The sequence below is a fragment of the Pelomonas sp. V22 genome (assembly GCF_030014915.1).
GTDB lineage: Bacteria > Pseudomonadota > Gammaproteobacteria > Burkholderiales > Burkholderiaceae_C > JAUASW01.
Genome location: NZ_JAGIXS010000008.1, coordinates 222,725 through 329,445, shown reverse-complemented (window position 1 = coordinate 329,445; position 106,721 = coordinate 222,725). Strand labels below are relative to the sequence as shown.

The following is a 106,721-nucleotide window of genomic DNA, read 5'->3' as shown; positions in this document are numbered from 1 at the left end:
TCTTCATGTCCGTCATTCTCCTAGTTGACGGACTTCACTACCTTTACGCTGGTACGGCTAGGAGGGGTCAGGTCAATCGCAAATGTGAGAGCGGCGAGAGTACATGACGATTCTGGCATTGCAAATCCGGTGCAATAGGTGTCACTTTGGTGGCGTGCGATCGCCCCATCCCATGACCTGACGATCCGCGGGTGCAACGACGACGTAGGCAAACTTTGACTTTGCTGAGCCGTAGTTGATGCGCCAGTAGTGAACAGTTTCAACGCCCTGCACGAAGACGCCCAGGTAATGGAGATCCTGAGCGCGAAGTGAACCTGGTTGAGACAGCAGCTGCCCGAACTCCCGGCGCAGATAGCGGGGCAGCTCTCGTTCATCATCGTCGGGCAGACCGGTCCTGCCCGGCCAAGGAGCTTCCTCGCGAATCGACTCCTCGCGCTTCATCTCCTGGAGCCGAGCTTGGGCGCGCTTCTTGAACTCTGGATCGTTCGGATCAAGCTTGCCCGAAGCATTCTGGGAAGCCGACCTCGGCTGCTCGAGCTGTGGCCTTTCACACCCGGCTAGAAGCCAGCAAACGGCAATTGCGATGACAAGTGCACGGTGCATTTGTTTGTGACGCCTAACGTTGAAGCTGAGTCGCGAGCGGCGGCCTGCCGACGCGAGTCGGCTCGAGCGACTGGTTAGGTCTCAGCCGCCAACTCATTTGAGCGCCGGCCATAGTTTGGCGAAAGCCCACCAGACACCCGAGGCCACGATTGACGCGAGCACACCAAGAAGAAACCCAATGAAGCGCTCCTTCGCAATTTCGAGCTTTGATGGAACCCCAGCCAACCTGCGGAAAACCTCGACGTCAGCTTGAGCGATGCTCTGGACCTCTTTAAGTTCTCTTTCCGCAGAGGCTCTTTGCTCCTTAGCGTCGGACAGCCGCTGAAGCGCATTTGCAAGCTCCGCCTTGTTGGATTCCGCAGCGGCCCGAAGCTCATCCATGGCGTCCAAGGCATCAGCTAGGTTCTTTCGCGCCACCTCGATCTTCTCAAGCCGCGCGTCAACTCCCTCGTGCGGCGCATCGTCTAGGAGCAACTCGGCGTACGGTCGCCCGTTCCGAATCCCGAATCGGAACACCGGCGTAGTCCAGATCTCGAGAGCCTTGACCAGAACATTCGCAATAAACGGTGGAATTTCCATGAGACCTAACGTTGAAGCTGAGCCGCGAGCGGCGGCTCGCCGACGCGAGTCGGCTCGAGCGACTGGTTAGGGGTTGCCATTGAGGCTGGCCTCCAGTGCTTTTGGAACTGCAGTATCTCTACGCGAGAAGCGAGCGACCTTGCTTGGCTCGGTTTGCAGTGAAATGGTGCCAGCGTTCGCGTCAAACTTTGCCTCTAGCGTCTGGCTCCGTTGTCCGTCTCGGACGGTGATGCTCAAGCGTCCTGAAGCCGCGTCAAAGGTTACAGACCCACCGATCCCGATGATGGGCGTACAGACATTCCCGTCGGGGCAGCGCCTCACAGGAAGTGGCGCTCCGACCAGTGCAGCCTTACCTGCAGGTAGCAGGTAGAGCGCCTCACCGCCAATAAGCTTCTCTCCCTCGAACTCGGTTCCGGCAGTAGCCCAAACACCTACAAGGTCCTTTGGCAATTCGGCGCCGCTCGCAAGACCCGAGAGGAGGACGGAAGCAACTAGGACGATGGCAGTCTGGAAGCGCATCTTGCGACCCCTAACGTTGAAGCTGAGCCGCGAGCGGCGGCTTGCCGACGCGAGTCGGCTCGAGCGACTGGTTAGATTTCCGCGCGAACGATCTGCGGCGGAAGGTAGATGGTGAATTCATTGATCGGCTCCACAAGAACGCTGTGAGGCGTTTGCTGTTCTTCGTCACTAACCAAGCCCATACGGTCAAGCAGGCCGAAGCGCGCTGACTCGAGCCTCGCCGCTCGCACCACCAACTGCTTGTGCCACACCCGGTACGTACCCAACTTCCCATCGCGTCGGTGATAGAAGCCTGCAAGTGGATGAGTCAGAAACACAAGGCCGGTTTCAATGTCAGGAAACCCAGGGAAGCACAGAGCCTCATCACCGTCCTGCCTGAGCTCGACCTCAGCTGGAGCCCATCGGGCCTTGGTTCGCATCTTGTACCTAGCGTAGCGCCCTGCCGCCTCATCGAACTCGCAGTCAAAGGAAACATCCCCGGCAAACCATGGCAGGTTCCAGAGCACGTGTGGAACCACCAGAGTCCAGGAATCGAGTGTCGTTCCCAGGAACCATACACATCGCTCCCCAGTTTGCCTGTCGATGATGTAGACGCGGTAGTTCGTTTGCCCCATCGTGAACTTCGGGAACGGAAAGACTGCAGAAGTAAAGTCAACGTCAATGAAAGGAACGACCGAGATGAGAGCCTTTTCGCAGCCTTCGATTTCGACCGTATCCAATGCGAATCTCGCGGGCATCAAGCCAGCAAATCGCTTCGGATCAAGCGCATACGTGATGATCGCGAAATGCTGAAGCTTGCAGAGGACATCGATCCCTGACGGGGCTGGCCGATCATGCAGGTAGTCGCTCATCTTGAGCGGCTGAGTAAGTGGCATAGCGGAGTTCAGGAAATCTAACGTTGAAGCTGAGCCGCGAGCGGCGGCTTGCCGACGCGAGTCGGCTCGAGCGACTGGTTAGGTGTCACGTCGCCCACCAGGACAGCGAGAGAATTTCACGCCGGACTCCCGGCAACCCAACCGAGATGAAGCCCGCTCCATGACCATTCGTTGCACTTCCGTAGTAGCGCACAGAGGCATATGGAGAAAGCATGCTTGACCCAGGCGCCAAGATCGCAGCACGCCCAAGCTCGATTTGCCGGAGGATCAATCTGCGTCCGTCGCCCGGCACTGCCCTTGCCAATGGGCACCCATGAACCTCGCCCTCGGTGAAGTAGCCTCGCAGCAGTGAACGAGCCCGATCACCGTTGAGAGGAGCGATCTCCGCATCCCTCGAGCCAACAACCTCGGCATCCTGGCGCGCGTACTCCTCGAGCTCTTCATTCTGCAAGATCACCGTCGCATCACCAACGGGGAACGCAAGGCAAGGCAACTTCACCGAGGTCCTCAGTCGCACTTCCTTGCTCTCATTGATGTTCTGGCCGGCGGGCGGGCGCAAGGGTTCCTCCGCCAGGACCGGAAGCTGGAACAACAGAGTGACTATCGGCAGGAAGCGCATCTGAATTGACACCTAACGTTGAAGCTGAGCCGCGAACGGCGGCTTGCCGACGTGAGTCGGCTCGAGCGACTGGTTAGGCCCCACGATACCAAGCACCAGTACGAAACGGCACCGGGATTTCCTGCGACCAAGGATCCTCTATGCCAAGTGCAGCCAGCTCGGCAAACCATTGCTCGCGCAGTGACTCGGGTAGCTTGGTGCCGCACCAAGGACAGAAGCCAATGGCCTTCGAGCTTGTGCCACCGTCATGGACGAAAAGACCGTACTCGCGGAACTTATCCGAGTAGGAGACAAGCGCGTCTGGGCAATCTGATGCCGAATCGTGCACAGAGCACGCGAACTCGGCCTGACTCTGCATTTCGTCGCAGCAGTGCTTCTTCATGGGGCCTAACGTTGAAGCTGAGCCGCGAGCGGCGGCTTGCCGACGCGAGTCGGCTCGAGCGACTGGTTAGGCAGTGCGCTGACGCCGGCTCCAACGACAGCGCACGATGCAGCGCCTTCCAGCCTATACCGGCGATTGAAGTCGAGTGGATAGACCCGGCCGGTAGCTCTGTCGCGCCATCTCAGATCCACAGAAACTTCATTTCCACCGAACTCGACTGATCCATCCAGGTCTTCTAGGAGCCGTGATGGCGAACGCTCGTACTCATAAAAAACGCGAACTTCGTCTGCAGAGTACTTTCCAGTCAGAGTTGGAACGTGTACGCGTGCAGAGATCTTCGTTCGACCACTGAAGATCAGGCCAATTGGGTCATGCGCCATGTTGGGAAATGTTCCACTCACAAAGAACTGGCACCCAATCTCTGAGCTTTCCACAAGCGCGGTGGTCGAAATCTTCGGCGGCATCACTGAACCGCAACCGGCAATTGAAATTGAGACTAGCGAAATCGCGACAACTCTCATTGCATGCCTAACGTTGAAGCTGAGCCGCGAGCGGCGGCCTGCCGACGCGAGTCGGCTCGAGCGACTGGTTAGGCGGCGCACTCATCGCAAATGTGAGAGCGGCGAGAGTACATGACGATGCTGGCATTGCAAATCCGGTGCAATAGGTGTCACTTTGGCGGCGTGCGATCGCCCCATCCCATGACCTGACGATCCGCGGGTGCAACGACGACGTAGGCAAACTTTGACTTTGCTGAGCCGTAGTTGATGCGCCAGTAGTGAACAGTTTCAACGCCCTGCACGAAGACGCCCAGGTAATGGAGATCCTGAGCGCGAAGTGAACCTGGTTGAGACAGCAGCTGCCCGAACTCCCGGCGCAGATAGCGGGGCAGCTCTCGTTCATCATCGTCGGGCAGACCGGTCCTGCCCGGCCAAGGAGCTTCCTCGCGAATCGACTCCTCGCGCTTCATCTCCTGGAGCCGAGCTTGGGCGCGCTTCTTGAACTCTGGATCGTTCGGATCAAGCTTGCCCGAAGCATTCTGGGAAGCCGATCTCGGCTGCTCGAGCTGTGGCCTTTCACACCCGGCTAGAAGCCAGCAAACGGCAATTGCGATGACGAGTGCGCGGTGCATTTGTTTGTGACGCCTAACGTTGAAGCTGAGCCGCGAGCGGCGGCCTGCCGACGCGAGTCGGCTCGAGCGACTGGTTAGACCTCATAGGTCCACCCGCATGCACTCGAATTCAACATGCCCCTGGCACGGGACTTCGCCAAAGTCGAGAACAAAGCCAAGCACCTGAACAAGACCTTCGCGTTGATCGATGACCCGTCCAACCCCACGATACGAGAAAGGACCGGTTCGCTCGATTCGCTCCACGCTTCTCTCGTCGCGCAGGTCTTCAGGCCAGTCTTCAAGGTATGCGGATTTGGTATCTCCATCCAGGACGCTCAAGCGGTTTGGGATTTCTGCGCCAACTTCCAAGTCGCACGGGAAGCTAAAGGCAACCAGCTCGCTCGCGTCGCTCCGCAGAGTGACCTCCGCAGATTCGTCGCCTGGGGTGAATCGATCTACGCGCAAAACGAGCAATGGTTTCATGAGGTCTAACGTTGAAGCTGAGCCGCGAGCGGCGGCCTGCCGACGCGAGTCGGCTCGAGCGACAGGTTAGCCATCTGCGCGCTCACCACAATTCTTCCTCTCGATGCTCACGTGTGGCCATGACCTCAACTTGCATCGGGAACACAGCCTGCTCACCAAGGGCCGATGAGAGCTCCGTCGCAGTCTGCAGAGCCTGGGTTCGGAGTGATGCATTGAATTGATACGACTCGCCGTTGTGAAAGACACCGAAGCAAGGTCCGGTGACGAACCCGACAAGGCTGTTCCCACCTCGGGTCGTTGCTCGAACGCCGATGTAGAGGTAGTGAAACGGTGAAGTCGCGGCCTGCGGTGGAAGTGGGAAGGAGTATTCGTCGTTGCTCTTGGTGAGCGCGACGAGCCGTTCGATTTCTTGACGGTCGTAGCCGAACTCAACCAAGGTATCAATGTCGTCGGGCTCATAGTAGGTGGCCCACACCGGGAAGTCGATGAAGTCCTGCTCGCTGAACTGGTGGTTGAGCTTGACGAGGTCGGCGTTCATAGATGGCTAACGTTGAAGCTGAGCCGCGAGCGGCGGCTTGCCGACGCGAGTCGGCTCGAGCGACTGGTTAGGGCTCGGGCTCTTGAACGCGACACGGCCCACCGGCGGCAGAAAACAAAACCTGCAGCTTAGGCACGCAGCGCGACCGGGCCAACGGGACGAACCCGACCGGACGCAAACACCACCGCCAGCCACGATGTGACCTTGCAGCGCACTGCGTGCCTTCGTACTTGGATTTGGATTTGGACTTGATGAGCCTGGCCGGCGTGCCACCGTCAAGAATCGGGCACGGCCCCGCGCAGACCACTCAACAAACTGACTGCCAGGCGCAGCACTGCAGCGCGAAGCGCTAGCAACCAACTGGCAAGGAATGTTGGCAATGTGAACGGCCTCTCGCGGCTGTTCGCACGATGCCAAGGGCATGGTGCGCCAAACCGAGCCGCGCCTTGGCGGGGCGGACCTGACGATCCGCGCTTCGCAAACAGCACGCATTGACCGATGAAGTGGCACTGTCTTCCTGAGCCCTAACGTTGAAGCTGAGCCGCGAGCGGCGGCCTGCCGACGCGAGTCGGCTCGAGCGACTGGTTAGGGCGCTTCACGAACATAGCGCTCCAAGCAAAGGTTGATTAGCTCGAAACCACTCACTTGCCCCCGAATCCCATGGCCATACGCCGCTAGTGCTTGGCCAGAGCATCTGCAACGCCTCGAAGTCCGGACCGCCATGCAACCACGAGGCTGAGCGCATGTACTCCGCGCGATGCTCTCGGTCGACGAGCCCAAACTGGACCTCAAAGCCTTCTAGAAAGTCTGCGTACAAGATGCCAGGAGCAAACCTCTCTCCAGCTCGCACTCTGCGGTTGTACTCATTCACAAGCCAATGAGAAATCTCGGGCTTTAGCCCCACAACAATTAGCTCTGGTGCTTGGCTAGATTGCGCAATCCCGATGGAGTACGAAAAGGGCGGTTCGTCTCCTTCTGGATCAAATACGGACGTCACGCTGCATCCGCATTTCTCGATGTGCGCGTGAATGTTCAGTTCGTACTCGGTCATTTGCGCCCTAACGTTGAAGATGAGCCGCGAGCGGCGGCCTGCCGACGCGAGTCGGCTCGAGCGACTGGTTAGGTTTCACTGCAACTACTTCTTGGTGATGTGGGCATAGGCGCCAATTGCAGCGCCGACCACAGCACCAGCTGCAGGCCCGACCAGCGGTACAGGAACCGCAATTGCGGCTCCAACAGCAGCTGCCGCTGCGGTGTCCTTCACCAACGGCGATGAAGCTGCTGACTTGGCTAGTGCGCCCACCTCTACCGCCGCGACTTTTGCCAGAGCAACGCCCTTCTCGGTAAGGATCTTTAGATCCTCTTGGTCCAGTTGGCCATCGCCATTCTGATCAAACGCAGCCGTAGCAACCGTAGCAACGCTTCGCTTGGTCATTTCCACCGCCGAAGTCGCGACCTCTCCAGCCGTACTGGCGGCGGCTTTCGCCGCGCTCCCAACACGGACTGCGCCTCGCCCTACCGATGCAGCGGAACTCTTCGACGCCTCCACCATGGCTCCGGAAGCACTTCCTAGTGCTGCGCCAGTGGCAGCGACACCTCGCTTCACGCCCGCCGCTGCCGCCTTCGCTTTCTCTTCCAATGACTTCTTCATGGAGATTCCAGGTAATGTCGTAGAAGTATCGCCGCCCTGTGGGTTGTGAAACCTAACGTTGAAGCTGAGCCGCGAGCGGCGGCGTGCCGACGCGAGTCGGCTCGAGCGACTGGTTAGGCAGCACGCTTCGCAAAGCACGTAATACCAACGAACGAATAGGCATCGTGGACAACTAGGGAATAGTGAGTGAACTTTCCAGACTCGTCTTGTGCCGACGAGATGGCAAGTTGCCCAGCGAGGGCATCGTCTCCGCCATCTGTACCAATCGTGCGCAATGCAGCCCGCACGATCTTTGTATTGGCCTTTCCTGCGCGCGGGACGGTAGAAAAGGAAGCTTTGAAGTTGTGGCTCGGTTCAGATGGCATAGCAGGGTCAAAGAACTTCGCCCGTAGCGTCTTGCCTTGAATTTCGACCTCGGCTCGTCCAGAAGCGGTAAACCAAGAGGGGTTGATGGCTTGCATGCCTTGACTGGGTTCGCCCCGCAGCAATCCATGTCCCACCACAAAAGAGCACGGACTGATTGACTGCGCCATTGAGGCGCCTGGGAGTAGGGCGAGGAGAAGAGCCGCGCGAATCATTGTTTGATGCTGCCTAACGTTGAAGCTGAGCCGCGAGCGGCGGCTTGCCGACGCGAGTCGGCTCGAGCGACAGGTTAGAGGGCTGGCGACTAATGACAAACCTCCAACTGCGGCTAGGACTTAAATGTTCCGGACTCGATGCAAGCTACGCGCTCAAGCACATGCGCGACCTTGTAATAAGCAGGGAGAGGGGTCTCCGGCAATAACAAAGATTGCTGCAGGTGCGTAAGTATTGACCAGGCCGCGTCCACCGCAGCGGACAACTGCTTTCCGGTAAGGCCTGCAGCGCGCCACACTGACTTGGTATCCAGCACACCCTTCGAGTCGATGTGGAAATGCGTTTGATCTCGAATGTGCTTCAGCTTGGCGCTGACCGCTTCCAAGGACGCAATATCAAGCTTTGCCTTCTTTGCGAAAGCATCGACAAGCCCTTGGTCCGTGCGATAGATGTACCAAAACGAAGCTGCCCGCGTGCTGTTCTCGAAGACTTTGATGCAATGCGCGACGTAGTCATTGAACAAAGCAAAGTAAGTGACTTGCAAGAACAGCGATGAGACCCCGCCAACCTTCTCAATGCCAACCATGGTGGTCCGATTGAGGATGGCGCGCTGAAGCTCGGCAAGATTGCGCTCGATCGCTCTTGTGTAGCGCTGACTGTGCATAGCGATTGGGCCCTCTAACGTTGAAGCTGAGCCGCGAGCGGCGGCTTGCCGACGCGAGTCGGCTCGAGCGACTGGTTAGGCGCCTCGTTCACTTTTCAAAGCGTTTCATGTCGATGATCTCGAATGCACTCATTCTTTCGAAGACGGGACCGTAGGCCTTCCAGTTTTCCTTGGTGGTTCCTGCGATAGATACGACAGCCATGTCCATGTTCTGACTGCCCCAGAAGAGCGAATAGAGAATGCGGTGCGGGCCTTCTTCAGTCTCAAGGCAAACCCGCATGAAGAGCCCCTGGTCGCTCTCCTGGCAAGTCTTAATGACCGTAGCTTGCTGCTTCTTGCTCGCAATGAAGTCGAGGATGAATTGCTTTGCAGACTTGCCTGTGACGCCCTTCACCCCGACGAAGACCTGAATGCGAACGCCGGTCGTGTAGGGACGTCCGCCTGACATGTCCTCGCGGGAGATCGTCCACATGTACGTCCCACCCCGGTGCCCTTCGGAGTAGAACCAGTCTTTTGGGCGATCAATCTTGCCGCCTGTCGGCTCTAGAACTTGGGAAACAAACTCAATCGGGGGTTCCTCAGCAAATGCCGAGAGGGAGAAAGCCAGAGCGGCGATGACAGTTGCTCTTCTCATACTCTTTCGCGATGCGCCTGACGCCTAACGTTGAAGCTGAGCTGCGAGCGGCGGCTTGCCGACGCGAGTCGGCTCGAGCGACTGGTTAGGTCTCAGACTTTGCAGTTGAGCAGCCGCTTTCATTGGACTTTGCCTAAGCACAGAGATGCTTGTACTTCGAAGAAGCGCACATGATGGCAGGTGCGTAGAGCAGCAACAGAATGCCGATTACGCATACGGGAACAAGAGCGAATGCCTTCTTCCACCCGGCCAGGCGAGCAATTTCGATGCTTCCAGCCGAAACCGTGAACGTGGGCGCGAAGCAACCGTATGCGCAGGCAGCGAGAAACAACAGGCCGAAGAGCCGCGTAACGCCAATGGCACCAAACCAATGGTCCGTCGCCAAGACGAGAGCTCCAACGATCGCCAATCCGACGTACCCGCGCAAGTGGCTCTCCTGAGACCTAACGTTGAAGCTGAGCCGCGAGCGGCGGCTTGCCGACGCGAGTCGGCTCGAGCGACTGGTTAGGCAATGCGCTCGCGTCGGCTCCAACGACAGCGCACGATGCAGCGCCTTCCAGCCTATACCGGCGATTGAAGTCGAGCGGATAGACCCGGCCGGTAGCTCTGTCGCGCCACCTCAGGTCCACCGAAACTTCACTTCCACCGAACTCGACTGATCCATCCAGGTCTTCTAGGAGCCGTGATGGCGAGCGCTCGTACTCATAGAAAACGCGAACCTCGGTAGCAGAGTACTTCCCAGTCAGAGTTGGAACGTGCACGCGCGCAGAAATCTTCGTCCGACCGCTGAAGATCAGGCCAATTGGGTCATGCGCCATATTGGGGAATGTTCCGCTCACTAAGAACTGACATCCAGTTTCAGAGCGTCCCACGAGCGCGGCGGTGGAAATACTCGGCGGCATCAATGAACCGCAACCGGCAATTGAGATTGAGACTAGCGAAATCGCGAAAACTCTCATTGCATGCCTAACGTTGAAGCTGAGCCGCGAGCGGCGGCTTGCCGACGCGAGTCGGCTCGAGCGACTGGTTAGGCATACGGCCTAGATAGGAAACGGATTTTTCCAAGGAAATCTCCCTGCTGCCTCGACCGACAAGATGGTTTGAAACGGAAAGAAGTACTTGCCAGCGCCGAGGCTCGTGACGCCTACAGCGGCGCACGGAATTCCGGGAAGCACTAGGTCGCTGCTTAGCGTAACGCCAGAAAGACCAAGGATCTCCAGCCGTGCGGAAAACGGCTGCGTCTTGCACTCAACCCAAACCCACTTCCCGGGCTTTACCGTAACGTCTGCACCTTCAAAGGACCGCAGCCAGAGTTGATAGTGCGCGACCACCAAGACCAACAGCCCGACTAAGGCACCCGTGATCAGCCTGAGAGCTCGCCGAACTTTTGTATTCACGGATGCCTAACGTTCGAGCTAAGCGGGCGACAGCGGCAGGACGCCAGGCCCGGACTGAGGAGAATGTACCTCGCCTCAGGCCGGGCCTGGTGGCCTGCCGTTGGCGCTCCGCTTGAGCGAGGGGTTAGGCGTCGCCGCGCGATTGGCGGGCGTGCCATTGAATGGCGATGATCGCGGCAAGGGCCATGACTGCGGTACTGAGTGACGCTGCCACAGCGCCCTGGCCAGGCTCCGTAGCGACCATGAAGTTGAATGAGGTGTGCCAGCAGGCGACGACTAGGATGCTCTCAGTTCTGAAGTAGAGCCAAGCAAGTAGCAAAGAACCAGCCAGCAGGCTGATAGCCCAACCAACGATAGTCGGACCGAGCAAGGCAGACATGCTTGAGTTCAGAACGAAGAGAGGGGCGTGCCAAAGCATCCATATGCCCGCGACAGACACGGATGCGAGCAGCCGCGTGCCTCGGCGAGCCAGAAGCGGCAAGAGATACCCGCGCCAGCCGCCTTCCTCTCCAAGGCCATTGAGCAGCAGGGCCAGCAGTACCGTGCCGGGAAGCGACCAGCCTGGGAGAGCGCCGGGGTAGGTGTTGAACTCGGTCACAGAGGGAAGGTTGCGGCCCAGTAGACCCATGCCGAAGAAGACCAGCGCCCCGGCTGCTAGAGGGGAAAGCGCAAGCGCAAGCGACTGAATACGCGGCTGACGCAGCACAAAGCAGCGTCGTAGAAACTGCTGCACGCTTAACGACCCACCTGTGATCCCGGTACCGATGACAGCAGCCAGGAACGGACCCGCAAGGCCCGGCAGGTGAGTTGCGCTGGAGCCTGGCTCGACTCGGTATCCGAGATGGATCAGAGCCAACCAGTAGGACCAAGACAGCGAGAACGCGAGAGCGCAGTAGGCTGCAACGGGATGCCTGGTGAAGAACGCGCGAATAATGCTCAATGCGACGCCTAACGTGAAAGTGAGCGGCAGCCGAAGGCTGTCCGCTCGACTGCAGGGTTGGGCCATGCCCTTTGAGCCGCCACCAGAACAGACGACATGCAAGTCGAGTTTGACGGCGCACGACCAGCGGTGAGCCGACTGCCTGTGGACAGGCGGCCCATGGGAGACGTGGCGGAAGCGATGGCAGAACTCATGGATTGCAGTGCGTGGCTAGCGACGAGTGAGTGTCGAGCCTGCAAGGCCGACCTAGTGCTCGGGCCAACCCCAGCCACGCGCCTCGCCCGACGCGGCAGGTGGCTTCGCCACCAGATCAGCGCCTTGCGCCGGTTCGTGCATTGGCGTGGACGCCGAGCTCACGCGTAAGCGGCGCGGACTCAGCCTTCGCATGTGGTGCTGGTGTGGCAGGCCCAACGTGAAAGTGAGCGGCAGCCGAAGGCTGTCCGCTCGACTGACGGGTTGGGCCATGCCCTTTGAGCCGCCACCAGAACAGACGGCATGCAAGTCGGGTTTGATGGCGCATGACCAGAGGTGAGCCGCCTGCCTGTGGACAGGCGGCCAATGAGAGACCTGGCGGACGCGGTGGCGCAACTCATGGATTGCAGTGCGTGGCTAGCGAGAACCAAGTTTCGCGCCTGCAAGGCCGACCCGATGCTCGGGCCAACCCCAGCCACGCACCACGCCCGACGTTGCAGGTGGCCGAGCCACCAGAGCAGCGCCTTGCGCAGGCTCGTGCATTTGCGCTGACGCCGAGCTCACGCGTAAGCGGCGCGGACTCAGCCTTCGCATGTGGTGCTGGCGTGGCAGGCCCAACGTTGAAGCTGAGCCGCGAACGGCGGCTTGCCGACGTGAGTCGGCTCGAGCGACGGGTTAGGGCTCAGACCTTGGCGCACAACGAACCTCACTAGATGCGGCAAATTGGATTGAGAGCCTAGGGCAAACGCACTGCCGCCGCGACGGGGCGAACCCGGCTTGGAAATGGCACTGCGGACCACTAGCCGCACAACGCCAGCTGAGGCGTGCATTGGACTTTGGCTTGAACGCGGCGTAAATCCAGAGGCAGCATGCGCAGAGCAGCGTTGCGCAGACCACTCAACAAACTGACTGCCAGGCGCAGCACTGCAGCGCGAAGCGCTAGCAACCAACTGGCAAGGAATGTTGAACGAAGGCATGGCGGTTGAGGCTGTTGTCTTGGCGGATGACCTACAGCACAGAACAGGCAATGCATTTGTGTTCAAAAGCCTGGCTTGCGACGAGCTGCCTGAACCCACGCTCTGCATTTCTCTTCCCTGAGCCCTAACGTTGAAGCTGAGCCGCGAGCGGCGGCTTGCCGACGCGAGTCGGCTCGAGCGACTGGTTAGGCGTCAATCGCGCCAACCGGCCCAAGGTTGGGACCGCGGAACAGACCACCTGTAGCAACCACGGCTTCAACTCTTTCTTGAGAAGGGAAGAAGTCAGCATGCTCCGCCCACCGAACCATGACGTGCTCTTCCCACCATTTCGAAGGATCGAGTTGCGCGACCTTGCCCTCATACACATCGTCGAATACATATCCATCGGCTCTCGCCGCCGCGACTGCCGCGACGAGAGCCTCCTTGTAATCGGTTGCAGCGAAGTACCAGAAGGAAACGGCGCGCGGCCAGTTGGCGGGCATCTCGGCATTGCTCCCCTTTCGAACAAGCAAGGGGCATTCGAAGAATGCGAGTTTTCCAAGGAAGAGCCTCCTGCATTGCGACTCGATCTTGAGTGAAATCGGGTCCGGCAGCGCATCGAGGAAGAGGATATCGAGCGGAATGATTCCGCCGCAGCTTGCCGCGATGCTCTCGCGTTGATCAAGATCGAGGTCGTGGGTCAGACCGATGGCAAGGCAGTTCCTGAACGAATCCTCCCCGTGATATCTGAGTCTTGGCAGGTATGCGTTCTCCACGCCCGGGTGTGCCCGCAGGCGCAGGGCCAGCTCTACACGCAACTCGTCGAGTCCGGAGCCTTGAACCTCACCCGACACCTCAATCTCGTCGAATCGTTGCTGAAGCACTTGAATGGCTTTTTTCTTCGGAAAGAGGCTACCGAACATGAACGGAACTTTCTTTGACGCCTAACGTTGAAGCTGAGCCGCTGACGGCGGCTTGCCGACGGCAGTCGGCTCGAGCGACTGGTTAGGCCTCAAAGACCCGCCAGCGCCTGGCAGCGTATTGGAGAGCCGCAAGTGCAACTGCCGAAGTGAGAACACGATAGCCACTTGGAGTACGGTCAGCAGCACGGCAAGGCCGATTGCCGACCGCCAACCGGCGAAATGCACCAGGGCCACCACGACCCAGACCAGCACGGGCAACGCTACAAGCATGAACAAGTAGCGGGCCTTTGTTCCTACGGCGGAGGCAGTCCAGCCAACGGGATCGGTAAAGACTGTTCGCATGGCAGTGAGGTTGTTCTTTGCGGCCTAACGTTGAAGCTGAGCCGCGAGCGGCGGCTTGCCGACGCGAGTCGGCTCGAGCGACTGGTTAGGCCGCATTCGTCGCAGCGCCGACAAGCATTTCAAGCGCGATCTCAGCATAGTTGACGTCACCATCAGGAGCCGGTTGATCTTTCAGCTCGTCTTGAGCGTAGACGATGCTGACCTTGCTGCCTGTTCTGAACAGACGTACGTCCCTGGGGTCGTTTGTGTAGATTCCCACGGAGGTTGTAGATGCGTCGTCGAGCTTGACGGTGACCGCATTGTTCACCCCGGTCCGGTCCTGCCCAGCTTCATAGGCCTCCGCCACGATTCCAGAGACAAACCGCAGTCGCATCTTTCCTGTATTGATGCTGTTCCACCACTCGTCAGAGGCGAACAGTCCATGCACTCCTCTCAGACCCAACCGCGGTTTCGATCGATTCAGGGTAAGCGCACGCGCTCGTTCGACTTGTCCCGGATTTGCCTCTAAGTCCTTAGACAGCAAGTAGACACGCCTCATCTCCGGAGCGGATGCATCGAGCTTCAACAGAAACTCCTGCGTGGCTCGCAGTGGGGCGATTGGTCTTGCAAAGAGACGACTGAGAATGGTCATGCGTGGCTCTTATGCGGCCTAACGTTGAAGCTGAGCCGCGAGCGGCGGCCTGCCGACGCGAGTCGGCTCGAGCGACTGGTTAGGCACCAGCCCCACGAGGACGGCAATGCAGCTGTTCATTGCGACTCTCCGTAAAGAGATTGCCTCAGATCTTTGAGCCAGGTTACGAGCTCTGCCTCACTCTGAAACTCATGCCCTGTCTCTGCATTGACGGCAGACACAAAGGGGAAGGGGCCATGCAATGAATTCTGGAGCTCGGCTTTAAATGAGGCATTACGACGCATCCATTCATCTGGCTTCACATCAGCCTTCAGCTCGTCGAGCTCGTACCACTCCACATGGAGGTAGTCACGAAGGACCCTCAACAACGTCTCAGGAGCTTTGTCGGCAGAACTCATTCTCTGGTGCCTAACGTTGAAGCTGAGCCGCGAGCGGCGGCTTGCCGACGCGAGTCGGCTCGAGCGACTGGTTAGGCAGCGCCTTCACTTGCCAAGCCCCTCGCCGCATTTCGGACAGAACTTTGGCCGCGAAAAGAATGCTCCGCCCCGCACCGTGGTGCCGCACGCGAGGCAGAACTTGAACGCTCTGACGTTTAGCCAAACCCCAATTGCGACTAGCGGAGCAAAGCTGAATAGGTTTTCGAGTGGTAGCCCTGCGGCCAAAAAAACGAACAGGAATAGCACTCCGTGTGCAGCCGCGATGTACGGAAAAAGCGTGCGCTTCAACGCTCCGTCCCGGTTGAGCCAAAGAAAGGCAGCAGTCGCTACAGAAACTGCGGCCAGAACTCCAAATGAAACGAGGACCTGCGGCGCAGTCGGATTGAATGGTTCCATATCGATCTAGATGCCTAACGTGAAAGTGAGCGGCAGCCGAAGGCTGTCCGCTCGACTGACGGGTTGGGCCATGCCCTTTGAGCCGCCACCAGAACAGACGGCATGCAAGTCGGGTTTGATGGCGCATGACCAGAGGTGAGCCGCCTGCCTGTGGACAGGCGGCCAATGAGAGACCTGGCGGACGCGGTGGCGCAACTCATGGATTGCAGTGCGTGGCTAGCGAGAACCAAGTTTCGCGCCTGCAAGGCCGACCCGATGCTCGGGCCAACCCCAGCCACGCACCACGCCCGACGTTGCAGGTGGCCGAGCCACCAGAGCAGCGCCTTGCGCAGGCTCGTGCATTTGCGCTGACGCCGAGCTCACGCGTAAGCGGCGCGGACTCAGCCTTCGCATGTGGTGCTGGTGTGGCAGGCCCAACGTTTGAAGCTCAGCTGCAGCCGTAGGCTGTCAGCTGGAGCGACGGGTTAGGCCAGACCGCTAGGGCCGTGACCAGACTCGCCGACATGCAAGACGAGTTTGACGGCGAACGCACAACGGCGCGCCGCCTGCCTGTGGACAGGCGGCCCATGCGAGACGTGGCGGACGCGGTGGTGGAACTCATGGGTTGAACTGCGTGGCGGGCGAGGAAAGGAGTTTGAGGCCAAGTCCGCGCGGCCGCTGAGCGGGACAACCCCAGCCACGCACCAGAGCGGCCTTGGCAGGGAACCGCTGCACGCGCACACCGCACAGCGCGACTCGTGCATTGGCGTGGACGCCCGACTCACGCGTCAGCGGCAAGAGCACTTCTCTTGGCATGTGGCACCGGTTTACGGTGGGCCTAACGTTGAAGCTGAGCCGCGAGCGGCGGCTTGCCGACGCGAGTCGGCTCGAGCGACTGGTTAGGCGTCGGCATTCGTTACCACCCCACCATTCATCACAAATTCCTCCAACGACTGCTCCGAATCCAGCTCTGCCTCGCGGTTTGAATCGAGGCTGGTGTAGAGGACTGTTGGGGGGCGGTATGACTTCCGGAACTGCTGGAAGGAGAGGCCAGCTGCAGACGCGCCGGGTTCGACGCGAGCGATTCGGATTGCCCTTAAGTCGTCTCTCCCGAGCGCGACACTAATGCGGTTCAGCGCGGCACTAAGGCCACGTTCCTCGCTATTCCATTCGACTGGCGTGAGGGCGGCAAGGACGATTTCACGACGATTCGTTGAGCTGAACGAGCCCCACCCCGCGGTTGTCATATCCGTGTCTCCCGAAAAGCGGGCGTGAGGGAAGAGACCTCCACTGTCGCGGAGCCAGAGAATGGTTGCTTCGGGGTGCTGCATTTTCAACGCCTAACGTTAATTGTCCATACGACCCAAACACGTACCGGGCGGTCTAAGGATTCGAAGCGTTGGCGATTCTGGCATGGGGGCTCCTCTGTCTTTCCACATTGCTGAGGATTTCAATGGTGCGATGGAACGCCTAATTTTCAGGGTATGGACACACCTGCCGTCAATCGCCATGAACCCCTGCTAGCGCCTGCTTTGGTCCAGCAACCGCGCAAGCGCGCGCAACTAGCTGAAGATCGGGCTCCGGAGGCTTGCTCGAAGTCGAATCCAGGTCCGGGAGCTGCAACGGCCAGCAGAGCGCACGCGCTCGGCGTGATTGGCCAGAAAAGCGGCACAAGCGCTGTCGGCAAAGACACTCCGCGAACGTGTAATTCCCCCCAACGCGAGCAAGACCCTATACAGAACCCCAGCGACGCATCTCACCGGCGCCTGTGGGCCACCGAAGCGGATGAAATGCCGCGCTTCGCCGTCGTGGCCGACACCGACATAGAAAGCTTCGTTGCCGAACCAGCCAGTCCGCCCTACCTCACTTCTGCCCCAGACGACAACGGCAACGGCAACGACGACAGCAGCAGCAACAACAACATCCGGCGTCCTGCGCCGGCCACAAGCTCGGCAAGCCCGCCCCGCCTGCTGGACCAGGTCCGCGAGTCCTTGCGCGTGCGGCACTACTCGCTGCGAACCGAACAGGCCTATGTGGACTGGATACGCCGTTTCATCCTGTTCAACAACAAGCGCCATCCGCGCGAGCTGGGGGCGGACGAGGTGGCCGCCTTTCTCACGCACTTGGCCACCGAGCGCAACGTCGCACCGTCGACGCAGAACCAGGCCAAGTCGGCGCTGCTCTATCTCTACAGCCAGGTGCTGCAGCTGGACCTGCCCTGGCTGGGCGAGGTGATCACGGCGCAGACGAAGCGCCGCCTGCCGGTGGTGCTGACGCCGCGCGAAGTGCGTGCGCTCTTGCATGAGCTCAATGGCGTGCCATGGCTCATCGCCTCGCTGCTCTATGGCACCGGCATGCGGGTGATGGAAGGCCTGCGGCTGCGCGTCAAGGACATCGATTTCGAGCGCCGCGAGGTCATCGTGCGCGAAGGCAAAGGCGGCAAAGACCGGGTGACGGTGCTGCCCGAAAACCTGATGCTGCCGCTGCAGGAGCAACTGGCGGCGGCCCGCAGCCTGCACGCGCTCGACCTGCGCGAAGGCTATGGCGCCGTGCACCTGCCGCATGCCCTGGCCGTCAAGATGCCGCAGGCAGCCCTGTCATGGGGCTGGCAGTGGGTGTTCCCCAGCCCCTCGCGCTCTATCGATCCGCGCAGCGGCGAGGTGCGCCGCCACCATCTGCTGGAGCAGACCCTGCAGCGCAACATCTCGCTGGCGGCCCGCCGGGCGCAGATCGACAAGCCCTGCTCGCCCCATGTGCTGCGGCATTCCTTCGCCACCCATCTGCTGCAGGCTGGCTACGACATCCGCACGGTGCAGGAGTTGCTTGGCCACAGCAACGTCAAGACCACGATGATCTACACCCATGTGCTGAACCGGGGCGGACGCGGCGTGCGCAGCCCGCTGGACCAGATGTAGCAACGCGCCGCATCGAATCGCATCCCTCGCGCGCAGCGGCCACACACACAGGGCGCGCGCATCATCGTCACCGCTGCCTGCGCCGCCTCAGGTTCCCCGGCCTGTGCCGCTCCAGCTCCGGTGTGAACAGCTCCATCACCCGCAGCTCGGCGCCGCAGCGGCGGAACACCGAGTTGCGGGACCACAGCATCTGCGCCGACGCCTCCAGACCGGTGGCCTGCAGCCACTGGCGCTGCATGTGCCGGCGCGTGTGGCCGCAGCGCGAAAGCCGGCGCGGCTGCAGTTCGCTGCGGCTGACACGTTTGTCGTGATACAGCAGATCGGCCAGCGGCCGGTGGCCCAGGCCCTTGAGCGCGCGCCAGGGGCCGGCCAGGGCGCTCTGGTGCAGGGCCGAGCGGGCCCACACCAACGGCCGGCCGTCGACGCGCAGGATCACCTCGCGCACCAGGCTGAGGCCGCGCCGGGGCAGGCCCAGGGCGCGGCGTTCCAGCTGGCGCAGCGGCGCGATGCGCTGGCTCAGCACCTGCACCTCGAAGCGCTGACCCAGGCGCGCCAGGCGCCGGCTCAACGAGCCCGGCGCGCGCAGCCAGTCGCGCAGGCCGGCACGGCTTGCAATGCCCATACGCTCGCTTCCGTTCGTGGCTTCGTGGTTCGCTTCGAGCTTCAGGACTGGCCGGCGGCGGTGCCACCAGCGGCCGCGCCGAACTCATCGCCCAGCTCCACGGCCCGGCGCTGTGCCGCCTTCACGGCGCGCTGGATCGCGGCGCCCACGCCCTCGGCTTCCATGCTGCTGATGGCCGCATGGGTGGTGCCGCCCTTGGAGGTGACGCGCTCACGCAGCAGCGTGGGCGACTCGCCAGACTGCAGGCCCAGCGCCGCGGCGCCGCCGCAGGTGGCCAGGGCCAGCTCGCGCGCCTGCTCGGCCGGCAGGCCGAGCTCGACGCCAGCCGCCATCATGGCCTCGACCATGTAGAAGAAGTAAGCCGGGCCCGAGCCCGACAGCGCCGTCACCGCGTCCAGGTCGGCTTCTGCCGCCACCCAGAGGCTGCGGCCGGTGGGGGCCAGCACGGCTTCGACCAGTTGCCGGTCCGCCGCACTGACCGCCGCACTGGCAAACAGGCCGGCGATGCCCTGGCCGATCAAGGCCGGTGTGTTGGGCATGGCGCGCACCACACGCGCGCTGCCGGTGGCTTGGCTGATGGTCTCGCAGCGGATGCCGGCCATCACCGACAGGTGCAGCGAAGCTTCCGAGGCCTGCACCGGCGCCGCCGCTTCGCCGAACATCTGCGGCTTGACGGCCCAGACGACCAGGTCGGCCTCGCCGAGCCTGCTGTCCGCCTGCGCCACGACCGCGACGCCAGGGAAATCCTGGCACAGCTTGTCGCGTTGCGGCGCATAGGGTTCGACCACAGCCAGGCTGGCCGCGTCATGGCCGCTGCGCAGCAGGCCACCGATGAGGGCACTGGCCATGTTGCCGCCGCCTATGAAGGCGATGCGGCGGCGTGGGGCGGACGAAGGCGCGGGAGTCTGGTGAGGGCTGCTGCTCATGATGGGCGGAAGTCTAATCGCCGCCCGCCTGCCGTCAGCCTCGCCCGCCGTCAGTGAACGCCGGCCAGCAGCGCCGCATTGCCGCCGGCCGCCGCGGTGTTGATCGTCAGCGTCTGCTCGGCCGCAAAGCGGTAGAGCTGGCGCGGGTTGGCAGCTTCGCTGGCGCCGATCAGCGGCAGGATGGCGCCCGAGCGCTCGGACAGGGCCCGCTGCACGGCACGGCGCTGGCCGCTCTTCGCCGCGGCCACGCAGACACCGGCGAGCAGGGGCGATTGCAGCAGGGCGCGCTCGGCATCGAGGGCAAAGAGCTGCAGGGCCGCGCCCGGCAGGCCCGCCTGCTGCAAGGCCTTGCGCAGGCCTTGGGCGGCCTCGGCGTCGTCGGCGCCCAGCAGGGCCACGCTGTTGCCGGCCACCAGGGCCGCGCCCACCGCAGCGCCGATTTCGGCCGGGCTGGCACCGGCTGCCAGCACGGCGATCACGCCCCGGCCGTGCAGGCGCAGCTCATTGCTTTCGCCGGTGGGGCCGGGCAGATCGCGACTGGCCAGCACGGCCGGTGCGTCTTGCGCCAGGCGGCGCAGCGCGGCGGCTTCGCCGGCGGCGCCCAGCGCATCGGCGGTGCGACCCAGCAAGGCGGCGCGTGCTTCCAGGGCCACGTCACTCCAGACGGCCTGCGCCTGAGCCAGCGCGCCGAGCTCGGCGCTGGCGGCACCGTCGGCCAAGGCCGTGGCCGTGGCTGCAGGCGCTGCCTGGGTCGGTGCACAGAAGCGCCACAGGTAGTTCGGGCCGCCGGCCTTGGGGCCGGTGCCGCTCAGGCCTTCGCCGCCGAAGGGCTGCACGCCCACCACGGCGCCGATGATGTTGCGGTTCACGTAGACATTGCCGATCTTGGCGGCCTCGGCCAGTCGCAAGGCACGGCTGTCGATGCGGGTCTGGATGCCCAGGGTCAGGCCATAGCCCAGCGCATTGATCTCCTGGATCACGGCGTCCACATCGCCCCCCCAGCGCACCACATGCAACACCGGGCCGAAGATCTCGGCGCCCAGCTCCTTGATGCTGGCCAGCTCGAAGGCCACCGGCATCACCAAGCGCGGCACGGCGTCGTGCGCGCGCGCCTCGACGATCAGCTTCGCTTCCTTCTTCAGGCGCGCCACATGCTGCTTGATGTTCTCGAAGGCCTCGTCGTCGATGACCGGGCCCACGTCCGTCGCCAGCTCGGCCGGGTTGCCGACCCACAGCTCCTGCACCGCGCCCTTGAGCATCTCGATCAGGTTGTCGGCAATGCTTTCGTGCACGCACAGCAGGCGCAGCGCCGAGCAGCGCTGGCCGGCCGAGCGGAAGGCGCTTTGCACCACGGCGTCAACCACCTGCTCGGGCAGCGCGGTCGAGTCCACCACCATGGCGTTGATGCCGCCGGTCTCGGCAATCAAGGGGACGATCTCGCCGTCCTTCTTGGACAGCGTGCGGTTGATGATTTGCGCGACTTGTGTAGAGCCGGTGAAGCAGACACCAGCGGTCTGCGCAGCGGCCACAAGGCCGGCGCCGACGGTCTCGCCCGGGCCATGCAAGAGCACCAGCGCATCGGCCGGCACGCCCGCTGCGTGCAGGAGCTCGACCATCTTCAGCGCCACGAAGGGCGTCTGCTCGGCCGGCTTGGCCGCCACGGTGTTGCCGGCCACCAGGGCCGCCACCACCTGGCCGACAAAGATCGCCAGCGGGAAGTTCCAGGGGCTGATACAAACGAAGACGCCACGGCCTTGCATGGCAGCGCCATGGCTTTCTGCCTCGTCCGCGTAGTAGCGCAGGAAGTCCACCGCCTCGCGCACCTCGGCGATGCAGTCGCCCTGCGTCTTGTAGGCCTCCTTCACCAGCAGCGCACAGAACTCGGCCAGGCGCGCGTCGAGCGCATCGGCCGCGCGGCGCAGGATCGCAGCGCGTTCCGCCACGGGCTTCCCGTTCCAGCCGGCAAAGCCGTCTTGCAAGAGCTGCATCGCGGCCGCCACTTGCTCGGGCGTGGCTTCGGCCACCGGCAAGACCTGACCCTCGGCCAGCGCATTCAGCAGCGGCTCGCGCTGCTGCAGGCAGGTGAGGTCGGCGCCGGTGGAGTTGGCACGGCCATGGCCCAGGCGGTCGCGGTAGAGGTCCACCGGCAGCGGCAGGGCGGTCTCGTTCTGGATCAGCTCCAGCGGCGAGGCCAGCAGCTCGTCGGGGCGGACCTGAGGATCGGCCAGCTGGTGGACGAAGGAGGAATTGGCGCCGTTTTCCAGCAGGCGGCGAACCAGGTAGGCCAGCAGGTCGCGGTGCTCGCCGACCGGGGCGTAGACGCGGCAGGGAATCGTGCCGTCCTTCAGCACCTCGCGGTAGACGCCCTCACCCATGCCGTGCAGTCGCTGCATCTCGAATTCGGCGCCGGCAGCGCGGGCCATCTGCACGATGGCGGCGATGGTGCCGGCGTTGTGGCTGGCGAACTGCGGGTAGATCACGTCGGCATGGGCGATCAGCGCTTGGGCGCAGGCCAGGTAGCTCACGTCGGTGTGCTGCTTGTGCGTGAACACCGGGTAGGCCGGCAAGCCCTGCTCCTGGGCACGCTTGATCTCGCCGTCCCAGTACGCGCCCTTGACCAGGCGCACCATGAAGCGCAGGCCATGCTTGCGGGCGATTGCGGCCACCTCGTGCACCACCTGCAGCGAGCGGGTCTGGTAGGCCTGCACCGCGAGGCCGAAGCCGCGCCACTTGGGGAAGCTGGCGGCAATGCGCTCGGCCACTGAGTCCAGCAGCTCCAGCGAGAGCTCGAGGCGGTCCACCTCCTCGGCATCGATGGTCAGGTTGATGTTGGCGCTGGCGGCCCGCTCGACCAGCTGCCAGACGCGCGGCAAGAGCTCGGCATAGACCCGCTCACGCTGCAGGATCTCGTAGCGCGAGAACAGGGCGCTGAGCTTGATCGAGATGCCGTCCGAACCTTCGGGCGACTCGGCCTTGCGGCCCGAGGCGATGGCCTCGATGGCGGCCAGGTAGCTGGCCTGGTAGCGGGCGGCATCATGCTCGGTGCGGGCGCCTTCGCCCAGCATGTCGTAGGAGAAGCGCAGCTGGGCCTGCTGCTTGCGGGCCGAGTCGGCCTCGCCCATCGCTTCACGGATGTTGCGGCCCAGCACGAACTGGCGGCCCAGCAGCTGGATGGCGCGCACGGTGGCGGCCACCACAGTCTGCGCACCGAGGCGTGTCAAGAGGCCGCCCGAGCTTTCGGCCTCCGGCAGAAACTTCTTGGACAAGGAAATCGCCGAGGCCGAGAGGCTGGCCAGCATCTTGTGCGGGCCCTCGGAATTGCCGTCGAAGTCGGCACGGCCGAGCTGGTCGGCCGTCAGCGCGATGGCGGTGGGCGCGTCCGGCACGCGCAAGAGCGCTTCGGCCAGACGCATCAGGGCCAGGCCCTCGCTGCTGGTGATCGGGTACTCGCGCAGCAGCGATTCCATGGCCCAGAAGGGCGCCGGGTTGGCACGCACCTGCTCGACCCAGGGCGTGGCGGTGCGGATCACGGCCGGCCAGTCCAGCTGTTCATGCAACTGCGCTGCCAAGGCTTCGACCACCGGACGCTCGGGCCGGTAGGGGAAGGGCAGGCGGGCGCGTTCGGTCGGCAGGGCAAAGCTGGTCATCATGGGCTCCAGGCGGAGGATCTAGCGAAGATCAGGACTTTAAAAGCGCTTCGGATGAATTAAATTCCGAGTCTTGCCGATCCACCAGACAAAAATCCAGCATGAGCACCCCAGACGACGACAACGGCCAGCGCGGGCTGGACAAGATCGACGCCCGCATTCTGCGCGCGCTGCAGGCCGATGGGCGCATTTCCAACCTGAAGCTGGCCGAAAGCGTGCACCTCTCGCCGACGGCCGTGCTGGAGCGGGTCAAGCGCCTCACCCGCGACGGCTTCATCCTCGGCTACGAGGCACGGCTGAACCCGGCCAAGCTCGGCGCCTCCATGCTGGTCTTCATCGAGATCCTGCTGGACCGCACGGTGCAGGACGTGATGGACAACTTCAAGGCCGCCGTCCAGGCCCGGCCCGAGATCCTGGAATGCCACCTGGTGGCCGGCGGCTTCGACTACCTGCTGAAGACGCGGGTGGCCGACATGGGCCACTACCGCGAGTTCATAGGCAGCGTGATCTGGACGCTGCCCGGCGTCCGGGAGACTCGCACTTACGCGGTGATGGAGGAGGTCAAGAACACCACGGCCTTGCCGATCTGAAGGCCTGGTGCAAGGCCTTCCCCCATCGGTGGGGAAGGGGGAGGTCGCCCCGGTGGGGGGGCCTCCTCGTGGTGATGGGAGGCGGTGGCTTGCGCGCCGACGATGCGCCCCATTCCCACCTTGCACCCAGGAGCCGCCATGTTCTTCACCGCCCGTCGCCAGCCGCCTGCCACCGCCCTCGCCGCCCTTGCCACGCCGGTAGCCGTCATCGCCGAGCCCCAGGATTTGCGCGACCGCGCGGGCTGCGGCTGGTTCGATTCCTCGTTCGAACTGAGCCAGGGGCTGGAGGTCAGCGATGCGCCCGAGGGCGTGGAGTTTGAGCTGTGGCTGCTGGCCTTTGACGTGGCCACCGCCCAGGCCCATTGAGCTCAGAGATCGAAGAACACCGTCTCGCCCTCGCCCTGCAACCGGATGTCGAAACGGTAGTGGCCGGGCGCCAGGGGCCGGGCAAGCAGCGTGGCGCGGCGTTCCGGCGTCAGCCGGCGGAGCACCGGGTCGGCCGCGTTGGCGGCAGGCCGGTCCTCGAAGTAGAGCCGCGTATGCAGGCCGAGGTTGATGCCGCGAGCCAGGATGAAGAGGCTGACGAAGGCCGCTTGCGGCTCGAGGGTCTCAAATCGATAGAGGCCGGTGCCCGCGGCCGTCGCGCTGCGGCCCCAGCCGCTGAAGGCAGCGTCGCTCTGCCAGAGTTCCACCAGCACGTCGGTGAGCGGCTGGCCCTCGCCGTCGATCACCTGGCCCTCGATCACGAGGCGCGCACCCGGCGTGTCATCGGTCCAGAGCCTGGGCCCAGCGGTGGCGCGGGCGAAGGGCGAGGCCCCGCCAGCCGCCTCGGGCAGCAGGCCGATGTGGACAAAAGGGCCAGCGGTCTGCGAGGCGGTCTCGCGGCTCATGGCTGCGCTCCCGTCTCGGCTTCAAACAAGGTGGCCCGGCGGCCGCGCAAGCAGATATCCCAGCGGTAGGCGCGGCTGTCCATGGCCTCGTCGGCACCGGGGTCGGCCTGGGCGATCAGGCCACGCACTTGCGCCTCATCGGCAATGCTGTGGACGATGGGGCAGCGCGCGATCAGCGGGTCGCCCTCGAAGTACATCTGCGTCACCAGGCGCTGGGCCCAGCCTTCGCCGTTCAGCGAGAAATGGATGTGGGCCGGCCGCCATTCGGCGCGGTGGTTGGGCCAGGGGTAGGCGCCGGGGCGGATGGTGCGGATGAAGTAGTAGCCCTGGGCATCGGTCATCACGCGGCCGCAGCCGCCGAAGTTCGGGTCCAGCGGCGCCAGGTACTGGTCGCGCGGATGGCGGTAGCGGCCGCCGGCGTTGGCCTGCCAGACCTCGATCAAGGCATTCGGCACCGGGCGCCCCTGCTCGTCGCGCACATAGCCATGGACGATCAGCCGTTCGCCGAGCGCCAGGCCGCCGTGCGAGCTGTTGCGTATCAGGTCGTGGTCGAGCGGGCCCAGGTCCTCGCGGCGAAAGCGCGGCGCAGGCAGCGCGATCTCCAGCGGCACCAGCGGCTGGCGGGGCGAGCGCAAGAGGCTGGAGCGGTAGCCCGGCGCCAGCGCGGGCGGGTGGGCCTGCGGATCGCGGGGCAGGAACAAGGGCAGCGGTTCGTCCATGGGCCCAGCATGCCAAGCCGCGTGGCCTGCAGCAAGGCGGTGGACTACCAGTCCTTGAACGGATGCACCGCCAGTTTGGAGTTGAAGTAGCGCGGGTCTTCGGTCACCTCGGCGCCCAGCCAGGGCGGGCGCCCGAAGGCCTGGGCCTCGTCGCTCAGCTCGATCTCCGCCACCACGAGGCCGGCGTTGTCGCCGAGGAACTCGTCCACTTCCCAGAGCAGGCCGGCATGGCGCACCAGGTGGCGGAACTTGTCGATCAGCGGGCCTTCGCAGAGCGCGAGCAGTTGCTCGCCGTCCGCGAAAGGGATCTCGTACTCGAACTCGGCCCGGCTCGCGCCGACCGAACGGCCCTTGATGGTCAGCCAAGCCTGCTCGCCCACGCAGCGCACGCGCACCGTGCGGGCCGGGTCGCGGTTCAGATAGCCCTGGCGGTAGCGGCGGGCGTCGGGTTGCCGCCAGGCTTCACCTTGCACCAGGAATTTGCGTTCGATCTCGATGGCCATGTTCAGGATTTCAGCGGCTGACCCGCGAGGTGCTCGGTCATGCCGGGATGGTCGGGTCGCACGCGGTGCTCGCCATAGCAGAGCAGGCGCAGGACGGCCGCCGGGCGCCGCGCCCAGCTCGCCCAGGCCAGCGCCGTGTCGCCATGGGCATCGCGCGCCTCGACATGGGCGCCAGCATCGAGCAGCAGCTGGAGGGTTTGTGGCGTGCCGACCAGGGCGGCCCGGTGCAGCGCCGTCTCGCCCTTGGTGCGGGCATCGCGCATGAAGGCGCCGGTGGCTTGACCGGGCCGCGTGGCCGCGCGCACATCGGCGCCGGCCTCGAGCAGCACTTGCAGCACGCGGTCGCGGCCGATTCGGTCTTCATGGCACAGGGCCGAGTGCAGGGCGGTCTCGCCGGTGTCAGGGTCGGCATGGTCCACCTGCGCGCCCTGCTCCAGCAGGAACTGGGCGAGCCGCCAATGGCCGTGGAAGGCCGCGCCGTTGAGGCCCAGGTCGTCGCCCAGCTCGGACAAGGCCTGGCCCCGCTCCATCAGCACACGCAGCGCGGTCACGTCGCCGTAGTAGGCGGCCCATTGCAGGAGGCTCGCGCCATCGACCCGGGCGTCCGGCGAGCCACCATCGCCCAGCCGGTCGAGGATCAGGTCGCAGCGGCCGTTGGCAATGCGTTGCAGCAGTCGGGCGGGGTCCATGGCGCGATTGTGGCCGCGCCTGGCCCCTCAGGCCAGATGCAGGCGGCGGCGCGCCTCGGAGCGCGGCAGGTCCACCGTCGGCGCCACGAAGTCCTCGGCCGGTGCCGGGCGGCCGTAGTACCAGCCTTGCGCCCAGTCACAGCCCTCGCGGCGCAGCCATTCGGCCTGCTCGGCGGTTTCCACACCCTCGGCCAGCACGTCCAGGTTGAGGCTGCGGGCCAGCACGATGACGGTGCGGGCAATCGCCGCCACGTTGGCATCGCTGCCCAGCTCCGAGACGAAGCTGCGGTCGATCTTCAGCGTCTGTACCGGCATGCGCTTCAGGTAGCTGAGCGAGGAGTAGCCGGTGCCGAAGTCGTCGATGGCCACGCGCACGCCCTGCTGGGTCAGGCGCGTCATCAGCTCGATGGCGCCTTCGGCATCTTCGAGCAGCAGGCTTTCGGTCACTTCGAGTTCCAGCGCCTGCGGCGGGCAGCCGGTCTCGCGCAGGATCTGCTCCACGGTGTCGGCGAAGTCGCTCTGGCGCATCTGGCGCGCCGAGACGTTGACCGCCACCTGCTGCGGCTTGCCCGGCTGGCCTTGCCAGCGAGCGGCCTGTGCGCAGGCCTGCTCCAGCACCCAGCGGCCGATGGGGATGATGAGGCCGGTGTCTTCGGCCAGCGGGATGAACTCGGCCGGCGAGATCGGGCCGCGGGTCGGGTGACGCCAGCGCAGGAGCGCCTCGGCACCGATCAGCACGCCATCCGAGAGGCGCACCTGCGGCTGGTACTCGAGGCGGAACTGCGCCGCCTCGTTAGCCTGGCGCAGCGCATGGGTCAGCTCGAAGCGCTGCTGGACGATGCGGGTCAGCTCGGGTCGGTAGCCCTGCACGGTGTTGCGGGCATTGGCCTTGGCGCGGCACATCGCCGCCTCGGCATTGCGCAGGAGCGAGTCGACCGTCTCGCCATCGGTGGGGAACAAGGCCAGGCCTATGCTGGCACCGAGGTTGAAGCGCTGGCTGCCGACCAGGATGGGCTCGCCCATGGATTGGATCAGGCGGTCGCCGAGGCGCATGGCCGTCTCCTCGTCCACGAGGCCGGAGAGCACGATGACGAATTCGTCGGCGCCAACGCGGGCCACCGAGTCGCTGGCCCGCACGACGTTGACGAAGCGCTCGGCCGTCTCGCGCAGCACGGCGTCGCCGGCGCGGTGGCCCGAGATGTCGTTGACCTCGCGGAAGCCGTCCAGGTCGATGTAGAGCACGGCCACGCTGGTGTGGTCGCGCTGGGCAATGTGGATCTGGCGCTCGATGCGGTCGCGCAGCAGCGCCAGGTTGGGCAGGCCGGTCAGGCGGTCGTGCAGGGACTGGTGCAGCAGCTCGGCCTCGGTCGCCTTGATGCGCGAGATGTCGGTCAGCACCATCAGGTACTGCGCCGGGGTGGTCTGGCTTGCAGGCACCTTCACGAGGGTAGCCCACAGCGGCACGCTGAGGCCGTCCTGGCGGCGGTCCAGCAGCTCGCCACTCCACTTGCCCTCGGTGTCGACCTTGCTCCACAGCTCTTCCTGCAGCTCGGCGTCCAGCGCGATGGCGCGCAGCATCTCGGGCGTGCGACCGAGCAACTGCTCGCGGACACGGCCGCTGATGCGGCAGGCGGCCGGGTTCAGGTCGATCACGCTGAGCTCGGCATCCATCACGAGGATGCCCTCGCCGCAATGCTCGAACACGGTGGCCGCGCGGCGGGCGCTCTCCATCGCTTCCTGCTGCACGGTCACGTCACGGGCGACGCCGACCTGGCCCAGGTACTCGTTCTCGTCGAACACCGGCGCCTGCAGCACATCCAGGCAGGCGCGGCTGCCATCGGGGCGCTCGACCCAGCTGAGCGCGCGCTGCACGCTGCCATGGCTGCCCGGCATGGCGCGGGTCCAGCCCGGCTGGATCGGCAGTTGTTCGTCGGTGCGGCCCTGCAGCTCGGCCTCGGAGAGACCGGTCAGGCGGACGAAGGCGGGATTGCTGCCGTCATAGGCATCGTCCGCGTCCTTGAAGAAGACCGGATCGGGGATGGCGTTCAGCAGCGCCGCCAGGCGGGTGCGCTCGCTGCGCACGCGGCGCAGGGCGTCGCGGCGGGCCTTCAGGCGCAGGCGCTGGCCGCGCAGCAGGCCGAGGCCCAGGCCCATGCCCAGCACGCCCAGCAGCGCGAACGCCAGCAGCCACAGGTCGGGACGGCCCAGCAGCGCGGCCGGCCCACCCGTTTCAACAAGGGCGCGCGCCTGCCCGCAGGCCGGCACCACGGCCAGCCAGCACAGCTGGGCCGCACGGCCTGGGTGACTCTTGCTCAAGTTCATCGCTTCCGAACCTTTGTCGGCGCCACCGTCCTGATGAGACGGAGGCGATAGTTGGTCAACACCCTGGTACGGCGGGGTGTCCCTCTTTGTTTTGACGACCGGTCGGAAGTGTGGGTGCGGCCCCCCTGTCCAGGCTCAGGGTTGGCCACTAGGCGCCACAGTGCAAGTCCGCAATTGCTCACGGTTTGCTGCAAAGCGTGAGCGCCGGCTTGAGCCCGGCCGGGGCGCACAAAAAGGAAAAGGCACCGCAAGCGGTGCCTTCAAGGAGGCCTGGGCGATAAACGCCCGGGCAATGCCCTGCTTTCAGCGGCGGCGGCGGCTCACGCCCACACCGGCCAGCGCCAGAGCCACCAGGGCCAGCGAGGCCGGCTCCGGCACGCCCGGTGCAGCCTCGTTGATGTAGAACATGTCCATGCCAAAGCAGTCCACGGCATTCTCGACGTCGAACCAGAAAGCCTTGACGCTGTCGAACTGCGAGCCGAGCATGACCGCGGTCGCCGGGAAGCCCCAGTTCTCGACCGGCAGCAGCTGGCTGTAATCATCGGTGACGCCATCCGACGAGGCGTGGATGAAGGCGCGCTCGTTGCCCGAAGCGGCGCCGCCACCGGTGTCGGTGTTGGAGGTGAGCAGGAAGTAGTTCAGATCAAACGCAGCGCCGTCGATGCGGCTGAACTTGATGCGGGTCAGCGTGCCGTAGTCACCCGTGTCCCAGTGCCCGTGGATCACGTCATTGCCGGCGCCGTAGTAATTGCCGATGTAGCCGGTGCCGCCGATGAACTCGACGCGGTAGCCCAGTTGCTCGTACTTGACGATGTTGCTGAACGAACTGGAGTTCGACGTGACATGGGTGCCGGCGCCCACGTCGGTGGCCGTGCCGCCGGTGAAGTTGATCACGTCGGCCTGGGCAACGCCGCAAAGGCCCAACGCGAAAGCCATCGAGGCTGCGGTGAACAGTTTTTTGATTTGCATGGTGTCTCCTTGGAGGTATTGCCCCGCCACCCGGCGGGGCCATGACACAGCCAGTAGCCAGAACCATGCCAACCCCTGCTCCTGCGGCCGCGGCAGCAGATTTCCACCCTGTGAAAAGTCACGCCGCACAGGTGCGCGTCATTCGCCCGTATGAATCAGGCGGCTCGCGCTTTGTAAAGCACGCCGACAGGCTGTTCAGAGCGCCAAGGCCAGCTTGCTGCCCTGCAGGATGGCGCGTTTGGCGTCCAGCTCGCCGGCTTCCAGCGCGCCGCCTATCAGGTGCACGCGCAGCCCGGCTGCACGCAGCGGCGCCTCCAGCTCGCGCAGCGGCTCCTGGCCGGCGCACAGCACGATGCTGTCGGCCGGGATCAGCTCCAGGTCACGGCGCTGCTCGCCCTGGCTGACCCACAGGCCCTCGGCCGTGATGCGCTCGTAGTTGACGCCGCCCAGCATCTCCACGCGCTTCATCTTCAGCGCGGCTCGGTGGATCCAGCCGGTGGTCTTGCCGAGGCCGGCGCCGAGCTTGCCGCTCTTGCGCTGCAGCAGCGTGATCTGGCGCACCGGGTCGCTGGGCGCCGGACGCACCACGCCGCCGCGCACCTCGGCCGGGTCGGCCACGCCCCATTCGCGCCGCCAGGCCGCCGGGTCCAGGGCCAGCGTATGCCCCTCGTCGGCCAGAAACTCGGCCACGTCGAAGCCGATGCCGCCGGCACCGACGATGGCCACGCGGTGGCCCACCGGCTTGCGCTTGAGCAGCACGTCGATGTAACTCAGCACCAGGTCGGGATGCTCGTCCTGGCCCGGAATGCGCGGGTTGCGCGGGCTCACGCCGGTGGCGAGCAGCACCTCGTCGAAGCCCTTCAGGTCCTCGACACCGACACGGCGGTTCAGCTGCAGCTGCACGCCCGTCAGCTCGATGCGGCGGCCGAAGTAGCGCAGCGTCTCGCTGAACTCCTCCTTGCCGGGAATGCGCCGCGCCAGGTTGAACTGGCCGCCGATCTCGGCCGCCGAGTCGAACAGATGCACTTCGTGGCCGCGCTCGGCCAGCAGCGTGGAAGCCGCGAGGCCGGCCGGGCCGGCGCCGACCACGGCAATCTTCTTGCGCGCCGTAGCGGTGGCAGCGATAGGCACGATGGCCAGCTCGCGCTCATAGGCCGCACGCGGGTTGACCAGGCAGGTCGAGATCTTTTGCGCAAAGGTGTGGTCCAGGCAGGCCTGGTTGCAGGCGATGCAGGTGTTGATCTCGTCGGCCCGGTTCTCGCGGGCCTTCCTGACGAAGTCCGGGTCGGCGAGGAAGGGCCGGGCCATGCTGACCATGTCGGCCGCGCCTTCGGCGAGCACGTTCTCGGCCACCTCGGGCATGTTGATGCGGTTGCTGGTGATCAGCGGCGTGGTGATGCCCTCGGCCCGCAGCGCCGTGCGCAGCTTCTGGGTGACCCAGGCGAAGCCGGCGCGCGGCACCGAGGTGGCGATGGTCGGCACCCGCGCCTCGTGCCAGCCAATGCCTGTGTTGATGATGGTCGCCCCGCCCCGCGCCACGCGGCGGGCCAGCTCCAGCACCTCGTCCCAGCTGCTGCCGTCGGGCAGCAGGTCCAGCATCGAGAGGCGGTAGATGATGATGAAGTCCGGCCCCACGGCCTCGCGCATGCGCGCCAGGATTTCCAGCGGCAGGCGCATGCGGTTCTCATAGGAGCCGCCCCAGCGGTCCTGGCGCTGGTTGGTGTGGGTCACCAGGAACTGGTTGATGAAATAGCCTTCGGAGCCCATCACCTCCACGCCGTCGTAGCCGGCCTCGCGGGCCAGCTTGGCGCAGCGGACGAAGGCGCGGATCTGGCGCTCGATGCCGCGCTCGGAGAGCTCACGCGGCGTGAACGGCGAGATCGGCGACTGGATGCGCGAGGGCGCAACGCAGAACGGGTGGTAGCCGTAGCGGCCCGTGTGCAGGATCTGCAGCGCGATCTTGCCGCCCTCGGCATGGACCGCGTCGGTGATGAGCTTGTGACGCCGCGCCGCGCCCGAGGTGGCCAGCGTGCCGGCGAAGGGCTTGGCCCAGCCCTCGATGTTGGGCGCGAAGCCGCCGGTCACGATCAGGCCCACCTCGCCCCGGGCGCGCTCGGCAAAAAAGGCCGCCATGCGCTCGAAGTGCTTGCGCCCGTCTTCCAGCCCGGTGTGCATGCTGCCCATCAGCACCCGGTTCTTCAGGGTGGTGAAACCGAGGTCCAGCGGCTGGAGCAAATGGGGGTAGGGCATGACGGACTTCCTATAAAGAAAACGCTGGGCCGCTCCCGAGCTTTCTTGCTCCCCCTCGGGGGGGCGACTGGCACGCCGTGCCAGGCTTGGGGGCACCATGGAATCGCGAGGCATGCTAGCAGTGGGCTGGGCGCGGAAACTGGGGGTAGCGCTCTATGCTTTACAGTCCGACAAGTTGCGACGCGGCCCAGCAATGGCGGCCCCGTCCAATCGGGAACCTATTTTCAGGAGAGAGTGCGATGCGCTTTGGAAGTCTGGCCACCTCGGTGGCCCTTATCGGCAGCATGCTGCTGACCGCCTGCGGTGGCGGTGGTGGTGGCAGCGGCAGCGGCAGTGCGCAGATGCGCTTGGTCAACGCCAGCGTGGGCTATAGCTCGCTGGACCTGACCATCGGAACCACCAAGGCCAGCACCGGCATCGCCTACGCGAACGCTGGCACCTATTCGGGCGTCGACACCGGCGCCACGGCCAGCCAGGTCCAGGCCAACGGCACTGGCACCACGCTGGCGTCCATCACCCCCACCCTGACCGGCGGCAGCCACTACAGCGTGATCGCCTACGGCTGGTCGGGCGCTCTGCGCACCACCCTGCTGCAGGAAGAAGAAGCCGCCCCGACGACGGCCGGCACCTCCAAGCTGCTGGTGCTGAACCTGGCCGCCGACGCCGGCGCCGTGGACCTCTACCTGACCGGTGCCACCGACACGCTGGACAACGCCTCCCCGACCGCCAGCGCGGTCAATGGTGGCTCCAGCAGCGGCTACGTCGGCCTGAACAGCGGCACATTCCGCGCCCGCGTCACCGCCGCCGGCGACCGCACCAAGATCCTGCTGGACATCCCGTCCATCTCGCTCGAAGCCCTGAAGGTGCACAGCCTGATCATCACCCCGACGCAAGGCGGCGTGCTGGTCAACGGCATCTTCATGCAGCAGCAAGGCACCCCGACCAACTACGCCGCGACCAGCGCGCGAGCCCGCGTCGTGGCTGCAGTCGCCAGCAATGTCGCCAACGTCTTCCCGACGGTCAGCGCCACGACCGGTGGCAAGACGCTGCTGCAAGTCGGCACGGCCGCTCCGCAGATCGGTGACTACGTGGCCCTGACGGCCGGCAACAACGGCGTCAACATCACCGTCAATGGCGTTGCCATGCCGGTTGCCAATGTGAACCTGGCCGCTGGCGGCGACTACACGCTGATGGTGTACGGCGACGCCACCGCGCCGCAGCTGACTGTGCTGAGCGACGACAACCGCCTGCCCACGACCGCCGGCACCTCCAAGATGCGCCTGATCAACGGCCTGGCCACCGCCGGCGCCGGCCTGACGCTGACGCTGGACTTCAGCGCCATCGCCAACAACGTGCTGCCGGGCACGGCCTCCAGCGTGCTGAACGTGGCAGCCAGCAGCAGCTCGCAGCTGTCGGTGTCCTCGCCGCTGTCGGCAACGCCGCTGTACAAGGAAACCGGCCTGACCGTGCTGCAAGGCACCGTCTACACGGTCTTCGTGCTGGGTGGCGGCGCCAACGCCCCGCAAGGCATCCTGCGACGCGATCGCACCTAAGACCAGGCCCCTCGCCTGCCAAGCCCCGCGCTCCTGGAGCCCGGGGCTTTTTTCATGGCTCTTTGCGCTTCGGGTCGTGATCGCCTGTCACATGGGCTGCCTAGCATCGCGGGTCCTGCCACCGATCCCGCGCGCCCATGTTCCGCTCCGCCCTGAGATGCCTAGTCGCCACCGGCCTGCTGACCACGGCCAGCCTGCCCAGCTTGGCCCAGGTCCAGGCTGCCGGCGCCTCCTTCCCGTCGCAGGTCTATCTGCGCTGGGCCGAGTCCTACACCCGGGCGGCCGGCGTGCAGGTCAGCTACCAGGCCACCGGCTCGGGTGACGGCATCAAGCGCATCAGTGCCCGCCAGGTGCAGATCGGCGGCTCCGATTCGCCGCTGAGCCCGGAGGAACTGGCCAAGCGCCAGCTGCTGCAGATTCCGATGCTGGTGGGCGGCGTGGTGCCGGTGGTGCGTCTCTCAGGCGTGCCGAGCGGCCGGCTGCGGCTCACCGGCGAGCTGCTGGCCGACATCATGCGCGGCGAGCTGACGCAGTGGAACGACGCCCGCATCGCCGCCCTCAACCCCGGCCTCGCCCTGCCGGCGTTGCGCATCAAGCGGGTGGTGCGGTCCGACAAGTCGGGCACGACCGAGGGTTTCAGCCGCTACCTGGCGGCGGTGTCGCCGCGCTTTGCCAGCGAGATTGGCGCGAGCCAGTTGCCGGCCTGGCCGGGCGAGGTGCTGGCGGCGCAGGGCAATGATGGCGTGAGCGCCCTGCTGAAGGCCACCGAGGGCGCCATTGCCTATGTCAGCTACGACCGGGTGGCCCGCGACGCCTTGAGCAGCGTGCAGCTGCGCAACCGCGAGGGCCGCTGGGTCAGCGCCTCCGAGGCCGGCTTCATGGCCGCCATCCGCCACAGCGAGCTGCAGTCCAAGGGCGACGACCGCGCCAGCCTGCTGGACCGGCCCGGCGCCGACAGCTGGCCTTTGACGCTGACCAGCTTCGCCCTGATCGATGCCCGCCCACCGCGTGCCGCTGCCGCCGTGGCGCCCATGCGCTTCCTCTACTGGTGCTTCCTGCATGGCGATGAGCTGACGCGCGGCACCGGCTTTGCGCCGCTGCCGGTGCGCATCCAGTCCAAGCTGGCGGCGCGGCTGGCCGAGGTCAAGGCGCAGGACGGCGCGCCCATCGCCTACCTGGCGCTCTGAAACAGACCTGGCTCAGGGCTGAGCGCGCAGCTCCACCAGGCTGGAGCCATTGCGCAGCCCCGGCCCGAAATGCACGCGGTAGCCGCCGAGGTCCAGACTGCCTATGGCCTCCAGGCCCTGCTCGAGGCTCTCGCGGCTGAGCGGATGGCGAGCCCGGCGCAGGCCTTCGGCGAGCACGCGCGCTGCCAGGTAGCCCTCGAGGCTGATCGAGTCGAAATGCCTGTCGCCCGCATCGCGCATGGCCTGCTGGTACTCGGCCACGATGGGCAGGCTGCGGTCCTCGGCATCGGGCACGACCTGGGCAATGGTCAGGCCCTTGAACTGCGCCTTGCCAAGGGCCTGGCGCAGCTGCTCCAGGCCGGCAAACGACAGCGTGTAGAAGCGCCCGCCAAAGCCCTTGGCCCGCGCGCTGCGCACGAAGGCCGCCGTCGTGGCATAGGTGCTCACCAGGTAGATCGCATCGGCAGGCGTGCTCTGCGTAAGCGATGCCGCCTCGGCATCCACCGCCGCCGTGTTGCGCTTGACCGTGGCCGTGGTCAGGATGCGGATGCCCGCCGCCGCCGCCGCCGCGCGCATGGCCTCGAGGCCGGCCCGGCCGAACAGGTCGGCCTGGTAGAAGACGTTGAGCGTGCGCACGCCGGCAGCCTTCATGGCCACGGCCAGTTGCTGGGCCTCTTCCTTGTAGCTGGCCCGCACATTGAACACCAGCGGGTTGTAGGGCTCGCGCAGCATCTCGGCCCCGGTGTAGGCGCCGACAAAGGGGATCTTCCAGCGCCGCACATAGGGCAGGGCCATATTGCTGGTGGGCGTGCCCACATAGCCGAACAGGGCCAGCACACGCTCGTCCTCGACCAGCTTGCGGCTGTTGGTGTCGGCGCGGTCGGATTCGTAGGCATCGTCGAGCAGGTCGACGACCACGCGCGCACCACCGATGCCGCCCTGATGATTCAGTTGGGCAAAGTAGGCGGCGGCGCCGGCATGGAAGCGCAGGCCGAGGCCGGCGGCCTGGCCGCTGAGCGCGGCCGAACTGCCGACGCGGATCTCGGCCGCTGAAGCGGCCGCCCAGGTGTACGCCGGGCCCAGCAGGGCCATGGCGAGCACGAGCGCGGCAAATGACAGCCTGGACCGCATGGGAGCCCTTCGACTTGCGACAGCCCGGGCGGCAAACGACCGACCCGAAGAGGCGGCAAGTGCGGCGAGTCTACGATTGATCGGGGCCCCTCAGCCCCTGGAGCGGTCCAGCCTTCGCACCAATTTCTTCACGCCGGCGGGCGTTCCGGTGGCCCTTGGAAGGTGGCAGACTTGACCGCCGTCAGCCTTCTCCAAGCCGGTCGGCAGAAAATCAGCCTTCCCGCGTTCAGATCCCTCGCAGTCCCAGGACGAATGCCATGAGCACCCCTTTGCCCCTCCAGCCCATTGCCTTTGAACAGCTCGGCCACCTGGCCCGCACCCTTCACGAGGCCCTGCGCGAGCTGGGCTATGACCGTACCTTGACGCAGGTGACGCGCGAGATCCCGGATGCCCGCGACCGCCTGGTCTACGTGGGCAAGCTGACCGAGGATGCGGCTCACAAGGTGCTGGAAACCGTAGAGAAGGGCATGCCCGAATGCGACAGCGTGGCCGCCCGCGGGCGCGAGCTGGCGGAGACACTGCGCCGCCGCTCCGAGGGCGAGATGAGCGAGCTGATGGCCAGGGCCATGCTGAAGCAATGCGCCGACTATGCCGAGCGCGCCGCCCGGTTCGCCGACGGCCAGAGCACCCTGCTCAGCGACATCATGATGACCCAGACTTACCAGGACCTCTCCGGCCAGGTCATCAAGAAGGTCGTGGACATCATCACCCGCACCGAGGCCCAGCTGCTGGCCATCCTCATCGAGACCTCCAAGGCCGACCCCGAGCATCCGCCCGAGGTCGAGCAGTTGGCCGGCCCGCAGGTGCCGGACAAGGCCCTCAAGCAGGACGACGTGGACGACCTGCTGGCCAGCCTCGGGTTCTGAGTTGGCGCCGGGCGGCCCGGCCGCCCATGCTCACCAGACCTTGCAGCGCTGCGCCTCGGGCTTGACCATCTTCTGGCCCGGCTTGCAATTGAAGGCGCGCTCGAACTCGGCCATGTTCACCACCACGCCGTTGATGCGGTAGCGGCCGGGCGAATGCGGATCGGTCTTGGCCTTGACGCGCAGGGCCTCCGGCCGCGCGTCATTGCAGTCCCACTGCGCATAGCCGACGAAGAAGCGCTGCTCGGGCGTCAGTCCGTCACGTGAGGCGGGCTTCATGTCGGCGATCTGGGCCTGCCAGGCGGCCCAGGCCAGCACCAGGCCGCCGAGGTCGGCCAGGTCCTCGCCCAAGGTCAGCTTGCTGTTGATCTTGATGTCGTCAACGATGGTGTACGTGGCGTACTGGTCGGCCACGCAGGCGGCGCGCTTCTCAAACGCAGCGCCGTCCTTCTTGCCCCACCAGTCCTTCAGGTTGCCCTGGGCATCGAACTGCCGGCCCTCGTCGTCGAAGCCATGCACCAGCTCGTGGCCAATGGTGCCGCCGGTGTTGCCGTAGTTGGGCGCGTCGTCCAGCTTGGCGTCGTACAGCGGCGGCTGCAGCACGCCGGCCGGGAAGTTGATGTCGTTCATCTGCGCGTCGTAGTAGGCATTCACCGTCTGCGGTGTCATGCCCCATTCGCCCCGATCCAGCGGCTGGCCGATCTTGGCCAGCTGGCGGCGCAGCTCGAAGCCATGGCCGGCCTGCACATTGGCCACGAAGCTGCCGCGCGCCACCGGCAGCGCCGAGTAGTCGCGCCAGCGATCGGGGTAGCCGACCTTGTTGACGATGGCATGCAGCTTCTCCTGCGCGCGCTTTCGCGTGGCCGGGCTCATCCATTCGAGCTTGTCGATGCGGGCCGCCATCGCGGTCTCGATCTGCGTCGTCATCTTCAGCGTGGCTTCCTTCAGCGCCGGGCTGAAGTTGCGGGCCACGAACTCCTGACCCAGGGCCTCGCCCATCTGCACATCGACGAGTTCGACGCAGCGCTTCCAGCGGGCCTTGAGTTGCGGCACGCCATTGAGCGTCTGGCCGAAGAAGTCGAAATTGGCCTGCACCAGCTCGGGCGACAGCAGGGCCGCATGGCTGGACAAGGTCTGCCAGCGCAGATAGGTCTTCAGCTGGGCCAGCGGCAGCGCCTTCAGCTGAGCGGCGAAAGCCTTCATGAAGGCGGGCTCGGTGACGTTGAAGCGCGTGAGGCCGGCCGGCGCGCCCAGCGCCTGCTGGTAGGCCGCCCAGTCAAAGCCCGGCGTCAGCGCCTGCAGGCCCTGGGCATCGACGACGTGGAAGCTCTTGTAAGGATCGCGCTTGTCGACCTTGCTGAGCGAGGCGCGCGCGAGGGCGGTTTCGATCTTCAGCACCGTCTTCGCTTCGGCACGAGCCGCCGCAGGCGTGGCACCGCCGAGTTCCAGCAGGCGGGCCACATGGGCTTCAAACTGGCTGCGCAGCTTGACGGACTTGGCGTCCTTGCCGAGGTAGTAGTCGCGGTCGGGCAGGCTCAGACCGCCAGCGACGGCAAAGGCGATCTGGCGGCTGGCGTCGGCGAAGTCCTGGCCCGAGGAGAAGCGGAAGAAGAAGCGCTCGTTGTTGGTGGCCAGCTGCAGCGCGGCCAGCAGGGCCGGCAGCTCGCGCTTGTCGGCCAGGCCGTCGATGCGGCTGAGCAGCGGCTGCAGCGGCGCCAACCCTTGTTCGCGGGCCGCGTCTTCATTCATGCAGGCACCGAAGTAGTCGCCCATCTTGTCCTGGTTGGCCGTGCGCTCGGGGCCGCCCTGCGCGAGCTTGTCCAGCACGCCCCAGAGGTAGCGCTGGTTCTCGTTGGCCATCTTGGCGTAGACCGACCAGCGCGACTGGTCCGAGGGGATGGGGTTGTTCTTGTTCCAGTGGCCGCACGCGAACTGGTAGAGGTCCTCACAGGGGTCGACCGAGCGGTCCATGGCCTGGGTGTCCAGGCTCGGGGTGTAGGGCAGGGCGGTGAGCGGGGTTTCGGTGGCAGACGACTGGGCGCTCGCGGGCTGGCAGCACAGGGTGGCCGCGAGCGCAAGCAGGCTCAAGGCGGCGGAGGAACGTTGGATCATGGGCTGGGCGGGTACTTGTATGTACAAGCCGGCCATTCTCGGCCAGGCCACCGCCACCACCGTTCGTCAGGCCCTAGCGCAAACCCGCGTTGATCTTGTCCAACAACGCGGCCCCCGGGCACAAGTCGGCCTCGGCCAGCTGGTTCAGCGGCCGGGCCACGGTCTTCAGGCCCTGGTGCAGGTCGCGCGCCTGCGGGTCCACGTAGAGCAGGCCGGTGGGGATCACGCCCTCGGCCTGCAAGGCCTGCAGGTGGTTCATGGCGCCGAGGCGGTCGGTCGGGTCGTAGTCGGCCAGCACTCTTTGCAAGCGCATCTGCGAGCCATCAGGCTGGGGCACGAGGATCTCGCCTTCGTCGCCCGCCGCATTCTGCTCGGCCGCCAGGTCAATGAAGTCGATGCGGTTCAGCGCCTCGTTGTGCTCGCGCACATGGTCGTAGGAGCGCGTGCTGCCGGCATGGTTGTTGAAGGCCACGCAGGGGCTGATCACGTCGATGAAGGCGGCGCCGCCATGGCGGATCGCGCCCTCGATCAGGGGCACGAGCTGGGCCTTGTCGCCGCTGAAGGAGCGGGCCACATAGGTGGCGCCGAGCTGCAGCGCGAGCGCCACCAGGTCGATGGAGGCGTCGTTGTTGGTCGCGCCCTTCTTGGCCACCGAGCCGCGGTCGGCCGTGGCGCTGAACTGGCCCTTGGTCAGGCCGTAGACGCCGTTGTTCTCGACGAGGTAGACCATGCGCACGCCGCGCCGCATCGCATGGGCAAACTGGCCGAGGCCGATGGAGGCCGAATCGCCGTCGCCTGAGATGCCGAGGTAGAGCAGCTCGCGGTTGGCCAGGTTGGCCCCGGTCAGCACGCTGGGCATGCGGCCGTGCACGGTGTTGAAACCGTGGCTGGCGCCGAGGAAGTAGTCCGGCGTCTTGCTGGAGCAACCTATGCCCGAGAGCTTGGCCACGCGGTGCGGCGCGATGTCCAGCTGCCAGCAGGCCTGGACGATGGCGCCCGAGACCGAGTCATGGCCGCAGCCGGCGCACAGCGTCGAGACCTTTCCTTCGTAGTCGCGACGCGTGTAGCCGACCTTGTTCTTCTGCAGCGAGGGATGGTGCAGCGTGGGTTTGGCGAGATAGGTCATCGCTGTGCTTTCCTACCTGGGTGTCGTGGCCAGCGCATGCACATGGCGCGTGATCGCCTCGGTGATGAAGCGGGCGGTGATGGGCGTGCCGTCGAAATGCAGGATCTTGGTGAGCTTGGCCGGCGCCACCTCCAGCTCGTTGACCAGCAGGCTGCGCATCTGCGCATCGCGGTTCTGCTCGACGACGAAGACCTGCTCATGCGCCGCGATGAACTCGAGCACCGCAGCGGGGAACGGGAAGGCACGCAGCCGCAGCGCATCGACATGGATGTCGGCCTCGCCGAGCGCCTGCAAGGCCTCGTCCATGGCCGGGCTGGTCGAGCCGAAATAGATCACCCCGAGCCGCGTCTTGCGGGCCGCCGGCTTCAGCAGCGGCGGCGGCACCAGGGTGGCGGCCGTGGCGAATTTCTTCAACAGGCGCTCGACGTTGTAGACATAGTCCTCGCCCTTCTCCGAGTAGCGGGCCTGCGGATCGCGCGTGGTGCCGCGCGTGAAGTAGGCGCCCTTGCTCGGGTGCGTGCCGGGCAGGGTGCGCCAGGGGATGCCGTCGCCGTCCACATCCTTGTAGCGGGCGAACTCCTTGCCGGCCTCAAGCTGCGCGGCCGTCATCACCTTGCCGCGGTCGTAGCGGCGCTCGTCGCTCCAGGCCAGCGGCTCGCACAGGCGCTGGTTCATGCCGATGTCGAGGTCGGTCATCAGGAAGACCGGCGTCTGCAGCCGGTCTGCGAGGTCCAGCGCGGCGGCGGCCATCTCGAAGCATTCGCGCGGGTCTTCGGGCAGCAAGAGCACATGCTTGGTGTCGCCATGCGAGGCATAGGCGGCAGCGATCAGGTCGGCCTGCTGCGTGCGCGTGGGCATGCCGGTGGAGGGCCCGCCGCGCTGCACGTCGATGATGGTCAGAGGGATCTCGGCGAAGTAGGCGAGGCCCAGGAACTCGCTCATCAGCGAGACGCCGGGGCCGCTGGTCGCCGTGAAGGCGCGCGCGCCGTTCCAGCCGGCGCCGGTGATCATGCCGATGGAGGCGATCTCGTCCTCGGCCTGGATGATGGCGTAGCGCTTCTCACCCGTCGCCGCGTCGACGCGGAACTTGCCGCAGTACTTCTCGAAGGCCTCGGCCACCGAACTCGAGGGCGTGATCGGGTACCAGGCGCAGACGGTGGCACCTCCATAGACGCAGCCCAGGGCCGCAGCCGCATTGCCATCGACAAAGATTCGCTGGCCCACGCGGTCGGCGCGCCGCACCTGCAGGCCGAGCGCATCGCCGAGGTGGTCGCGCGCGAACTCGCGGCCGGCATGCAGGGCACGCACGTTGGAATCGAGCAGGCGTTCCTTGCCCTTGTACTGCTCGGCGAACAGGGTCTCAATCTCCTTGGGATCAATGCCCATCAGCTGCGACAGCGCGCCCAGCACCATGATGTTCTTGAACAGCTGGCGCTGGCGCGAGTCCTCGTAGGTGGCGTTGCAGATGGCCGTCACCGGCATGGCGATCACATGCACGTCGGCGCGGAAGGCCTCGGGCGGCAGTGGCCGGGTGGAGTCGTAGAACAAGTAGCCGCCGGGGCTGATCTCCTGCAGGTCCTGGGCCCAGGTCTGTGGGTTCATCGCCACCATCATGTCGACACCGCCGCGCCGGCCCAGCCAGCCGGCCTCGCAGACCCGCACCTCGTACCAGGTGGGCAGGCCCTGGATGTTGCTCGGGAAGATGTTGCGCGGGCTGACCGGCACGCCCATGCGCAGGATGGCCTTGGCGAACAGCTCGTTGGCGGAGGCCGAGCCCGAGCCGTTCACGTTGGCGAACTTCACGACGAAGTCGTTGACCGCTTCTATCCGGCTCATGCGGCAGCCCTCCGCGTCTCATGGTCCCGGCAGGCCGGCCCCGCTTTGGTGGTCTGCAAGAGGAACTTCTGCATGTCCCAGGCACCGGTGGGGCAGCGCTCGGCGCAGAGGCCGCAGTGCAGGCAGACGTCTTCGTCCTTGACCATCACGCGGCCGGTCTTGAGCTCGCCGGAGACATAGAGATCCTGGGTCAGGTTCAGGGCCGGCGCATGGAGCTGCTGGCGCAGCTCGGCCTCCTCGCCGTTGGCGGTGAAGCTGATGCAGTCCATCGGGCAGATGTCCACGCAGGCATCGCATTCGATGCACTGCCTGTCGGTGAACACCGTCTGCACATCGCAGTTCAGGCAGCGCTGCGCCTCCTTGAAGGCGGTGGCCGCGTCGAAGCCCAGCTCGACCTCGACCTTGATGCTGGCCAGGGCCTTCTCGGCCGCCGTCCAGGGCACCTTGTAGCGTGCGTCGTTGGCAATGGCGTTGTCATAACTCCATTCATGAATGCCCATCTTCTGCGACAGCAGGTTCACATGCGGAGGCGGCCGCTTGCTCACCGCCTCGGCGTGCAGATAGCGGTCAATGGACACGGCCGCCTCATGCCCATGGGCCACGGCCGTGATGATGTTCTTGGGCCCGAAGGCCGCGTCGCCGCCGAAGAAGACCTGGGGCAGGCTGGACTGGAACGTCAGCGCATCGAGCTGCGGCAGACCCTGCTCGTCGAATGCGATGCCGGCATCGCGTTCTATCCAGGGGAAGGAATTTTCCTGGCCCACGGCGATCAGGACCTCGTCACAAGGAATCCTCAGCTCCTCGCCGGTCTGGGCCTTCTTGAAGCGCATGCCGGTGAGCTTGCCGTTCTCATGCTCGAAGGCCAGGGGCACATGGAAGTCGAGGATGGGAATGCCCTCGTGCTCGGCGTCTTCCTTCTCCCAGGGCGAGGCCTTCATCTGCGCGTAGCCGCTGCGCACGGCCACAGTCACGCTCTTCGCGCCCAGGCGGCGGGCGGAACGGCAGCAGTCCATCGCCGTGTTGCCGCCCCCGAGCACAATGACGCGGGGCAAGACGCTGGTGACGTGGCCGAAGGAGACCGAGGCCAGCCAGTCGATGCCGATGCGGATGGTGGCGCCGGCTTCCTGGCGACCGGGCAGCTGCAGGTCGCGCCCCCGCGGCGCGCCGCAGCCGACGAAGACCGCGTCATAGCCCTCGCCCAGCAGCGCCTTCATCGAGGCGATGCGCTCACCGGCCCGCAGCTCGACGCCGAGGTTGAGGATGTGGCCGCATTCCTCGTCGATCACCGATTCAGGCAGGCGAAAGCGCGGGATCTGCGTGCGGATGAAGCCGCCAGCCTTGGCCTCGCCGTCGAAGACGGTGACCGCATAGCCTTGCGTGGCCAGGTCGCGCGCCACGGTCAGCGAGGCCGGGCCCGCGCCTATGCAGGCGACCTTCTTGCCGTTGCGCGGCAAAGGCATGGGGAAGAGCGCGCGCACCTCCTCGGTCTTGTTGTCAGCGCAGACCCGCTTCAAGCGGCAGATCGCCACAGCCTCCGGCTTGGCCGCATTTTTTTCCTCGACCCGCCCGCGCCGGCAGGCCGGCTCGCAGGGCCGGTCGCAGGTGCGACCCAGCACGCCGGGGAAGACGTTGGACACCCAGTTCACCATGTAGGCCTCGTCGTGGCGGCCCTGGGCGATCAGGCGGATGTACTCGGGGACGGGGGTATGGGCCGGACAGGCCCACTGACAGTCGACGACCTTGTGGAAATAGGCCGGGTCGGCAATATCGCTGCGCTGCACCGTGGAAGCCCTCCTGTGCGGATCACAGCGACCTGCACATTCGCGGTGCCATCAAGGGCACCGGTGCACCACTGTGTCGGGCCAGTCTACGCCCGCCGCACCAGGCTGGGCTGCGCGGGCAAACCCGGGCGCACCAGCGGGGCGCACGGCCCTTGTTCAGCCCGGCTTGCGCAGCACGTCCTTCTGCCAGACCTGGTCCAGCTTCTTCGCTTCGCGCGCCCAGACCGCCGGCTGCAGCGCGCGCGCATTGCGGTACTGGGCGCTGTCGACCAGGCGCCCGCGCACGGCGGCCGGCAGGTCCAGCTGGTCGATACGGATGGGCCGGGCATTGCCGCGCGCCAGGTTCAGCTGGCCGGCGTCGCTGAAGATGTATTCGCGCGTCAGTTGTGCCGCATGGGGATGGGGAGCGTAGCGGTTCAGCACCGGCGCATAGCCGCTCAGCACCGAGCCGTCGGCCGGTATCAGCACCTCGAAGTCGGCCGCATTGGCCAGCCGGTGGCGGAATGACAGGGCATTGAAGTCCCACATCAGGTAGACATCGGCCACGTTGGCCTTCATGCGGGCCACGCCCGGATTCATGTTGACCAGGCGGCCACGCGCGGCCAGTTCGGCGAAGCGAGCCAGGGCCGGGTCGAGCCGGGTTTCGCTGCCACCCAGCGCCACCGCCGCCGCCAGCACCACGGCGTTGGCCTGCGCCGTGGGGCCGACCTCGCCCGTCATCACGCGCAGCGACTTGTCCTCGAACAAGTCCTTCCAGCTGCGCGGTGCGCGGGCCGCCAGCCGGGTGTTGACCGCGAACGCAATGGTGCCGGTATAGGCCAGGGCCCAATGGCCTTCGGGGTCGCGAGCCCAGTCGGGAAGCTGCTCCCAGGGGGCGGGTTTGTGCGCCCGTGTGAGGCCGGAGGCCTTGGCCAGGCCGGCGAACTCGAAGCCCAGGTCGACGATGTCCAGCGTGGCTTCGCGGCCCTCGGCCTGCAGCCGCGTGAGCATCTCGCCGCTGCTGCCGTTGAAATCCTGATGGGCCAGGCCATAGCGGTGTTGCAGGTCGGACCAGGTGGCACGCCAGTTGGCCCAGAAGTCCGGCATGCCGCCGCTGACCACACGGCCCTCGGCGCGCGCCGCCTTCTCGAGCTCGCCGAGCGCGGTGCCGGCCGCCAGCCCTGGCCGGGCCGCCAACAGGCCCAGCAGGGCGCTCAGGTGGTGGCGGCGGGACAGGTTCATGGCGGGCTCGGGGACTGCCGGGCCAGCTTAGCATCGGCCCACAAAGGGTGGTACGGTGCGGACCCGGCCAAACACCGCCCCTCGCCCTGGGATAATCACCCCGATGCTGCCGACCCTCCGCAACCCCTTGCTACGCCCGCTCGCCGCCAGTCTGGCGGCTGCCGTCCTGCTGAGTGCCTGCGGCTCGCCGGCGCTGCAGGCCACGCCCAAGACCTCGGTCTACCTGAACGAGAAGTTCCAGAGCGACGAGACCTTCTCGCGCCTGTTCGACGGCAGCGTGGCCGAGACCTGCGAGGCGGCGCGCCGCGCGCTGTTGAGCCAGGGCTACATCATCACCAGCGCCCGCGAGGGCGGCATCAATGGCAGCAAGCGCTTCCAGCCCGAGGGCGAGGTGCACGTAGAGCTGAGCTTCAACATCGTCTGCGTGGCCGATGGCAAGAACAGCCAGATCGCCACCGCCTACGTCTCGGCCCAGCAAGACCGCTACGCAATCAAGAAGAGCACGAACGCCAGCAGCATAGGCATCAGCGCCATCGGCTCGATCTCGGTGCCGCTGTCCTCGTCGCAGGATTCCCTGGTCAAGGTGGCCAGCGAGACCATCCCGGCCGGCGAGTTCTATGACCGCTTCTTCGCACTGATGAACCGCATGCTGAAGGAGCAGGCCAACGACAGGCGCGAGGGCGACAAATGAAGGCGACCCTGCCGCTGGCACTGGCCGCCGCAGCCCTGCTGGCGGGCTGCGAGGTGCTGTACGACATGGGCCAGCAGACGGCCCTGCGCGACTGCGAGCAGATGCAGGATGCCAGCGCCCGCACGGAATGCCGGCGCCGCAACAGCCAGGACTACCGCGACTACGAGAAGCAGCGCCGCCAGCTGCAATTGCCCTCGGCCGCGTCGGGGGCGCAGCGATGAGCGGCGGCAGCCGCCTGGTCTACTCCACGGAGACGGGCCGCACCTGCCCCGACTGCCGCCAGGCGCTCGCGGACTGCCGTTGCGCCGCGCTTAAGAAGGCTGCCAAGCCGGCCGGAGATGGCATCGCCCGCGTCTGGCGCGAGAGCAAGGGCCGGGGCGGCAAGACCGTCACGCTCGTCAAGGGCATGGCCCTGTCGGACGACGATCTGCAGGCCCTCGGGAAGAAGCTGCGCGCCGCCTGCGGCACCGGCGGCACGGTCAAGGACGGCGTGATCGAGATCCAGGGCGACCATGCCGATCGCGTGACCGAGCTGCTCATCAAGGCCGGACATCCGGCCAAGCGGGCGGGCGGCTAGTACAGTCCGGCGACCTCTTCGTCGCCTGGATTGACAAGCCCATGTTCAAGCTCACCCCGCTGCTCGCCGCCGCCCTCCTCGCCACCAGCGCTCTCGCCGCACCGCCCACGCTGACCACCGTCTCCGAGCGCAGCGGTTTCCTGAAGACCGGTCGCTACGAGGAGGTCGAGACCCTGTGCCGCGATTTCGCCAAAGCCTATCCGGGCCGCGTGCGCTGCTGGGAGTTCGGCCGCACGCCGCAGGGCCGGCCGATGCTGGCCCTGGTGGCCTCGGACAGCGGTGCCCTGAGCCCCGCCGACGCGCGCAAGAAGGGACTGCCGGTGGCCCTGATCCAGGGCGGCATCCATGCCGGCGAGATCGACGGCAAGGACGCCGGCTTCCAGGCGCTGCGCCAGGTGCTCGACGGCCAGGCCGCGCCCGGCGCCCTGAAGAAGCAGGTGCTGGTCTTCGTGCCGGTGTTCAACGTGGACGGCCACGAGCGCTTTGCCGCCTGGAACCGCCCCAACCAGCGCGGCCCCGAGCAGATGGGCTGGCGCACCACGGCGCAGAACTACAACCTCAACCGCGACTACGCCAAGGCCGACGCGCCCGAGATGCAGGCCATGTTGCGCCTGATCGACCTGTGGGACCCGCTGCTGCTGGTGGACCTGCACGTGACCGACGGTGCCAAGTTCGAGCATGACGTGGCCGTGCAGGTCGAGCCGGTGCATGCCGGGGACGAGGCCTTGCGCGACGTGGGCCGCGCCTGGCGCGACGGCGTGGCGGCCGACATTGCGAAGCAGGGCTCGCTGCCGGTGGTCTTCTACCCTTCGTTCAATGAGGACGACAACCCGCTTTCGGGCTTCACCGATGGCGTCTCGCCGCCGCGCTTCTCCACCGGCTACCCGCTGCTGCGCAACCGGCTCTCGATGCTGGTGGAAACGCATTCCTGGAAGGACTACCCGCACCGCGTGCGCGTGACCCGCAACATCGTGGTCTCGGTGCTGGAGCGAATGGCCGCCAATGGCAAGGCCTGGCAAAAGGTGGCGAAGGAGGCCGACGGCCGCGCCGCCCAGCTGGCCGGCCAGAGCGTGGCCCTGAGCTGGAAGGCCAGCCCCAAGGTCCGCGAGATCGAGTTCCGGGGCTATGCCTACACGCGCACGCCGAGCGAGATCTCCGGCGCCTTGATGACGCGCTACGACGAGAGCAAGCCCGAGCTGTGGAAGCTGCCGCTGCGCGACGAGATCCTGCCCGACCTGCAGATCACCGCGCCCAAGGCCGGCTACCTGATCCCGGCCGAGCATGCGGCCTGGATGGCCGACAAGCTCAAGCTGCACGGCCTCAGCTACCGCGTGCTGAAGGCGCCGCAGGGCAAGGCCGAGGTGCAGACCTTCCGCGCCACCATGGCCAAGCGCGGCGCACAGTCGGTGGAGAGCCACCAGCGCCTGGACCTGCAGGGCCAGTGGGCCGCAGAAGCGCGCGACGTGCCGGCCGGCTCGCTGTTCGTGCCCATCGCCCAGCCCGGTGCGCGCCTCGTGATGTCGCTGCTGGAGCCGCTGGCGCCCGATTCGTTCGCGGCCTGGGGTTTCTTCAACAACCACTTCGAGCGCAAGGAGTACATGGAGGGCTATGTGGCCGAGGAAGTGGCCCGCGAGCAGCTGGCCGCCGACCCGGCGCTGAAGGCCGCGTTCGAGAAGCGCGTGGCCGAGGACGCGGCCTTCGCCAAGAGCCCGGCCCAGCGCCTGGACTTCTTCGCCCGCCGGCACAGCAGCTGGGACGACCGCTTCAATCTTTACCCCGTGCTGCGGACGGACCGTCAGCCCTGAATCCAGCCCTGAGCTTGCGGTCGAAGAAGTCGACGATCCTGGCCTCCACTGCCGGCACTTCGGTCGCGCGGTCGAAGCCCGGCGGGTCGTTGATCAGCTGGCCAACCAGGCCGGTGAGCCCCGGCGGCAGCGGTGACAAATAGGCGCCATGGCCGCCGGTCTTCAGCTCCGCCAGCAGCTCGCAGCGTGGCAGACAGGCCGCAAGGATGCGGTCCGCGTGGAAGCGGGGATGCAGCCAGGTGTCCTCTCGGGCCGTCAGCAAGGCGAGGGCAGCGCTGGGCTGCGCGAGCGAGGCCGGATCGAAGTCGGCTGCTGCCGGCACGGCCGCCACCACCGCCGTGATGCGCGGGTCATGGTGCTCGCGCAGCTGCTGGTCACCGGCGAAGTAGGCGTGCAAGACCCGGGTCGCGACCCACTTCTTCAGGCCGTCGGCCCAGCCGCCGGTCAGCCGCGTGGCGAGGCCCACGCAGGCATTGAAATCCTCGGCCAGGTTCGCCTCGCAATGCCGGTAGAACAGCGCCGGTGACCAGCGCCCGCCGGCCAGCGAGAGGGCCGTGTGCCCGCCGGCCGACATGCCGTAGGCGCCGACCTGGCGCAGGTCCAGCAGCGGCGCAAAGCGCGCATCGGCCGCCACCGCGTCGATGGCATCTGAAACCTCGGCCGGCCGGCGCGTCCAGCTCTCGGGGCCGGGCTTGCTGTCGTTGCGGTAGTTGTCCGCATGGTGGCGGGGCGAGGCCACCACATAGCCGGCCTCGACCAGGGACCGGGCCAGCGTGAAGTGCACCCAGGGCGAACCGCCCGAGCCGTGCGAGATCACAACCAGGCGGCCATTGCCGGCACGCGGCGGCGCATCGACCGCAATCTCGAAGCTGCCGAACAGGCGGCGCTCGGGTCGTCCGGCGGCATCGGTCGGATAGAACAGCGTCACCGGGTTCTCGTCGCCGGCCCACAGCTCGGTCTGACCGACACCGGCCCAAGCCCCTGCGCAGACCATCCAGCCGGCCATCAGGGCAGCCAGAGCACCCTTCCATTTCATTCGCGTCATTCAAGCCTCCATCACCGGCACCCTGCCGGCGGTGGCCCACTCTCGCGGGGTCGGGTCTTGCCGTCTCGCCGATTCCTGGCCGAGCAGGATTCGGCGCCTCAAATCGAGGAATCGGCCAGGGCCTGGCGGCGGAATTCGCTGGGCGTCAGCCCGGTTTCGGCCTTGAAGGCGCGGTTGAAAGGGCCGATCGAGGCAAAGCCGGCATCGAGGGCGATGGCCAGCACGGCTTCCTCGCGCCGCGCCGGATCGGCCAGCGCCGCGCGGGCGGCCGCCAGCCGGAAGCCATTGATGAAGGCATTGAAGTTGCGATGGCCCAGCTGCTGGTTCACGAGGCGGCGCAGCCGGTACTCGGGCAGGCCGAGCTGGTCGGCCAGGCTGCCGATGCTGAGATCGTCCTGGCGGTACAGGGCCTCGGTCCGGACGCGCGCCAGCACCGCCTCGGCCTGGGCTTGCTCCTCGGGGTCCACCGCCGGCGCCGGTTCGGGCAGGGGCAGCGGCGCGGGCGCGCTCAGCAGCTCGGTGTCGCAAACGGTCAGGAGCTTCCAGGCCAGGCCGGCGACCAGCAACAGCAGCAGGCCCATGTCCAGCGTGGCGGCCGGCTCGCTCAGCCGGCCATGGGGCGAGGACAGGCGCAGGGCCACCATCACGACGGTATAGACCGATCCGGCCACGGCCAGGTAAAGCGCCAGCCGGCGGCGGCGTTCGACCAGATCGGCCCGGCGCGGCCGCAGCGCGGCCGTGATCGCGAGCAGCGAGAACAGCACGGGCAGCCAGCGTTGCACCAGCATGGCGGGCGCGCCCTCGGCTGTGGCACTGGCGCAGTTGTAGGTGCCGAGCGCCACCACGACCACCCAGACGCCGGCCTGCCAGGGGCGCGGGCGGAACTCCTCGTCGAACAGCGCGGCGGTGAACAGCCAGAACAGGAGGCCGTTGGCCACCGAGATGCCCACGAGGGGCGCCTGCCAGAGCCGGGGCACACCCGACTCGATCAGCGGCGCCGAGGCGAACACCTGGACCGCAAGGCCCGCCACCAGCGCGAGGCCCAGGCGCACGGCGGTGAGGCCGGGCCGGTCGCGCAGCATCAGCGCGGCCGTGATCAGCATCAGCGCGACGACGGCGCCGCGCAGCGCGGCATCGATCAGCAGGGCGGCGGTGAGGGGTTCGAGCATGGCGGCGCAGCGTAGCACCGCCGGAACGGGGTTTTCAGCGGCTGGCGGCCAGCTCCGTCTTCACGGCTTCGAGCGCGGACTGGAACTCGGGCAAACCGTCGAGCTGGGCGACCACAGCGGTAGCCAGCGTGCGGCCGGCCTCGATGTCGCTCGGGAAATGCATGCCGCAGATCACCCGGCTCTCGCCGTACTCGGCGGCGCGCTGCAAGAGGGCCGGCGCGCGCTCGGGCGCAACGCGGGCCAGCACCAGGGCGGCCGTCCAGCCATAGGCGCTGTGGCCCGAGGGGTAGGAGGTGCGCTGCTGCGAATCCGGGTCGGGCTGCGAGCCGCTGGAACGGCCGCAGACGTTCTGCAAGGCGAGGCGCTGGTGCGGGCGCAGCCGCGCATAGAGCGGCTTGGCGGCGAAGGCCGGGCCGCTGACCTGCTTCTCCGCGCGGTTCAGCAAGGCCACCAGCAGCGGCGCCTTCTCGCGCGTGATCGGCCGGCCAAAGGCCTCGGCGAAGCGGTCGTACAGCCACTTGGCATCGAGCTCGGCCTGCTCGCGGCGCGCCGCGTCGACCTGCTGGCGGGCCAGCACGGCGGCCACGTCGTCCTTGTCCTGGCGCGAGCCCTCGACCGGCGCCGGGCCCAGCACCACGGCGTGCAGCTTGCTCGCGTCGAAGAAGGGCTTGTCGGTCTTGTGGCTGATCACCGGCGATTCCCATTCGGGCGAGGCGGCCAGGGCGGCACCCGCGCTCAGGCCGAGGGTCAGGCAGAGGCTCAGGGCAAGCAGACGAAGGGCAGGGCGGCGCATGGTCGGGATCCTTGGGAGTGATGACAGGCTTGGCCGTGATGACGGCTCCAAAGATTATGCGATTTTTTCGCAAATAGCAGAAGCACCGATTCCGCCGCCGCCCGCCTGCGCTAGGCTAGCAGCCATGGAAATGAACACCCGCGACCAGGCCTTGCAGATTGCCGCCACGCTGATGCGGCCCTTGATACGGCTGATGATCCACTGGGGCGTGGGCATCAACGAGCTGGTCGAGCTGGCGAAGCGCGTCTACGTGGAGCAGGCCGCCGAGAAGCTGCGCCTCGAGGGCCGCAAGGCGAGCGACGCGGCGCTCAGCGCCATGACCGGCGTGCACCGCAAGGACGTCAAGCGCATAGGCGCCGACGGGCCGCTGGCGCCCACCGAGCGGCGCAAGCGCAGCCTCTTGTCTGCCGTGATGTCGCTGTGGAGCGGCGACAAGCGCTTCCTGGACCGGCGCGGCGCGCCGCGCCCGCTGTCGCGCCGCCTCGCCGCCCATGCGGATGACGGCAAGCCCGGCTTCGAGGACCTGATCGAGGAGGTCAGCAAGGGCCACCAGCCGCGCGCGCTGCTGGAGGCCTGGATAGGCCAGGGCGCCGTGACGCTCGATGAGCAGGGCCGCGTCTGCTGGGCCCAGCCGGAATACGTGGCCGGCGAATCGCTGCAGCAGCAAGGCCGCAGCGCCCGCCTTGCGGCCGACCGGCTGGAAGCCGCCTGGCAGAACCTGATGCGTGGCCCAAAGGCCGAGGCGCCAGCGCATTTCCTGTTCTCGGTGCGCGCCGAGGGCCTGCTGGACGAGGACGTGAAGGCCCTGCATGCCAAGGTCAGGCGCTGGGGCCGCAGCTTTGGCGACCGGCTCAACCTCGCCGTCAGCGAGGCCGAGGCGCGCGGCCGCCAGGCCGGCGGCGAGCAGCGCTACAGCTTCGGCATCCAGAGCTTTGCCGAGCCCTGGCCCAGCGAGGAGCAGGCGCCGCGCAGCCGCAAGCGCAACCTCAGGCCAGGCGCCGAGCCACCTCGGCCAGAACCTGTTTGAAGCGCTCGACCACCTCACCCTGAGGTTCGCGCAGATGCCAGGCCGAGAGCTCGGTCAGGCGCAGCTCGGCCTGCAGCGGCACGATCTTGAGCAGGCCTTCGCGGGCTGCGCTGCGCGCCACATGCTCGGGCAGGAAGGCCAGCAGCGGCATGCGCCGCATCAGGCCGGTCATCATCATCAGGTCGTCGGTCTGTATCAGCTTGCTGGGCAGGGTCAGGCCCATCTCCTGCCAGCGCCGGTCCTGCAGCACGCGCATGCGCGTGCCGGCCAGCGGCCACAGCCAGGGCTCGTCGCACAGCTGCTCCCAGCTGAGCCGTGCCGGCTGGCGGGCGAGCGGATGGACGGCGCTGATGGTCAGCACCTCGTCCTGGGCCAGCAGGTGATGGGCTTCCAGGTCGGCCGGCGCCTCGCGCGGGTCGATGCGTGCGATCACCAGATCGAGCCGGCCCTGACGCAGGTCGTCCAGCATGGTGGTCAGCGCATGGGTGCGCACGCTCATCTCGAGGCGCGGGTACTCGGCCTTCATGGCCATCACGGCCTCGGGCATCAGCTCGGTCAGCGCCGCATTGGTGGAACCAATCAAGAGCTCGCCGCTGGTGCCGCGCACCAGCGAAGCCACGTCCTCGCCGCCCCGGCGCAGCTCGGCCTCGAGCCGGCGCGCGAGCTGGATCATGCGATCCCCGAGCGCCGTCGCGCGGATGCGACGGCCGCGGCGTGCAAACAGGGTTTGCCCCAGGCCCTGCTCCAGCTCGGCCAAGGTGCGGCTGATCGCGGGCTGCGTGACGTGCAAGGCCTCGGCCGCCGCACTGATGCTGCCGCCATCGGTGAGCGCCAGCAGCACGCGCAGGTGGCGCAGGCTCACGCGCCGCACCACGAAGTCCTCGGCCAGCGAGGGCGCCAGGCCGTTGGTGAGCTCGTTGGTGAGCTCGTGTGAGGCTTCGATAACCATTGCGAAACTTTAGCAAAAAATAGATCACGCTCGCCGGATGGCAAATGCTTACGGTGCGGTCTGCCTCGTTCCTCGCGCGCCGTTTTGCGCGCATCAACCGACCCTGGAGTTCCGCAAGCATGAAGACCGCCGCACGCCTTCACCTGATCGCGCTCGCCTGCATGGCATTGGGCGCCCAAGCCCAGACCCAAAATCCCGCCACGCCGCCCGCCCCGGCCACGCCGGCCGCTCCCAAGCTGGAGCGTGTCGAGGTCACCGGCACCATGATCAAGCGCACCGATGCCGAGACGCCGGCCCCGGTCAGCGTCATCAAGCGCGAGGACATCGAACGCAGCGGCGCCACCACGCTGGACGAGCTGCTGCGCATGGACCCGTCCACCGGCGCCGGCGGCCTCGATGACCTGAGCAGCGGCAACGGCTTCTCGGCCGGCACCGCCTCGGTCTCCATGCGCGGCATGGGCTCGGCCGCCACCCTGGTGCTGATCAATGGCCGCCGCATCGCGCCGGCCGCCGTCGTGGACGTGAACAGCGGCCAGTCGACCATCTTCAATGTCAACTCGATCCCGATGTCGGCGATCGAGCGCATCGAAATCCTCAAGTCGGGCGCCTCCTCGCTGTACGGCTCGGACGCGCTGGCCGGCGTGGTCAACGTGATCCTGCGCAAGGACTACCGCGGCCAGATGATCGAGCTGAACGCCAAGCAGCGCTTCGACGGCCTGTTCAAGAACCACACGGTCACCGGCGTGGCTGGCTTTGGTGACCTCGACCGCGACGGCTACAACGTCTTCGTCGGCGCCGAGCTCTACAAGCGCGACGGCGTGGGCATCACCGAGAACCCCAACCTGGTGCAGGGCGACCTGCTGAAGCAGCTCTACGGCCGCCTGACGCCGTCGTCCACCTCGTCCTACCCGGGCAATCTCTACACCTACAACAACGGCAGCTCGGGCAGCTTCCGCGGCATGCTGTCCAGCAGCTGCGCCACGCAGGCGCCGTACTCCTCGACCGTCTCCACGCCGCGCTGCCTGTGGGACTCGACGCAGTACGCCCAGTACACCGGCGCACAGGAACGCAGCTCGGGCTTTGTGCGCGGCACCTACCTGCTGGGCAAGGACACGACGCTCAATGCCGAGCTGATGGCCTCGCGCACCCGCAACGACTACACGGACTCGCCGACCAGCCGCACCGAATCGCTCTCCACCTGGGGCGATGCCAAGGGCAATACCGTGCAGTTCATGGGCCTGGCGCTGCCGGCCAACCACCCAGACAACCCGACCCGCCTCGCCACCACGGCCAACCCGGTCAAGCTGCCCAATTCCAGCGGCACCACCACCAGCTACACCAAGCCCACGGTGATGGGCCTGCGCTACCGCTTTGCCGACCTGCCCTACGACTATCACACCCAGGCCGAGAACGTGCGCCTGGTGCTGAGCGCCAGCACCACGCTGGGCGCCTGGGACATCGACAGCGGCTTCCTGCACCATGACCAGAAGAACACCAAGACCTTGACTGGCCGCCTGAGCCTGTCGGGCCTCAACAAGGTGCTGGCCGATGGCAGCTACCGCTTCGGCGGCGTCAACAGCCCCGAGGTGCTGGCCCTCCTGTCGCCGGACATCAACGACTGGGGCAATTCCCGCACCACGTCCTTCGATGCGCGTGGCTCGCGCGAGCTGGTCAAGCTCGACGGTGGCATGGCCATGCTCGGCGTCGGTGGCGAACTGCGCCATGAGAGCTTCGAGGTGGGCGCCGACCCGCGCACCGCCGCCGGCGACATCATCGGCCGAGGCATCGGCGAAGCCGCCGGTTCGCGCAACATCGCGGCAGCCTACGCCGAACTGCAGCTGCCCTTCATCAAGGGCCTGGAAACGCAGGTCGCGCTGCGCGCCGAGCACTACACCGACTTCGGCAATGCCGTCACCGCCAAGCTGGGCGCCAAGTACGCGCTGACCAAGACGCTGGCCCTGCGCGGTTCCTGGGCCAATGGCTTCCGAGCGCCTTCGCTGTCGCAGGTCACCAAGTCGGCCGTGTTCGCCTTCAGCTCGGGCTACCGCGATCCCATCCTGTGCCCCATCGTCAACACCAGCAATGCCAACTGCTCGCTGAGCCTGTCGACGGTCTCGCTGTCCAACCCGGACTTGAAGCCCGAGAAGTCCGACTCCGTGACCCTCGGCCTGCTTTACGAGCCCACCAAGGGCACGGAAGTCATCGTCGATGCCTGGTACATCGAGCGCCGTGGCGAGGTGGACCGCCTGAGCGCCCAGGAAATCCTGAACCGCGAGAGCGAGTTCCCGGGCGCCGTCGTGCGGCTGGACAGCACCGTGCCCGGCACGCCCGGCACCGTGTTCCAGGTGCGCCGGCCCTACCTGAACCTGGCCCTGTCCAAGACCGCCGGCCTCGACTACGAGCTGGGCCAGCGCTTTGGCCTGGGCGACCTGGGCAAGCTGCGCCTCAGCCTCAAGGGCACCTACATGCAGTCGCGCAAACAGCAGACGCAAGCCAGCTCGCCGCTGGTCGACACGGTGGGCTACTACAAGCTGCCGCGCAACAAGGCCCAGCTCGGCGCCAACTGGTCGGTGGGCAGCTGGTCCAGCTCGCTGTCCTACAACTACCAGAGCGCCTTCCAGAGCTTCGACGCGGGTGGCAGCTGCGATGCCACGCTGACCGCCGGCGGCTACGGCAACCTCTGCCGCATCGCGGCCTGGAAGACCATCGACATGTCGCTCAGCTACAAGGGCTTCAAGGGCGTGAAGCTCAGTGCCTCGGTGCGCAACCTGCAGGACAAGCGCCCGCCGCTGGATCCGAACAACACCGAAGTCGGCGTGAGCAGCAGCGTGGCCAATGTTTACGGCCGCTACCTGTCGGTGACCGCGGCCTACGACTTCTGAGGGAGCAGGGCAGGCATGGCAGTTTCGGTCTTCGACCTCTTCAAGATCGGCATCGGCCCGTCGAGCTCACACACCGTGGGCCCGATGCGTGCAGCGCGCCTGTTCGCGCTGCGCCTGCACCAGGCGGGCCTCTTGAGCCGGACCACCCGCGTGGTGGCCCAGCTCTACGGCTCGCTGGGCGCCACGGGCAAGGGCCATGGCAGCGACAAGGCCGTGCTGCTCGGGCTGGCCGGCCATGAGCCGGACCAGGTCGATGTCGATCGTGTGGAGGCCATGCTCACCGAGATACGCGGTCGCGGCGCTATCGCGCTGCTGGGAGAACGGGACATCGCCTTCAACGAGGTGCAGGACCTGCAGTTCTTCCGCCGCCAAAGCCTGCCCTTCCATGCCAACGGCCTGCGCTTCCTCGCCTTCGATGCCGAAGACCAGCAGCTCGCCGAGAAGACCTACTACTCGGTGGGCGGCGGCTTCGTCATCAGCGACGAGGTGGCGGCCGATGGCACGAAGCAGAAGGCGATCGCCCCTGATGCGGCCGTGCTGCCCTATCCGTTCAAGACCGGCGATGAATTGCTGGCATTGACGAAGTCGCACGGCATTTCAATGGCCGAAGTGATGCGCCGCAACGAGCGGCACTGGCGCACAGAAGAAGAAACCCGCGCCGGGCTCATGAAGATCTGGCAGGTGATGCAGGACTGCGTGACGCGGGGCTGCAAGACGGAGGGCATCCTGCCTGGAGGCTTCAAGGTCAAACGCCGCGCGGCCGAGCTGCACCGCCAGCTGACGGCCAGCACGGCCACGGCACAGCAAGACCCACTGCAGGTGATGGACTGGGTCAACCTGTTTGCACTGGCGGTGAACGAGGAGAACGCGGCCGGCGGCCGTGTCGTCACAGCACCGACCAATGGCGCGGCCGGCATCGTGCCGGCGGTTCTGCATTACTACTGGCGTTTCGTGCCGGGGGCGACTGAAGAAGGCGTGATCGACTTCCTGCTCGCTGCCGCCGCCATCGGCATCCTCTACAAGGAAAACGCCTCGATCTCGGGCGCCGAAGTGGGCTGCCAGGGCGAGGTCGGCGTGGCCTGCTCGATGGCCGCTGCCGCGCTGTGCCAGGTGATGGGCGGCACGCCCGAGCAGGTGGAGAACGCGGCCGAGATCGGCATGGAGCACCACCTCGGGCTCACCTGTGATCCGGTCGGCGGCCTGGTGCAGATCCCCTGCATCGAACGCAATGCCATCGCCTCGGTGAAAGCCATCAACGCGGCCCGCATGGCGTTGCGCGGCGACGGCACGCATTTCGTCAGCCTGGATCAGGTCATCAAGACCATGCGCGAGACCGGCGCCGACATGATGGACAAGTACAAGGAGACCGCGCGCGGCGGGCTCGCGGTCAACATCGTCGAGTGCTGAGTCCGGACGCAAAACGCGGCGCCGTGTGGCCCTACTTCATCACCGTCAAGAGCCATTGCCGCAGCTTCAGATACTGATCCCGCTGCGCCGGATCCGCGATGCTGGAAAGGACGCGCTCTCTCATGTCTGTCGAAGAGCAGATGCGGTCTGCACATTCGATGAGATTGTCCAGTCCACTGATGCAGCTGCCCTGGATCTCGCATCCAGCCGTCATCACAGCTTGCGCGACCAGATCTTCGTCCAAGGTGCTGTCCTTGAAGCGCTCGGCATGCGCAATCAGCTGTTCGGCCTTGGTTCCCAGCGTCATGGCGGACAGATTCGGATCTGACAGCGACCGAGCACGCTGGATCGCCGCCCAAGGATCCTCCTCGCCCTGCTGCAATCGTCGCTGCGCCTGCAGCAGCGGGTCCTCAGCGCCGGCTGGCACTTTCACAAGGATCCGGCTGTAGAGATTGCGCGAGCCACCAAACTGCTCGGCCAACCCTTCACATCGCTGCTCCAGCCGATCCAAGGCTGAGACGCTCTGCTCCAACCCTTTCCCTGAATCGCCAGCTGACTCCTTGCGTCTGGCGTTCTGAAGGGCCTGGACCCGGATGCAAGTCTCCATGGCCATCAACGAATAGAACCTGCCGCCATCGGCTGGCCTCAGAAGCGCCTGGCTGACAAAAGCGCGGTAGTTCTGGCTGCTCTCGAAGAGCCGGCGCATCTCAGCGAAGTTCGCGGTGGGCACCTCAACCTTCGGTGGCAAACCGGGCAGCGGAGTAGAGCCTCCCGACGCCGCCCATGAAGGCCTTGCGCCCATCCCGACAGGGCGCTCAACCAAGCGCTCGGGTCTCACCTCAAGCTCGGGCGGCGGATCTCCTGACATGCAGACCGCGACAAGGCCGCACAAGATTGCCCCAAAGCCGCCGAGCATGATCAAGCTTCTTGCACGCACTACCGCTCCCTCCCTCATCCTTGATCTTGCCTCTCATGCAAAAGTTTGTCTCTCGCGTTCACGCAGCGCTGAGCTTGCTGGCCCGCTCCAGCAGCAGTTCGCGCTCGCGCTCGTTGCGGGTCAGCGTCGCGGCACGGGCGATCTCGGTACGGGCTTCACCAATGCGGCCGAGCTTGGCCAGCAGGTCGCCGCGCACACTGAACAGCCAGGGGTACTGGGCGAGGCCGCCCTCGTCCACCAGCGCATCAACCAGTTCCAGCGCGGCGGCCGGCCCCTCGGCCATGCCCACAGCCACGGCGCGGTTCAGCTCCACCACGGGCGAGGGCTGGAGCTGGCACAGGGCGTCATAGAGCGCCACGATCTCGGTCCAGTCGGTGTCCTCGGCACGCACGGCCCGGGCATGGCATGCGGCGATGCCGGCTTGCAGCGCATAGGGCCCCAGCTCCTTGCCCAGCTCGGCAATGCGCTGCAGTGCAGCGAGGCCGCGGCGCACCAGGAGCAGGTCCCAGCGGCTGCGGTCCTGGTCCATCAGAAGCACCGGCCGACCCTCGCGGTCGGTACGGGCGTGAGCGCGCGAGGCCTGGATCTCCAGCAGCGCGTTCAGGCCCAGCACCTCGACCTCCTCGGGCATCAGGCCCATCAGCACGCGCGACAGGCGCAGCGCCTCGTCGCACAGCGCCGGGCGCAGCCAGTCGGCACCGGCCGTGGCCGTGTAGCCCTCGTTGAAGACCAGGTAGATCACCTCCAGCACCGACGCGAGGCGCTCATGCCGCGCCTCGGGTGGCGGCAGCTCGAAAGGCACGCGGGCCGAAGACAGGGTCTTCTTGGCGCGCACGATGCGCTGGGCGATGGTGGGTTCGGCCACCAGGTAGGCACGCGCGATCTCGGCGGTGGTGAGGCCGCCGAGCAAGCGCAGCGTCAGCGCCACGCGGGCCTCGGTGGAGAGCACCGGGTGGCAGGCGGTGAAGATCAGGCGCAAGAGGTCGTCGCCGATGTCGTCGGCTCTTGCGGCATCGAGGCCATCGACGAAGTCCGGCACGATCATCGCCTCCTGCGCCTCGAGGTCGGCGCCCAGTTCCTCATGCTTGCGCGCATGCAGGGCCTCGGCGCGCACATGGTCCAGCGCGCGGTGCTTGGCCGCCGTCATCAGCCAGGCGGCCGGCTTGTCGGGCAGGCCGTCCTGCGGCCAGCGCTGCAGGGCGCTGAGCAGGGTGTCCTGGGCCAGCTCCTCGGCCACGCCCACGTCGCGGGTGATGCGGGCGATGTGGGCCACGATCTTGGCCGACTCCATGCGCCAGACCGCCGTGATGGCGCGCTCGATGTCGCTGGGCGTGCGCATCTCAGGTCTGGAGTGGCTGGACCAGGTGGATCAGGTTGCCGCAGCCGTCCTCGAACATCACGGCCTTGATCGGGCCCATGTGCACGGGCTCACCCCGCACCGTGACGCCGCGCTCGCGCAGCTGTCGGGCTTCGGTCTCGACATCGGCGGTGAGGAAGGCCGTGGCCGGGATGTTGGCCTCGTACAAGGCCTTCTGGAAGACACGCGCCGGCTCGAAGCCCATCGGCTCAAGCGCCAGCTCCATGCCCGCGATGCCCTCGGGCGCCACCACGGTGAGCCAGCGGTAGGTCGGGCCCATGGGAATGTCGGCCATCTTCTTGAAGCCCAGCTTCTCGGTGTAAAAGCGCAGGGCCTTGTCCTGGTCATCGACCATGACGCTGGCGATCTTGATCTGCATGGCAGTCTCCTTTGTCAGCCGCGCTGTTCGGCGATCTTCTTGAGGTTGGCGAGGCCGGCCTCGAAGTCCGGGCCCACCATCTTCTCCATGCCAACGACCACGTTCATCAGCTTGGACATGAAGTTGGCCGGCCCCTCCATGGACCAGCGCACCGTGGTGGCGCCATCGGCCTCGGCCTGCAGCGTGAACTCGGCCCGGTTGTGGGCCTCGAAAGGCTTGATGAAATCGAGCTTCAAGAGCACCCGCTGGCCCGCCGTGGACTCGACGATCTCCATGCTGCCCACGCCCAACTCCTTGCTCTCCCAGCCGTAGCGCGCGCCGACGCCGACGGTGCTCGTGCCATAGAGGTCGGTGGTGGCGGGGTCTTTGAGGCGCCAGGGGTTCCAGCGGTTGAACTGGCGAAAGTCGTTGATCAGCCCGTGCAGCTGCTCGGGCGTGGCGGCAATGCGGGCACTGCGCTCGATGCGGAAGCTGTCAGGGCGGGTGGCCACGAAGGCGAGGAAGCCGACGAGGGCGACGGCCACGAGGATCAGGATGAGTTTCAGCATGTCAGTTCCTTGCTGCTTCGAAGTCTTGGATTTCATAGAGCTGGCGCACCTCGACCTCGCAGGCCAGACCCCGGAACGGCGCCGGGAATCGGCGCGACCATTCCATCGCCTCCTCGCGGGAGCGCACCTGGATGAGCGTGTAGCCGGCGATCAGCTCCTTGGTCTCGGCGAAGGGGCCGTCGACGACCCGGCTCTTGCCCTTGCCGTCATGGCAGATGCGCCAGCCGGCGCTGCTGGGCTTGAGGCCGTTGGCATCGAGCAGCACGCCGGCCTTGGCCAGTTCCTCGTGGAAGGCCTGCATCTCGACCATCAGGGGGTCGTCGGCCGTCGGCAGCTGGCCGGCCTCGCTGTCGGGCGTGGCCCGGACGATGATCATGAATCGCATCTTGTCTCTCCTGGTTGGCGCGCCAAGCAGCGGGCGCTCAGGAACACGACGGGCCGGGCCGCCCGGTTTCGACAAAGACCGGGAATTTAATCGTCGAAGCAGGGCCCGACCTGGCGGATCTCCACCGTCGCCCACTCGGCCGCGGGGCATTGCTCGGCATAGGCCAGGGCCTGCTCGCGGCTGACGCCCTCCAGCAGGAAGAAGCCGCCCACCATTTCCTTGGCTTCGGCGAAGGGGCCGTCGATCAGCTGCGGCCGGCCCTCGCGCACGGTCAGGCGCGTCGCCCGCTTGGTCGAAGCCAGCGAGTTGCTGGCCACCAGCACGCCGCGCTGCTGCAGCATCTCGGTGAAACGCAGCATCCGTTCGTAGACCTGCTGACCGGCTTCCAGGCCGCGCTCGTGGCGCTGGCCGACCGGTTCGACGATCAAGAGCATGTAAGACATTGTTGGCACCTCCTCTTCGGGCGCCGATTGTGGCGCCAGCCTGCCAACAAATGCCAGAAATCACCCGGTGCGATCAGCGCCCGCACTGGCGGCCGCCGGGCCGGCCGCCTATCGTTGGGGCTCGGCAAAACGCGTGAAAGCGCGTGACGCAAAGCTTCCGGCCTACAGCGAGCTTCACAGCAAGCCAGGGCAGCGGGGCTGCCAGATCGCCGCCAAGTGATCTGGCCTCGTCAGCAGTTCAACACGAGGCGCTTCTTCATGCACCAGCTCCCCCGTTTGTTCACCGCCCTGGCCCTGGCCAGCCTGGTCGGCGCCGCCCTGGCGCGCCCCGTCAACGACCACCTGGTCCCCGGCGATGAACCCGCCCCCACCGACCGCCTGATCATCAAGTACCGCAGCGGCGTGCAGCCCTTCACCACGGCACGCGGCGAGGCCGCGATCCGCGTGGCCTCGAATCGCCAGGGCGTGAACATGCGCCATCTGCGCGCGATGAGCAGCGGCGCTCAGGTGATGCAGCTGAACCGCCGGCTCAATGCCCAGGAGGCCGAGGCCATGGTGCAAAGCCTGCGTGCCGGCGACCCCGATATCGAGTATGCGGAGCCCGACCACCTGCTGCAGCCGCTGATGACGCCCAGCGACAGCTACTACAGCTACCAGTGGAGCCTGTTCGACGCGACCGCCGGCATCCGCGCGCCGGCCGCCTGGGACAAGGCCAGCGGCGCCGGCATCGTGGTGGCCGTGATCGACACCGGCGTGCGCAAACACGCCGACCTGACGGCCAATCTGCTGGCCGGCCGCGACTTCATCTCGACCACCTTCATCTCCAACGATGGCGACGGCCGCGATGCCGACGCCACCGACCCCGGCGACTACGTGACGGCCGGCTACTGCAGCACCGGCTCGGCCGCCGCCAACAGCTCCTGGCACGGCACGCACGTGGCCGGCATCGTGGCGGCCGCCACCAACAACAAGGCCGGTGTGGCCGGCGTGGCCTGGGGTGCCAAGGTCCTGCCGCTGCGCGCGCTGGGCCGCTGCGGCGGCTACACCTCGGACATCTCGGACGCCATCAGCTGGGCGGCCGGCAATGCCGTCAGCGGTTTGCCGACCAACACCACGCCGGCTCGGGTGATCAACCTCTCGCTCGGCGGCACGGCCGCCTGCAGCAAGACCTCGCAGACCGCCATCAATGCGGCGCGTGCCAAGGGCGCCGTTGTCATCGTGGCGGCCGGCAATGAGAAGGCTGATGCCAGCACCAGCTCGCCAGCCAACTGCACGGGCGTGATCTCGGTGGCCGCCACCGGCAAGACAGGCGGCCGCGCTTCCTACTCGAACTACGGCAGCACGGTGACGCTGGCCGCCCCGGGCGGCGACGGCGGCAGCAGCGGCATCCTCTCGACCTGGAACGCCGGCACCACGACGCCGGGCGCCGATGCCTATGCCTACATGTCGGGCACCTCGATGGCCACGCCGGTGGTCAGCGGCGTGGCGGCGCTGATGCTCTCGGCCAACCCCAAGCTGACGCCCGACCAGGTGGCCACGCTCTTGAAGAGCAGCGCGCGCGCCTTCCCGGCCAGCTGCAGCGGCTGCGGTGCCGGCATCGTCAATGCCGAGGCGGCGGTGGCGGCCGCCATCGCTGCCAAGTAAGCGCCTCATTCATCGCAGGGCCAGCGACTCGCGCTTCCAGGCCGGGTCCTGCCAGCGCTGGAAGGCGCCGAGCAGCTGCGGCTCGCCGGCCTGGCGTTCGGTGGCCAGCGTGTCGAGGCTCAGCAGCTCGAACGTGCGGCGGGCATAGCGCCCCTCGGCCCGCGCCTCGCGGCTGACCAGCACCTGCTTGCCGCCGGGCACCCAGCCGGCGAATTCCACATAGCCGAGGCCCGGCGTGGCGGCGGCGGGCGGCAGCACTTGCAGGCTCCAACCCTCACGACCCTTGCGCAGCACCCACAGCTCGCGCCAGCCCTCCAGCGGCTGGGCGGCGATGGCGATGGCAGTGCCTTCGCGGTTCAAGCTCGCCGAGGCCAGCCAGACCTGGCCGAAGCTGCAGCGGCGCAAGAGCGGCTTGGCCGGGTTGCCCTCGATGAGGCTCAGGCATTGCTCGCCGTCCGGCGTGACGCTGAGGTTCATCAGCAGCTTGCCGAACTCGCGTGAGGCCAGCCTTGGCGACGCAGCCCAGCGCATGGCGTTCACGCGCATCGCGGTGTCGTTCCAGGTCGGTTGATCGTCTTCCGCCAGATCGGCCGCTTGCAGGCTGGCGAAATCGGCCAGCGACTGCTGGGCCGCAACGGTTGATGCCGCCACCTCGCGGCGCGCAAAGGCCAGGCTGGCTTGCACGGCGGCACGGCGCATCAAGACGCGGTTCTTCCAATGCGGGGCCAGGTCTTGCACCTCCACATGGCTCAGGACCTCGGCGCGCCAGGCATCGAGTTTTTCTTTGTCCGAGGGCAGGGCGGCCGGGTCGGCGCAATCGGGGCGGGTGAGCGCCAGCGCCGCCCGGGCCTGCGCCTCGGCGGGCGCCGGCATCGAGAGCACACGGCGGAAGGCATCGCCGTCGTAGCAGAGCTGGACCCGGCCATCCGGCAGGTTGAAGCTGACGAAGCGCAGGCCGTAGCGCGCGGCCACGTCGAGCTGCGCGGCCGTCTGCGTCTCGCTGTTCTTGTTGCCGAGATTGGCACGGTCAGCCATGCGCTCGGCCAGCGTGCCCAAGGCATCCAGCGCTTCGGTGCCGCCGGCCCCGTTCAGCTGCTCGCGCGAAGCGCTCTGCACATAGGCGGCGGCAAGGCCCAGGCCCAGCGCTTCGGCGCCCTGCTGCAGGCGCACCAGGCGCAGGGTGGCGAGCAACTCGTTGGCATCGCTCGGCAAGCGGTAGAGCTGGCTCTTGCGCAACCAGCCGCCGCGCTCGCGGCGGTAGTCCCAGACCTGGTAATGGTCGAGCCGTTCACCACGGATCTCCAGCGCCTCGCCGCGCCAGAGGTTGGCCTGCAAAGGCGCCGAGTCGCGCGCCGCACCGCGCAGCGGAGCCTGGTCCTGCAAGACCAGACCGGCGCCCAGGGGCTTGGCCGCTTCGGCCGCCGCAGCCACATTCACATAGGCCGCCACCAAGGCCAGGCCCATCACCAGCAGAACACGGAGACCTTGGCTGCGCATGGTGTTCACTCCTTGGCTTCGTTCTTGGCACCGAGCAGGCCATTGCCAATGAAGCCGCCCGCAGCCGGCGGGGGCGCGATGATGACCTGCACCTTGCTCGAGAGCTTGTCGGCCAGCGTCTTCTGCACCAGCAGCGGATGCTTGGTGATCAGCTCGCCTTCGGCCGTCATCTGCTCGATGTTGACCTTGCCCAGCTGAGCCAGGCGGTAGGCCTCAGCGTCGGCCAGCTTCTCGCGCGCCTTGGCCTCGCCCTCCGCCTCGATGCGGCGGGCCTGCGCTTCACCCTCGGCCACCTTGATGCGCGAGGCGCTCTGCGCCTTGGCCTCCAGTTCACGCTGCTCGATCTGGCGCTGCTTGAAGGGGATGACATGCTTCATCGCCTCCTCCTGCGCCTTGGCGGCCAGCACCTGCTCGCGCCCGGCGGCCTCGGCAGCGATTTCGCGGCGCACCTTGTCGGCGGCGGCTTCCAGCTCGCTTTGCTTGACCTGCTTGTCCTTGAGCTCCAGCGTGTAGCGCATCTTCTCGGCCGACAGGCCCTCGGCCAGCAGCGCGTCCATGCCCCGGCGATAGTCGGCCGGCAGGTCAACCTTGCCGATCTGCACGCTGCGCAGGAGGAGGCCGTCGGCCGCGAGCTTGGCGCGCAGCTCGCTTTCCATCTGCTGCTGCAGTTCGGCACGCTGGCTGGAGAAGATCTCGCGCACCGTGCGCTTGGCCACCAGGCGGTAGGCCACGCCCTGCAGGGCCGGGTCCACCAGGTCGCGCTCGATGTTGTCGGGCAGGGTTCGGGCGAGTTGAGCCAGACGGCTCGGGTCGACGGCATAGCGCAGCGTCAGGTCCAGGCCCAGCGACAGGCCTTCGACCGATTGCAGCGGCGCCGGGCCGTCGGCACGGCTCATGGCCGTGGCGCGGTAGCTGAGGTCGTGCAAGGGCAGGCCGCGCACCTCATGAACGCCGGGCAGGGCCAGGATGCGGCCGTCGTTGAAGACCACGGCCGAGCCGGTGAACAGGTTGCTGCGCACCGCCGCCTCGCCGCGCTGCACCGTGTAGAGCGGCGGATGGCTGACGAGCAGATAGGCTGCCGTGCCAACGGTGCCGGCCACCAACAGGGCGCCCAGCACACGGCCATTGACAGCCGGCAGCGGCGGCATGGCATTGCGAATTGCTTGGGGCAGGGCCTTGAGTTTCTGCATCAGTTCCATCGCGCTTCTCCTTGTGTTTGGCGATGGCTGAATGATTCGGCGCCCGGGCAGGAAGCAACAAGGCGGCGGGCGGGTGGATCCCTTCCGGGGCGCGGAAGAAAGCTTCACAGGCGTGCGTCGGCCCTCCTCCCATAATCGCCAGCCATGAGCAAAGTCGCCGTCATCGAAGACGACCGCCCCACCAGCGACCAGCTGGCCGGCTGGATACGCGCCGCCCGGCCGGAGCTGCAGGTCGACCAGTGGTTCACGCGCGATGAGGCCGAGGCCGCGCTGGCCGGTGGCGGCTACGACCTGGTGCTGCTCGACATCGAGCTGGGCCGCGAGCGCCATGCCGGCGTGGCCCTGATCAATGCGATCAACAAGCTGCAGCAGGGCACGCCGGTGCTGGTGGTCTCGGCCATGCCGGCCGCCATCTACCGGGGCATCATGAAGGCGCTGGATGCCTGGGACTACCTGCAGAAGACCGCCTTCGACGAGGCCGAGTTCATCGAGACCTTTCTCGACATGCTGCGCGCCGCCAAGGCTCGAAAACCGGCCGCTACCGCGATCAAGAAGGATGACGAGCTGAGCCTGGACCCGCTGTGGCAGCGCACGCCCACCTGGCGCGGCCAGCGCATCAACCTGCCGCTCACCGCCCAGCGCATCCTCGCCACGCTGCACCAGCGCAGGGGCGAGGTGGTCAGCTATGACCAGCTTTTCGAGGTGGTGAAGAGCGGCCGCAACAAGGACAACGTGCGCAAGCATGTGAGCACCATCCGAGATGCCTTCCGCGACGTGGACCCGAACTTCGACGGCATCGAGAACGTCCCCATGCGCGGCTTCCGCTGGACTGGCCGATGAGGCTGCCGGCGCTCGACGAAGTGCCGCGCCTCGGCCTCGCGGCTTTTCGCAGCCGCATCGTCTTTCACGGCGTGTTCCTCTTGCTCGCTGCGGCCACGCTCGCCCTGGCCGTCTCGCTGCTGCTGGAAGAAAAGCAGCGCAGCTACCAGCGCTACGAGCAGGGCTTCAAGCGCTCGCTCGGCGAGATCACGGCTCAACTGCGCCACCCGACCGGGCAGCTCGCGCTGCTAAACCCCGGCTTCCAGGGCCGGCGGCCGATCACGCCGCTGCTGCTGCCGTTCTCGGCCATTGATTTCGATGACCCGACCAAGGCGCAGCGCGCCGTGGAGATGTCGGGCTGCGCCCTGCAATTCAGCGATGGCGCGAGCCTGTGCGTCGCCGTGGGCAGCAAGGCCGCCGCCGGGGCCTTCATCTACCTGGTCGGCAGCCTGGATGCGGGCCCGCTGGTCGGCCGCGAGCGCGGCGCCTCCGAGCTGGCCGGCCTGCATCGTGCGCGCATCACGGTGGGCTTGCCCGGTGGCAGCGAGCAATGGATCGCGCCTTTCGAGGCCATGAGCAGCAGCGGCGACGGCCAGCTCGGCCGGCTCACCGGCTTCCTCGGCGGCACCGACGAGCTGCCGCCCCGCGCCCGGCCCACGCGCGATTTCCGGGGCTGGCTGTGGCGCGAAGGGCCTTGCCTGAAGAACACCAGCGGCGCCGACTGCCCGCGCCGCACGCTGTATTCGATCCGCCTGCCGGTCGAGGCCTTCCGCGAGGCCCTGTTCAGGCAGCCCGCGCCGACCTGGCCGCCGGCCGAGCTGGACCGCATCGAGGTGAGGATGGAGCTGCTGGCGCCGGACGGCGCCGCACCGCTGTTCGACAGCGCGGCGGGCACGCTCTTGCCGCCGGTCTCGCTGGTCAGCGTCGGCCAGTCACTGCAGCCGGACGAGACCCTGAGCATCACCCGCGACGGCCGCCCGGTGACCCTGTTGCGCGGCTCGGCCGACCCGGCCGAGATTCCCTCGCCCTGGCTGACGCGTTTGATACGCCGCCTGCCGGTGCAGGTGCAGGCACCGGCCCTGCTGGCCGAGGACAGCGTGGTGACGCCGCTGGGCCGCTATGAGCTGGTGCTGCGCGGCGACTGGCGCAGCCTGGACCGGTCCTTGAGCGCCAGCGCGGCACGCGCCTCGGGGCTGGTGGGCGCGATGCTGGCCGCCATCGCCCTGGCCTGGCTGATCATCGAGCTGGGATTGATGCGCCGCATTGCGCGGCTCACCCAGCGCGCGGCGGCGGTGTCCTACGAAGTTCAGCATCCGCAGGTGGAGCAGCGCCTCGGCAAGCTCGATGTGTCGGACCTGCGCGGCAGCGATGAAGTGGGCATCCTGGCCGGCTCGCTGTCCGACCTGCTGGAACGCACCCGCGACGGCATCCGCCGCGAGCACCTGCGTGCCGAGCATGAGCGCGACATGTGGCATGCCGTGGGGCACGAGATCATGTCGCCCTTGCAGTCCCTGCTGGTGCTGCATGGCGCGCCGGACGACGCGAGCCACCGCTACCTGCAGCGCATGCAGCAGGCCGTGCGCGTGCTCTATGGCGCGGCCTCGCCGAGCGAGGCCATCGCGTCGGCCACGCTGGACCCAGGCCGGCTCGAGCTCGACCAGTTCCTGCAGGAGGTGGCCGCCAACGCGGCCTTTGCCGACATCGCCAACGTGCGCTATGCCCCACGCGGTGAGCCGGTCTGGGTGCGGGCCGATGCCTATTCGCTGGAGGACGTGATCACCCATCTGCTGCGCAATGCAGACCGCTACCGCCCGGCCGGCTCGGCGATCACGCTGAGCCTGTCCGAGGCCGAAGGCCAGGTCTTGCTGAGCGTGCACAACCTGGGCCCGGCCATAGACCCGGCCCTGCTGGACAAGATCTTCGAATACGGCGTCTCGGACCAGCCGCAAGGCCATGGCAGCGAGCGACGCGGCCAGGGCCTGTTCGTCGCCAAGACCTACATGGCCAAGATGGACGGCACGATCGCCGCGCGCAATGTGGAGGACGGCGTGAACTTCGAGCTCTGCCTGCGGCGCAGCGGTTAGCATCGGCCGCAGCTCAGGAGGGCGGCGCGATGGCGATCAAGCAACTGGCAGGACTGGACGCGAGTTTCCTGTTCCTGGAAACGGCCGAGATGCCCATGCATGTGGGCGCCCTGCACATCCTCGAATTGCCGCGCGGCTTCGAGGGCAGCTTCCTCGCCGCGCTGCGCCGGCACATGGGCCAGCGCCTGCCGCACCTGCCCGCGCTGCGGCGGCGTCTCGCCTCGGTGGCTCTGAATGCGCTCAACCCGGCCTGGGTCGATGCCTTGCCCGACCTGGAACAGCACATCGTGGCCGTGGACCTGCCACCCGGCAGCGGCATCGCGGCGCTGGAAGCGGCCGTGGCCGACCTGCATCCGCAGCTGCTGCCGCGCGACCGGCCGCTGTGGAAGTTCCATGTCTTCGAGGGCCTGGCACCCGCGCCCGACGACGGCGCCACCCGCGTGGCGCTCTACACCCAGCTGCACCATGCGGCGGTCGACGGCCAGGCCGCCGTGGCCCTGGCGGCGGTGATCCTGGACCTGGGCCCCGTGCCGCGCACCATGCCGGAGAAAGCACCGCGCCAGCGCCACGAACCCGGCACGCTGAGCCTGCTGCGCGGCGCGCTGGCCCACCAGGCCCAGCAATACCTGAACATGGTCCGCGCCCTGCCCGGCGCGCTGGGCACGCTCGGCGGGTCGGCCGGCGATGCAGCCGGCGCCCTGTTGGGCCTCTTGCGTGGCAAGAGCGCGTCCGCCAGCCCGCTGAAACTCGCGCCGCGCACCAGGCTCAACCGCACGATCTCGGCGACGCGCAGCTTCGCCTCGGTCAGCCTGCCACTGGCCGAGCTGCATCGCTTGCGCAAGCTGCATGGCGCCAGCCTCAACGATGCGGTGCTCTACCTCTGCGGCACGGCGCTGCGCCAGCTCTTCCTCGATTGGCATGAGCTGCCCAAGAAGCCGCTGGTGGCGGCCGTGCCGGTCTCGCTGCGCGCCGCCGGCGACGCTTCATCGAACAACCAGGCCACCATGAGCACGGTGACGCTGGGAACGCACATTGCCGATCCGCACAAGCGCCTGGCCCATGTGCTGGCGGCTTCCGCTGCCATGAAGAGCTCGCTCGGCACCTTGAAAGAGCTGATGCCGCTGGACTTCCCCTCGCTCGGCCTGCCCTGGCTGATGGCCGGCGCCGCAAGGCTCTATGGCGCGGCGCAGATGGCCGACAAGCTGCCGGCCCTCGCGAATGTGGCGATCTCGAATGTGCCGGGCCCGCAGGTGGCGCTGTATCTCGCTGGCGCCCGCCTGCTGACCAACTACCCGACCTCGATCGCCGTGCACGGCATGGCGCTCAACATCACGGTGCAGAGCTATGGCGACTCGCTGGAGTTCGGCTTGATGGCCTGTGGCGAGGCCTTGCCCGAGACGGCGCGGCTGGCCGCCCATCTGCGCGCGGCACTGGCCGAGTGGCAGGGCCTCGCGGCCGCCTAGGCCATGGAAAACGCCATCATCGCCAGACCCAGCGAACCTGCGGTCCACACCAAGGTGCGCAGATAGGGGATGCCCAGGTAGTAGCAGACGATGAAGGCGAGCCGGGCCCAGAAGAAGATCTGGGCGCCGAGCAGGATGCGTGGCGACTGCAGGCCCGAGGCCTGGGCCGCGAGGGCCAGGGCGGCGAAGATCACGAAGCTTTCCAGCGTGTTCCTGGCCGTGCGGTCGGCGCGCCCGGCAAAGTCGCTGGCCTCAGGCATGTGCGCGCGGTTGCCCATGGCCAGCTTGAGGCCGGCGGGCGTCCAGCACTTGGCGCGTATCAGGCTGGCCGCCAGCAACAGCAGCCAGGTGATGCAGGCCATGCAGACCACCAGAGAGAGAAGAGGGCTCATGTCGTTCACCTTGCCTTGCAGCGGTGGCTGATTGTTGGCCCGCGCGGGCCGGCACCGGCTTGGTGGGAACCCGCGCAGCCGCCGCTCAGCTCATCGCCGCCTGGCCAGCACGACCACATCCGTGGAGGCCACGCTCGCATTGGCCGGGCTGGCGATGCGGCTTGCCTGCATGAGCTCGAAACCGGCAGCAGCCATCAGCGCCACGATCTGGTCCTGCTCGCGGTAGAAGCTGTAGACCTTGTCGCCAGCCGCCGTCTGCTGCTCGCCGCTCAGCGCCGGATCGCCGGCCACGGTGGCCACGGTGGCCAGCAGCAGCGGCGCGCCGGGCCGCAGCAGGCGCTGCAACGCCGCGAGCACCAAGGCCGCGTCGGCATCGTCGAAGTAGCTGAGGCCGAAGCAGAAGGCGGCCGCATCGAAGCGCCCAGGGACGGCAGAAAGATCCCGGCAATCCGCCTGCAGCAGCTCGACCTCGGGCACGCGCTGGCGCGCCTGCTCCAGCATCTGCGCCGAGCGGTCCACGCACAGGATCTGCGCCGCTGGGCATTGCGCCCGCACATAGGCCGCCACATTGCCGGGCCCGCAGGCCAGGTCCAGGAAGCGCGCCGGCCGGCCCTGCAACTCGGTGGTGATCAGCGCGTAGCAGGCGTCGTAGTCGCGCAGCGCGAAGTACTTGTCGGCGTAGCGCGCGGCGTTCTTGTCGAATGTGGCGACCGAGGTGGCGTTGTAGTCCGGCATGCTGTTGAGGGGTGGCGGTTCAGACCTGGGCACCGGTTCATCGGGGCAGGATGGACGGGTACTCGATGCGGTACTCGTCGCGCTCCTGCTCATCCGAGGGCTCCCACATATTGCTGGCCAGCTCGAAGACCTGCTGCGGCACGACCATGGAGAACGTGGCGCCCCGCTCGGTGTTTCTTTGCAGCACGCGTGCGCGCCGCAGGTCTCGCGGTGCATCCAGCTCGTACATCACCAGCTCCAGGCCCTCGTCGATCACGCGACGGCAGAAGTCCATGCGCGGCTGGCGCTGGATGAGCCCCAGCTCGAGGATGGCATCGGTCCCCGTGGCCAGGACAGCCCGGCTATGGGCCCAGATGAGCTCCAGCAGCCGCTCCTTGCGTTCGACATACCAGGGAATGAAATCGCCGGCGGGTCGGTCCGGGCTGAACAGCCTTGCAAACCAGGCGTCCAGGGCGATATGAACGCCACCTGTGCGTGCGGCCAAATCGGCGGCGAAGGTCGACTTTCCTGCGCCGACCGGGCCTTCGATCAATCGGATGATAGGCATGTTGTCAATCTGCTGCGGGGTTGGGATTTCGGTAGATACCGGGTGGTGCGAAATCCTAACCCGTTGCTGACGATGATGATCGGCTTGCCATTGAACGGCCCGGCAGCCGCTTTGGCATCCCGATTCAGGGATGAAGCTTCTCGCCCCGCGCCAGCATCTCGACGAACTGGCCGTCGATCCAGCCATGGCAGAGCGCGCCCTCCAGCGCCTCGGCCTGGCTGGCGAAGCTGAGGATGGGTGAATCGGCGAGTTTGCTCATGGCGCGATTGTGGTCCTAGGGCAAGCGCCCAAGACTCTTGGGGGCTCACGGCGCTACGATGCCGGTCATGCCTCAGAAACAAGCCCGTCGCAGCGCCGCTGCGGCCGCCGTGCCCGCTGGATCCGACGAGGAGCTGCGCGCCCCCAATGCCTGGCTGATGCTGCTGGAGGGCCGCGCGCCCTGGGAGTTCGCCGCCCTGCTGGCCGCGTCGCCCTGGCTGCGCAAGCTGCCCCGGGGCGACGGCCACCCGGTCATCGTTTTCCCCGGCCTCGGCGCCAATGACTTCACCACGCTGGCCCTGCGCCGCTTCCTGGACGAGCTCGGCTATGTCACCCACCCCTGGGGCCATGGCTTCAATTTCGGGCCGCGCGACGGCGTGCTCGAGCATTGCACGGCCGAGGTCAAGCGCCTTTTCCGCGCCCATGCGCGGCCGGTCAGCCTGATCGGCTGGAGCCTCGGCGGCATCTATGCCCGCGAGCTGGCCAAGGAGCTGCCCGACCATGTGCGCTCGGTGATCACGCTCGGAACGCCCTTCACCGGCCATCCGCGCGCCACCAATGCCTGGCGCTTCTTCGAGCTGGTGAGCGGCCAGCGGGTCCATGACCACGAACTGCTGGAGGAAATCCGCCGCACGCCGCCGGTACCGACGACTTCGCTCTATTCCAAGACCGACGGCGTGGTCGCCTGGCAGTGCAGCGTGATGGATCCGAGCCCCACCAGCGAGAACATCGAGGTGCTGGCCAGCCACTGCGGCATGGGCATGAACCCGTTTGCGCTGTACGCCGTGGCCGACCGTCTGGCCCAGCCGGCCGGGCAGTGGAAGCCCTTCGAGATCGAGGGCGCGCGCCGCTGGTTTTATCGCGCCAGCTGAGCCAAGTCGGGCCAGGCAGGGGCAAGGCCTGTGTTCCACTTGAGCCTGTGTCCGAAGTTCAATCCCCCTCTCCCGCCGCCGCGCCCTCGCTGGCCCTGCCCAATCCCCGCCACCTGAAGCGCCTGCCGCCGGGGCTGCTGCCCGAGCAATGGCAGCAGATCCGCCAGGCCGCCTACCAGTTGCCGCAAGTGCTGACACCGGCCGACCTGGACGAGGGCGAGGACGCCGACCAGCTGGGCCTGGTGCAGATCTCCAAGGCCGCCGCAGGCGGTCGCCCCAGCCGCTGGATCGCGCCGGACCTGATTGCCACTGCGTTGAGGCATCTCGAGGCCCTGGGCACGGGCCCCACCCTCAGAGCGCTGATGCAGCAACGTAGCACCCAGCTGGAAGCGCTGGGCCTGCGGCGCGCCGGCCTGCAATGGCTGCGGCTGTGCAAGCAGCCACTGCTCGAAGGCCAGCTCACGGTGGCCTATCAATTGCCGCTGGCGGATGCCGCGCCGGTCTGGAACTTCTACCGTGATGGCGACCTGGCCACGCTGCAGCAGGCGCTGGGCCCGGCACCGGCCTATGCCGATGCCGCCGCGCTGCAATCCCATCTGCAGCAGTTGCTGGCACGCAGCACCTCCGGCCATCCGGAGCAGCTTGATTCGCTGCTGCCGCGCCTGCAGGCCGAATGCGCAACGCCCCAGCCGCTGCCGGCCCTGCTGGCAGCCTGCACCCGCGCGCAGGACCGCTGGGAACAGCGCGTAGCCGAGATCAGCACCTTGCAGAAGCTGGAGCGGCAGCTGGCCTTCCAGGGCTACCCCGACAGCTTCGAACTCGCCCGCAACATGCAGCGCACCGTGACGCTCTATGTGGGCGCGCCCAACAGCGGCAAGACCCATGCGGCCTTCGAGAAGCTGGCGGCGGCCCATGATGGCGCCTACCTCGCACCGCTGCGCCTGCTGGCGCTGGAGGGCCGCGACCGCCTGGTGGCGCGCGGCGTGCCCTGCTCGCTGCTCACAGGCGAAGAGAACGTTCCGGCCGACAACGCCCGCGTGGTCTCGTCCACCATCGAGATGGTCGATACCGGCCGGCCGATCGACGTGGCCGTGGTCGACGAGGCGCAGATGCTGTTCGACAACTACCGCGGCTGGGCATGGACTCAGGCCATCGTCGCGGTGCCGGCGAACGAGCTGATCATCATCTGCTCGGCCTATGCCGTGCCGGCCATCGAGAACCTGCTGGGCCTGTGCGGCGAGCGCTGCACGGTGCGCCATTTCGAGCGCAAGCAGGAGGTGCAGCTGCTGCCGGCGCCGGTCCCCATGACGGCACTGAAGAAGGGCGACGCGGTCGTGGCCTTCAGCCGCCGCGAGGTGCTGATGCTGCGCGACCAGGTGTCGGCCGCCGGCCATCCGGTCTCGGTGATCTACGGGGCGCTACCTCCTGAAGTTCGGCGCCGAGAGGCCGAGCGATTTGCCGTTGGCGCCAGCGATGTGCTGGTGGCAACCGATGCCATCGGCATGGGCCTCAACCTGCCGATACGCCGCGTCTTGTTCAGCACCCTGAGCAAGTTCGACGGCGTGGGCGACCGCTCCTTGACGGTCTCTGAAGTGCACCAGATCGCCGGCCGCGCCGGCCGCTATGGCATGCATGACGAGGGCTTTGTCGGCGTGCTGCGCGAGGCCGAGGCCAGTGCCGGCAAGACCCTGCGCGAGCTGCTGCCCAAGCAGCCGCGGGCGCCGCGCGACTTCAAGGCCGCCGTGGCACCGAACTGGTGGCATGTGCAGACCATCGCCAGCAGCCTCGGCTTCAACAAGCTCGAGGCCGTGCTGAAGGTCTTCATGGACCGGCTGCGCCTCGACGATGCTCACTTCGCTGTGGCCGAGCTGGAGCAGATGCTGCAGCTGGCCGAGGCGCTGGACCGCTCGGCACCGCAGCTGCCGCTGAAGACCCGCTTCATCTACGCCCAGGCGCCGGTGGACAGCCGCACCGACAGCCAGGTGCAGGAGTACCTGGACTGGGCCCAGCGCCATGCGCTGGCCGGCCAGGTGGGCGCGCCCTGGTTCCTGGACGATGTGGACGAGCGCAGCCGGCTGGACCGCATGGAGCAGGCGCTGCGCAGCTGCACGCTGTGGCTGTGGCTGGACCTGCGCTTCCCCGGCGTCTACGGCCACCTGGCCGACGTGGTGGACCTGCGCAACCGGCTCAACGACGGCATCGAGCGCCAGCTCAAGGGCAAGAAGCCGCTCTGGCAGTCACGCGGCCGGCGCTGATTCGGCCTTTGAATTTCTGCTGCAACTGTTGAATATCCGGCGCTCGTGCCGGATCGCTGCTGCGCACTAGGCATCCGCCCTAGCGACAGCGGGCCCGCCCAGGCGTAAGGTGCCATGCATCACTACGTCCTGAAACGCGGAGACAAGCATGAGCATGAATTTCGGTGCGCCCGGCAGCGGCGCTGGCAGCGCGGTGGCCCTGAAGCTGCAAGGCCTGGGCGTGGCCGGCCGCCTCTGGATCTCGGTGGCGGCCGTGATCGTGAGCCTGGTGGGCCTGATTGGTTTTTCTTCGGTGCGTACCGGCAATCTGAACGCCGAGGCGGCCGCCATCGAGCAGCAAATGGGCGCCAAGCGCGCAGCGGCCGAGCGCTGGGCGAGCATGACCACGACCAATGTGACCCGCGTCCAGGCTGCCGCCATCAGCAGCGACCCGGCCGTGGATGCGCTGTTCAAGGACGAGATCGCGGCCACCATCGCCAAGATCAGCGAGGTGCAGAAGGCCATCGAGGCGATGGTGCTGACCGACAAGGACAAGACCTTGATGGCCCGCATTGCCGACGAGCGCAAGCTCGTGCTCGCCTCGCTGGCCAAGGCACGCGAGCTCAAGGCCGCCGGCAAGGCCGAGGAGGCGGGCAACGAGGTTCGCCAGACCTTCAACCCGGCCGTCGTTGTCTATCTGAAGTCATTGGCCGACTTCGCCTCGCTGCAAACCACGCAGAAGGACGAGGCCGATGCCGACCTGAACGAGCGCCGCAAGCTGACCCTGCGCGTGGCCATGGTGGTAGTGATCACGATCGTTACCGCACTGCTGGCGGGTGCCGTCTGGCTGGTGCGCTCGATCAAACAGCCGCTGGGCGATGCGCTGAACCTCGCGAACCTGATCGCCGATGGCGACCTCTCGGCCTCGACCAGCATCCGGCGCAGCGATGAATTCGGCCAGCTGCTCGACGCCCTCAACCGCATGGCCAGCCAGTTGCGCAAGGTGGTGGGCGATGTGCGGCAGGGCGTGGAGTCGGTGTCCACCGCCTCGGCCGAGATCGCCACGGGCAACCACGACCTCAGCGCCCGCACCGAGCAGACAGCCTCCAGCCTGCAGCAGACGGCCAGCTCGATGGAGCAGATCACGGCCACGGTCTCGCAGTCGGCCGACACGGCCCGCCAGGCCAACCAGCTGGCCGCTTCGGCGGCCGAGGCGGCAGCCCGTGGCGGCTCGGTGGTGGAGCAGGTGGTCGGCAATATGGAGCAGATCACGGCCAGCTCCAAGCGCATCTCCGACATCATCAGCGTGATCGACGGCATTGCCTTCCAGACCAACATCCTGGCCCTGAACGCGGCCGTGGAAGCAGCCCGTGCCGGCGAGCAGGGCCGCGGCTTTGCCGTGGTGGCCAGCGAAGTGCGCAGCCTGGCCCAGCGCTCGGCCGAAGCGGCCAAGGAGATCAAGGGCCTGATCAATGCCTCGGTCGAGCGGGTCGAGTCGGGTGCCGCCCTGGTCGGCCAGACCGGTACCGTGATGCAGGAGATCGTGGCCAGCGTCGGCCGCGTCAGCGACATGATCGGCGAGATCGCCGCCTCGGCCACCGAGCAGCGCGACGGCATCGCCCAGGTCAATGTGGCCGTGACCGGCCTGGACCAGATGACCCAGCAAAACGCTGCGCTGGTGGAAGAAAGCGCGGCCGCCGCGTCTTCGCTGCGCGAGCAGGCCCAGCGCCTGGCCGAGGTGGTGTCGGTGTTCCGTACCGGCACCGGGTCCAGCAGTTCGCTGCGTGCGGCGCTCAGCAACCAGGGTGCCGCCAAGCCGGCCGCAGCCGCGAGGACGGTGCCAACGCCCGCCGTCAGACCTGCAGCCGGCAAGCCCCAGCCCAAGCCTGCTGCCTCCGCCGCAAAAGCTGCAGCCAGCCCGTCCAAGCCGACCAAACCGGCCGCACCCAGGCCTGCTGCTCCGGCGCCCAGCCCGGCACCCAAGGCGGCTGCACCGGCCAACGATGGCGATTGGGAAACCTTCTGAGCGGGCCGCTGTCAATGCATAAACCTGTGCAGAGTTCTTGAACAAGCAGGGGCTTATCCACAGGCGAGGAGCCGGCGGCGGACTTGTTGTAGGTTCGTCCCGGCGCTCACAGGCCCTGGACACACAGGCTTTGGAGCTCGCTAAATGCTTGTCAGCCGGGGCTCTTCAGCACTTGTCCACAGAGATCGGCCCCCTCTACTACGACCACCAATCTGAAAGACAACATCATCATTGAATAAGAGTCCTCGCCTGCCGTGTGCACAAACCACAGCCCCCGCCCCTGGTTTGGCTGCGCCTGCGGGCCATGTCACACTGCCGAGCTGCCGGTCCCCAGTGAGGGGGCCGGGCCTGTTGTCTCCGCATGAATACCGCCACGCTTTACGCCGCTTCCGCCGGCTTTGAATCCGCCTGCCAGATCCCACTGCTGGCACCCAGCCATCGCAGCCATGGCCTGCATGGCCACAGCTACTTCGCCACCGTGCGGGCCCAGCTGCCCGAGGCTTGGGCGCCGTTCCCAGGCGGTGAGGTCGAGGAGCTGCGACGCAGGCTGGAAGCCTGCGTCGCGCCACTGGACCATGCGCTCCTGAACCGGACCATCGAGCAGCCAACCGACGAGAACATCGCCCGCTGGATACGCCATCGTCTGCAAACCGAGTTCGGCGTGCAGGGCATCCAGCAGATCGGCGTGCAGAGCACCCAGCATTCCGGCGTTGACCTCGATGCCTCGGGTCAGGCCCATGTCTGGCGGCGTTACCGCTTCCAGGCGGCCCATCAGCTGCCCAATGTGCCGCTGGGCCACAAGTGCGGCCGCATGCATGGCCATGGCTTCGAGGTGATCCTGCATGCCAACCAGGATCTGGGCGAACGCGATCTGTCGATCGACTACGACCACCTGGACGAAATCTGGTCGCCGTTGCACATGGTCCTGAACTACCAGTGCCTGAACCAGATCGAGGGCCTGCACAACCCGACCAGCGAGGTGATCTCGGCCTGGCTTTGGGAGCGCATCAAGCCGCTGTTGCCCGAGCTGTCCTGGGTCACCGTTTATGAAACCGGCAGCTGCGGCGCGAATTTCGATGGCCGCAATTACCGGATCTGGAAAGAGCTGACGCTGGACAGCGCGATCCAGCTGAAGCGCGCGCCCGAGGGCCACATCCTGCGTGGCATCCATGGCCATACCTACACCTTGCGCCTGCATCTGAGCGCAGAGCTCGATGAAATGGCCGGCTGGACCGTGGACTTTGGTGACGTGAAGCGGCTGTTCGATCCGATCTTCAAGGCCATTGACCACCGGCCGCTCTACGAGATCGCCGACCTGCCCGATGGCGATGCCGCCAGTTTGTCCAGCTGGGTGCTGGCCAAGGGGCGCTCGGCCTTGCCACAGCTGGACCGGGTCGACATGTACGAAACCCGGGGGTCGGGCGCCATCGTCAGTGCCGTGGGCATAGACGAACTGATTCCGGTCTGAGGCAGTCCAGATGACTTACGCGGTAAAGGAAATGTTCTACACGCTGCAAGGCGAGGGGGCGCAGGCGGGTCGTGCCGCCGTGTTCTGCCGTTTTGCCGGTTGCAATTTGTGGAGCGGCCGCGAGCAGGACCGCGCCAGCGCCGTCTGCAATTTCTGCGATACCGATTTCGTCGGCACCGATGGCCAGGGCGGCAGCAAGTTCGCCACGGCGGCCGAGCTTGCGGCAGCGGTGGCGGCGCTGTGGCCGCAGGGTCAGGCGGGCAGGCCCTATGTGGTGTGTACAGGCGGAGAACCGCTGCTGCAACTCGACGAAGCGTTGATCGAGGCCTTTCATGGGCTGGGCTTCGAGGTGGCTGTCGAGACCAATGGCACGCAGGCTGCACCGCCGGGGCTGGACTGGATCTGCGTCAGCCCCAAGGCCGACGCCGAGTTGGTGCTGACCCGGGGCCATGAGCTGAAGCTGGTCTATCCGCAACAGTTGGCCCGCCCAGAGCGCTTTGCGGGGCTGGATTTCCAGCACTTCTTCCTGCAGCCCATGGACTCGGTGTTGCAGCGCCAGCACACCCGGGAGGCGGTGCAGTACTGCCTGGACCACCCCCAATGGAGGTTGTCGGTGCAGATGCACAAGGTCGTTGGCATAGCCTGACGATGAGCCAGCCGCTGGACGTCGAAGGCCTACAGCGCCGGCTGCGCGAGTTTGCGGCGGCCCGGCAATGGCAGGCGTACCAGACGCCCAAGAACCTGGCCATGGCCATGGTCGTGGAGGCCGCCGAGCTGGTCGAGATCTTCCAGTGGCTCACGCCCGAGGAGAGTGCGGCCATTGCCGATGATCCGGCCCGTCATCAGCACCTGGGCGAGGAGATCGCCGACGTGCTGCTCTACCTGCTTCAGATCGCCGATCACAGTGGCGTGGACATTGCCGCCGCCGTCGAGGACAAGCTCATCAAGAACGCGCTGAAGTATCCGGGACCCTGAATGGGGTGCTGTAAAGAAGCTTGAACCGGCCGACTCGTCACCAAAACGCAACAACCCAAAGGGGGTAGACCCCGTTCTTGCGTGGGGTCCTATTTTTCTGGTGAAGCGGTCGCAGTGCAATAAGTCATTGATTCATAAAAATATTTCACGACTGGACAAGCAGCCAAAAAATCCGCTGGCAGTGGGAGTCAAGACTTACCCGGGGGTCCTCGCTTCTACGCGATCTGACAATCGTTCCACGTTGCCTCCCGTTCGGCCGGTCTGAGAGCCTGTGCCGTGGGGGGCACAGTTCTTCTACTTTTTGGAGCGACCTTTATGAAGGCTATGAAGAAGACGAAGTCCCTAGTCGCGATTGCGGTGGGCATGTGTCTCGCCGGTGTCGTGTTGGCCCAGGGCACCGCCGGTAACGTGAGCGGTGTGGCCAAGGCGGGTACCGTCGTCGTGATTTCCAATGACAGCGGCTTCACCCGTACCGTCACCGCCGACTCGAGCGGCCGTTTCGCCGTCAACCAGCTGCCGGTGGGTGAGTACAAGGTCGAAGCCAAGGGCCTCGGCACCCGCACCATCACCGTGACCATCGGTTCGACGACCGGCGTTTCCTTCGAGAACACGCTGGACACCGTGACCGTGGTGGGCACCAAGGTCATGATCGACACCTCGTCGACCGACGTGCGTACCGTGATCACCGCCAAGGAACTGGCCCGCCTGCCGCTGACGCAGTCGGCCCAGGCCATCGCCCTGCTGACCCCGGGTGCCAATGCAGGTTCCGGCGCCTACTTCGGCGGCCTGACCTCGTTCGGCGGCGCCGGCGTTTCGGAAAACGCCTATTACGTCAACGGCTACTTTAGCGGCGAACCGCTGAGCAACCTGGGCCAGTTCGAACTGCCCTACGGCGCCATCGCTCAGCAGGAAACCTACACCGGTGGCTACGGCGCCAAGTACGGCCGTTCGGCCGGCGGCGTGATCAGCCAGGTGGGCAAGAGCGGCACGAACAACTTCGTGTACGGCGGCCAGTTCGTGTTCTCGCCCAATGGTCTGCGTGCCAAGTCGCCTGACACCTACTACCCTAAGATCAGCCTCCCGTCGGGTTACAACTATGCCAGCGCGTCCCTGCCGGGCACGCTGTATCGTCGCGGCGGCCAGGACACGCGTGAAAGCGTCAAGGTCAGCGCCTACGCCGGCGGCCCCATCATCCAGGACAAGCTGTTCGCTTTCGTGTCCCTGGAAAAGAGCGATGTCGACACCAAGACGGCACCTGCCGTTGGCACGGACTACACCACGCTCGGCACGACCAAGGACCCCAAGGCCTACGTCAAGCTGAACTGGAACGTCACCAACGACCACCTGCTGGAGTACACCTACCTGGGTGAAAAGTACGACTACAGCGGCACGCGCAATGCCTATGCCTTCGCCACCGGTGTGGAAGGTGCACCAGTGGCTGGCGTGCCGACGCCTGAGGTGCGCAATACCACGTACAACATCCTGAAGTACACGGGTTATCTGACCGACGACCTGACGCTGAGCGCTACCTATGGCCGCAGCACCTTCACGGACAAGCAGATCAACCCGTCCATCGTGCCTGGTCTGCCGGCCCTGGCCAGCACGACCCTGCAGAACCCGGCCTACAACGGCGGCAACCCCATCAACAACAACCAGGGTGGCTACCAGGCCCGTGACGGCCGCGACTACAGCAACGGTCTGCGTGCCGACCTGGAGTGGAAGCTGAATGCGGCTCACACGCTGGCCGTCGGTATCGATAACATCACCTTCAAGGCCGAGAACGAAGGCACGGCACAGGTGGCGGACCGTTGGATCTATGGTCGCCTGGGCAGCCCGGGCAACATCAGCACCACGCTGGGCGTTGGCAACCCGTACAACGCCGCCAACCCGAACGGCTACTACGTCTACAAGTACCTGTTCTCCACCGCCACGAGCATGTCGCTGGAGCAAAAGGCCTACTACCTTGAAGACCGCTGGAACCTGAGCAAGAACTTCCTGCTGACCCTGGGTCTGCGCAACGACGAGTTCACTAACAAGAACAACATCGGCCAGGCGTACATGAACGCCAAGAACCAGTGGGCACCGCGTATCGGCGCCGCTTGGGACGTGAATGGCGACGGCTCGATGAAGGCCTTCGGTAATGCCGGCCGCTACTTCCTGGCCATGCCCAACAGCGTGGCCGTGCGTGGCGCTTCGGCTTCGACCTTCACCCGCGACTATTACACCTACACCGGGATCGCCGCCAACGGCGCGCCCACGGGCCTGACTCCCGTGCCTGGCATCGGCGGCAAGCCGGCTCCGGGCCCGGTCTCGAGCAACGGTGAGTACGGCACGCCGGTCGACGTCGAAGCCTTCGCTCCGAAGGACCTGAAGAACATGTACCAGGACGAGTTCATCCTGGGCTTCGAGAAGTCGCTGGCCAAGGGTTGGACCGCTGGTGTCAAGGTGACCCACCGCGCACTGAAGTCGTCCATCGATGACTTCTGCGATGGCGATGCACTGGCTACGGCAGCTGGCCTGACGATCACCGGCAACGATGCCAACACCGGCAAGTACATCGCTCAGGACAAGGCTGGCAAGGGCTACTACGTTGGCCACTGCTACATGTTCAACCCGGGCGGCTCGGCCACCTACAGCTTCGAAGCCATCGGTGGTGGTTCGCGTCTGCTGAAGAAGATCAGTTCGAAGGAACTGGGCTTCAAGGAAGGCGTGGAGCGCAAGTACAGCTCGATCGACCTGTTCCTGGAGCGTGCTTTCGACAATGTCTGGAGCGCACGAGTCGACTACACGTACTCGAAGCTGAAGGGCAACAACGAAGGTCAGGTGAAGTCTGAATTCGGTCAGGCCGACATCTCCAAGACGCAGGACTGGGATGCTGCGGCCCTGATGGAATACGCGAACGGCTACCTGTTCAACGACCGTCGCCACCAGCTGAAGTTCCGCGGCTCCTACCAGTTCGCCAAGGAATGGATGATCTCGGGCAATGCACGCGTGCTGTCGGGCTCTCCGGTCAGCTGCCTGGGCTACTTCAACCCCGGCAACATCGACGAGGGCTCGGCTGCGGCTGATCCGGTGGGCTATGGCTCGAGCTACCACACCTGTCTGGGCAAGGTGGCCAAGCCGGGCGACGTGCGCACGCCGTGGACCTACCAGATCGACATGGGCCTGCAGTACCGTCCGTCGATGCTGCAAGGCAAGCTGGCCATCACGGCCAACGTGTTCAACCTGCTGAACCAGCAAAAGGTTCGCCAGTACGACGTGACGTCGGAAAGCGATCCCTACACGGTCCGCAATGCCTTCATGATGCCGATCTCGTACCAGGCTCCTCGCTCGGCGCAAATCAGCGTGTCTTACGACTACTGATAGCCTGAATTCGCTTCACAGCGAATCGAAACCGGCCCCCAGCGGGCCGGTTTTTTTTCGTCCCTGCATCTGCCCCGGAAGCCTGGCCCTGGAAAATTTTGCGCTGTCAAGCCGCGCAATCCGGCTCGCGGACAAGGACAATCCTGCCCTTTCGCCGACCCCTTGTTTCCGAGTTCCTTGCTGCCTATGTCGAGTATCCAGGTCCGCCCCGCCACCTTGCGCGATGCCAAAGCCATTGCCGAGATCCATGTCGCCGCTTGGCAGGATGCCTACAAAGACCTGCTGCCCGCCAGCGCCCTGGACAGCATCTCGGTGCAAAAGCGCCAGGCCTTCTGGCGCGAGGCCATCGACTACGCCGAGCCGCAGGTGCTGGTGGCCCACCTGGACAACCAGATCATGGGCTTCGCCGGCTTCGACCGCTCGCGCGACAAGGGCTCGCCGGCCACCACCGGCGAGATCTGGGCCATCTATGCCTCGCCGGTCCATTGGGACAAGGGTGTGGGCCTGGCCCTCTGGGATGCCGCCCGTGACGGGCTGCAGGAAGAGGGCTGCACCAAGGTCACGCTGTGGACCTATCTGCGCAATGAACGCGCGCTGCGCTTCTTCGAGCTGGCCGGCTTCAAGCGCGAGCTGGGCAGCGTGAAAACCACCGAGGTCGGAGGCGTGCGCCTCGAGGAACTGCGACTGCAGCGCAGCCTGGTCTAAGACTCGTTCCGCTCGCCCCGGCGATGAGCAAGTTCGACACCTCCATGGGTGGAGGCATGTGGCGCGTCGTGTTCTACGAGCGCCGTGGCAGCCATGTGCACGTGGACAAGACGGGCCCCTGGCTACCAGGCAAGAGCAAGGCCAGGCTGTGGGCCGACTGGTTTCTGCAGCAGGGCTATCACGTAGCCCTGCAGGACCAGAGCGGCAGCGTGGAGAAGATCAGCCAGGGCCTGCCGGGCTGAAGCAGATCAGGACGCTGCGCGATAGCCACGGCGTGACAGGGCCCAACCCTCGGTGGCCATCTCGCTGCCATGCTTTTGCACATGGACTGGCGAGAGCCGCTTGGCAGCCGCGCGCTGCACCAGGCTCTCCGCCTGCTCGGCCGTGAGGCTCAGCGCAAAGCGGGTCCAGCGTTTCATCACCAGGGCATCGCCCCAGGCATCTTCCAGCGCCCAGCGGATCTCGTGCGGCTGCTGCAGGGCATCGACCTTCAGCACCCGGGGCACCAAAGCCATGACGAAGCGGTTGAAGTCGGCCTTGGCGGCCTCGCTCGGCAGCAGGGCTTCCAGGCGTGACAGGCGCTGGCTCCAGCCCGGCGTGGCCAGCTGGCGGGTCAGCAGGGCCTGCAGTGCCTGGATCGGGTTGAACAGGCGCAGGCGGTTGGGCGGCATCACGCTCAAGGGGATCAGCGCCGCCTCTTCATGCGGCAGCTCGGTGACGAAGCTGCACAGCACGGCCACGCGCTGCCATTGCTGCGGGCCGAGGCCGGCGATCTCATGGATGGGGCCTTGGGCCACGCTTTGCGCCAGCTCGGTGGCGCTGGCATGGCCGTGGCGGGCTTTGGCCCGATTGGCGGCTGCACTCATCAGCACCAGGTTGCCGGCGGCATAGCCAGCGTCGTCGCGCACGCGGTCGATCGAACCCTGACCCTCGAGCGGGCAGCGCAGGATGGGGCAGTGTGTCGTCTCGAGTTGCTGCAGGTAGTTGGGCGTCAGCTGCAGGGCCTCGAACTGGCGGCCGCGGGCCCAGGCATGGGTGCGCAGCTGCAGGCACTGGTTCACGTGGCGCGAGGCCTTCAGGGTGCGGCTGCCGAAGGTGGCGCGCCCGGCCTGCCAGCCCTGCAGCAAGGGCGAGGTGGTGAACAAATGGTCGATGGGCGGCGTGAGGCCATGGTGGGCGAAGTCCCAGCCCAGCTCATAGCCGAGGCGGCTGTGGGCCGAGGTCTCGGCCGGCTGGCGAATCACGGTGGCGGCTTCCAGCCCCAGTTCGATCTGGGCTTGCGGTGCGGCGGTGACGGCGAGGGTAGCGATCTGGGCCATGGTGTGCTCCTGGTTGGCTGAAAGCCTTGGTTGGCAGGCTTGTGGCACAGTCTCGCGGCCAGGTGGCTCAAGGCGTGAGCTACCTAGAAATGAGGGTCGCCATGGATCGCACCGAACGCTTCTACAAGATTGAAATGCTCATCCGCCACCGCGAATGCGTGAGCTTTGCGACGCTGCTGGAGGCGCTGGAGGTCTCGCCCGCCACGCTGAAGCGCGACCTGCAGTACCTGCGCGAGCGCATGGATGCGCCCATCGAGTACGACGCCCTGGCCAATGGCTACCGCCTGGTCCAGCAATGGAAGGGCCAGGCCCAGCATGAGCTGCCCGGCGTCTGGTTCAGCGAGAAGGAGCTGCATGCGCTGCTGACCATGCACCAGCTGCTCTCCGGCCTCGATGAAGACGGCATCCTGGCCCGCCACCTGCAGCCCATGTTCGACAAGCTCACCGGCATGCTCGGGAACGACCCAGCCGAGGCGCGCGAGCTGACGCGACGCATCAAGCTGATCAACACAGCCCGGCGGCGGGCACCGTCGGCCTTCTTCGAGACCGTGGGCAGTGCCGTGGTCAAGCGCCAGCGCCTGAAGCTGCGCTACCGCAAGCGGGCTGTGGGCGGTGGCGAGGCGAGCGAGCGGGAGGTGTCGCCGCAGCGCCTCGTGCACTACCGCAATACCTGGTACCTGGATGCCTGGTGCCACCGCAGCGAAGGTCTGCGCCGCTTTGCGCTGGACGCTATGGAGGCAGCCGAGCTGCTGGACGCCAAGGCGCGCACGCTGTCGGTGAAGCAGCTGGAAGAAGAACTGGACCGGGGCTATGGCATCTTTGCTGGCGGCCAGGAGCAGCGCGCCGAGCTGGTGTTCAGCGCCGAGGCGGCGGCCTGGGTGTCACGCGAGGAGTGGCATCCGCAGCAGCAGAGCGAATGGCTGCCCGACGGCCGGTGGCGGCTGCAGCTGCCCTTTGTGGATGCCACCGAGCTCTTGATGGACCTGTGGCGCCATGCCGGCCAGGTCGAGGTGCTGGCGCCACCCGCCTTGCGCGAGGCCTATGCGAGGCGTTTGCGCGAGGCGGTGGCTCGGCTGAGTTGATCAGCCCTTCTTCTCGGCAGCTGCCTGCTCGGCCTTGTCGGCCTCTTCGTAGCGCTTCAGGCGGGCGCTGTTCCAGTACATGTCGTCGCCGCCCTTGCCGTCGAGGTTGGCGCGGTTGAGCACGCGGGCCAGCACGAACATCAGGTCGGACAGGCGGTTCAGGTACTGGCGCGGCGGCGCATTGATGGGCTCGGAGCCGACCAGGGTGATGACGGTGCGCTCCGCGCGGCGCGCCACCGTGCGGCAGACATGGGCGATCGCAGCGCTGCGTGTGCCGGCCGGCAGGATGAATTCCTTCAGCCGGGGCAAGGTGGCGTTGTGGTCCGCCAGGGCCTGGTCCAGGCGCAGGACCGCGTCCATCTTCAAGAGCTCGTAGCCCGGCATGCTCAGCTCGCCGCCTAGGTTGAAGAGCTCGTGCTGGATGGTGATCAGGAGCTCGCGGATGTCGTCCGGCAGCGGCTCGGCCAGCAGCACGCCGATGTTGGAGTTGAGCTCGTCCACATCGCCCATGGCCTGCACGCGCAGGTGGTTCTTGGGCACGCGACTGCCGTCGCTGAGTCCGGTCGTGCCGTCGTCGCCGGTACGGGTGGCGATCTGTGAAAGTCGGTTGGCCATGCGGGTGTGCTTCCAGCGTCGAAACCCGCATCTTGCCTCATCGAGGCGCGTGCCTTCAGTGGCTCGAGCGCCGGCCGCTGCGGTGGAAAGCCGGCTTGTGCGGTTCGGCCTGATGGGGCGGTTGAGCGCCGCGCCCCCGTTTTCCATGCTCGGGCGGCGGCGCGATCTCCGTGCTGCCGCGTGGCGCGCCCAGCTTGGTCATCAACTCGCGCCAGAGCAGGGGCGGCGACTCGCGCCGGAAGGCCGTCAAGGCGGCGATCAGTGCCAGCAGGGCCAGTGCCAGCCAGACGAGGTTCTGTGCCATCCATTGCATGGTGATGCCCTCCATGGATTGATTGCCCTGCGGCCATCGTGGCACTGCCGCCGCGCGCTGACAAGGCCTGCCTAGAATCGGCCGGCACCCAGGAGATCCGTCGATGAATGCCGCCTTGCCCGCCTCGGCCACCGCCATGCGCACCGTGCCACCGGCCCTGCTCGCGCAGCTTGCCGAGCGCTTCGGCCCGCGCTGCTCCACGGCCCTCGCGCTGCGCGAGCAGCATGGCCGCGACGAGTCGCCGTTCGACGTGCCGCCGCCCGATTGCGTGGTGTTTGCCGAGTCGGCCGAGGAGGTCGCGTTCGTCGTGGCCCTGGCCGATGAGCATGCGGTGCCGGTCATCCCCTATGGCGCCGGCAGTTCGCTGGAAGGCCATCTGCTGGCGGTGCAGGGTGGCATCAGCCTGGACCTGACGCGGATGAACCGGATCCTGCGCGTCGATGCCGAGGATCTGACCGTGACCGTGCAGCCTGGCGTGACCCGCAACCAGCTGAATGCCGAGCTGCGTCATGCCGGCCTGTTCTTCCCCATCGACCCTGGCGCCGATGCCACGCTGGGCGGCATGGCCGCTACCCGCGCCAGCGGCACGAACGCCGTGCGCTACGGCACCATGCGCGAGAACGTGCTGGGCCTGCAGGTGGTGACGGCCGGCGGCGAGCTGATCAGCACCGGCTCGCGCGCCCGCAAGAGCAGCGCCGGCTACGACCTGACGCGGCTGATGGTGGGCAGCGAGGGCACGCTGGGCGTGATCACCGAACTCTCGCTCCGCATCTATCCGCTGCCTGAGGCAGTGTCGGCGGCGGTCTGCTTTTTCCCGAGCATCGATGCGGCGGTACAGACCACCATCCAGATCATCCAGCTGGGCATCCCGATTGCGCGCTGCGAGTTGCTGGATGCGAACTCGGTGCGCGCCGTCAACAAGCACGACAAGCTCAGCCTGCGCGAGGCGCCGATGCTCTTGATGGAGTTCCATGGCTCCGACGCGGGCGTGGCCGAGCAAGCGCAGGCGGTGCAGGACATCGCCAAGGACTTGGGCGGCGAAGACTTCGACTGGGCCACCACGCCCGAGGCCCGCACCAAGCTCTGGACGGCTCGCCACCACGCCTACCTCTCTGCCCTGCAGATGAAGCCCGGCTGCCGCTGCGTCACCACCGACACCTGCGTCCCCATCTCACGCCTGGCGGAGAGCATTGCGGACTCGGTGCGCGAGGTCGAGGCATCGGGCCTGCCGTACTTCATCGTCGGCCATGTGGGCGACGGCAACTTCCATCTGGGTTATCTGATCGACCCGGCGATTCCCGGGGAGCGTGAAACGGCCGAGGCCCTGAGCGCGCAGATGGTGGCGCGGGCGCTGCGCCTGGAAGGTACCTGCACCGGCGAGCACGGCATCGGCCTGCACAAGCAGGGCTTCCTGGTCGACGAGGCCGGCGAAGGCGCGGTGGCGATGATGCGCGCGATCAAGCTCGCGCTGGACCCGCGCAACATCATGAATCCCGGGAAGATCTTCGCGCTGTAGCGGGACACTCAATGCGCTGGAGCAGGGACTGACCAGCGCTTGGTCGTGTCGCCCTTGTCATTGACGCTTTCGAGGTGCACGCCGAAGCCCCACAGCCGCGCCACATGCTTGAGCACTTCCTGGCCGCTCTCGTGCAGCGGGCGGTTCATGTGCTGGGTGTGGCGCAGGGTCAGCGAGCGGTCGCCTCGCAGGTTGACATTCCAGACCTGGATGTTGGGCTCGCGGGTCGAGAGGTCGTACTGGCGTGACAAGGCCTCGCGCACATGCTGGTAGCCCGCCTCGTCGTGGATGGCCGAGATCTCGTACTCGTCTTCGGCCTCGTCATCGACGATGGAGAACAGCCGGAATTCGCGCATCAGCCTCGGGCTCAGGTACTGGCCGATGAAGCTCTCGTCCTTGAAGTTGCGCATCGCGTGGTTCAGCGTGGGCAGCCAGTCGGAGCCTGCGATGTCGGGGAACCATTCGCGGTCTTCGGCCGTCGGCGCCTCGCAGATGCGCTTGATGTCGGTGTACATCGCAAAGCCGAGGGCATAGGGGTTCAGGTTGGCCATGGGCGGCTGGGCGATCACATTGGTGTGCGATTTCAGCCACTCGATCATCATGCCGTCGGAGAGGTAGCCGTCGTCGTACATGGTGTTCAGCAAGCGGTGATGCCAGAAGGTGGCCCAGCCCTCGTTCATCACCTGCGTCTGGCGCTGCGGATAGAAGTACTGAGCGATCTTGCGGACGATGCGCACGATCTCGCGTTGCCAGGGCTCCAAGAGCGGTGCGTTCTTCTCGATGAAGTACAGCAGGTTCTCCTGCGGCTCGTCGGGGAAGCGACGCGCCTCGCGGCCTTCCTCGGCCTTGTCCTTGCCGCGCGGCAGGGTGCGCCAGAGGTCGTTGATCTGCTGCTGGGCGTGCTGCTCGCGGTCATGCAGCCGGGCGCGCTCCTGGGCCAGCGAGAGCTTGGCCGGGCGGCGGTAGCGGTCCACGCCGTGGTTCATCAGCGCGTGGCAGGAATCGAGCAATTGCTCGACCGCATCGAGCCCCTCGCGCTGCTCGCATTCGGCCACGAAGTTCTTCGCATAGACCAGGTAGTCGATGATGGACGAGGCATCGGTCCACATGCGGAACAGGTAGTTGCCCTTGAAGAAGCTGTTGTGGCCATAGCAGGCGTGGGCGATCACCAGGGCTTGCATGGCCATGGTGTTCTCTTCCATCAGGTAGGCGATGCAGGGGTCGGAGTTGATGACGATCTCGTAGGCCAGGCCCATCTGGCCGCGCTTGTAGTTGCGCTCGGTGGCGATGAACTCCTTGCCATAGCTCCAGTGCCGGTAGTTGACCGGCATGCCGACGGAGGCATAGGCATCCATCATCTGCTCGGCCGTGATCACCTCCAGCTGGTTGGGGTAGGTCTCAAGCCCGTAGCGCTCGGCCGTGGCGCGGATGACGTCGTGGTACTCGTCGATCAGCTCGAAGTTCCAGTCGCTGGGCGAGGGCAGCGGATGCTCGGGGCGCTTCAGGAGCGGCTTCATCTGCTTCAAGGGCGGCGGGCGGCGGCGGCCGCCGTACTCGTCCGACACATGGGCAATGCCGATGTTGCGGCGGTTCTCAGGGCTGCTCATGCTTTGGCTCCCTCCTTGCGAAAGAGGTCGCGGAATACCGGGTAGATCTGGGCCACCTCGACCGCCTTGCGCATCGCGAAGTGCGGCACCTCCTCGGCCAGCTTGCCGTATTCCTCCCAGAGGTTCTGCTCGGCCTCCGCCACCTGCACATAGGCAAAGTAGCGGCACAGCGGCAGCAGCTGGTTGGCCAGGATCTCGCGGCACTTGCCGCTGTCGTGGTGCCAGTTGTCGCCATCGCTGGCCTGGGCGCCATAGATGTTCCATTCGCTCGGCGAGTAGCGCTCGCGGATGACCTGTTCCATCAGCACCAGGGCCGAGGAGACCACGGTGCCGCCGGTTTCCGTGGCATGGAAGAAGTTCTGCTCGTCCACCTCCTGCGCCTGCGTGTGGTGGCGGATGAAGACCACGTCGATCTTCTCGTAGTGCCGGGTCAGGAACAGGTAGAGCAGGATGAAGAAGCGCTTGGCCAGGTCCTTGCGGCTCTCGTCCATCGAACCCGACACGTCCATCAGGCAGAACATCACGGCCCGCGTGGTGGGTACGGGCACGCGCACGCGGTTGCGGAAGCGCAGGTCGATGGGATCGAGAAAGGGGATCCGCTCGATGCGGCGTTTCAGCTCGGCGATGCGCGCCTCGGTTTCCTTCAGCACCGCCTGCACCTCGGGCTTGCCCAGGTCCTCATGCTTGAGCAGCAGGGCCAGGCGTTCTTCCAGCTCGTGCAACTCGCGGCGCTTGTCCATGCCGAGCGCAATGCGGCGACCCAGGGCGCCGCGCATCGAGCGCACCACATGCAGATTGGTGGGCGTGCCGTCGGAGACGAAGCCGGCGCGGTGGGTCTTGTACTCGGGCGTTTCGGCCAGCGTGGTGCGGGCCAGGTTGGGCAGGGCCAGGTCCTCGAAGAAAACCTGCATGAACTCTTCCTTGCTGAGGTGGAAGACGAAGTCGTCGTCGCCCTCGCCGGAGTCGCTGGCCTGGCTGCCGCCGCCGCCGCCCTGGCCGCCCTTGGGCTTGCCCACGCGGTCGCCCTTCACGTGCTCGGTATTGCCCGGGCGCACCACCTCGCGCACGCCGCCCTCGCCGTGGCCGAAGACCGGCTCGCTCAGGTCCCTCTTGGGAATGTGCACGTCCTCGCCGCGTTCCATGTCGCGGATGCCCCGGCCATCGACCGCGCGCCGCACGGCCTCGCGGATCTGCTCCTTGTGGCGGCGCAGAAAGCGCTCGCGATTGCCGACGGACTTGTTCTTGCCGGACAGCCTTCGATCAATGATCTGTTGCAAAGACATGGGCGGCCTTGCTCAGGGTTTGTTCAGGAACTCTTGCGTACCCTCAGATACCACTCACACAACAGCCGCACCTGCTTGGCCGTGTACCCCTTGTCCACCATGCGCTGGACGAAGTTCTCATGCTTCTTGGCCTCGTCGGCGCTGGCCTTGGCATTGAAGCTGATCACCGGCAGCAGCTCCTCGGTGTTCGAGAACATCTTCTTCTCGATCACCGTGCGCAGCTTCTCGTAGCTGGTCCAGGCCGGGTTCTTGCCGTTGTTGCCGGCACGGGCCCGCAAGACGAAGTTGACGATCTCGTTGCGGAAGTCCTTGGGGTTGCTGATGCCGGCCGGTTTCTCGATCTTCTCGAGCTCGCCGTTCAGGGCCGAGCGGTCGAAGACCTCGCCGGTGTCGGTGTCGCGGTACTCCTGGTCCTGGATCCAGTAGTCGGCATAAGTGACGTAGCGGTCGAAGATGTTCTGGCCGTACTCGGAATAACTCTCAAGATAGGCGGTCTGAATTTCCTTGCCGATGAACTCGGCGTAGCGCGGCGCCAGTGCCTCCTTGATGAAGCCGATGTACTTCTGCTCGGTCTCGGCCGGGAACTGTTCGCGCTCGATCTGCTGCTCCAGCACATACATCAGGTGCACCGGATTGGCCGCCACCTCGGCGCTGTCGAAGTTGAAGACCTTGGAGATGATCTTGTAGGCAAAGCGCGTGCTGATGCCCGTCATGCCCTCGTCGACGCCCGCGTAGTCGCGGTACTCCTGGTAGCTCTTGGCGCGCGGGTCGGTGTCCTTGAGGTTCTCTCCGTCGTAGATCTGCATCTTGGAGTACAGCGAGCTGTTCTCCGGTTCCTTCAGCCGCGTGAGGATGGCGAACTGGCTCATCATCTTCAAGGTGCCGGGTGCGCACTTGGCCTGGGCCAGGGACGAGCCGCGTATCAGCTTCTCGTAGATCTTCACTTCCTCGCTGACGCGCAGGCAGTAAGGCACCTTGACGATGTAGATGCGGTCCAGGAAGGCCTCGTTGTTCTTGTTGTTGCGGAAGGTCTTCCACTCACTCTCGTTGCTGTGGGCCAGCACGATGCCGTCGAAGGGGATGGCACCGAAACCTTCCGTGCCCTTGAAGTTGCCCTCTTGCGTGGCGGTGAGCAGCGGATGCAGGACCTTGATCGGCGCCTTGAACATCTCGACGAATTCCAGCAGGCCTTGATTGGCCAGGCAGAGGCCGCCGCTGTAGCTGTAGGCGTCCGGGTCGTCCTGCGCATAGGTCTCGAGCTTGCGGATGTCGACCTTGCCGACGAGGCTGGAGATGTCCTGGTTGTTCTCGTCGCCCGGCTCGGTCTTGGCCACGCCCACCTGCTTCAGCACACTGGGGTAGCGCTTGATCACCTTGAAGCGGCGGATGTCGCCGCCGTATTCATCGAGGCGCTTGACGGCCCAGGGGCTGAGAATGCGGTTCAGGTAGCGGCGCGGGATGCCGAACTCGCGCTCCAGCGCCGGCCCGTCCTCGACGGCATCAAAGAGGCCGAGCGGCGTCTCGTTGACCGGCGAGCCGGCCAATGAGTAGAAGGGCACCTGTTCCATCAGCTGTTTGAGCCGCTCGGCGATGGAGCTCTTGCCGCCGCCGACCGGGCCCAGCAGGTAGAGGATCTGCTTCTTCTCTTCCAGGCCTTGCGCGGCATGACGGAAGTAGCTGACCACCTGCTCGATGGAGTCTTCCATGCCGAAGAACTCGGCGAAGGCAGGGTAGATCTTGATGGTCTTGTTGGCGAACAGCCGCGAGAGCCGGGGGTCGTTGCGGGTGTCGACCATCTGCGGCTCGCCGATGGCCTGCAGCATGCGCTCGGCGGCGGTGGCGTAGGCGAGCGGGTTGCGCTTGCATTCGGCCAGGTACTCCTCCAGCGTGAGTTCCTCGACCTTGGTGCGTTCGTAGCGAGCCGCGAAATTCTTGATCACATCCATGCTGACCTCCAGGGGCAATCCGTGGGGGCGCCGGACAGGTTGCGTCCGGCGTCGTCTGGGAAGTTCTGATGGCGTCCTCGAACCCGGTGAAGCCCGGGGGCGTCATCAGAGCTTTCCGCGTCAGCGCGGGGCTCGAATCAAGCTTCGTTCATGGTCGGCGGCGTGATGGTTTGAAAAGCCTTTGCTTCGCCCTTCAACACGAACAATCCGTCGACCGTTGACACCATGCTACGCCGAACAAGCACAAGCTGCGATGGCAAGACCTGGCACCCGTTCACGGGGCTGGCGCGCTGGTGATGATGATGCATGCTGAGCCTTGGACTACAGATCCGCAAAGAAGAAAGCCGTGCGTGATGCACGGCTTTTCTTGCATAAGCGCCCGGCAGATCTATTGCGGGCCGCGCAGCTTGTCGATCAGGCCGTTCAGTTCGTCGAGTGAACCGAACTGGATGCTCACCTCGCCCTGCTCGCCACGCTTGGTGCGCTTCTTCACATGGATCTCGACCTGGGCGGCCAGCAGGTCCGACAGTTCTTCTTCCAGGCGGAGCACGTCGCGGCTCTTGCTGTTCTTGACGCGCAGCAAGGGCGTCTGGCGGGCCGCACCCTGCTGGCGCTGCACCAGCTTCTCGGCTTCGCGCACGCTGAGCTTCTTGGTGGCGATCTCGGTGGCGCTGGTGATCTGGTGCGCGCCATCGAGCGGCAGCAGGGCACGGGCATGGCCCATGTCGATGTCGCCGGCCATCAGCATGTTCTGCACCGGCTCGGCCAGCTGCAGGAGGCGCAGCAGGTTGCTGGCAGCGCTGCGTGAGCGGCCCACGGCCTGGGCGGCCTGCTCATGCGTCAGGTGGAACTCGTTGACCAGGCGTTGCAGGCCTTGCGCTTCTTCCAGCGGATTCAGGTCTTCACGCTGGATGTTCTCGATCAGGGCCATGGCGGCCGCGGCTTCGTCGGGCACGGCCTTGACCAGCACCGGCACCTCGCGCAGGCCGGCCAGCTTGGCGGCGCGGAAGCGGCGTTCGCCGGCAATGATCTCGTAGCGGGCGTCGCCATTGGGCGTGATCGGCCGCACCAGGATGGGCTGCATGATGCCCTGGCCCTTGATGCTCTCGGCCAGCTCGTACAGCGAGCCCTCGTCCATGCGCGTGCGCGGCTGGTACTTGCCGGCCTGCAGCCATTCCAGCCTCAGGGTGCTGGGGTCGCCGTCGCGGGTGGCGGCGGGCGTGTCGCTGACCTTGGGGCCCAGCAGGGCTTCCAGGCCGAGGCCGAGGCCTTTGGGTTTTTTCGTGACCATAGCCGGCGATTGTCCCTTACCGCCGCAGCTGGGCCAGCAGGGAGCGACCCTCGGGCCAGTCGCCGAGGCCAGAATCGGCGTTCAGATGCCCGCGCGGACCCGCCAGCACGAGCTCGGATCCCCAGCCGTTCACGAGGGCCGTCGAACGCTCCAGCGAGCCATACGGGTCGTCGCTGCTCAGCACGGCAACGCTGGCAAATGGCAGGCGGCCGCGCCGCATCTGACGCCAGTTGTGCAGCTGCGGCGGGAAGTCTTCGCGCTCGCAGTCCGGTGGTGCCACCAGCAGCGCGCCGACCACGCGAGCCGTGTGCTGCGAATGCTCGGCCCAGCCGGCCACCAGGTGGCAGCCCAGGCTGTGGGCCACCAGCAGGGCGGGTTGCTCGTTGCTCAGCAGCTCCTCGTCCAGCCGGGCCATCCAGTCGCCCCGGCGCGGCCACAGCCAATCGTCCTGCTCGACGCGCTGGTCGCCATGGAGCAGCTCCCAGCGGCTCTGCCAGTGGCCGGGGCCGGAGTTCTGCCAGCCGGGCAGTATCAACACACGCGGGGAGTCGGACATGGTCTTGGCCTTATGCTTCGCACTCTTTTGATTGATCGATTGAATTGTGCTGGAGAGCGGGATGACGAAGTTCGCGGTGTATGTGGATGGCCAGGAAGGCACGACCGGCCTGCGCATCAACGAGTACCTGTCCGAGCGCAAGGACATCGAGGTCCTGAAGATTGACGCCGACAAGCGCAAGGACCCGGCCGAACGCGCCCGGCTCTTGAACGCCGCCGACGTGGCCTTCCTGTGCCTGCCGGACGCCGCTTCGCGCGAAGCGGCGGCCATGATCACCAACCCCAACACCTGCCTGATCGACGCCAGCACGGCCCACCGCACGGTGCCCGGCTGGGCCTTCGGTCTGCCCGAGCTGGCCCCGGGCCAGCGCGACAAGATCCGCGCCGCCAAGCGCATCGCCAACCCGGGCTGCCATGCGAGCGCCTTCATTCTGGCTGTGCGTCCCTTGGTCGATGCCGGCCTGCTGGCGCCCGAGGCCTTGATCAGCGCGACCTCGATCACCGGCTACTCGGGCGGGGGCAAGTCGATGATCGCCCAATACGAGACGGCAAGTGAGCCCAAGCTCACGTCGCCGCGGCCCTACGCACTGGGCTTGGCCCACAAGCACCTGCCCGAGATGATGGCCCACACCGGGCTCAAGACTGCGCCGGTGTTCATGCCCATCGTCGGTAATTTTTACAAGGGCCTGGCAGTGACCGTGCCGCTGCACCTGAGTCAGTTGCGCGACGGTGCCAAGGCCGAAGACCTGCATGCCGCCCTGAGCCAGCATTACGAAGGCGAACGCTTCATTCGTGTGATGCCGCTGCGCGATGCCGAGACGCTGGCCGACGGCTTCTTCGACGTGCAGGCCTGCAATGACACCAACCGGGTCGACCTGTTTGTCTTCGCCAGCGAGACACAGGCGCTCGTGATGGCGCGCCTGGACAACCTGGGCAAGGGCGCCAGCGGTGCCGCCGTGCAAAGCATGAACGTGCACCTGGGCGTCGACGAGGCGCTGGGGCTTTGAGCTCGGAAAGCCGGCGCTGGCAGCTGGGCCTGCCGGTCGAGGATGCCGAACGCGTCGCCGAGGGCGAACATGCCTACCGGCAGGCGCAGGCCCAGGCGACGGGTGGCCGGCCGCAGGCCTTCTCGCTGGGGCTCTACGAGGGTGAGGCCCTGGTGGCTGGTCTGACCGGCCATACCGAGTTCCAACGTCTGTTCATCGACCAGGTCTGGGTCGAGGACGAATGGCGCGGCGGCGGCCTGGGCACGGCCGTGATGCGCCGGGCCGAGGCCGAGGCGCTGCGCCTGGGTTGTCTGGACGCCCTGGTCGAGACCTTGTCGGACCGCACGGCCGACTGGTTCGAAAGCCTCGGCTTCACGTCCGTGGCCCATGTGCACGACTACCTGCCGGGCTTCACCCGCCACATCCTGATCAAGGTCTGGAAGCCGCGCGATTGAGGCGAGCGCTGCCGCTCGGTTCCTAACGGCCCGGGTGTGAGCCTTGGTGATCAGCTTGCAGGACCTGGCTCAGTCGGCCGCTGAAGGGTCCTTGCTGCGGTAGTGGTAGCGGTAGGCGAACTCGAAGCCGAGGCGGGTGTAGAGCCGCTTGGCCACGGCGTTGTCGGTGCCTACCTGCAGGTAGGCCTGGTACGCGCCTTGCGAGCGGGCCTCGCGCAAGAGTGCTGCACACAGTCTCAGCGCCTGGCCCTGGCCGCGTTGCGCGGGCGGCGTGAAGATGTCGAACAGGCCCGCAATGTCGCCCTCGACAACGATCTGCCCGAGGGCCTGCAACTCGCCGTCCGGACCTTCGAGGATGAAGCCTTGATAGGGCCGAGGCGCATGTTGCATGCGCTCGGCGTGGGCCTCGATCTCGACCTGGCTGGAGCCGCGCAGCCGGCCCACGAGGGCGGCGTAACGCGGGCCGTCGACAGGCCTCAGACCTGGGGTGGCGGGCAGTTCATCCAGCGAGGCGCGCACCATCACGTCGGCGGCATCGAACTCGAACCAGCCCAGGTTCTGCAGCCGCCGGTCCAGGTCGGCCGGCTGCGTGAAGGGTGTGATGCGGATGATCAGCGGCAGGCCGGACTTGGCGAACACCTGCTCGCAGCGGGCCAGCACCTGGGCCAGCGGCAGCCGACCTTCGGCCAGCGCATTGACACAGCGCGAGCGCTTGGCCTTGCCGGGAGAGAGGCGCAAGAGCCAGCCGTCGATCTCGGCTTCCTGCGGCGGCGCGCTGGCGTTGAGGCCGGCGGCTTCGGCGCGGCGGGCGAGAGCGCTGAGCTGGGTCATGCGTCTGTGTCTCGCCGCCTTGGGGGCTACTTCTTGCCCAACCGCCGCACCATCTCGCGTGCGAACTCGACAAAGGACTGGGCGCCCTTGGACGCCGGGTCGAACACCACGCCCGGCAGGCCGTAGCTCGGCGCCTCGGCCAGGCGCACATTGCGCGGGATGACGGTGTCGAACACCTTGTCGCCGAAGTGGGCCTTCAGCTGCTCGCTGACCTGCTGCTGCAGGGTAATGCGCGGGTCGAACATCACGCGCAAGAGGCCAATGATCTCCAGGTCCGGGTTCAGGTTGGCGTGGACCTGCTTGATGGTGTTGACCAGGTCGGACAGGCCTTCCAGCGCAAAGTACTCGCACTGCATCGGCACGACCACGCCGTGCGCCGAGCACAGGCCGTTCAGCGTCAGCATCGACAGCGAGGGCGGGCAGTCGATCAGCACAAAGTCGTAGTCGTCGTTGGCGGCGGCCAGGGCGGTCTTCAGTCGGCGCTCGCGGCGCTCCAGCTCCACCAGCTCGACCTCGGCGCCGGCCAGTTCGCGGTTGGCGCCCAGCACGTCGTAGCCGACCTTGTCGTTGCGGGTCTTGGCCTCGGCAATGGAGGCCGACTCCAGCAGCACGTCATAGACGCTCAGCTCCAGCTTGCGCTTGTCGATGCCCGAGCCCATGGTGGCATTGCCCTGCGGGTCCAGGTCCACCACCAGCACCCGCTGGCCGACCTGGGCCAGGCCGGCGGCCAGGTTGACCGTGGTGGTGGTCTTGCCGACCCCGCCCTTTTGATTGGCAATGCAGAAGATCTTGGCCATGGTGTCGTTGTTCTAAGCAGGCGAGATGGTAGCCCGGAAGCTCCGGGCCCCAGTCCAGGATCAGCCCTTGGGTTTGATCCAGATGAGACAGCGCTGGGCGTCCAGGCCGGGGACCTGCAGCTGTTCCACGTGAAACACGTCGAGGTCCGAGGGGAGGGCGGCCAGCTCGTCGGCAGGGTGTTGGCCCTTCATTGCCAACCAGATGGCCTCCGGCTTCAGGTGCTGACGGGTCAGCGTGGTGAAGTCCAGCAGCGAGGCGAAGGCGCGGGAGGTGATCAGGTCGAAGGGTGGGGTGGTCAGTTGCTCGACGCGCGAGTGCTCGCCATGCAGGTTTTTGAGGCCCAGCTCGGCGGCGACCTGCTTGATGAAGGTGGCCTTCTTGGCGACGGCATCGACGCAAGTGACGTCGATGGTCGGCTCGCAGATCGCGACGACCACGCCGGGCAAGCCGCCACCGCTGCCCACATCCATCAGGCGCAGGGGCTGGCCGGCGGCGTGCCGGCGCAAAGCGGGCAGCAGGCTCAGACTGTCCACCAGATGCTGGACCAGCATCGCCTGTGGGTCGCGCACGGCGGTCAGGTTGTAGACCTTGTTCCACTTCTGGATCAGGTCCAGGTAGTTCAGGAGCTTGTCGAGCTGGATGTCGCTGAGGCTCAGGCCCAGCGTCTGCGCGGCCGCTGCCAGCGGTTGGCGCAACAGGTTGGCATCGGTCATGCGGCGGCGTTCTTGTCGTCGTTGGAGGCGGTGGCGGGTGTGTCGAAGAAGCCCTTGAAGCGGCCCTTCTTCAGGTGGACCAACAGCAACGAGATCGCCGCCGGGGTCACGCCAGAGATGCGCGAAGCCTGGCCCAGGGTCTCGGGCCGGTGCTTGCCGAGCTTCTGCCGGACCTCGAAGGAGAGGGCGGTGACCTGCTCGTAGTCCAGCTCCTCGGGCAGCTTGAGGTGCTCGAAGTGCGCGGCGCGGGCCACATCATCGACCTGCTTGTTGATGTAGCCGGCGTACTTGGTGCTGGTCTCGATCTGCTCGATCACGGCATCGCCCAGGGGCTGGCCGAGCTCGGCGTGCAGTGCGGTGCGCGAGATGCCCAGTTCCGGGCGGGCGATGGCGGCCACTTCGGCCAGTGTGTCGAACACCACACCGGGCCGGCGCAGCAGGTCCACGAAGGTGTACTCGCGCTCCAGGGCCTTGCCCACCAGGCGCTCGGCGTCCGCCGCCGGCAGGATGCCGGGGTGTACAAACGTGGACTTCAGCTTCTCTGTTTCACGTGAAACAGCATCGCGCTTGCGGTTGAAGGCGTCCCAGCGGGCATCGTCCACCAGGCCCAGCTGGCGGCCAACCTCGGTCAGGCGGGCGTCGGCGTTGTCCTCCCGCAGCTGCAGGCGGAACTCCGCCCGGCTGGTGAACATGCGGTAGGGCTCGGTCACGCCCTTGGTGATCAGGTCGTCCACCAGCACGCCCAGGTAGGCCTGATCACGCGCCGGCAGCCAAGCCTCCTGGCCTTGCACCTGCAGCGCGGCGTTCAGGCCGGCGAACAGGCCCTGGGCTGCGGCCTCTTCATAGCCGGTCGTGCCATTGATCTGGCCGGCGAAGAACAGGCCGTTGATGGCCCGGGTCTCGAACGAGGACTTCAGCTCACGCGGGTCGAAGTAGTCGTACTCGATGGCATAGCCGGGCCGCAGGATGTGGGCGTTCTCCAGGCCGGGGATGGACCGCACCGCCGCGAGCTGGATGTCGAAGGGCAGGGAGGTGGAGATGCCGTTCGGGTAGAACTCGTGTGTGGTCAGGCCCTCGGGCTCCAGGAAGATCTGGTGCGAGTCCTTGTCGGCGAAGCGGTTCACCTTGTCTTCGATCGACGGGCAGTAGCGCGGGCCCACGCCCTCGATCACGCCGGTGAACATGGGGCTGCGCTCAAAGCCCGAGCGGATGATCTCGTGCGTGCGGGCCGAGGTGTGGGTGATCCAGCAGGGCACCTGGCGCGGATGCTGGGCAGCATTGCCCATGAAGCTGAACACCGGCACGGGGCTCAGGTCACCGGGCTGCTCTTCGCACTTGGAGAAATCAATCGTGCGCCCGTCGATGCGCGGCGGCGTGCCGGTCTTGAGCCGGCCCTGCGGCAGCTTCAGCTCCTTCAGACGGCCGGACAGGGAAACGGCCGGCGGATCGCCCGCGCGGCCGGCGCTGTAGTTCTGCAGGCCGATGTGGATGCGGCCATCGAGGAAGGTGCCAGCCGTCAGCACCACGGCGCGGGAGCGGAACCGCAGGCCGCTCTGCGTGATGGCGCCGACCACGCGGTCGCCCTCCACCATCAGGTCGTCCACCGCCTGCTGGAAAAGCATCAGGTTCGGCTGGTTCTCGAGGCGATGGCGGATCGCGGCCTTGTAGAGGATGCGGTCCGCCTGGGCGCGGGTGGCGCGCACGGCCGGGCCCTTGGAGCCATTGAGGATGCGGAACTGGATGCCCGATTCGTCGGTGGCCGCCGCCATCGCGCCGCCCAGGGCATCGACCTCTTTCACCAGGTGGCCCTTGCCGATGCCGCCGATCGACGGGTTGCAGCTCATCTGGCCCAGGGTCTCGATGTTGTGGGTCAAGAGCAGGGTCGAGACACCCATGCGTGCAGCGGCCAGCGCCGCCTCCGTGCCGGCATGGCCGCCACCGACCACGATGACGTCGAATTCCTTGGGATAGAGCATGGGGCAAACGCCTGGAATGAGCGCCTAAAACCTGGGCGCGGGCAAACCCTGAATTTTACGGGGCAGCTGTGGATAAGTCACGGCCGAGGGCAAGGGTGGCGGCGACAATTGCGCGATGGAATGCCGTGACCATTGCGCCGCCTGCTGCATCGCACCGTCGATCAGCTCGCCCATCCCCGGCATGCCCGAGGGAAAGCCGGCGGGTGTGCGTTGCATTCAGCTTGACGAAGAGGATCGCTGCAAGATCTTTGGCCGGCCCGAGCGGCCTGCCGTGTGCGGCTCCTTGCAGCCGAACGAAATGATGTGCGGAGAAAGCCGCGAACAGGCGATGCGCTGGCTGGGCTGGATGGAACAGGAGACGGCCCCCCGTCCAAGGAGTACCTTGGCCGGCCCCCTGAGGGGGCGGCGATGCTTGCCGGATTGACCGGCAAGCACATCGCCAAGGCGGGCCGGCTTGGGAGCGGCCCGGCGCTCGGCCCGAAACGCAGGGCTGTAGCTCGCTCAGGCCGACAGACTCCGCAAGTCTTGGGCGACTCTTCCGCCTTGCAGCGCAATCACCCGCTGCGCCGCCGCGATGGTTTCCGGCCGATGGGCAATCACGATCTTGGTCAGCGGCAGCTGGCGCAGTGAAGCGTTGAGCGCCCGCTCGCGCTCTACGTCCAGCGCACTTGTCGCTTCGTCCAGCAGGAGAAACTGCGGCCGCTTGTAGAGCGCCCGGGCCAGCAGGATGCGCTGGCGCTGGCCGCCCGAGAGGCTCGTGCCCATGTCGCTAACCAGGCTCTGGTAGGCCATGGGCAGGGCCTCGATCTCTTCGTCCACACAGGCCAGGCGAGCACATTCGCGCACCCAGGCCGGATCGGCGCCGGGCTCGAAGAAGCTGATGTTGTCGGCAATGCTGCCGGCGAACAGCTGGTCGTCCTGCATCACCGTGCCGACCGCCGTGCGCCAGCTCTGCAGGCCGATCTTGACGAGCGGCTCGCCGCCCACCAGCACCTGGCCCGACTGCGGCTCGTGCATGCCCAGCATCAGCTTCATCAGCGTGGTCTTGCCGCAGCCTGAGGGCCCGACCAGGGCCACCGATTCACCGGCTGCGATGCTGAACGAGCAGGCCTTGATCACCTCGGCCTCGCCATCGGCATAGCGGAACGAGACCTCGCGCAGCTCCAGCGTGGCGCCAGCCGCCAGCGGCAGGGCAGGGCCACGCGTCTCTGGCGCGCTGAGCACGATATCGGCCAGGCGTTGGCCTTGCAGCTTCAGCATCGCGAGCTCCACGCCCTTGTCGATCAGGCCGGCGAGGCGGGTGCTGAACTGTTCCTTGTAGGCCAGGTAGGCGAACAGCATGCCCGCCGACAGCTCGCGCTCCAGCACCAGCCAGGCGCCCAGGCAGACGATGGCCACGCGCTCCAGCCCGAACAGCAGCTTGTGGGACACCCCCATCCACAGCTCCAGCCGGCGCATGGCGAGCGAGGCATTCATCTGCTCGACCACCAGGTTGGAGAAGCGCGCGCTGCGGGCCGGCTCGGCATTGAAGAGCTTGATCGCCGCCGCGCCGCGCAGCGACTCGACGAAGAAACCGTTCTGCCTGGCTTCGTGGATCAGCTGCTCCTCGGTCGCTTCCTTCAGCGGGCCATAGAAGGCCCAGCGGAGCAGCCCGTAGCCGGCCACGGCCAGCAGGGCCACGAGGCTGAGCCGCGGGCTGTAGAGCCACATCATCGCCAACGTGACGATCACCATCAGGCCGTCCAGCACGGCCTCGACGAAGCGCGTGGTGAGCGTGCGCTGGATCTGTTGCACGCTGCCGAAGCGCGACCAGATCTCGCCGAGCGAGCGCTTGTCAAACCAGGCCTGCGGCAGCCTCAACAGATGAGCGAAGACATTGCTGAGCCATTGCAGGTTGAGGCTGGCCGACATGGCCAGCACCGCCCAGGAACGCAGTGCACCTACCGCCACTTGCAGCAGCACCAAAAGCCCAAAGCCCAGGCCCAGCGTGGCCAGCAGGTCGCGGTCCGCGCCGACCAGCACGCCGTCCACCACCCATTGCAGCAGGAAGGGCGAGAGCAGCAGCAGCAGCTCCAAGGCCAGGGCCAGCAGCATCGCCTGGCCGAGCGCGCGGCGCAGGCCGGTCACGCGGCCGAGCAGCTGGCGCAGGCTCGGTGCCGGCGCGGCAGCGCGGGGCAGGAAGTCGGCCCCCGGCCGCAGCTCCAGGGCCACGCCGGTGAAGTGGCGCGACAGCTCGGCCATCGCCAGCGTGCGCCGGCCATGGGCCGGGTCGTGGATGACGACCTGCTCGCCCTGGACCTCGGCCAGCACGACGAAATGCTTGAAGTCCCAGTGCAGGATGCAGGGCAGCTGCAGCTGCGCCAGGTGCTTGGGCTCGGCCCGCAAGGCCCGGCTGGCAAGGCCCAAGCCGTCGGCCATGCGGACCAGGTCGGCCGCCGTGCTGCCCTTCAGCGAGATGGAGAAGCGGGCGCGCAGCTCGGCCAGGCCCACGTGATGGCCCAGGGCGCCAGCCACCATGGCCAGGCAGGCCAGACCGCATTCGGCCGCCTCGGTCTGCAAGAGCAGGGGCAGGCGGCGGCGCCGGCCCCATTGCAGTTGGGAGACCAAAGCCTCAGACACGATGACCCAAAGCCAGCAAAGGTTCGAAGATCCACTCGATCAGCCTGCGCCTCTCGAGCAGCACGTCAGCATCCAGCTGCATGCCTGCAGTGAGTGCCTGCTCCTTGCCAAAGGCCAGCACGGACTGGCGGTCCAGGGCGACGGTGATGCGATACAGCGGCTCATTCAGCCCCGCCATGCCGGCCGGCAGCGACAGCTGGGCCAGCTCGGCGCCAGACAGCGGTGTGCGCGACACCTGCACCACCGTGCCGCGCTGGTGACCGAACTTCTGGTACGGGAAGGCCTGGTAGCGCAGCTGCACCTGCTGCTGCGGATGGACGAAGCCGATGGCGCTGGACGGCGCATACAGATGGGCCAGCATCGTGGCATCGCGCGGCAGCACGGTGGCGAGGCGGGCTCCGGCGGTCACCGGCTGGCCCGGCTCGGCCTGCACCGTGCTCAGCACGCCGTCGGCTGGCGCGCGCAGGATCAGGCGGCGGCGGGCTTCGGTTTCCAGGCCCAGCGCTTGCAGCTCCGAGCGCTCACGGGCGATCTGCCCCTGGCGGGTGGCCGACTCCAGCGGCAGTTCGCGGCCCCGGGCCTGCAGGCTCAGCAGCTCTCTTTGCAGGCCTTCGCGCTGGCGCTGCAAATCCTGCTGCTGAACCTGCAGGCCGAGCACCTCCTCTCGCTTGTTCTGGACCTGGGCGGCGGACATGAAGTGCTCGCGCTCCAGGGTTTCGTTCCGGGCCAGCGTTTGGCGGGCCAGGGCCAGGCGCTCGCCCTGCAGCGTCTCGGCCTGCTGCAGTTGCTCGATCTCGCGCTGCACGGCCTGGCTGCGCAGGCCCACGTCTTCGCGCTGGCGCTGTAGCAAGGCCCTCTGCTGCTCGGCGGTTTCATCGAGCGAGCGCTGGCGCTGCTGCAGGCTGCGGGCCACGCCTTCGCCGCTGCCTTCGCTGGCGCTGTCCAGGCTCAGCACGAAGAGGGCGTCGCCAGCCTTGACCGCCTGGCCTTCCTCGACCAGGCGCTGCAAGAGCAGGGCCGCCTGGGGCGAGCTCAGCGGCTGCACGCCGCCCACGGGCACCAGGTGGCCGCTGACCCGCGCCTTGCGCGTGTACTCGCCGACAAAGAGAAAGCCACCGACCAAGAAAACGGCGCTCACAGCCAGGACCGTGAGCGCCTTCAGTTGCAGAGACTGCTGAACCTGCGCGCTGCCGAGCCATTGATGGTCTTGTGCGGACAGCGCCTCGGTTCTGAATAGCATTGCGTTGCCAGCCCGAAAGGCCGGCGGTGATGACAGCGATGTGTTGTTTGGGGAGCGGGCCGGTCGGCCGGCTTACCAGGTGCCCTTGGGTGCGTCGCCGGTCGGGGGCGGCGTGCCGCCGGAGCCGCTGCCGTCGCCCTCACCGCCGCCGCTGATCAGCTTCAGCAGTTGGGGGTCGATTTCGACGGGGGCGTCGAGTTCAGCGACGAGGTCGATGGCGGCGGGCTTGTGGTCCATGGCTGCTTGCTCCAATGACTCGTGCGGGATGCACAGCCTCATTGCAGCAGCGGACCCTCAGGCCCATAACTGTCAACTCTTACAGCTTGCCCGGCCGACCTCGGGCGCCCGATCAGCGGATCAGGCCCAGGCGCAGGGCCTTGAGCACCGTCTGGTGCTTGTTGTTGCAGCCGAGCTTCTGGCCGGCATTGGTCAGGTGCAGCACGGCCGTGCGCTCAGTGATGCCGAGGATGGTGCCGACTTCCCAGGCGGTCTTGCCATCCATGGTCCAGCGCAGCACCTCCAGCTCGCGCGGCGTCAGGTGCGGGCGCTCCAGCTGCTGCTCGGGCGGCAGCAGCACGCGCAGGGCCGTGTCCAGTGCATGGACGGCGAACAGCTGCAGGTCGGCCACCATGCGGGTGACGAAGGCCGGATCCTCGGGGAGGGCCTGGTCGCGGTCCACGCCCAGCAGGAAATGGCGGCCCTCGGGCAGGTGCAGGGCCAGGCAGATGCCGGTGCGGTAGCCGAAGCTGGCCTGGGCGTCCCAGAGGTCGGGCGTGCCTCCGCCCACATAGGTCTGCTGGTCCCAGACGATGGGCACGCTGTGGCGCTTGCAATGCTGCATCACCGGGTCCTGCTGGCCCAGCAGGGGGTTGTGCATCGCTTCGGAGAAGCCGCTGGGGCAGTTGTCGAGGACGATGAACTCGGGCTTGCCCAGCGCATGGTCGACCACGGTCATGGCCGAGAAGGTCTGGAAATCCAGCGAGTGGGTGAAGCGCTCGATCTCCGTGCGGAACTCGGCCTGGCTGCTGGCATCGAGCACCGCCTGGAAGCGGCTCTGAAGCATGGACCTCATGACGGGATACTCCGGCGCGAGGCGCCCCCCTGACAAGGTTTACAGCTGGCGCCATCGCGCCGCCGCCGCACACTCGCGGCCACGGCGCCACCGGTGCCCCCAGCCCATCGAGCCCAGATGTCGACGAACCCTGCCTGGATTGTGTACGCCTGGCCGCGCATTTTGTGTGCGGTGGAGGCTTTGTCCGGTCTGCAATTCGCGCACCTCAGTACGCAGGTGCTGGTGGCCGGCCGCGACCGAAGACCCTCGACCGGCCAGACCCTGTGGCTCAGCCGCTCGGGCGAGTCCACGGCCGGCGTGGCCTGGGACTGGGTCAGCCAGCCGCCCGGCGTGGTGGCCCTGGCCGACCCCATGTCCCTGGTCACCAACCTGCAGCTGCTGAACGAGGACGGCGAGGTGCTGGCACCAATGGAATCGGCGCTGGAGCTCAACGGCCTGGTGCACGGCCTGCCCTGGCAGGCCCAGGTCCAGCAGGTGCTTCAGGCCGGCCGGCCGCAGGTGCTGCGGGTGCCGGCCTGAAACTGCCTATCGTGCGACAGCGGTGCGCATC

At 66.6% G+C, this 106,721-nt stretch carries 97 protein-coding genes, 1 pseudogene and 1 riboswitch (1 of these 99 cut by a window edge); of the genes and pseudogenes, 33 read left to right on the top strand and 65 right to left on the bottom strand.

Annotation, left to right across the window (positions count from 1 at the left end):
• Nucleotides 1-141: 141 nt before the first annotated feature.
• The 6 genes from J7U46_RS22425 to J7U46_RS22400 all read right to left on the bottom strand — a co-directional run bounded on the left by J7U46_RS22425 (nucleotide 142) and on the right by J7U46_RS22400 (nucleotide 4,709).
• Nucleotides 142-603 carry a hypothetical protein gene (locus J7U46_RS22425; RefSeq protein WP_282829464.1) on the bottom strand — a complete coding sequence of 154 codons (462 nt, stop codon included), beginning with the start codon at nucleotides 601-603 and terminating at the stop codon, nucleotides 142-144.
• Nucleotides 604-696: 93 nt separating this feature from the next.
• Entirely contained in the window at nucleotides 697-1,182 is a 486-nt protein-coding gene (locus tag J7U46_RS22420; RefSeq protein WP_282829468.1) for a hypothetical protein, read from the bottom strand.
• 590 nt (nucleotides 1,183-1,772) lie between these two features.
• A complete protein-coding gene (locus tag J7U46_RS22415) occupies nucleotides 1,773-2,552 on the bottom strand; it encodes a DUF2071 domain-containing protein (protein WP_282829467.1) in 780 nt (259 codons plus the stop codon).
• A gap of 109 nt (nucleotides 2,553-2,661) precedes the next feature.
• Nucleotides 2,662-3,195 (bottom strand): hypothetical protein, encoded by a 534-nt coding sequence (locus tag J7U46_RS22410; RefSeq protein ID WP_282829466.1) that lies wholly within the window; start codon nucleotides 3,193-3,195, stop codon nucleotides 2,662-2,664.
• A 73-nt stretch (nucleotides 3,196-3,268) separates the two neighbouring features.
• A complete protein-coding gene (locus tag J7U46_RS22405; RefSeq protein ID WP_282829465.1) occupies nucleotides 3,269-3,577 on the bottom strand; it encodes a hypothetical protein in 309 nt (102 codons plus the stop codon).
• A 670-nt stretch (nucleotides 3,578-4,247) separates the two neighbouring features.
• A complete protein-coding gene (locus J7U46_RS22400) occupies nucleotides 4,248-4,709 on the bottom strand; it encodes a hypothetical protein (protein ID WP_282829464.1) in 462 nt (153 codons plus the stop codon).
• Nucleotides 4,710-4,823: 114 nt separating this feature from the next.
• Here J7U46_RS22400 and J7U46_RS22395 point away from each other — a divergent pair, with 114 nt between their 5' ends.
• Nucleotides 4,824-5,180, top strand: a complete 357-nt coding sequence (locus J7U46_RS22395) for a hypothetical protein (protein ID WP_282829463.1) — start codon at nucleotides 4,824-4,826, stop codon at nucleotides 5,178-5,180.
• Nucleotides 5,181-5,253: 73 nt separating this feature from the next.
• Here the strand turns inward: J7U46_RS22395 and J7U46_RS22390 are convergent, their stop codons facing one another.
• The 10 genes from J7U46_RS22390 to J7U46_RS22345 form a co-directional block, all read right to left on the bottom strand.
• Complete coding sequence (locus J7U46_RS22390) at nucleotides 5,254-5,709, bottom strand: hypothetical protein (protein WP_282829462.1); 456 nt, start codon at nucleotides 5,707-5,709, stop codon at nucleotides 5,254-5,256.
• Between the two features lie 1,135 nt (nucleotides 5,710-6,844).
• The gene (locus J7U46_RS22385) at nucleotides 6,845-7,360 is read right to left on the bottom strand and encodes a hypothetical protein (RefSeq protein WP_282829461.1); all 516 of its coding nucleotides are present in this window, start codon (nucleotides 7,358-7,360) and stop codon (nucleotides 6,845-6,847) included.
• Nucleotides 7,361-7,473: 113 nt separating this feature from the next.
• Complete coding sequence (locus J7U46_RS22380) at nucleotides 7,474-7,821, bottom strand: hypothetical protein (RefSeq protein WP_282829459.1); 348 nt, start codon at nucleotides 7,819-7,821, stop codon at nucleotides 7,474-7,476.
• Nucleotides 7,822-8,051: 230 nt separating this feature from the next.
• Nucleotides 8,052-8,600 (bottom strand): hypothetical protein, encoded by a 549-nt coding sequence (locus J7U46_RS22375; protein WP_282829458.1) that lies wholly within the window; start codon nucleotides 8,598-8,600, stop codon nucleotides 8,052-8,054.
• 88 nt (nucleotides 8,601-8,688) lie between these two features.
• The gene (locus J7U46_RS22370) at nucleotides 8,689-9,234 is read right to left on the bottom strand and encodes a hypothetical protein (protein ID WP_282829457.1); all 546 of its coding nucleotides are present in this window, start codon (nucleotides 9,232-9,234) and stop codon (nucleotides 8,689-8,691) included.
• Between the two features lie 1,521 nt (nucleotides 9,235-10,755).
• Nucleotides 10,756-11,571 carry a CPBP family intramembrane glutamic endopeptidase gene (locus J7U46_RS22365; RefSeq protein ID WP_282829456.1) on the bottom strand — a complete coding sequence of 272 codons (816 nt, stop codon included), beginning with the start codon at nucleotides 11,569-11,571 and terminating at the stop codon, nucleotides 10,756-10,758.
• A 1,354-nt stretch (nucleotides 11,572-12,925) separates the two neighbouring features.
• A complete protein-coding gene (locus tag J7U46_RS22360; RefSeq protein WP_282829455.1) occupies nucleotides 12,926-13,642 on the bottom strand; it encodes a hypothetical protein in 717 nt (238 codons plus the stop codon).
• Between the two features lie 427 nt (nucleotides 13,643-14,069).
• Nucleotides 14,070-14,615, bottom strand: coding sequence for a hypothetical protein (locus J7U46_RS22355; RefSeq protein WP_282829454.1), 546 nt, complete (start codon nucleotides 14,613-14,615; stop codon nucleotides 14,070-14,072).
• Nucleotides 14,616-14,731: 116 nt separating this feature from the next.
• Nucleotides 14,732-15,013, bottom strand: a complete 282-nt coding sequence (locus J7U46_RS22350; RefSeq protein ID WP_282829453.1) for a hypothetical protein — start codon at nucleotides 15,011-15,013, stop codon at nucleotides 14,732-14,734.
• A 1,313-nt stretch (nucleotides 15,014-16,326) separates the two neighbouring features.
• Nucleotides 16,327-16,758, bottom strand: coding sequence for a hypothetical protein (locus J7U46_RS22345; protein ID WP_282829451.1), 432 nt, complete (start codon nucleotides 16,756-16,758; stop codon nucleotides 16,327-16,329).
• Between the two features lie 459 nt (nucleotides 16,759-17,217).
• On the opposite strand from J7U46_RS22345, the gene J7U46_RS22340 reads away from it, so the two are divergent.
• Complete coding sequence (locus J7U46_RS22340) at nucleotides 17,218-18,342, top strand: integron integrase (RefSeq protein WP_282829450.1); 1,125 nt, start codon at nucleotides 17,218-17,220, stop codon at nucleotides 18,340-18,342.
• A gap of 67 nt (nucleotides 18,343-18,409) precedes the next feature.
• On the opposite strand, the gene J7U46_RS22335 is transcribed toward J7U46_RS22340, so the two are convergent.
• The 3 genes and pseudogenes from J7U46_RS22335 to J7U46_RS22325 form a co-directional block, all read right to left on the bottom strand.
• A complete protein-coding gene (locus J7U46_RS22335; protein WP_282829449.1) occupies nucleotides 18,410-18,964 on the bottom strand; it encodes a chorismate lyase in 555 nt (184 codons plus the stop codon).
• 41 nt (nucleotides 18,965-19,005) lie between these two features.
• Nucleotides 19,006-19,890, bottom strand: coding sequence for a pyrroline-5-carboxylate reductase (gene proC / locus J7U46_RS22330; protein WP_282829448.1), 885 nt, complete (start codon nucleotides 19,888-19,890; stop codon nucleotides 19,006-19,008).
• A 755-nt stretch (nucleotides 19,891-20,645) separates the two neighbouring features.
• A pseudogene (locus J7U46_RS22325) lies at nucleotides 20,646-23,537 on the bottom strand (L-glutamate gamma-semialdehyde dehydrogenase); the annotation flags it as partial.
• Nucleotides 23,538-23,638: 101 nt separating this feature from the next.
• Between J7U46_RS22325 and J7U46_RS22320 the strand changes: the two are divergent.
• Nucleotides 23,639-24,127, top strand: a complete 489-nt coding sequence (locus J7U46_RS22320; protein ID WP_282829447.1) for an Lrp/AsnC ligand binding domain-containing protein — start codon at nucleotides 23,639-23,641, stop codon at nucleotides 24,125-24,127.
• Nucleotides 24,128-24,265: 138 nt separating this feature from the next.
• Nucleotides 24,266-24,493: a hypothetical protein gene (locus J7U46_RS22315; RefSeq protein WP_282829446.1), complete on the top strand. Its 228-nt coding sequence runs from the start codon at nucleotides 24,266-24,268 to the stop codon at nucleotides 24,491-24,493.
• A gap of 2 nt (nucleotides 24,494-24,495) precedes the next feature.
• On the opposite strand, the gene pcaG is transcribed toward J7U46_RS22315, so the two are convergent.
• The 7 genes from pcaG to J7U46_RS22280 all read right to left on the bottom strand — a co-directional run bounded on the left by pcaG (nucleotide 24,496) and on the right by J7U46_RS22280 (nucleotide 32,469).
• Nucleotides 24,496-25,017, bottom strand: a complete 522-nt coding sequence (gene pcaG / locus J7U46_RS22310; RefSeq protein ID WP_282829445.1) for a protocatechuate 3,4-dioxygenase subunit alpha — start codon at nucleotides 25,015-25,017, stop codon at nucleotides 24,496-24,498.
• Entirely contained in the window at nucleotides 25,014-25,736 is a 723-nt protein-coding gene (gene pcaH / locus J7U46_RS22305) for a protocatechuate 3,4-dioxygenase subunit beta (protein ID WP_282829444.1), read from the bottom strand. The genes pcaG and pcaH overlap by 4 nt, the downstream gene beginning before the upstream one ends.
• A gap of 44 nt (nucleotides 25,737-25,780) precedes the next feature.
• Nucleotides 25,781-26,239, bottom strand: a complete 459-nt coding sequence (locus J7U46_RS22300) for a CYTH domain-containing protein (protein WP_282829443.1) — start codon at nucleotides 26,237-26,239, stop codon at nucleotides 25,781-25,783.
• 2 nt (nucleotides 26,240-26,241) lie between these two features.
• On the bottom strand, nucleotides 26,242-26,928 hold the full coding sequence (locus J7U46_RS22295; protein ID WP_282829442.1) for an ankyrin repeat domain-containing protein: 687 nt from the start codon (nucleotides 26,926-26,928) through the stop codon (nucleotides 26,242-26,244).
• Between the two features lie 27 nt (nucleotides 26,929-26,955).
• Complete coding sequence (locus J7U46_RS22290) at nucleotides 26,956-29,250, bottom strand: EAL domain-containing protein (RefSeq protein WP_282829441.1); 2,295 nt, start codon at nucleotides 29,248-29,250, stop codon at nucleotides 26,956-26,958.
• 303 nt (nucleotides 29,251-29,553) lie between these two features.
• Nucleotides 29,554-30,219 (bottom strand): PEP-CTERM sorting domain-containing protein, encoded by a 666-nt coding sequence (locus J7U46_RS22285; RefSeq protein ID WP_282829440.1) that lies wholly within the window; start codon nucleotides 30,217-30,219, stop codon nucleotides 29,554-29,556.
• Nucleotides 30,220-30,414: 195 nt separating this feature from the next.
• Complete coding sequence (locus tag J7U46_RS22280) at nucleotides 30,415-32,469, bottom strand: NADPH-dependent 2,4-dienoyl-CoA reductase (protein ID WP_282829439.1); 2,055 nt, start codon at nucleotides 32,467-32,469, stop codon at nucleotides 30,415-30,417.
• A 239-nt stretch (nucleotides 32,470-32,708) separates the two neighbouring features.
• Between J7U46_RS22280 and J7U46_RS22275 the strand changes: the two genes are divergently transcribed.
• Complete coding sequence (locus J7U46_RS22275) at nucleotides 32,709-34,022, top strand: DUF4397 domain-containing protein (RefSeq protein WP_282829438.1); 1,314 nt, start codon at nucleotides 32,709-32,711, stop codon at nucleotides 34,020-34,022.
• 137 nt (nucleotides 34,023-34,159) lie between these two features.
• Entirely contained in the window at nucleotides 34,160-35,209 is a 1,050-nt protein-coding gene (gene pstS, locus J7U46_RS22270) for a phosphate ABC transporter substrate-binding protein PstS (protein WP_282829436.1), read from the top strand.
• 12 nt (nucleotides 35,210-35,221) lie between these two features.
• Here pstS and J7U46_RS22265 read toward each other — a convergent pair whose 3' ends face one another.
• Nucleotides 35,222-36,340 carry an ABC transporter substrate-binding protein gene (locus J7U46_RS22265; protein ID WP_282829434.1) on the bottom strand — a complete coding sequence of 373 codons (1,119 nt, stop codon included), beginning with the start codon at nucleotides 36,338-36,340 and terminating at the stop codon, nucleotides 35,222-35,224.
• Nucleotides 36,341-36,597: 257 nt separating this feature from the next.
• Here J7U46_RS22265 and J7U46_RS22260 point away from each other — a divergent pair, with 257 nt between their 5' ends.
• Complete coding sequence (locus J7U46_RS22260) at nucleotides 36,598-37,206, top strand: protein phosphatase CheZ (RefSeq protein WP_282829433.1); 609 nt, start codon at nucleotides 36,598-36,600, stop codon at nucleotides 37,204-37,206.
• Nucleotides 37,207-37,236: 30 nt separating this feature from the next.
• Here the strand turns inward: J7U46_RS22260 and J7U46_RS22255 are convergent, their stop codons facing one another.
• From J7U46_RS22255 to J7U46_RS22235, 5 genes are all read right to left on the bottom strand, one after another.
• Nucleotides 37,237-39,315, bottom strand: a complete 2,079-nt coding sequence (locus J7U46_RS22255) for a M13 family metallopeptidase (protein WP_282829432.1) — start codon at nucleotides 39,313-39,315, stop codon at nucleotides 37,237-37,239.
• A gap of 73 nt (nucleotides 39,316-39,388) precedes the next feature.
• Nucleotides 39,389-40,441, bottom strand: a complete 1,053-nt coding sequence (locus tag J7U46_RS22250; RefSeq protein WP_282829431.1) for a 2-oxoacid:ferredoxin oxidoreductase subunit beta — start codon at nucleotides 40,439-40,441, stop codon at nucleotides 39,389-39,391.
• A gap of 12 nt (nucleotides 40,442-40,453) precedes the next feature.
• Nucleotides 40,454-42,277, bottom strand: coding sequence for a 2-oxoacid:acceptor oxidoreductase subunit alpha (locus J7U46_RS22245; RefSeq protein ID WP_282829430.1), 1,824 nt, complete (start codon nucleotides 42,275-42,277; stop codon nucleotides 40,454-40,456).
• Nucleotides 42,274-44,058 carry an FAD-dependent oxidoreductase gene (locus J7U46_RS22240; protein ID WP_282829429.1) on the bottom strand — a complete coding sequence of 595 codons (1,785 nt, stop codon included), beginning with the start codon at nucleotides 44,056-44,058 and terminating at the stop codon, nucleotides 42,274-42,276. The genes J7U46_RS22245 and J7U46_RS22240 overlap by 4 nt, the downstream gene beginning before the upstream one ends.
• Nucleotides 44,059-44,214: 156 nt before the next feature.
• Nucleotides 44,215-45,279 (bottom strand): extracellular solute-binding protein, encoded by a 1,065-nt coding sequence (locus tag J7U46_RS22235; RefSeq protein ID WP_282829428.1) that lies wholly within the window; start codon nucleotides 45,277-45,279, stop codon nucleotides 44,215-44,217.
• A gap of 103 nt (nucleotides 45,280-45,382) precedes the next feature.
• On the opposite strand from J7U46_RS22235, the gene J7U46_RS22230 reads away from it, so the two are divergent.
• The 4 genes from J7U46_RS22230 to J7U46_RS22215 are packed head-to-tail and all read left to right on the top strand — an operon-like array spanning nucleotide 45,383 to nucleotide 48,352.
• On the top strand, nucleotides 45,383-45,970 hold the full coding sequence (locus tag J7U46_RS22230; protein ID WP_282829427.1) for a DUF2242 domain-containing protein: 588 nt from the start codon (nucleotides 45,383-45,385) through the stop codon (nucleotides 45,968-45,970).
• A complete protein-coding gene (locus tag J7U46_RS22225) occupies nucleotides 45,967-46,191 on the top strand; it encodes a hypothetical protein (RefSeq protein ID WP_282829426.1) in 225 nt (74 codons plus the stop codon). Before J7U46_RS22230 ends, J7U46_RS22225 begins: the two co-directional genes overlap by 4 nt.
• Complete coding sequence (locus J7U46_RS22220) at nucleotides 46,188-46,547, top strand: translation initiation factor Sui1 (protein WP_282829425.1); 360 nt, start codon at nucleotides 46,188-46,190, stop codon at nucleotides 46,545-46,547. Before J7U46_RS22225 ends, J7U46_RS22220 begins: the two co-directional genes overlap by 4 nt.
• 41 nt (nucleotides 46,548-46,588) lie before the next feature.
• A complete protein-coding gene (locus tag J7U46_RS22215) occupies nucleotides 46,589-48,352 on the top strand; it encodes a M14 family metallopeptidase (protein WP_282829424.1) in 1,764 nt (587 codons plus the stop codon).
• Here the strand turns inward: J7U46_RS22215 and J7U46_RS22210 are convergent.
• The 3 genes from J7U46_RS22210 to J7U46_RS22200 form a co-directional block, all read right to left on the bottom strand.
• Nucleotides 48,312-49,397 (bottom strand): dienelactone hydrolase, encoded by a 1,086-nt coding sequence (locus tag J7U46_RS22210; protein ID WP_282829423.1) that lies wholly within the window; start codon nucleotides 49,395-49,397, stop codon nucleotides 48,312-48,314. The genes J7U46_RS22215 and J7U46_RS22210 overlap by 41 nt on opposite strands.
• A gap of 98 nt (nucleotides 49,398-49,495) precedes the next feature.
• A complete protein-coding gene (locus J7U46_RS22205) occupies nucleotides 49,496-50,566 on the bottom strand; it encodes a helix-turn-helix domain-containing protein (protein ID WP_282829422.1) in 1,071 nt (356 codons plus the stop codon).
• A gap of 34 nt (nucleotides 50,567-50,600) precedes the next feature.
• A complete protein-coding gene (locus J7U46_RS22200; protein ID WP_282829421.1) occupies nucleotides 50,601-51,359 on the bottom strand; it encodes a phosphatase PAP2 family protein in 759 nt (252 codons plus the stop codon).
• A gap of 124 nt (nucleotides 51,360-51,483) precedes the next feature.
• Between J7U46_RS22200 and J7U46_RS22195 the strand changes: the two genes are divergently transcribed.
• The gene (locus J7U46_RS22195) at nucleotides 51,484-52,386 is read left to right on the top strand and encodes a DUF6502 family protein (RefSeq protein ID WP_282829420.1); all 903 of its coding nucleotides are present in this window, start codon (nucleotides 51,484-51,486) and stop codon (nucleotides 52,384-52,386) included.
• Here the strand turns inward: J7U46_RS22195 and J7U46_RS22190 are convergent.
• Complete coding sequence (locus J7U46_RS22190) at nucleotides 52,346-53,335, bottom strand: LysR substrate-binding domain-containing protein (protein WP_282829419.1); 990 nt, start codon at nucleotides 53,333-53,335, stop codon at nucleotides 52,346-52,348. The genes J7U46_RS22195 and J7U46_RS22190 overlap by 41 nt on opposite strands.
• A gap of 119 nt (nucleotides 53,336-53,454) precedes the next feature.
• Between J7U46_RS22190 and J7U46_RS22185 the strand changes: the two genes are divergently transcribed.
• Together J7U46_RS22185 and J7U46_RS22180 are read left to right on the top strand one after the other, a co-directional pair.
• Entirely contained in the window at nucleotides 53,455-56,217 is a 2,763-nt protein-coding gene (locus J7U46_RS22185; protein ID WP_282829418.1) for a TonB-dependent receptor, read from the top strand.
• Between the two features lie 15 nt (nucleotides 56,218-56,232).
• Nucleotides 56,233-57,624 carry an L-serine ammonia-lyase gene (locus J7U46_RS22180; RefSeq protein ID WP_282829417.1) on the top strand — a complete coding sequence of 464 codons (1,392 nt, stop codon included), beginning with the start codon at nucleotides 56,233-56,235 and terminating at the stop codon, nucleotides 57,622-57,624.
• 31 nt (nucleotides 57,625-57,655) lie between these two features.
• Here J7U46_RS22180 and J7U46_RS22175 read toward each other — a convergent pair whose 3' ends face one another.
• The 6 genes from J7U46_RS22175 to J7U46_RS22150 all read right to left on the bottom strand — a co-directional run bounded on the left by J7U46_RS22175 (nucleotide 57,656) and on the right by J7U46_RS22150 (nucleotide 61,673).
• A complete protein-coding gene (locus J7U46_RS22175) occupies nucleotides 57,656-58,540 on the bottom strand; it encodes a hypothetical protein (RefSeq protein ID WP_282829416.1) in 885 nt (294 codons plus the stop codon).
• A gap of 79 nt (nucleotides 58,541-58,619) precedes the next feature.
• The gene (locus tag J7U46_RS22170; RefSeq protein ID WP_282829415.1) at nucleotides 58,620-59,900 is read right to left on the bottom strand and encodes an RNA polymerase sigma factor; all 1,281 of its coding nucleotides are present in this window, start codon (nucleotides 59,898-59,900) and stop codon (nucleotides 58,620-58,622) included.
• Between the two features lies 1 nt (nucleotide 59,901).
• The gene (locus tag J7U46_RS22165; protein WP_282829414.1) at nucleotides 59,902-60,297 is read right to left on the bottom strand and encodes a VOC family protein; all 396 of its coding nucleotides are present in this window, start codon (nucleotides 60,295-60,297) and stop codon (nucleotides 59,902-59,904) included.
• A 14-nt stretch (nucleotides 60,298-60,311) separates the two neighbouring features.
• On the bottom strand, nucleotides 60,312-60,845 hold the full coding sequence (locus J7U46_RS22160; RefSeq protein WP_282829413.1) for an SRPBCC family protein: 534 nt from the start codon (nucleotides 60,843-60,845) through the stop codon (nucleotides 60,312-60,314).
• A gap of 1 nt (nucleotide 60,846) precedes the next feature.
• The gene (locus tag J7U46_RS22155; protein WP_282829411.1) at nucleotides 60,847-61,230 is read right to left on the bottom strand and encodes a YciI family protein; all 384 of its coding nucleotides are present in this window, start codon (nucleotides 61,228-61,230) and stop codon (nucleotides 60,847-60,849) included.
• Nucleotides 61,231-61,316: 86 nt separating this feature from the next.
• Complete coding sequence (locus J7U46_RS22150) at nucleotides 61,317-61,673, bottom strand: YciI family protein (protein ID WP_282829410.1); 357 nt, start codon at nucleotides 61,671-61,673, stop codon at nucleotides 61,317-61,319.
• A 113-nt stretch (nucleotides 61,674-61,786) separates the two neighbouring features.
• A riboswitch (cyclic di-GMP riboswitch) is annotated at nucleotides 61,787-61,879 on the top strand.
• A 52-nt stretch (nucleotides 61,880-61,931) separates the two neighbouring features.
• Between J7U46_RS22150 and J7U46_RS22145 the strand changes: the two genes are divergently transcribed.
• Nucleotides 61,932-63,317, top strand: a complete 1,386-nt coding sequence (locus J7U46_RS22145; RefSeq protein ID WP_282829409.1) for a S8 family peptidase — start codon at nucleotides 61,932-61,934, stop codon at nucleotides 63,315-63,317.
• Nucleotides 63,318-63,326: 9 nt separating this feature from the next.
• Here the strand turns inward: J7U46_RS22145 and J7U46_RS22140 are convergent, their stop codons facing one another.
• Together J7U46_RS22140 and J7U46_RS22135 are read right to left on the bottom strand one after the other, a co-directional pair.
• Nucleotides 63,327-64,814 carry a hypothetical protein gene (locus tag J7U46_RS22140; RefSeq protein WP_282829408.1) on the bottom strand — a complete coding sequence of 496 codons (1,488 nt, stop codon included), beginning with the start codon at nucleotides 64,812-64,814 and terminating at the stop codon, nucleotides 63,327-63,329.
• A gap of 5 nt (nucleotides 64,815-64,819) precedes the next feature.
• Nucleotides 64,820-66,013 (bottom strand): SPFH domain-containing protein, encoded by a 1,194-nt coding sequence (locus J7U46_RS22135; protein WP_282829407.1) that lies wholly within the window; start codon nucleotides 66,011-66,013, stop codon nucleotides 64,820-64,822.
• 144 nt (nucleotides 66,014-66,157) lie between these two features.
• Here J7U46_RS22135 and J7U46_RS22130 point away from each other — a divergent pair, with 144 nt between their 5' ends.
• The 3 genes from J7U46_RS22130 to J7U46_RS22120 are packed head-to-tail and all read left to right on the top strand — an operon-like array spanning nucleotide 66,158 to nucleotide 70,379.
• The gene (locus J7U46_RS22130) at nucleotides 66,158-66,853 is read left to right on the top strand and encodes a response regulator (protein WP_282829406.1); all 696 of its coding nucleotides are present in this window, start codon (nucleotides 66,158-66,160) and stop codon (nucleotides 66,851-66,853) included.
• Nucleotides 66,850-68,916, top strand: coding sequence for a HAMP domain-containing sensor histidine kinase (locus J7U46_RS22125; protein WP_282829405.1), 2,067 nt, complete (start codon nucleotides 66,850-66,852; stop codon nucleotides 68,914-68,916). Before J7U46_RS22130 ends, J7U46_RS22125 begins: the two co-directional genes overlap by 4 nt.
• A gap of 29 nt (nucleotides 68,917-68,945) precedes the next feature.
• Nucleotides 68,946-70,379, top strand: a complete 1,434-nt coding sequence (locus J7U46_RS22120; RefSeq protein ID WP_282829404.1) for a wax ester/triacylglycerol synthase family O-acyltransferase — start codon at nucleotides 68,946-68,948, stop codon at nucleotides 70,377-70,379.
• Here the strand turns inward: J7U46_RS22120 and J7U46_RS22115 are convergent.
• The 4 genes from J7U46_RS22115 to J7U46_RS22100 all read right to left on the bottom strand — a co-directional run bounded on the left by J7U46_RS22115 (nucleotide 70,376) and on the right by J7U46_RS22100 (nucleotide 72,312).
• On the bottom strand, nucleotides 70,376-70,771 hold the full coding sequence (locus J7U46_RS22115) for an MAPEG family protein (protein WP_282829402.1): 396 nt from the start codon (nucleotides 70,769-70,771) through the stop codon (nucleotides 70,376-70,378). The genes J7U46_RS22120 and J7U46_RS22115 overlap by 4 nt on opposite strands.
• A 90-nt stretch (nucleotides 70,772-70,861) precedes the next feature.
• Nucleotides 70,862-71,506 (bottom strand): class I SAM-dependent methyltransferase, encoded by a 645-nt coding sequence (locus J7U46_RS22110; protein ID WP_282829401.1) that lies wholly within the window; start codon nucleotides 71,504-71,506, stop codon nucleotides 70,862-70,864.
• 37 nt (nucleotides 71,507-71,543) lie between these two features.
• Entirely contained in the window at nucleotides 71,544-72,053 is a 510-nt protein-coding gene (locus J7U46_RS22105) for an ATP-binding protein (protein ID WP_282829400.1), read from the bottom strand.
• Nucleotides 72,054-72,177: 124 nt separating this feature from the next.
• A complete protein-coding gene (locus J7U46_RS22100) occupies nucleotides 72,178-72,312 on the bottom strand; it encodes a hypothetical protein (protein ID WP_282829399.1) in 135 nt (44 codons plus the stop codon).
• A 67-nt stretch (nucleotides 72,313-72,379) separates the two neighbouring features.
• Here J7U46_RS22100 and J7U46_RS22095 point away from each other — a divergent pair, with 67 nt between their 5' ends.
• The 9 genes from J7U46_RS22095 to J7U46_RS22055 all read left to right on the top strand — a co-directional run bounded on the left by J7U46_RS22095 (nucleotide 72,380) and on the right by J7U46_RS22055 (nucleotide 84,196).
• Nucleotides 72,380-73,183: an alpha/beta fold hydrolase gene (locus J7U46_RS22095; RefSeq protein ID WP_282829398.1), complete on the top strand. Its 804-nt coding sequence runs from the start codon at nucleotides 72,380-72,382 to the stop codon at nucleotides 73,181-73,183.
• Nucleotides 73,184-73,230: 47 nt separating this feature from the next.
• A complete protein-coding gene (locus J7U46_RS22090; RefSeq protein WP_282829397.1) occupies nucleotides 73,231-75,438 on the top strand; it encodes a helicase-related protein in 2,208 nt (735 codons plus the stop codon).
• Between the two features lie 148 nt (nucleotides 75,439-75,586).
• Nucleotides 75,587-77,443: a methyl-accepting chemotaxis protein gene (locus tag J7U46_RS22085; RefSeq protein WP_282829396.1), complete on the top strand. Its 1,857-nt coding sequence runs from the start codon at nucleotides 75,587-75,589 to the stop codon at nucleotides 77,441-77,443.
• Between the two features lie 361 nt (nucleotides 77,444-77,804).
• Nucleotides 77,805-78,911 (top strand): 6-carboxytetrahydropterin synthase, encoded by a 1,107-nt coding sequence (locus J7U46_RS22080; RefSeq protein WP_282829395.1) that lies wholly within the window; start codon nucleotides 77,805-77,807, stop codon nucleotides 78,909-78,911.
• 10 nt (nucleotides 78,912-78,921) lie between these two features.
• Nucleotides 78,922-79,557, top strand: a complete 636-nt coding sequence (gene queE / locus J7U46_RS22075; RefSeq protein ID WP_282829394.1) for a 7-carboxy-7-deazaguanine synthase — start codon at nucleotides 78,922-78,924, stop codon at nucleotides 79,555-79,557.
• Between the two features lie 2 nt (nucleotides 79,558-79,559).
• Nucleotides 79,560-79,886 (top strand): nucleotide pyrophosphohydrolase, encoded by a 327-nt coding sequence (locus tag J7U46_RS22070; protein ID WP_282829393.1) that lies wholly within the window; start codon nucleotides 79,560-79,562, stop codon nucleotides 79,884-79,886.
• 324 nt (nucleotides 79,887-80,210) lie between these two features.
• Nucleotides 80,211-83,249 carry a TonB-dependent receptor gene (locus J7U46_RS22065; protein WP_282829392.1) on the top strand — a complete coding sequence of 1,013 codons (3,039 nt, stop codon included), beginning with the start codon at nucleotides 80,211-80,213 and terminating at the stop codon, nucleotides 83,247-83,249.
• Nucleotides 83,250-83,435: 186 nt separating this feature from the next.
• Complete coding sequence (locus J7U46_RS22060) at nucleotides 83,436-83,954, top strand: GNAT family N-acetyltransferase (RefSeq protein ID WP_282829391.1); 519 nt, start codon at nucleotides 83,436-83,438, stop codon at nucleotides 83,952-83,954.
• A gap of 23 nt (nucleotides 83,955-83,977) precedes the next feature.
• Nucleotides 83,978-84,196 (top strand): hypothetical protein, encoded by a 219-nt coding sequence (locus J7U46_RS22055; protein ID WP_282829390.1) that lies wholly within the window; start codon nucleotides 83,978-83,980, stop codon nucleotides 84,194-84,196.
• 6 nt (nucleotides 84,197-84,202) lie between these two features.
• Here J7U46_RS22055 and J7U46_RS22050 read toward each other — a convergent pair whose 3' ends face one another.
• Nucleotides 84,203-85,273, bottom strand: coding sequence for a hypothetical protein (locus J7U46_RS22050; protein ID WP_282829388.1), 1,071 nt, complete (start codon nucleotides 85,271-85,273; stop codon nucleotides 84,203-84,205).
• Between the two features lie 101 nt (nucleotides 85,274-85,374).
• Here J7U46_RS22050 and J7U46_RS22045 point away from each other — a divergent pair, with 101 nt between their 5' ends.
• A complete protein-coding gene (locus J7U46_RS22045; protein ID WP_282829387.1) occupies nucleotides 85,375-86,355 on the top strand; it encodes a WYL domain-containing transcriptional regulator in 981 nt (326 codons plus the stop codon).
• Here J7U46_RS22045 and J7U46_RS22040 read toward each other — a convergent pair whose 3' ends face one another.
• Nucleotides 86,356-86,970 (bottom strand): cob(I)yrinic acid a,c-diamide adenosyltransferase, encoded by a 615-nt coding sequence (locus J7U46_RS22040; RefSeq protein ID WP_282829386.1) that lies wholly within the window; start codon nucleotides 86,968-86,970, stop codon nucleotides 86,356-86,358.
• A 55-nt stretch (nucleotides 86,971-87,025) separates the two neighbouring features.
• Nucleotides 87,026-87,283: a hypothetical protein gene (locus J7U46_RS22035; protein WP_282829385.1), complete on the bottom strand. Its 258-nt coding sequence runs from the start codon at nucleotides 87,281-87,283 to the stop codon at nucleotides 87,026-87,028.
• Nucleotides 87,284-87,386: 103 nt separating this feature from the next.
• Here J7U46_RS22035 and J7U46_RS22030 point away from each other — a divergent pair, with 103 nt between their 5' ends.
• A complete protein-coding gene (locus J7U46_RS22030) occupies nucleotides 87,387-88,799 on the top strand; it encodes an FAD-linked oxidase C-terminal domain-containing protein (protein ID WP_282829384.1) in 1,413 nt (470 codons plus the stop codon).
• A gap of 8 nt (nucleotides 88,800-88,807) precedes the next feature.
• Here J7U46_RS22030 and J7U46_RS22025 read toward each other — a convergent pair whose 3' ends face one another.
• The 5 genes from J7U46_RS22025 to J7U46_RS22005 form a co-directional block, all read right to left on the bottom strand.
• Nucleotides 88,808-90,316, bottom strand: a complete 1,509-nt coding sequence (locus tag J7U46_RS22025) for a SpoVR family protein (RefSeq protein WP_282829474.1) — start codon at nucleotides 90,314-90,316, stop codon at nucleotides 88,808-88,810.
• 86 nt (nucleotides 90,317-90,402) lie between these two features.
• Nucleotides 90,403-91,689, bottom strand: coding sequence for a YeaH/YhbH family protein (locus tag J7U46_RS22020; protein WP_282829383.1), 1,287 nt, complete (start codon nucleotides 91,687-91,689; stop codon nucleotides 90,403-90,405).
• Nucleotides 91,690-91,712: 23 nt separating this feature from the next.
• On the bottom strand, nucleotides 91,713-93,635 hold the full coding sequence (locus J7U46_RS22015) for a PrkA family serine protein kinase (RefSeq protein ID WP_282829382.1): 1,923 nt from the start codon (nucleotides 93,633-93,635) through the stop codon (nucleotides 91,713-91,715).
• A gap of 388 nt (nucleotides 93,636-94,023) precedes the next feature.
• Complete coding sequence (locus J7U46_RS22010) at nucleotides 94,024-94,926, bottom strand: ParB/RepB/Spo0J family partition protein (protein ID WP_282829381.1); 903 nt, start codon at nucleotides 94,924-94,926, stop codon at nucleotides 94,024-94,026.
• Between the two features lie 16 nt (nucleotides 94,927-94,942).
• On the bottom strand, nucleotides 94,943-95,482 hold the full coding sequence (locus J7U46_RS22005; RefSeq protein ID WP_282829380.1) for an alpha/beta hydrolase: 540 nt from the start codon (nucleotides 95,480-95,482) through the stop codon (nucleotides 94,943-94,945).
• Nucleotides 95,483-95,543: 61 nt separating this feature from the next.
• On the opposite strand from J7U46_RS22005, the gene argC reads away from it, so the two are divergent.
• The gene (argC, locus tag J7U46_RS22000; RefSeq protein WP_282829379.1) at nucleotides 95,544-96,488 is read left to right on the top strand and encodes an N-acetyl-gamma-glutamyl-phosphate reductase; all 945 of its coding nucleotides are present in this window, start codon (nucleotides 95,544-95,546) and stop codon (nucleotides 96,486-96,488) included.
• Nucleotides 96,485-96,922 (top strand): GNAT family N-acetyltransferase, encoded by a 438-nt coding sequence (locus tag J7U46_RS21995; RefSeq protein WP_282829377.1) that lies wholly within the window; start codon nucleotides 96,485-96,487, stop codon nucleotides 96,920-96,922. The genes argC and J7U46_RS21995 overlap by 4 nt, the downstream gene beginning before the upstream one ends.
• 69 nt (nucleotides 96,923-96,991) lie before the next feature.
• Here the strand turns inward: J7U46_RS21995 and J7U46_RS21990 are convergent, their stop codons facing one another.
• Genes J7U46_RS21990 through mnmG form a run of 4 tightly spaced genes read right to left on the bottom strand, consistent with a single transcriptional unit; the run spans nucleotide 96,992 to nucleotide 101,240 of the window.
• The gene (locus J7U46_RS21990; RefSeq protein WP_282829375.1) at nucleotides 96,992-97,753 is read right to left on the bottom strand and encodes a GNAT family N-acetyltransferase; all 762 of its coding nucleotides are present in this window, start codon (nucleotides 97,751-97,753) and stop codon (nucleotides 96,992-96,994) included.
• Nucleotides 97,754-97,779: 26 nt separating this feature from the next.
• Nucleotides 97,780-98,550, bottom strand: coding sequence for an AAA family ATPase (locus J7U46_RS21985; RefSeq protein WP_282829374.1), 771 nt, complete (start codon nucleotides 98,548-98,550; stop codon nucleotides 97,780-97,782).
• A gap of 60 nt (nucleotides 98,551-98,610) precedes the next feature.
• Nucleotides 98,611-99,264 (bottom strand): 16S rRNA (guanine(527)-N(7))-methyltransferase RsmG, encoded by a 654-nt coding sequence (rsmG, locus tag J7U46_RS21980; RefSeq protein WP_282829373.1) that lies wholly within the window; start codon nucleotides 99,262-99,264, stop codon nucleotides 98,611-98,613.
• Entirely contained in the window at nucleotides 99,261-101,240 is a 1,980-nt protein-coding gene (mnmG, locus tag J7U46_RS21975; protein ID WP_282829372.1) for a tRNA uridine-5-carboxymethylaminomethyl(34) synthesis enzyme MnmG, read from the bottom strand. Before mnmG ends, rsmG begins: the two co-directional genes overlap by 4 nt.
• A 115-nt stretch (nucleotides 101,241-101,355) precedes the next feature.
• On the opposite strand from mnmG, the gene J7U46_RS21970 reads away from it, so the two are divergent.
• Nucleotides 101,356-101,664, top strand: a complete 309-nt coding sequence (locus tag J7U46_RS21970; protein ID WP_282829371.1) for a YkgJ family cysteine cluster protein — start codon at nucleotides 101,356-101,358, stop codon at nucleotides 101,662-101,664.
• A 77-nt stretch (nucleotides 101,665-101,741) separates the two neighbouring features.
• Here the strand turns inward: J7U46_RS21970 and J7U46_RS21965 are convergent, their stop codons facing one another.
• The 4 genes from J7U46_RS21965 to J7U46_RS21950 all read right to left on the bottom strand — a co-directional run bounded on the left by J7U46_RS21965 (nucleotide 101,742) and on the right by J7U46_RS21950 (nucleotide 106,171).
• Nucleotides 101,742-103,859 carry a peptidase domain-containing ABC transporter gene (locus tag J7U46_RS21965; protein WP_282829370.1) on the bottom strand — a complete coding sequence of 706 codons (2,118 nt, stop codon included), beginning with the start codon at nucleotides 103,857-103,859 and terminating at the stop codon, nucleotides 101,742-101,744.
• Entirely contained in the window at nucleotides 103,852-105,099 is a 1,248-nt protein-coding gene (locus J7U46_RS21960) for an HlyD family efflux transporter periplasmic adaptor subunit (RefSeq protein ID WP_282829369.1), read from the bottom strand. Before J7U46_RS21960 ends, J7U46_RS21965 begins: the two co-directional genes overlap by 8 nt.
• 72 nt (nucleotides 105,100-105,171) lie before the next feature.
• Nucleotides 105,172-105,336, bottom strand: coding sequence for a hypothetical protein (locus J7U46_RS21955; protein WP_282829368.1), 165 nt, complete (start codon nucleotides 105,334-105,336; stop codon nucleotides 105,172-105,174).
• A gap of 112 nt (nucleotides 105,337-105,448) precedes the next feature.
• The gene (locus J7U46_RS21950) at nucleotides 105,449-106,171 is read right to left on the bottom strand and encodes an autoinducer binding domain-containing protein (RefSeq protein WP_282829366.1); all 723 of its coding nucleotides are present in this window, start codon (nucleotides 106,169-106,171) and stop codon (nucleotides 105,449-105,451) included.
• A gap of 180 nt (nucleotides 106,172-106,351) precedes the next feature.
• Between J7U46_RS21950 and J7U46_RS21945 the strand changes: the two genes are divergently transcribed.
• Complete coding sequence (locus J7U46_RS21945) at nucleotides 106,352-106,690, top strand: hypothetical protein (protein WP_282829365.1); 339 nt, start codon at nucleotides 106,352-106,354, stop codon at nucleotides 106,688-106,690.
• Nucleotides 106,691-106,696: 6 nt separating this feature from the next.
• Here J7U46_RS21945 and J7U46_RS21940 read toward each other — a convergent pair whose 3' ends face one another.
• On the bottom strand, nucleotides 106,697-106,721 hold the 3' end of the coding sequence (locus tag J7U46_RS21940) for an ABC transporter permease (RefSeq protein ID WP_282829364.1). The gene runs 1,163 nt beyond the window's last position; the window shows 25 of its 1,188 coding nt (coding positions 1,164-1,188); its start codon lies beyond the right edge, outside the window; it ends in the stop codon at nucleotides 106,697-106,699.

Coding starts and splice junctions, on each gene's coding strand:
- J7U46_RS22425 (WP_282829464.1), bottom strand. CDS start 603: ATGCACCGTGCACTTGTCATCGCAATTGCCGTTTGCTGGCTTCTAGCC.
- J7U46_RS22420 (WP_282829468.1), bottom strand. CDS start 1,182: ATGGAAATTCCACCGTTTATTGCGAATGTTCTGGTCAAGGCTCTCGAG.
- J7U46_RS22415 (WP_282829467.1), bottom strand. CDS start 2,552: ATGAGCGACTACCTGCATGATCGGCCAGCCCCGTCAGGGATCGATGTC.
- J7U46_RS22410 (WP_282829466.1), bottom strand. CDS start 3,195: ATGCGCTTCCTGCCGATAGTCACTCTGTTGTTCCAGCTTCCGGTCCTG.
- J7U46_RS22405 (WP_282829465.1), bottom strand. CDS start 3,577: ATGAAGAAGCACTGCTGCGACGAAATGCAGAGTCAGGCCGAGTTCGCG.
- J7U46_RS22400 (WP_282829464.1), bottom strand. CDS start 4,709: ATGCACCGCGCACTCGTCATCGCAATTGCCGTTTGCTGGCTTCTAGCC.
- J7U46_RS22395 (WP_282829463.1), top strand. CDS start 4,824: ATGCCCCTGGCACGGGACTTCGCCAAAGTCGAGAACAAAGCCAAGCAC.
- J7U46_RS22390 (WP_282829462.1), bottom strand. CDS start 5,709: ATGAACGCCGACCTCGTCAAGCTCAACCACCAGTTCAGCGAGCAGGAC.
- J7U46_RS22385 (WP_282829461.1), bottom strand. CDS start 7,360: ATGAAGAAGTCATTGGAAGAGAAAGCGAAGGCGGCAGCGGCGGGCGTG.
- J7U46_RS22380 (WP_282829459.1), bottom strand. CDS start 7,821: ATGCAAGCCATCAACCCCTCTTGGTTTACCGCTTCTGGACGAGCCGAG.
- J7U46_RS22375 (WP_282829458.1), bottom strand. CDS start 8,600: ATGCACAGTCAGCGCTACACAAGAGCGATCGAGCGCAATCTTGCCGAG.
- J7U46_RS22370 (WP_282829457.1), bottom strand. CDS start 9,234: ATGAGAAGAGCAACTGTCATCGCCGCTCTGGCTTTCTCCCTCTCGGCA.
- J7U46_RS22360 (WP_282829455.1), bottom strand. CDS start 13,642: ATGTTCGGTAGCCTCTTTCCGAAGAAAAAAGCCATTCAAGTGCTTCAG.
- J7U46_RS22355 (WP_282829454.1), bottom strand. CDS start 14,615: ATGACCATTCTCAGTCGTCTCTTTGCAAGACCAATCGCCCCACTGCGA.
- J7U46_RS22350 (WP_282829453.1), bottom strand. CDS start 15,013: ATGAGTTCTGCCGACAAAGCTCCTGAGACGTTGTTGAGGGTCCTTCGT.
- J7U46_RS22345 (WP_282829451.1), bottom strand. CDS start 16,758: ATGCAGCACCCCGAAGCAACCATTCTCTGGCTCCGCGACAGTGGAGGT.
- J7U46_RS22340 (WP_282829450.1), top strand. CDS start 17,218: ATGCCGCGCTTCGCCGTCGTGGCCGACACCGACATAGAAAGCTTCGTT.
- J7U46_RS22335 (WP_282829449.1), bottom strand. CDS start 18,964: ATGGGCATTGCAAGCCGTGCCGGCCTGCGCGACTGGCTGCGCGCGCCG.
- proC (WP_282829448.1), bottom strand. CDS start 19,890: ATGAGCAGCAGCCCTCACCAGACTCCCGCGCCTTCGTCCGCCCCACGC.
- J7U46_RS22320 (WP_282829447.1), top strand. CDS start 23,639: ATGAGCACCCCAGACGACGACAACGGCCAGCGCGGGCTGGACAAGATC.
- J7U46_RS22315 (WP_282829446.1), top strand. CDS start 24,266: ATGTTCTTCACCGCCCGTCGCCAGCCGCCTGCCACCGCCCTCGCCGCC.
- pcaG (WP_282829445.1), bottom strand. CDS start 25,017: ATGAGCCGCGAGACCGCCTCGCAGACCGCTGGCCCTTTTGTCCACATC.
- pcaH (WP_282829444.1), bottom strand. CDS start 25,736: ATGGACGAACCGCTGCCCTTGTTCCTGCCCCGCGATCCGCAGGCCCAC.
- J7U46_RS22300 (WP_282829443.1), bottom strand. CDS start 26,239: ATGGCCATCGAGATCGAACGCAAATTCCTGGTGCAAGGTGAAGCCTGG.
- J7U46_RS22295 (WP_282829442.1), bottom strand. CDS start 26,928: ATGGACCCCGCCCGACTGCTGCAACGCATTGCCAACGGCCGCTGCGAC.
- J7U46_RS22290 (WP_282829441.1), bottom strand. CDS start 29,250: ATGAACTTGAGCAAGAGTCACCCAGGCCGTGCGGCCCAGCTGTGCTGG.
- J7U46_RS22285 (WP_282829440.1), bottom strand. CDS start 30,219: ATGCAAATCAAAAAACTGTTCACCGCAGCCTCGATGGCTTTCGCGTTG.
- J7U46_RS22280 (WP_282829439.1), bottom strand. CDS start 32,469: ATGCCCTACCCCCATTTGCTCCAGCCGCTGGACCTCGGTTTCACCACC.
- J7U46_RS22275 (WP_282829438.1), top strand. CDS start 32,709: ATGCGCTTTGGAAGTCTGGCCACCTCGGTGGCCCTTATCGGCAGCATG.
- pstS (WP_282829436.1), top strand. CDS start 34,160: ATGTTCCGCTCCGCCCTGAGATGCCTAGTCGCCACCGGCCTGCTGACC.
- J7U46_RS22265 (WP_282829434.1), bottom strand. CDS start 36,340: ATGCGGTCCAGGCTGTCATTTGCCGCGCTCGTGCTCGCCATGGCCCTG.
- J7U46_RS22260 (WP_282829433.1), top strand. CDS start 36,598: ATGAGCACCCCTTTGCCCCTCCAGCCCATTGCCTTTGAACAGCTCGGC.
- J7U46_RS22255 (WP_282829432.1), bottom strand. CDS start 39,315: ATGATCCAACGTTCCTCCGCCGCCTTGAGCCTGCTTGCGCTCGCGGCC.
- J7U46_RS22250 (WP_282829431.1), bottom strand. CDS start 40,441: ATGACCTATCTCGCCAAACCCACGCTGCACCATCCCTCGCTGCAGAAG.
- J7U46_RS22245 (WP_282829430.1), bottom strand. CDS start 42,277: ATGAGCCGGATAGAAGCGGTCAACGACTTCGTCGTGAAGTTCGCCAAC.
- J7U46_RS22235 (WP_282829428.1), bottom strand. CDS start 45,279: ATGAACCTGTCCCGCCGCCACCACCTGAGCGCCCTGCTGGGCCTGTTG.
- J7U46_RS22230 (WP_282829427.1), top strand. CDS start 45,383: ATGCTGCCGACCCTCCGCAACCCCTTGCTACGCCCGCTCGCCGCCAGT.
- J7U46_RS22225 (WP_282829426.1), top strand. CDS start 45,967: ATGAAGGCGACCCTGCCGCTGGCACTGGCCGCCGCAGCCCTGCTGGCG.
- J7U46_RS22220 (WP_282829425.1), top strand. CDS start 46,188: ATGAGCGGCGGCAGCCGCCTGGTCTACTCCACGGAGACGGGCCGCACC.
- J7U46_RS22215 (WP_282829424.1), top strand. CDS start 46,589: ATGTTCAAGCTCACCCCGCTGCTCGCCGCCGCCCTCCTCGCCACCAGC.
- J7U46_RS22210 (WP_282829423.1), bottom strand. CDS start 49,397: ATGACGCGAATGAAATGGAAGGGTGCTCTGGCTGCCCTGATGGCCGGC.
- J7U46_RS22205 (WP_282829422.1), bottom strand. CDS start 50,566: ATGCTCGAACCCCTCACCGCCGCCCTGCTGATCGATGCCGCGCTGCGC.
- J7U46_RS22200 (WP_282829421.1), bottom strand. CDS start 51,359: ATGCGCCGCCCTGCCCTTCGTCTGCTTGCCCTGAGCCTCTGCCTGACC.
- J7U46_RS22195 (WP_282829420.1), top strand. CDS start 51,484: ATGGAAATGAACACCCGCGACCAGGCCTTGCAGATTGCCGCCACGCTG.
- J7U46_RS22190 (WP_282829419.1), bottom strand. CDS start 53,335: ATGGTTATCGAAGCCTCACACGAGCTCACCAACGAGCTCACCAACGGC.
- J7U46_RS22185 (WP_282829418.1), top strand. CDS start 53,455: ATGAAGACCGCCGCACGCCTTCACCTGATCGCGCTCGCCTGCATGGCA.
- J7U46_RS22180 (WP_282829417.1), top strand. CDS start 56,233: ATGGCAGTTTCGGTCTTCGACCTCTTCAAGATCGGCATCGGCCCGTCG.
- J7U46_RS22175 (WP_282829416.1), bottom strand. CDS start 58,540: ATGCTCGGCGGCTTTGGGGCAATCTTGTGCGGCCTTGTCGCGGTCTGC.
- J7U46_RS22170 (WP_282829415.1), bottom strand. CDS start 59,900: ATGCGCACGCCCAGCGACATCGAGCGCGCCATCACGGCGGTCTGGCGC.
- J7U46_RS22165 (WP_282829414.1), bottom strand. CDS start 60,297: ATGCAGATCAAGATCGCCAGCGTCATGGTCGATGACCAGGACAAGGCC.
- J7U46_RS22160 (WP_282829413.1), bottom strand. CDS start 60,845: ATGCTGAAACTCATCCTGATCCTCGTGGCCGTCGCCCTCGTCGGCTTC.
- J7U46_RS22155 (WP_282829411.1), bottom strand. CDS start 61,230: ATGCGATTCATGATCATCGTCCGGGCCACGCCCGACAGCGAGGCCGGC.
- J7U46_RS22150 (WP_282829410.1), bottom strand. CDS start 61,673: ATGTCTTACATGCTCTTGATCGTCGAACCGGTCGGCCAGCGCCACGAG.
- J7U46_RS22145 (WP_282829409.1), top strand. CDS start 61,932: ATGCACCAGCTCCCCCGTTTGTTCACCGCCCTGGCCCTGGCCAGCCTG.
- J7U46_RS22140 (WP_282829408.1), bottom strand. CDS start 64,814: ATGCGCAGCCAAGGTCTCCGTGTTCTGCTGGTGATGGGCCTGGCCTTG.
- J7U46_RS22135 (WP_282829407.1), bottom strand. CDS start 66,013: ATGGAACTGATGCAGAAACTCAAGGCCCTGCCCCAAGCAATTCGCAAT.
- J7U46_RS22130 (WP_282829406.1), top strand. CDS start 66,158: ATGAGCAAAGTCGCCGTCATCGAAGACGACCGCCCCACCAGCGACCAG.
- J7U46_RS22125 (WP_282829405.1), top strand. CDS start 66,850: ATGAGGCTGCCGGCGCTCGACGAAGTGCCGCGCCTCGGCCTCGCGGCT.
- J7U46_RS22120 (WP_282829404.1), top strand. CDS start 68,946: ATGGCGATCAAGCAACTGGCAGGACTGGACGCGAGTTTCCTGTTCCTG.
- J7U46_RS22115 (WP_282829402.1), bottom strand. CDS start 70,771: ATGAGCCCTCTTCTCTCTCTGGTGGTCTGCATGGCCTGCATCACCTGG.
- J7U46_RS22110 (WP_282829401.1), bottom strand. CDS start 71,506: ATGCCGGACTACAACGCCACCTCGGTCGCCACATTCGACAAGAACGCC.
- J7U46_RS22105 (WP_282829400.1), bottom strand. CDS start 72,053: ATGCCTATCATCCGATTGATCGAAGGCCCGGTCGGCGCAGGAAAGTCG.
- J7U46_RS22100 (WP_282829399.1), bottom strand. CDS start 72,312: ATGAGCAAACTCGCCGATTCACCCATCCTCAGCTTCGCCAGCCAGGCC.
- J7U46_RS22095 (WP_282829398.1), top strand. CDS start 72,380: ATGCCTCAGAAACAAGCCCGTCGCAGCGCCGCTGCGGCCGCCGTGCCC.
- J7U46_RS22085 (WP_282829396.1), top strand. CDS start 75,587: ATGAGCATGAATTTCGGTGCGCCCGGCAGCGGCGCTGGCAGCGCGGTG.
- J7U46_RS22080 (WP_282829395.1), top strand. CDS start 77,805: ATGAATACCGCCACGCTTTACGCCGCTTCCGCCGGCTTTGAATCCGCC.
- queE (WP_282829394.1), top strand. CDS start 78,922: ATGACTTACGCGGTAAAGGAAATGTTCTACACGCTGCAAGGCGAGGGG.
- J7U46_RS22070 (WP_282829393.1), top strand. CDS start 79,560: ATGAGCCAGCCGCTGGACGTCGAAGGCCTACAGCGCCGGCTGCGCGAG.
- J7U46_RS22065 (WP_282829392.1), top strand. CDS start 80,211: ATGAAGAAGACGAAGTCCCTAGTCGCGATTGCGGTGGGCATGTGTCTC.
- J7U46_RS22060 (WP_282829391.1), top strand. CDS start 83,436: ATGTCGAGTATCCAGGTCCGCCCCGCCACCTTGCGCGATGCCAAAGCC.
- J7U46_RS22055 (WP_282829390.1), top strand. CDS start 83,978: ATGAGCAAGTTCGACACCTCCATGGGTGGAGGCATGTGGCGCGTCGTG.
- J7U46_RS22050 (WP_282829388.1), bottom strand. CDS start 85,273: ATGGCCCAGATCGCTACCCTCGCCGTCACCGCCGCACCGCAAGCCCAG.
- J7U46_RS22045 (WP_282829387.1), top strand. CDS start 85,375: ATGGATCGCACCGAACGCTTCTACAAGATTGAAATGCTCATCCGCCAC.
- J7U46_RS22040 (WP_282829386.1), bottom strand. CDS start 86,970: ATGGCCAACCGACTTTCACAGATCGCCACCCGTACCGGCGACGACGGC.
- J7U46_RS22035 (WP_282829385.1), bottom strand. CDS start 87,283: ATGCAATGGATGGCACAGAACCTCGTCTGGCTGGCACTGGCCCTGCTG.
- J7U46_RS22030 (WP_282829384.1), top strand. CDS start 87,387: ATGAATGCCGCCTTGCCCGCCTCGGCCACCGCCATGCGCACCGTGCCA.
- J7U46_RS22025 (WP_282829474.1), bottom strand. CDS start 90,316: ATGAAGCCGCTCCTGAAGCGCCCCGAGCATCCGCTGCCCTCGCCCAGC.
- J7U46_RS22020 (WP_282829383.1), bottom strand. CDS start 91,689: ATGTCTTTGCAACAGATCATTGATCGAAGGCTGTCCGGCAAGAACAAG.
- J7U46_RS22015 (WP_282829382.1), bottom strand. CDS start 93,635: ATGGATGTGATCAAGAATTTCGCGGCTCGCTACGAACGCACCAAGGTC.
- J7U46_RS22010 (WP_282829381.1), bottom strand. CDS start 94,926: ATGGTCACGAAAAAACCCAAAGGCCTCGGCCTCGGCCTGGAAGCCCTG.
- J7U46_RS22005 (WP_282829380.1), bottom strand. CDS start 95,482: ATGTCCGACTCCCCGCGTGTGTTGATACTGCCCGGCTGGCAGAACTCC.
- argC (WP_282829379.1), top strand. CDS start 95,544: ATGACGAAGTTCGCGGTGTATGTGGATGGCCAGGAAGGCACGACCGGC.
- J7U46_RS21990 (WP_282829375.1), bottom strand. CDS start 97,753: ATGACCCAGCTCAGCGCTCTCGCCCGCCGCGCCGAAGCCGCCGGCCTC.
- J7U46_RS21985 (WP_282829374.1), bottom strand. CDS start 98,550: ATGGCCAAGATCTTCTGCATTGCCAATCAAAAGGGCGGGGTCGGCAAG.
- rsmG (WP_282829373.1), bottom strand. CDS start 99,264: ATGACCGATGCCAACCTGTTGCGCCAACCGCTGGCAGCGGCCGCGCAG.
- mnmG (WP_282829372.1), bottom strand. CDS start 101,240: ATGCTCTATCCCAAGGAATTCGACGTCATCGTGGTCGGTGGCGGCCAT.
- J7U46_RS21970 (WP_282829371.1), top strand. CDS start 101,356: ATGGAATGCCGTGACCATTGCGCCGCCTGCTGCATCGCACCGTCGATC.
- J7U46_RS21960 (WP_282829369.1), bottom strand. CDS start 105,099: ATGCTATTCAGAACCGAGGCGCTGTCCGCACAAGACCATCAATGGCTC.
- J7U46_RS21955 (WP_282829368.1), bottom strand. CDS start 105,336: ATGGACCACAAGCCCGCCGCCATCGACCTCGTCGCTGAACTCGACGCC.
- J7U46_RS21950 (WP_282829366.1), bottom strand. CDS start 106,171: ATGAGGTCCATGCTTCAGAGCCGCTTCCAGGCGGTGCTCGATGCCAGC.